At 48.6% G+C, this 84,046-nt stretch carries 69 protein-coding genes and 1 pseudogene; 47 read left to right on the top strand and 23 right to left on the bottom strand.

Annotated elements, in window-relative coordinates:
- Nucleotides 1-952 precede the first annotated feature (952 nt).
- Complete coding sequence (locus tag DW121_RS12620) at nt 953-1,855, top strand: DUF5106 domain-containing protein (protein WP_187120036.1); 903 nt, start codon at nt 953-955, stop codon at nt 1,853-1,855.
- Nucleotides 1,856-1,868: 13 nt separating this feature from the next.
- Here the strand turns inward: DW121_RS12620 and DW121_RS12615 are convergent, their stop codons facing one another.
- A complete protein-coding gene (locus tag DW121_RS12615) occupies nt 1,869-2,450 on the bottom strand; it encodes an HdeD family acid-resistance protein (RefSeq protein WP_117712511.1) in 582 nt (193 codons plus the stop codon).
- Nucleotides 2,451-2,996: 546 nt separating this feature from the next.
- On the opposite strand from DW121_RS12615, the gene trpB reads away from it, so the two are divergent.
- The 19 genes from trpB (at nt 2,997) to DW121_RS12520 (ending at nt 24,978) form a co-directional block, all read left to right on the top strand.
- Nucleotides 2,997-4,187: a tryptophan synthase subunit beta gene (gene trpB / locus DW121_RS12610; protein ID WP_118323958.1), complete on the top strand. Its 1,191-nt coding sequence runs from the start codon at nt 2,997-2,999 to the stop codon at nt 4,185-4,187.
- An 8-nt stretch (nt 4,188-4,195) separates the two neighbouring features.
- The gene (locus tag DW121_RS12605; RefSeq protein WP_118323957.1) at nt 4,196-5,596 is read left to right on the top strand and encodes an anthranilate synthase component I family protein; all 1,401 of its coding nucleotides are present in this window, start codon (nt 4,196-4,198) and stop codon (nt 5,594-5,596) included.
- A gap of 33 nt (nt 5,597-5,629) precedes the next feature.
- On the top strand, nt 5,630-6,223 hold the full coding sequence (locus tag DW121_RS12600) for an anthranilate synthase component II (protein ID WP_117712538.1): 594 nt from the start codon (nt 5,630-5,632) through the stop codon (nt 6,221-6,223).
- A gap of 258 nt (nt 6,224-6,481) precedes the next feature.
- Entirely contained in the window at nt 6,482-7,480 is a 999-nt protein-coding gene (trpD, locus tag DW121_RS12595) for an anthranilate phosphoribosyltransferase (RefSeq protein WP_117712505.1), read from the top strand.
- 56 nt (nt 7,481-7,536) lie between these two features.
- Entirely contained in the window at nt 7,537-8,409 is an 873-nt protein-coding gene (gene trpC / locus DW121_RS12590) for an indole-3-glycerol phosphate synthase TrpC (protein WP_118323956.1), read from the top strand.
- 118 nt (nt 8,410-8,527) lie between these two features.
- Entirely contained in the window at nt 8,528-9,157 is a 630-nt protein-coding gene (locus DW121_RS12585; RefSeq protein ID WP_117712501.1) for a phosphoribosylanthranilate isomerase, read from the top strand.
- Nucleotides 9,158-9,170: 13 nt separating this feature from the next.
- The gene (trpA, locus tag DW121_RS12580; protein ID WP_118323955.1) at nt 9,171-9,947 is read left to right on the top strand and encodes a tryptophan synthase subunit alpha; all 777 of its coding nucleotides are present in this window, start codon (nt 9,171-9,173) and stop codon (nt 9,945-9,947) included.
- Nucleotides 9,948-10,017: 70 nt separating this feature from the next.
- Nucleotides 10,018-11,058, top strand: coding sequence for an asparaginase (locus DW121_RS12575; protein ID WP_117712496.1), 1,041 nt, complete (start codon nt 10,018-10,020; stop codon nt 11,056-11,058).
- 440 nt (nt 11,059-11,498) lie between these two features.
- On the top strand, nt 11,499-13,841 hold the full coding sequence (locus DW121_RS12570; RefSeq protein WP_158573928.1) for an LruC domain-containing protein: 2,343 nt from the start codon (nt 11,499-11,501) through the stop codon (nt 13,839-13,841).
- 33 nt (nt 13,842-13,874) lie between these two features.
- Entirely contained in the window at nt 13,875-14,234 is a 360-nt protein-coding gene (locus DW121_RS12565; RefSeq protein ID WP_117712492.1) for a PleD family two-component system response regulator, read from the top strand.
- Nucleotides 14,235-14,249: 15 nt separating this feature from the next.
- Nucleotides 14,250-15,419, top strand: a complete 1,170-nt coding sequence (locus DW121_RS12560) for a sugar transferase (protein ID WP_118323953.1) — start codon at nt 14,250-14,252, stop codon at nt 15,417-15,419.
- A gap of 118 nt (nt 15,420-15,537) precedes the next feature.
- Nucleotides 15,538-16,284 (top strand): TolC family protein, encoded by a 747-nt coding sequence (locus tag DW121_RS12555; RefSeq protein WP_233555811.1) that lies wholly within the window; start codon nt 15,538-15,540, stop codon nt 16,282-16,284.
- A gap of 5 nt (nt 16,285-16,289) precedes the next feature.
- Complete coding sequence (locus DW121_RS12550) at nt 16,290-18,458, top strand: GumC family protein (RefSeq protein ID WP_118323952.1); 2,169 nt, start codon at nt 16,290-16,292, stop codon at nt 18,456-18,458.
- A gap of 9 nt (nt 18,459-18,467) precedes the next feature.
- Nucleotides 18,468-19,910: an O-antigen ligase family protein gene (locus DW121_RS12545; protein WP_118323951.1), complete on the top strand. Its 1,443-nt coding sequence runs from the start codon at nt 18,468-18,470 to the stop codon at nt 19,908-19,910.
- A 7-nt stretch (nt 19,911-19,917) separates the two neighbouring features.
- Nucleotides 19,918-21,111 (top strand): glycosyltransferase family 2 protein, encoded by a 1,194-nt coding sequence (locus tag DW121_RS12540; RefSeq protein WP_118323950.1) that lies wholly within the window; start codon nt 19,918-19,920, stop codon nt 21,109-21,111.
- A 12-nt stretch (nt 21,112-21,123) separates the two neighbouring features.
- Nucleotides 21,124-22,245 (top strand): glycosyltransferase family 4 protein, encoded by a 1,122-nt coding sequence (locus tag DW121_RS12535; RefSeq protein ID WP_118323949.1) that lies wholly within the window; start codon nt 21,124-21,126, stop codon nt 22,243-22,245.
- A 7-nt stretch (nt 22,246-22,252) separates the two neighbouring features.
- Nucleotides 22,253-23,446: a glycosyltransferase gene (locus DW121_RS12530; RefSeq protein WP_118323948.1), complete on the top strand. Its 1,194-nt coding sequence runs from the start codon at nt 22,253-22,255 to the stop codon at nt 23,444-23,446.
- A 21-nt stretch (nt 23,447-23,467) separates the two neighbouring features.
- Complete coding sequence (locus DW121_RS12525) at nt 23,468-24,091, top strand: acyltransferase (protein WP_118323947.1); 624 nt, start codon at nt 23,468-23,470, stop codon at nt 24,089-24,091.
- Entirely contained in the window at nt 24,076-24,978 is a 903-nt protein-coding gene (locus tag DW121_RS12520; protein WP_187120034.1) for a glycosyltransferase family 2 protein, read from the top strand. The genes DW121_RS12525 and DW121_RS12520 overlap by 16 nt, the downstream gene beginning before the upstream one ends.
- Nucleotides 24,979-24,994: 16 nt before the next feature.
- On the opposite strand, the gene DW121_RS12515 is transcribed toward DW121_RS12520, so the two are convergent.
- Nucleotides 24,995-26,011: an acyltransferase family protein gene (locus DW121_RS12515; protein ID WP_118323946.1), complete on the bottom strand. Its 1,017-nt coding sequence runs from the start codon at nt 26,009-26,011 to the stop codon at nt 24,995-24,997.
- Nucleotides 26,012-26,184: 173 nt separating this feature from the next.
- Here DW121_RS12515 and DW121_RS12510 point away from each other — a divergent pair, with 173 nt between their 5' ends.
- From DW121_RS12510 to DW121_RS12485, 8 genes are all read left to right on the top strand, one after another.
- Entirely contained in the window at nt 26,185-26,430 is a 246-nt protein-coding gene (locus tag DW121_RS12510) for a hypothetical protein (protein WP_118323945.1), read from the top strand.
- A gap of 175 nt (nt 26,431-26,605) precedes the next feature.
- The gene (locus DW121_RS12505) at nt 26,606-27,637 is read left to right on the top strand and encodes a DUF4373 domain-containing protein (protein WP_117712474.1); all 1,032 of its coding nucleotides are present in this window, start codon (nt 26,606-26,608) and stop codon (nt 27,635-27,637) included.
- A complete protein-coding gene (locus DW121_RS15735) occupies nt 27,529-27,795 on the top strand; it encodes a hypothetical protein (protein ID WP_147399676.1) in 267 nt (88 codons plus the stop codon). The genes DW121_RS12505 and DW121_RS15735 overlap by 109 nt, the downstream gene beginning before the upstream one ends.
- 32 nt (nt 27,796-27,827) lie before the next feature.
- A complete protein-coding gene (locus DW121_RS12500; RefSeq protein WP_118323944.1) occupies nt 27,828-29,639 on the top strand; it encodes a DnaB-like helicase C-terminal domain-containing protein in 1,812 nt (603 codons plus the stop codon).
- Between the two features lie 62 nt (nt 29,640-29,701).
- Nucleotides 29,702-29,950: a DUF4248 domain-containing protein gene (locus tag DW121_RS12495; protein WP_117712470.1), complete on the top strand. Its 249-nt coding sequence runs from the start codon at nt 29,702-29,704 to the stop codon at nt 29,948-29,950.
- A gap of 254 nt (nt 29,951-30,204) precedes the next feature.
- Nucleotides 30,205-30,720 (top strand): HU family DNA-binding protein, encoded by a 516-nt coding sequence (locus DW121_RS12490; RefSeq protein WP_117712468.1) that lies wholly within the window; start codon nt 30,205-30,207, stop codon nt 30,718-30,720.
- A gap of 158 nt (nt 30,721-30,878) precedes the next feature.
- Nucleotides 30,879-30,980, top strand: a complete 102-nt coding sequence (locus DW121_RS15620; protein WP_158561003.1) for a smalltalk protein — start codon at nt 30,879-30,881, stop codon at nt 30,978-30,980.
- 45 nt (nt 30,981-31,025) lie between these two features.
- Nucleotides 31,026-31,469 (top strand): N-acetylmuramoyl-L-alanine amidase, encoded by a 444-nt coding sequence (locus tag DW121_RS12485; RefSeq protein WP_118323943.1) that lies wholly within the window; start codon nt 31,026-31,028, stop codon nt 31,467-31,469.
- 21 nt (nt 31,470-31,490) lie between these two features.
- On the opposite strand, the gene DW121_RS12480 is transcribed toward DW121_RS12485, so the two are convergent.
- The 6 genes from DW121_RS12480 to DW121_RS12455 form a co-directional block, all read right to left on the bottom strand.
- Complete coding sequence (locus DW121_RS12480; protein ID WP_118323942.1) at nt 31,491-32,945, bottom strand: lipopolysaccharide biosynthesis protein; 1,455 nt, start codon at nt 32,943-32,945, stop codon at nt 31,491-31,493.
- A 38-nt stretch (nt 32,946-32,983) separates the two neighbouring features.
- The gene (locus tag DW121_RS12475) at nt 32,984-34,777 is read right to left on the bottom strand and encodes an asparagine synthase C-terminal domain-containing protein (protein WP_118323941.1); all 1,794 of its coding nucleotides are present in this window, start codon (nt 34,775-34,777) and stop codon (nt 32,984-32,986) included.
- Nucleotides 34,778-34,809: 32 nt separating this feature from the next.
- Nucleotides 34,810-35,979, bottom strand: a complete 1,170-nt coding sequence (locus tag DW121_RS12470) for a glycosyltransferase (RefSeq protein ID WP_118323940.1) — start codon at nt 35,977-35,979, stop codon at nt 34,810-34,812.
- Between the two features lie 2 nt (nt 35,980-35,981).
- Nucleotides 35,982-37,223 (bottom strand): glycosyltransferase, encoded by a 1,242-nt coding sequence (locus tag DW121_RS12465; RefSeq protein ID WP_118323939.1) that lies wholly within the window; start codon nt 37,221-37,223, stop codon nt 35,982-35,984.
- A 596-nt stretch (nt 37,224-37,819) separates the two neighbouring features.
- Nucleotides 37,820-38,488 carry a bifunctional 4-hydroxy-2-oxoglutarate aldolase/2-dehydro-3-deoxy-phosphogluconate aldolase gene (locus tag DW121_RS12460; protein WP_117712458.1) on the bottom strand — a complete coding sequence of 223 codons (669 nt, stop codon included), beginning with the start codon at nt 38,486-38,488 and terminating at the stop codon, nt 37,820-37,822.
- 102 nt (nt 38,489-38,590) lie between these two features.
- Nucleotides 38,591-39,616, bottom strand: coding sequence for a sugar kinase (locus DW121_RS12455; RefSeq protein ID WP_117712457.1), 1,026 nt, complete (start codon nt 39,614-39,616; stop codon nt 38,591-38,593).
- Nucleotides 39,617-39,849: 233 nt separating this feature from the next.
- Between DW121_RS12455 and DW121_RS12450 the strand changes: the two genes are divergently transcribed.
- The 5 genes from DW121_RS12450 to DW121_RS12430 all read left to right on the top strand — a co-directional run bounded on the left by DW121_RS12450 (nt 39,850) and on the right by DW121_RS12430 (nt 45,846).
- Nucleotides 39,850-40,926: a LacI family DNA-binding transcriptional regulator gene (locus DW121_RS12450; RefSeq protein WP_233514908.1), complete on the top strand. Its 1,077-nt coding sequence runs from the start codon at nt 39,850-39,852 to the stop codon at nt 40,924-40,926.
- A 202-nt stretch (nt 40,927-41,128) separates the two neighbouring features.
- On the top strand, nt 41,129-42,619 hold the full coding sequence (locus DW121_RS12445; protein ID WP_118323938.1) for a UxaA family hydrolase: 1,491 nt from the start codon (nt 41,129-41,131) through the stop codon (nt 42,617-42,619).
- Between the two features lies 1 nt (nt 42,620).
- Nucleotides 42,621-43,931, top strand: coding sequence for a Na+/H+ antiporter NhaC family protein (locus DW121_RS12440; protein ID WP_117712453.1), 1,311 nt, complete (start codon nt 42,621-42,623; stop codon nt 43,929-43,931).
- A gap of 135 nt (nt 43,932-44,066) precedes the next feature.
- Nucleotides 44,067-44,624 carry a 30S ribosomal protein S16 gene (locus DW121_RS12435; RefSeq protein ID WP_117712451.1) on the top strand — a complete coding sequence of 186 codons (558 nt, stop codon included), beginning with the start codon at nt 44,067-44,069 and terminating at the stop codon, nt 44,622-44,624.
- Between the two features lie 121 nt (nt 44,625-44,745).
- Nucleotides 44,746-45,846 (top strand): TlpA disulfide reductase family protein, encoded by a 1,101-nt coding sequence (locus tag DW121_RS12430; protein WP_118323972.1) that lies wholly within the window; start codon nt 44,746-44,748, stop codon nt 45,844-45,846.
- A 308-nt stretch (nt 45,847-46,154) separates the two neighbouring features.
- On the opposite strand, the gene DW121_RS12425 is transcribed toward DW121_RS12430, so the two are convergent.
- Entirely contained in the window at nt 46,155-47,123 is a 969-nt protein-coding gene (locus DW121_RS12425; RefSeq protein ID WP_118323937.1) for a cobalamin biosynthesis protein, read from the bottom strand.
- A 364-nt stretch (nt 47,124-47,487) separates the two neighbouring features.
- Between DW121_RS12425 and DW121_RS12420 the strand changes: the two genes are divergently transcribed.
- From DW121_RS12420 to DW121_RS12385, 8 genes are all read left to right on the top strand, one after another.
- Nucleotides 47,488-49,704 carry an anaerobic ribonucleoside triphosphate reductase gene (locus tag DW121_RS12420; RefSeq protein ID WP_117712447.1) on the top strand — a complete coding sequence of 739 codons (2,217 nt, stop codon included), beginning with the start codon at nt 47,488-47,490 and terminating at the stop codon, nt 49,702-49,704.
- Between the two features lie 154 nt (nt 49,705-49,858).
- The gene (nrdG, locus tag DW121_RS12415) at nt 49,859-50,359 is read left to right on the top strand and encodes an anaerobic ribonucleoside-triphosphate reductase activating protein (protein WP_117712444.1); all 501 of its coding nucleotides are present in this window, start codon (nt 49,859-49,861) and stop codon (nt 50,357-50,359) included.
- 238 nt (nt 50,360-50,597) lie between these two features.
- Nucleotides 50,598-52,832 carry an adenosylmethionine--8-amino-7-oxononanoate transaminase gene (bioA, locus tag DW121_RS12410; RefSeq protein ID WP_233555810.1) on the top strand — a complete coding sequence of 745 codons (2,235 nt, stop codon included), beginning with the start codon at nt 50,598-50,600 and terminating at the stop codon, nt 52,830-52,832.
- A 44-nt stretch (nt 52,833-52,876) separates the two neighbouring features.
- Nucleotides 52,877-54,040, top strand: coding sequence for an 8-amino-7-oxononanoate synthase (locus DW121_RS12405; protein ID WP_118323935.1), 1,164 nt, complete (start codon nt 52,877-52,879; stop codon nt 54,038-54,040).
- Between the two features lie 40 nt (nt 54,041-54,080).
- Entirely contained in the window at nt 54,081-54,851 is a 771-nt protein-coding gene (locus DW121_RS12400; protein WP_118323934.1) for a pimeloyl-ACP methyl esterase BioG family protein, read from the top strand.
- A gap of 16 nt (nt 54,852-54,867) precedes the next feature.
- Nucleotides 54,868-55,716 (top strand): malonyl-ACP O-methyltransferase BioC, encoded by an 849-nt coding sequence (gene bioC / locus DW121_RS12395; RefSeq protein WP_118323971.1) that lies wholly within the window; start codon nt 54,868-54,870, stop codon nt 55,714-55,716.
- 46 nt (nt 55,717-55,762) lie between these two features.
- Nucleotides 55,763-56,416, top strand: a complete 654-nt coding sequence (gene bioD / locus DW121_RS12390; protein WP_117712434.1) for a dethiobiotin synthase — start codon at nt 55,763-55,765, stop codon at nt 56,414-56,416.
- Between the two features lie 58 nt (nt 56,417-56,474).
- Nucleotides 56,475-57,647 carry a glycosyltransferase gene (locus DW121_RS12385; RefSeq protein WP_117712431.1) on the top strand — a complete coding sequence of 391 codons (1,173 nt, stop codon included), beginning with the start codon at nt 56,475-56,477 and terminating at the stop codon, nt 57,645-57,647.
- Between the two features lie 6 nt (nt 57,648-57,653).
- Here DW121_RS12385 and DW121_RS12380 read toward each other — a convergent pair whose 3' ends face one another.
- Both DW121_RS12380 and DW121_RS12375 read right to left on the bottom strand, forming a co-directional pair.
- Complete coding sequence (locus tag DW121_RS12380) at nt 57,654-58,898, bottom strand: ABC transporter permease (RefSeq protein ID WP_118323933.1); 1,245 nt, start codon at nt 58,896-58,898, stop codon at nt 57,654-57,656.
- Between the two features lie 9 nt (nt 58,899-58,907).
- Nucleotides 58,908-60,107 carry a pyridoxal phosphate-dependent aminotransferase gene (locus DW121_RS12375; RefSeq protein WP_118323932.1) on the bottom strand — a complete coding sequence of 400 codons (1,200 nt, stop codon included), beginning with the start codon at nt 60,105-60,107 and terminating at the stop codon, nt 58,908-58,910.
- A 209-nt stretch (nt 60,108-60,316) separates the two neighbouring features.
- Here DW121_RS12375 and DW121_RS12365 point away from each other — a divergent pair, with 209 nt between their 5' ends.
- Entirely contained in the window at nt 60,317-61,552 is a 1,236-nt protein-coding gene (locus DW121_RS12365; protein WP_118323931.1) for a fucose isomerase, read from the top strand.
- Nucleotides 61,553-61,571: 19 nt separating this feature from the next.
- On the opposite strand, the gene DW121_RS12360 is transcribed toward DW121_RS12365, so the two are convergent.
- From DW121_RS12360 to DW121_RS12305, 12 genes are all read right to left on the bottom strand, one after another.
- On the bottom strand, nt 61,572-64,175 hold the full coding sequence (locus DW121_RS12360; RefSeq protein WP_118323970.1) for a PAS domain-containing sensor histidine kinase: 2,604 nt from the start codon (nt 64,173-64,175) through the stop codon (nt 61,572-61,574).
- A 94-nt stretch (nt 64,176-64,269) separates the two neighbouring features.
- The gene (locus tag DW121_RS12355) at nt 64,270-65,538 is read right to left on the bottom strand and encodes an ABC transporter permease (protein WP_118323969.1); all 1,269 of its coding nucleotides are present in this window, start codon (nt 65,536-65,538) and stop codon (nt 64,270-64,272) included.
- 8 nt (nt 65,539-65,546) lie between these two features.
- Entirely contained in the window at nt 65,547-66,827 is a 1,281-nt protein-coding gene (locus DW121_RS12350) for an ABC transporter permease (protein WP_118323930.1), read from the bottom strand.
- 15 nt (nt 66,828-66,842) lie between these two features.
- Complete coding sequence (locus DW121_RS12345; RefSeq protein WP_117712420.1) at nt 66,843-68,081, bottom strand: FtsX-like permease family protein; 1,239 nt, start codon at nt 68,079-68,081, stop codon at nt 66,843-66,845.
- Nucleotides 68,082-68,114: 33 nt separating this feature from the next.
- Entirely contained in the window at nt 68,115-69,407 is a 1,293-nt protein-coding gene (locus tag DW121_RS12340; protein WP_118323929.1) for an ABC transporter permease, read from the bottom strand.
- A 30-nt stretch (nt 69,408-69,437) separates the two neighbouring features.
- Entirely contained in the window at nt 69,438-70,715 is a 1,278-nt protein-coding gene (locus DW121_RS12335) for an FtsX-like permease family protein (protein WP_118323928.1), read from the bottom strand.
- Nucleotides 70,716-70,728: 13 nt separating this feature from the next.
- Entirely contained in the window at nt 70,729-72,003 is a 1,275-nt protein-coding gene (locus tag DW121_RS12330) for an ABC transporter permease (protein WP_117712413.1), read from the bottom strand.
- 37 nt (nt 72,004-72,040) lie between these two features.
- Complete coding sequence (locus tag DW121_RS12325) at nt 72,041-72,706, bottom strand: ABC transporter ATP-binding protein (protein WP_117712411.1); 666 nt, start codon at nt 72,704-72,706, stop codon at nt 72,041-72,043.
- 33 nt (nt 72,707-72,739) lie between these two features.
- The gene (locus DW121_RS12320) at nt 72,740-74,083 is read right to left on the bottom strand and encodes an ABC transporter permease (RefSeq protein WP_117712409.1); all 1,344 of its coding nucleotides are present in this window, start codon (nt 74,081-74,083) and stop codon (nt 72,740-72,742) included.
- A gap of 37 nt (nt 74,084-74,120) precedes the next feature.
- Nucleotides 74,121-75,440: an ABC transporter permease gene (locus tag DW121_RS12315; RefSeq protein ID WP_118323927.1), complete on the bottom strand. Its 1,320-nt coding sequence runs from the start codon at nt 75,438-75,440 to the stop codon at nt 74,121-74,123.
- Nucleotides 75,437-76,684 (bottom strand): efflux RND transporter periplasmic adaptor subunit, encoded by a 1,248-nt coding sequence (locus DW121_RS12310; RefSeq protein ID WP_118323926.1) that lies wholly within the window; start codon nt 76,682-76,684, stop codon nt 75,437-75,439. The genes DW121_RS12315 and DW121_RS12310 overlap by 4 nt, the downstream gene beginning before the upstream one ends.
- A gap of 314 nt (nt 76,685-76,998) precedes the next feature.
- Complete coding sequence (locus DW121_RS12305; protein ID WP_118323925.1) at nt 76,999-77,919, bottom strand: glucosaminidase domain-containing protein; 921 nt, start codon at nt 77,917-77,919, stop codon at nt 76,999-77,001.
- Between the two features lie 99 nt (nt 77,920-78,018).
- On the opposite strand from DW121_RS12305, the gene DW121_RS12300 reads away from it, so the two are divergent.
- From DW121_RS12300 to DW121_RS12280, 5 genes and pseudogenes are all read left to right on the top strand, one after another.
- Nucleotides 78,019-78,501, top strand: a complete 483-nt coding sequence (locus DW121_RS12300) for a cytidine deaminase (protein WP_117712402.1) — start codon at nt 78,019-78,021, stop codon at nt 78,499-78,501.
- A gap of 122 nt (nt 78,502-78,623) precedes the next feature.
- Nucleotides 78,624-80,138: a 4Fe-4S binding protein gene (locus tag DW121_RS12295; protein WP_117712400.1), complete on the top strand. Its 1,515-nt coding sequence runs from the start codon at nt 78,624-78,626 to the stop codon at nt 80,136-80,138.
- 185 nt (nt 80,139-80,323) lie between these two features.
- Nucleotides 80,324-81,736, top strand: coding sequence for an aldo/keto reductase (locus DW121_RS12290; RefSeq protein WP_117712398.1), 1,413 nt, complete (start codon nt 80,324-80,326; stop codon nt 81,734-81,736).
- Between the two features lie 5 nt (nt 81,737-81,741).
- Complete coding sequence (locus tag DW121_RS12285; protein WP_118323924.1) at nt 81,742-83,634, top strand: TonB-dependent receptor; 1,893 nt, start codon at nt 81,742-81,744, stop codon at nt 83,632-83,634.
- 118 nt (nt 83,635-83,752) lie between these two features.
- Nucleotides 83,753-84,046, top strand: a pseudogene (locus DW121_RS12280) (ECF transporter S component); the annotation flags it as partial.

The following is an 84,046-nucleotide window of genomic DNA, read 5'->3' as shown; positions in this document are numbered from 1 at the left end:
TACTTGTATTGTTTATGTAAATCTCTTCAAAGATCGCTTCTTTTTCGATTGCTTTTCTTTTTCAAAAGCGGATGCAAAGGTAAAAACTTTTAAGTATATCTTCCAAATTTTTCCGGAAGTTTTTTTTCTTTTTCTTTCAGAGCTCTTTTAAAGGAGCGGAGAAAGAGAAGTTCTTTTTCCTTGCGAGTCGGACTGCAAAGATAAGGAGAAATTTTAATATCTTCCAAATATTTTCGGAAAATTATTTTTCATTTCTTTTTCTCTCTTTTACAGCATCCATACGCTTTTGTTTCAGAATGTCAATCAATCGCTGCTTTCATTCTCGAAAGCGGATGCAAAAGTAGAGGATTTAGCAATATGCACCAAATATATCTATCTTTTTTTTCACGAAAACATGAAACTTTTTCGTAACTCGCTGATTGATAAACCTGTTGTAAAGCATATTTTCAAAAGCGGATGTGCACGATAACGGAAGGCATACATTATAATATAATATACGCGGGCGCGCGTAAAGACGGCAGGGCATTAGGTTTATGAATAAATACTTGCCTACGGTGAAAATTCCGTTTGATATACGTCAAACGGGGGTTGCACCATAGGCAAAACCTTGTTTGATGTACATCCTATTTCCTGAAGTTCTCAGAAATTCTATTTTTTCCGAATAAAAATCGCCGCGCGTTATCGCGGTATATATCGCAGTATTATAATATGTACAGGGATTTTTCTTTAAAAAAAGGGAATTATACGCGCCCGCGCGCGTACATTATAATGTACGGCCGAATGTTTGTATCCGGTCGTTCTTTGTATGCAGCAAATAAAAAACATCCTTTGCTTCATGGATTCTAACTTTTATACTACCTTTGTGTACAAGGTAAATATGAAAGAGGATATGAATAATGGGGTGAAAAATATTATCACGAAGCTTCTGCCCGTCTGCGCATTGCTCTCCCTGATGCTGAACGCCAACACCGCATGCAGCAGCGAACAGGCCGGCAAGAAACAATCGGCAGCGATTGCTGCAGACACCGTCACCACCCTTGTGCTGCCCGCAATACCCGCCATGCTGAGTACTCCGGAACTGCGTGCAGACTATCTGGCACGCCACTACTGGGACAACGTGGACTTTGCCGACACCAACTACATACACCATCCCGAAGTGACGGAACAAGGCTGGGTGGACTTCATCGACATCCTGCGGCTGGTTTCTGCCGGCACCGCCGACGCCGCCTTAAAACAACTGTTTCTCCGGGCAGAGAAAGAAAAGAAATGTTATACGTACCTGACGTCTCTTGCGGAGAAATATCTGTATGACCCCAACTCGCCGATGCGCAATGAGGAGTTTTACATTTCCGTCCTGGATGCCATGCTGAAATCTCCCGTCATGGACGATACGGAGAAAATACGTCCGAAAGCCCGGCGGGAACTGGCGCAGAAGAACCGTGCAGGCACAAAAGCGCTGGACTTTACTTATACGCTTGCCAACGGCAAACAGGGCAACTTGCATGGCATAAAAGCTCCCTACACGTTATTGTTCATCAACAATCCCGGCTGCCATGCTTGCGGCGAGGCTATCGAAGCCCTGAAGCGCAGCCCCGCTACCGCCCAAGCCATTGCACGGAAACGGGTGAAAGTTCTTTCCCTCTATCCCGATGCGGATTTGGCGGAATGGCGGAAACACCTCTCCGACTTTCCCGATGAGTGGATTAACGGATACGACAAAAAGCGGACGATTGAACAGAAGAACCTTTACGACCTGAAAGCCATCCCTACCCTGTATCTTCTGGACGAGGACAAAACCGTGCTGCTGAAAGATGTCACAGCCCAAGAGATTGAGGAGTACTTGCAGAATATCTGAAAAAACATCCCCTTCATTCTATGATTTTGGCATCTTCGATGTCTGCATCATCCTCGGCCTTGCCGCCGGCAACAGGCGTCTTGGGACGGAGACGGGTGAACTTGAACCAGTTTACCAGTTCCGAAGCCGCATAAACCAGACTGGTGATTCCGATAATGATGAACGCCGTGGAGCGTACTCCCGTGGGGTTGAACAACGCAATCAGCCCGGCAAGCAATATCAGCACCGGAACAACGTAGAACCCACCCGGTACGGGCGTCCACCTGCGTGCAGCGGAGAGCGACGCTATCTGTTGCACACCGCCCATCACAAGGATGAAGCCCAGCACAAACGTCAGCAAATCGGCAAAGAAGCCCGGCATGATAATCAGCCACAAGCCGAACAGCAGACTGCCCACCCCCTCTACCGGGAAGCGGCGGCGCACCTCGGCGTTCTGAGCGTAATATCCTATAATACTGATGAGCGAAGGTACAAGGAAAATGACACCAATCGTTATCACAAAATAATCACCGGCACGGTCGGGAAACATCACCAACACCAAGCCAATTACCAGCGCGCATACAGCACGCAAGAATGAATAACTTAATCCTTTCATGAGTCTTTGATTTTTTGCGAAGATACATTATTTATCCGAACAACCCCGCATGACGGTGCCGAAAAATCAATTCACATTGAGCCAAGCGTTCAAGTCCTCGGCTATAAACAGCCAGTATAGCAATAAAACAATGGCGATAATAGCACCTACGGCAATCAGATGTTTCCGTCTCATAGTTTGTTCCTTTCTTTTTATTAGTAAATAATGGTTGTTACTTGTGATAGAGAACAACATTTCAAGATAAATGTTCTAATACGAAAAAAAAGTAAGATTTATTTTGGCAATTAAAACAATGTGCTTATATTTGCCCCTGTTAAAACAAAAAAAGACAATGAAAACAATGTTCGTAAATACATATTGGTGGTGGCACCCGTTACAACTCCGGCAGTCGTAAGGGAGCAGTGCTCGTATGTATATATGTAATATAAGAAAGATATAGGAAAAGAGCCCTGTCGCACCAAGCGACGGGGCTTTTTTCGTTTAGGCAACGCCCCTGCCTGTCCAAATATCAATGATAAACGGGAGATAATAAAAACAACAAACAATATGGCAAGTTTCTTAGTAGACAAAGAAGGTTATTACGGAGAATTCGGCGGAGCATACGTTCCCGAAATACTCCACAGATGTGTAGAAGAATTGCAGAACACCTATCTCAGCGTGCTGCAAAGTGAGGATTTCAAGCGTGAATACGACCAATTGCTGCGCGACTACGTAGGGCGTCCCTCTCCGCTATATCTGGCTAAGCGCCTGTCGGAAAAGTACGGCTGCAAGATTTATCTGAAGCGCGAGGACCTGAACCACACCGGCGCGCACAAGATAAACAACACCATCGGCCAGATTCTACTGGCACGCCGCATGGGAAAGCGCCGCATCATTGCCGAGACAGGCGCAGGGCAGCACGGCGTTGCCACCGCCACCGTCTGCGCCCTGATGAACATGGAGTGCATCGTGTACATGGGCAAGACCGACGTGGAACGCCAGCACATCAACGTAGAGAAGATGAAGATGCTGGGAGCAACCGTAGTCCCCGTCACCAGCGGCAACATGACCCTGAAGGACGCCACCAACGAGGCCATACGCGACTGGTGCTGTCATCCGGCAGACACCTACTACATCATCGGCTCCACCGTAGGCCCGCACCCCTATCCCGATATGGTGGCACGCCTGCAGTCGGTCATCAGCGAGGAGATTAAGAAACAGCTCATGGAAAAGGAAGGGCGCGACTGTCCGGACTACCTCATAGCCTGCGTAGGCGGCGGCAGCAATGCAGCCGGAACCATCTACCACTACGTCGACGACGAACGTGCGCAGATAGTCCTCGCCGAAGCCGGCGGCAAAGGCGTGGAAACGGGGATGACCGCCGCCACCATCGCCCTCGGCAAACTGGGCATCATCCACGGCGCCCGCACCTACGTCATACAGAACGAGGACGGGCAGATTGAGGAGCCTTACTCCATCTCCGCCGGACTGGATTATCCGGGCATCGGCCCCATGCACGCCAACCTTGCCGCAAAGAAACGCGCCATCGTGCTCTCCGTAAACGACGACGAAGCCATCCGCGCCGCCTACGAACTGACCAAACTCGAAGGCATCATCCCCGCACTGGAAAGCGCCCATGCCCTCGGCGCACTGGAGAAACTGAACTTCAAGTCCGACGACGTAGTGGTGCTGACCGTTTCGGGACGGGGAGACAAGGATGTGGAGACGTATTTGGAGTATGGGGAAACCGCTAAATAAGAACAACAATGAAACAGTATGATTATCAAACAGTGAGCCGCACGATACTTGGCGACCTGCACACACCCGTAAGCACCTACCTGAAGGTACGCGACATCTTCCCTCAAAGCGCGCTGATGGAGAGTTCCGACTATCACGGCAGCGAGAACAACCGTTCCTTCATCGCACTTTGTCCGGTGGCAAGCGTCAGCATAGACCACGGCGCCGCCATCTTCCGCCTGCCCGACGGCACACGCGAGGAACGTCCCGTCACCGAAGAATATCGTGTGGAGAACGCCTTGCGCGACTTCCTCGACCGCTTCCACGTGGAGGGCGAATACAGCAACTACTGCGGCCTGTACGGCTACACCTCCTTCAATGCCGTACGCTATTTTGAGAACATCGCCGTAAAGGACAGCCGCGAAGCCACCAACGACGCGCCGGATATGCTATACATATTATATAAGTATCTCATCGTCTTCAACGACTTCAAGAACGAGATGCTGTTGCTGGAGATGCTTGCCCCCGACGAGAAAAGCGAACTGGACAAAGTACATAAAGCCATCCGCAACCGCAACTACACCGCCTACGACTTCCGTGCCGTCGGCGAAACAACCTCTCCGCTGACGGACGAGGAGCACAAAGCCAACATCCGCCGGGGAATAGCCCACTGCCTGCGGGGTGATGTTTTCCAGATAGTCCTCTCCCGCCGCTTCGAACAGCGCTTCACAGGCGACGACTTCAAGCTCTATCGTGCCTTGCGCAGCATCAACCCCTCACCCTACCTGTTCTACTTCGATTTCGGCGGTTTCCGCATCTTCGGCTCCTCGCCCGAAACGCACTGCCGCATCGAAGGACGCCATGCCTACATAGACCCCATCGCCGGCACTACCCGGCGCACCGGCGACCCCGAACAGGATGCCGTAAACGCCCGATACCTGCACGACGACCCCAAGGAGAATGCCGAACACGTGATGCTGGTGGACCTTGCCCGCAACGACCTCAGCCGCAACTGCCGCGACGTGAAGGTGGACTTCTACAAGGAGATGCAATATTACAGCCACGTCATCCACCTCGTGAGCCGCGTGAGCGGCGAGCTGAACAGCGAAGCCGACCCCGTCAAGGCGTTCATCGACACCTTCCCCGCCGGAACACTGAGCGGTGCGCCCAAAGTACGCGCCATGCAGCTCATCAGCGAACTGGAACCGCACAACCGAGGCGCATACGGCGGCTGCATCGGGTTCATCGGACTGAACGGCAGTCTGAATCAGGCCATCACCATCCGCACCTTCGTCAGCCGCAACGGAGTGCTGTGGTTTCAGGCAGGCGGCGGCATCGTAGCCAAAAGCAACGACGAATACGAACTCCAAGAAGTGAACAACAAGCTGGGAGCACTGAAGAAAGCAATTGTGATGGCTGAGAAAATGTGAGTGCATATACATTGTAAATTGTAAATGAAAAAGATGAAAACGGTTATTATAGACAATTACGACTCTTTCACCTACAACCTCGCGCATCTGGTGAAAGAACTCGGCGCAGCGGTAGACGTGCTGCGCAACGACCAATTCAGAATGGAAGAGCTGGAACGGTACGATAAAATCATCCTCTCCCCCGGTCCCGGCGTGCCCCAAGAAGCCGGATTGCTGACGGACGTAATACGCACCTATTCCGGCAAGAAACCCATACTGGGCGTATGCTTGGGCGAACAGGCCATCGGAGAGGTATTCGGCGGACGGCTGGTGAACCTCAGCAACGTGTTTCATGGCGTACAGACCCGCATACGGCTGGCAGAACCGGACTACATCTTCCGGGGACTGCCCGAAGAAATTCCCGTAGGACGATACCACTCTTGGGTGGTAGATGCGGAGGGGCTGCCCGAAACGCTTGCCGTCACCGCCGTCAGCCCCGAAGGGCAGATTATGGCGCTGAAGCACCGGGAGTATGACGTTCGCGGCATACAATTCCATCCGGAATCCGTGCTGACTCCGGACGGAAAACTGATAATGAGGAACTGGCTGCAAGGTGACGCAAACCACACACCTCACGAGGACAAATGACACACCTCGCAGAGAGAAATGACACACCCTGCAAGGGCAAACCACGCACCTTGCGGGAGCAAATCACACACCTTGCGGGAGCAAATGAACGTCATACACTATCTGTCATTCAGAGCATAGCGAAGAATCCCTTCCCCATGCACACACAAGAGAGCAGATTCTTCGCTTCGCTCTGAATGACAGGCAGCATAAACTTTTTAATCACTAACAGAAACAAATGACAGGCAGCATAAACCTCTTAATCACTAACAGAAACAAATGAAAGCAATATTAGCCCGCCTCTTCAACCACGAAGAGCTCACCGCAGAGGAAACCAAGCAAATTCTCCTCAACATCAGCCGGGAGATGTATCCCGAAGCTCAGATTGCTGCGTTACTCACTGTATTCCAGATGCGTGGCATCACAGTAGACGAGTTGACGGGGTTTCGCGAAGCACTTATGGAGACGCGAATCCCGATAGACTTCGCGCCCTATCGCCCCATTGACATCGTAGGTACGGGCGGCGACGGGAAGAACACGTTCAACATCTCCACCTGTGCCTGTTTCATCGTGGCGGGCGCAGGCTACAAAGTTGCCAAACACGGCAATTACGGAGCCACTTCCGTGAGCGGAGCAAGCAACGTGATAGAGCAACACGGAGTGCGCTTCACCAACAATCCCGACATCCTGAAGCGAAGCATGGAGGAGTGCAACATCGCCTACCTGCACGCACAGCTGTTCAATCCGGCAATGAAGCTCGTAGGCCCTGTGCGCAAGGCACTGGGAGTACGCACACTCTTCAACTTGCTGGGCCCGCTGGTAAACCCCTGCCAACCCGCCTACCAGCTGCTGGGCGTGGCAGACCTCTCGCAAATGCGTCTCTACACGAACGTCTTCTACAAGCTCGGCATCGACTTTGCCGTAGTAAACAGTCTGGACAGCTACGATGAAATCTCACTGACCGATGAATTCAAGGTAATGACCCGCAATTACGAACGCATCTATCGTCCGCAGGCACTCGGCTTCAGCGCGGTACGACCCGAAGAGCTCTCGGGCGGGGACTGCAAGGAGGATGCCGCACGCATCTTCGACAATGTACTGAACAACCGCGCGGAAGCCGCCCAAACGCAATGCGTCATCGTAAACGCCGCCTTCGCCATCCAAGTAATGGAACCGGAAAAGGAGATTGAAGAGTGCATCGCCATAGCCCGCGAATCGCTGGAAAGCGGACGGGCGCTGAAGACGCTGAAGAGATTTATAGAAATAAATAAATGTTGAGAAGCAGATTATATCAAGACTATCTGTCATTCAGAATTTATAACTCATACCCCCTTATGGATATTCTATCAGAAATAACAGAACATAAACGAACCGAAGTGAAACTGCAAAAACAAGCCGTTTCACCGGAACAACTGCGGGAACAGGCGCAGGAGCTGATGAACGCTCCCCAAGCCCCCCGCCGCAGCATGAAACAGGCGCTTGCCGCATCCTCCACGGGAATCATCGCCGAGTTTAAGCGTCGCTCTCCCTCGAAAGGCTGGATATACGAGGCAGCCCAAGCCGGAGAAATACCCGCCGCATACGAGGCTTCCGGCGCCGCCGCACTCTCTATCCTGACGGACGAGAAGTTCTTCGGCGGCTCGCTGCGCGACATATGCACAGCACGCCCGCTGGTCAATATCCCCATCTTGCGCAAAGACTTCATCATCGACGAATACCAACTGTTGCAGGCACGTATCGTTGGCGCAGATGCCGTATTACTGATTGCCGCCTGCCTGACGCAAGAAGAATGCGCCACCCTCACCGCCCGCGCCCATGCCCTCGGGCTGGAAGTGTTGCTCGAAATCCACAGCCCTTCCGAATTGTCCTATATAAGTAGGGAGGTGGATATGGTAGGCGTAAACAACCGCAACCTCGGCACGTTCGTCACCGATGTAGAAAACTCTCTCCGCATCGCCAACCGGCTGCGGCAAGCGGTAGCGGATGTTCAGGGCAGTGCCGGCACCCGCAACCTGCCGCTACTCGTTTCGGAAAGCGGCATCTCCCATCCCGAAACAATCTGCCGCCTGCGCACCGCCGGATTCCGCGGTTTCCTCATCGGAGAAACCTTTATGAAAACCCGCCGGCCGGAAGAGGAGCTGAAAGAATTTATACAGGAGATTGAGGGGAGGGAGTCAAAGGGACTAAAGGGGGCAAAATGCACGTGATGATTTTTTAGGCACGGATTACACGGATTTCACGGAAAGAAGGATAAAGTAAATCCGCGTAATCCGTGCCTAAAAAGAAACAAACAGTAATATAGTAAATAATAAAACCATAAATCCCATGTTTTCTCTAATTATCAAAGTATGTGGTATGACTGAAGCGGAAAACATCCGCGACGTAGAACAACTGGGCGTAGACATGATAGGTTTCATCTTCTACCCCAAGTCTCCCCGCTGCCTATGCGAAATACCGGAGTACCTGCCCGAGCACGCAAAGCGTGTCGGTGTTTTTGTAAACGAAAGCAAGGAAAATATCCTGATGTACGCCGACCGGTTCGCACTGGATTACATCCAGCTTCACGGCAACGAATCTCCCGAATACTGTCGCTCGCTACGCAGCAACGGCCTGCATCTCATCAAGGCATTCTCCCTTTCGCACCCCAAAGACCTCGCGGCCGTCTCCGCCTACAAGGGATTATGCGATTACTACTTGTTCGACACCAAGACACCGCAGTACGGCGGCTCGGGCAACCAGTTCGACTGGAACCTGCTGCACCGTTACAGCGGAATGACTCCTTTCCTACTCAGCGGCGGCATCAACCCTTACAGCGCCAAAGCCATCAAAGAGTTTCACCACCCCAAACTGGCAGGCGTCGACATCAACAGCCGCTTTGAAACAGTTCCGGGCAAGAAAGACGTGGAGCGCATCAAGGCATTCCTACAAGAAATACAAAGCATTACCAACCAATAATATCAAACTCAATATGAACCGCATCAACCAGCTTTTTCAGGACAGCCCCAAAAACCTGCTGTCCATCTACTTTTGCGCCGGCTGCCCCACCCTCGGCGGCACAGCCAACGTTATCCGCACCCTCGAAAAGAACGGAGTGGACATGATAGAAATCGGCATCCCCTTCAGCGACCCCATGGCCGACGGCATCGTCATTCAAGACGCCGCCACCCGCGCCCTGCGCAACGGCATGTCTCTCCGCCTCCTCTTCGAGCAACTGGGCGACATCCGTCGCAATGTCCGCATCCCGCTCATCCTGATGGGCTACCTCAACCCCATTATGCACTTCGGCTTCGAAGCGTTCTGCCGGCAATGTGAAGCGTGCGGCATCGATGGCGTAATCATCCCCGACCTGCCCTTCAAGGACTACGAAGAGTACTATAAAGCCATTGCACGGAAATACGACCTCCGTGTCATCATGCTCATCACCCCCGAAACCAGCGAGGAGCGCGTCCGCGAAATAGACGCCCACACCGACGGCTTCATCTATATGGTATCATCTGCCGCAACCACCGGCGCGCAAAAGGACTTCGACACCCGGAAGCAAGCCTACTTCAAGAAGATGCAGGATATGCACCTGCGCAACCCCCGCATGGTAGGTTTCGGCATCAGCAACAAACAAACCTTCGATGCCGCCTGTTCCCACGCTTCCGGAGCCATCATAGGCAGCCGTTTCGTCACTTTGCTCAACGAATACGAGGGAGATGCACAGAAAGCCATCTCGCACCTGAAAGAAGATTTAAGAAAGTGACTATTCCTCAGCCATCCTACCACTTTTTTCCTTATCTTTGCGCCCGAAAAACGAGTTAAACGAGATATTTATGAAAGCAGATTACCCTTCCGTACTCTTGATTTACACGGGCGGAACTATCGGAATGATAGAAAACCCCGAAACAGGTGCCCTCGAGAATTTCAATTTCGACCACTTGCTCAAGCACGTTCCCGAATTGAAACGCTTCAACTACCGTATCTCGTCCTACCAGTTCGACCCGCCCATCGACTCCTCCGACATGGAACCCTCTCTGTGGGCAAAGATTGTCAAGATAATAAATTATAACTACGACTTTTTCGACGGCTTCGTCATCCTGCATGGAACCGACACAATGGCATATACGGCATCAGCCCTCAGTTTCATGCTCGAAAACCTTGCGAAGCCTGTTATCCTCACCGGCTCTCAACTGCCCATCGGAACACTGCGCACGGACGGAAAGGAAAACCTGATTACAGCCATCGAAATAGCCGCCGCCAAGAACCCGGACGGCACTGCCGTTGTCCCTGAAGTCTGCATCTTCTTTGAAAACGAACTGATGCGCGGCAACCGGACAACCAAAATCAACGCCGAAAACTTCAATGCTTTCCGCTCGTTCAACTACCCCGCCCTGGCAAAAGCCGGCATCCACATCCGCTACAACGAGCACATCATCCGCCGCCCCGATCCCGCACGACCGATGAAACCGCATTATCTCTTCGACACCAACGTCGTGGTACTCACCCTGTTTCCCGGCATCCAAGAGAGTATTATCAACTCCGTGCTTCATGTTCCGGGACTGAAAGCGGTGGTGCTCAAAACTTTCGGCTCGGGCAATGCCCCCCAGAAAGAATGGTTCATCCGCCAATTGAAAGATGCTACGGAACGGGGCATCGTCATCGTCAACATCACCCAGTGCCAAAGCGGTGGCGTCGAGATGGGACGCTACGAAACCGGGCTGCATCTTCTTGAAGCCGGCGTCATCAGCGGCTACGACAGCACGCCCGAATGCGCCGTCACCAAACTCATGTTCCTCCTTGGACACGGACTCAGCCAGGCAGAAATTCGCTACCGGATGAATTCGGATTTGGCGGGGGAAATTACAAAAGAGTAATTTCCTCTTTTGTAATTTCCCACTCCCCCGTTTTTTTCCAGTTGACTTTGGGCAGCTTTTACAAGTTTTTTATTGCAACGATAGCCGGATTTAACAAAATATTCATCATAAATAGTCAAAAAAGACAATATTTACAATCCATTTTTCAATTAGTATGACTACTTTTGTGGCGTAAACAATAAAAAGTTGATTATTTTATTCAACACGCAAACAAAACTGTAAAAACATTTATAAATTCACTTATGAAAGATGCTTTGGAACTTATTATATCGCGATACATGGTACGCTGCGGTTAAAATTGGTTAACAATTATCGGTTTACGCACTATATGTAAGCTATCTTTAGCTAAATAAATGTATTTTTGCTAATTATCAAACAAAACATTATATATGGGAAATTATTTTAAAATAAATCACATTCTATTGCTTTCCGCACTTATAATGAGTTTTATTTTTTACAGCTGCAAAGAAGATGTCTTCGACGCTGAAAAAGTGCAGGCCACCTATCAGGACAAATTCCCGGTGAAAGATATAGATCCCCAAATGGATTGGAAGACAACCTGTCCGGTTGATGTAAGCATATCCGTCTACGAAGATTACGGCACAGACTACACAGTCGAGGTTTTCGACTATAATCCGTACGCAACAGATGCAGTAGCCCATTTGCTGGCAAGCGGCACAGCCAATCAGGACTTGATATTCCAAACCACCATAGATTGCCCGCTGACTTTGGAGCGCGTCTACGTTTCGCGCATGGATTCCAAAGGGCGTCGCATCATGAAAGTTGTCCCCGTCAGCAACCGGCGGATAGAAACCACGTTCGGCATACAGGCTCTCACCCGTTCCTCGGCACGCGCCGGAGCTGATGAGGGCGAAGTGCAGATTAAGACGATGGCACGTCCCTATACAGACAGTGAAATCGAAGAATTACTAAGTAAGGCAACAGTCTACAACGGGCAAGATATGGACACCGACATTGCCCGTACCAACATTTTCAAGATTACCAAATCCTATTCCGGCGGCATCAATCATGGCGGCGCCACTACCCCCGATGCGGGAACCCTCAAGCTGATAATCGCCCCCGGTGCCAAATGGGAAATACCCTCTCCGCAAGTCATCAACCAAGGGCTGGAAATCATCGTAGCCTCCAGAGGCGCCATAGGGTTGAAATCGGGCGGGCAGTATGAACCCTCCCTCCGATTCACCAACAGCTCATCCTTAGTGGTATTAGGCACTGCCTATCAGGAAAATGAACCGGATGCGGCGGAAGACACCCGCGGGAAGATTACAGGAAAAGGTTGGATTGAATTTTCCAACGGCGGAACCAATTACAATGCCGGAAAGATAGATGTGGACGGCATCAACAACAACGGCGGCACTCTCTATAACTATGGAGAGATAGACGCAGGCAAACTGTTAGGCTCATCTACCGGAAGCCTGTACGTGAACCATGGTGACGTGGAAGTCCACCAAATCGGTGACAACCAAAGCACCGGTCCCCAACTGGAGAACAGTTGCAAAATAGAAGTAGAGAACTTCCTTGCCTCCAACGGCATCAAAATGGGAAAAGGCTCGCTTATAGAAGCCAAGCATCTCTATGCCTACAACTATATAGACCTCGATGCCAATTCCATGATTGACATAGAAAACACCACCAACCTGTCCAACTGTAACATCACGGGACCTACTGCCGCCAAGAGCTATGCTCTGTTGAAGCTGGAGCACATCAATCAGGCAAACTGGACGGGTTCAATGGGAACGGAAGTAACCCAAGGCTATGTTATCAATAATGTATATTGTGAATACAAGAAAGCCGTTGAAAACTTCGACAACTATTGTCTGAACGGCACAGCCGGCGGAAGCGGGCATAAAGGCAACGGCAACGCCACCATTTGCCTCCCCGGCAAGGCGCCTTCCTACATTCCCGAAGGACGCTGCACTGGTGCAGGCAATACCCCCGACGAATCGGGCGACGATGTAAACCCCGGCGAGATGCCCTACACATACGCCTTTGAAGACAACTACCCGCTGGTAGGCGATTACGATTTCAACGACATCATACTGGACGTAACCACCACCTATCATCGTGAAAAAAAGACGAACCACATCAAACGCATCCAGCTGAACGTTACGCTTGCCGCCACCGGCGCCGTCAAGAGTATCGGTGCGGCATTGCGCATTGTCAATATCAACAAAGCGGACATCAAGAGTATCTCCCCCGCCGGAGACTACAAACGATTCCACGCTACGCTGGGCTCCGACGGCTTCTTCACTTTCGACTCCGGCACGTGCATGGAGAACGGTGACAACGCTGTCGTCATCCCCCTCTTCGGCAATGCCCACAAAGTGTACGACGGTGTGGAACAAGGCAAGATAGTCAATACCGGTTCCGGCACAACTGCCAAAGCCTACACATACGAGCTCATCATAGAGCTGGCCGACCAAAGCCGCACCGTCCCCTTGTTCTCCAAAGACAATCTCGATTTCTTCATTTGCTACAAATATAGAAATATGCAAAAACGCATGGAAATACATCTCTACGAATTCTGGAAATACGGAGCCACAGCCAACGGAACCGTCCAGCAATCGAACCTCGACCTTGCCGGAAACAACACGTGGGCCATCTGTGTACCCGACTTCAGATACCCGAAGGAGAGAATCAATATCAGCAACCAAAAGGATGAATCAGACTGCGCCTATCCCAAGTTTCTGGACTGGGCCCGCAACCGGGAAACGAACAAAGACTGGTATAAATATCCGATTGCAAAGAACATATATCGATAAACAAACAATATTCAGATCATTATAAACATACAAATGAAAACAATACTATTCGTAGATGACAAACCGGCTATCGGCAAGGTTCTTTCCGTCTATTTGGGAAAAGACAACAACTTAGTGTACGTGGAAGACCCTATCAAAGCCATAGAATGGCTGAACGAAGGAAATGAGCCGGCCCTCATCATCTCAGATATACGGATGCCCCGCATGACAGGCAGCGAATTCCTGCACTATCTGAAAGGCAACGCACTTTTCAAGCACATTCCGGTCATCATGCTTTCGTGTGAAGAAAGCATCAGCGAGCGAATCGGGCTACTCGAAGCCGGAGCCGAGGATTATATCCTCAAGCCGTTCAACCCGCTGGAACTGAAAGCCCGTATCAAGAAATTCCTTTAAAGTCCATCAAAGGGTATGCTGTATTACATCTATATAGGAAACAATCGGGCTATCATCGACCATTTGAGCAAAGTCACAGGCGGTATGTTCATGGCTGTGTCCTCATGCAACAAAGCGGTAAAGATTATCGACGGCATACGCGAACGGTATAATACGTCCATTCTCTACGAACAAACCGATGATGTGGAAAAAGACTGCAAAAACATAGATTTCCTGCACAAACGTTTTCCACGCGTCTACATGATTCTTGTCACAGAATCACTTCAAAGCCAACATCGCAAATCCTATCTGCAGGCAGGCATCAACAACACCCTGCCCCCTAAGGCGGATGAAGGTGCAATCCGGCAAATGGACCGGTTCCTTAATGTGCGCAAGGCAAGCAAACTGGAGGAGTTCAGCCATTCTCACCGCAAGATGCTCAACACCTTTCACCTGCCCCTATGGAAGCGCACTTTCGATGTCCTTTTCGCCACCGCATCACTCCTTATACTGTCACCGCTGCTTATTGCCACCGCAATAGCCATACGTTTGGAGAGCAAAGGAAAAATAATCTACAAGTCGCAACGTGTAGGCAGCAACTACCGTATATTCGACTTCCTCAAATTCCGTTCCATGTACACCAATGCGGACAAGCGGCTGAAAGAACTGAACGCCCTCAACCAATACAAAATGGAAGAGGAAATCTCCGACGAACAACCTGAAATAAGGTTCGACGACCTTGTGGGGACAGAGGAGGAAGAAGCTACCCTGTTGATTTCGGACGACTTCGTAATCACCGAAGAGGACTTCCAAAAACAGAAGTCGCAAGAGAAGCAGAATACATTTGTCAAGATAGAGAACGACCCTCGCGTCACTCGTGTAGGGCGCTTCATCCGCAAATACAGCATCGACGAACTGCCGCAGCTCCTCAATGTCCTGAAAGGCGACATGAGCATTGTAGGCAACCGCCCTCTCCCCCTTTATGAAGCGGAGTTACTGACCAGCGACACCTACATCGAACGTTTCATGGCCCCTGCCGGACTGACGGGACTATGGCAAGTGGAAAAACGCGGCGGAGCCGGCAAGATGTCCGCCGAAGAACGAAAACAACTGGATATCAAATATGCCGAGAGATTTTCATTTTGGCTGGACATGAAGATACTGCTAAGAACGTTTACGGCGTTTGTGCAGAAAGAAAATGTATAAGAAAAACAAGAACTTTATGAAATATGAAATAAGCAACAAATGCAACTCAATCAGTATAGGTGCCATACTATCTTTGGTTCTGTTATGCTTCTCTGCAAATGTTGCTGCGCAGCAAGAAATGACCCGCGCCGAGCGCATTAAGGTATTGCAGCTGTTGAAAGCCAATGACACGGAATTGGAAAAAGCCACCCAAACGGAAGCCACAGACCCCTCCGGTAAAATTATCAATGAGCTGGAACTGCCTCCCCTTTCTGTTTTTCTGGATGCGGTGACAGAAAATGCCACCGTAAAGCGGGCGCAGTCTCAAGTAGAGCAAGTAAAAAACGAATACCGGCTACAAAAACGAGATTGGCTGGACTATTTTCGGTTGAATGGAAATTATGCATATGGACGGTTCAACACCCTGAGTGACAACAGTGAAACTTTGGTGGATTGGTATCAGTCCACAAGTGTAGGTTCACGCCATACTTTCAATGTGGGGGCAAGTGTCAGCGTCAGTCTCAGCGACTTATTCAACCGCCCCCTACGGTTGAAAAGATACAGATACGACATCGAGCAACTGCAATACACCCAAGAAGAGGTAATGGAAGACCGCAAGCTCAAAGTGCTTAATGCCTACAACGCTGTAACCGAACAGCTTGCCACTATCAAGGCAAAAGCCGAATCGGCAGCACTCTATAACGCACAGATGAAGATTTCAGAGAATAACTTCATAAATGGAACCATAGACATCATTTCCTTGTCCTTGGAGAGAGGGAGACGTTCTACGGCTGTCGTGCAATACGAACAAGCTCGTGTAAGCCTGCACAACGCTATTATTCTATTAGAGATGCTGACCAATGTAAAAATCATCAAAGACAAATAAATTTTATGGATGTCATACAGTTCATACCGCAATTTCTTTATCGCATCCGCTACCGGCTGTTGTGGGGAAGCCTTATTGTTACAGCTTTGGTGATTTATTTCACCCAGTTTCTACCGTTCAGCTACACAGTCAACAGTAACATTTATGCCGGTGTAACCAACGCAACTTCCATTACCGAAGAACGATTTGATTATTTCTCCGTCAACAGTACATTCGATAATATCATCAATATCGGAAAGTCCAAAGGAACGTTGGAAAAAGTATCAACCCGCTTGCTTGCCACCTGTCTGGTGCATGGCGACGAAGAAAAAGACACTCCCTACATCCTTGCCAAACATTACCGCCAGCTGTTGCAAATCACCCCAAAGGAAGTACTGGCGCTGGTAGACCGCAAATCAGTGGAGAAAACTACTGAAAATCTGAGCAAATACCGTCAGCCTAATAAGGCAAACTTTGTATACTCCATTTTCAGCCAGCCCTCCAGTCCGTTTTTCAGCCTCAGAGCATTAGAAAAGATTGTTATCAGGCGTCTGGGAAACAGTGACTTGATTGACATAAACTATACTTGCAGCGACCCCGGCATTGCCCAGAACACAATTGCCATTTTGGAAGACGAGCTGACCAAAGCCTATGAAATACTCCGTTTCAGCTCTACCAGAAATGTAATAGCCTATTTCGAAGAACAAGTCAGAAAGGCAAAGGTTACCCTAACCAAAGAAGAGGATGACTTGATGCGTTATAATGTACAAGAAGAAGTTATCAACTACGGAGAACAAACCAAAGCCCTTGCCATCACCAAATACGAAGTAGATGACCGCTACGAACTTGCCAGACGAGAATATGAAGGAGCTCGTGCCCTGCGCGATATGCTGGAAAATAAAATGGACGTGCGTGCCCGGCTGATACGTACCAATACCAATCTCCTGCAAGAATTGGAAAAAGTCAGTAAGCTGAACGAGAAAATAATGGAACAAGAGATTTTCACTACAGATACGGAACATGACACCAACGAAGAACTCTTGAAAAACAAACGTGAACTGCAAAAAGCGGAAGAGAGCATCAGTCATTTGTCTGACAACATCAATGAATACGCCTTCTCTAAAGAAGGAGTAGGCATACAGAATATGGTTAATGAATGGCTGCTCGCCGTTGTCAACGAGGCTAAAGCGCAAGCAGAACTTAAAGTGTTGGAGGACCGTCGGAAAGATATTCGTGAAGGATACAAAACCCTATCCCCTGTCGGAACACAGGTCAACCGCAAGGAACGTGCAGTAAGTCTTGCCGAAGATACCTATCGTGAAGTGCTCCGCGGTCTATCCGAAGCCCGTCTCCGCCTGAAAAACATTGAAATGAGTACGAGCAATCTTCAAGTTATCACCCCGCCGGAATACCCATTGACAGATAATGGTCGCAAACGTTTATTGTACATCATTGCCGCCTTTGTAGGCAGTGTGATATTCATTATCGGCTTCTCATTGCTGGTGGAACTGATAGACAGAACTTTGCGCGATGCCGACCGCAGCAAGCGTCTCACCGGATTGCCTGTGATTGCAGCTTTCAACGGTATCAGCAATTTGAAATTCCGTGGTTTCCTCAAAGCGTGCAACCGTCGTGCAGCCGCCTATGTCTGCCAGCAACTCAATCAATATCTCAAGCCCAACCGGTCTGTTGTCATTAATCTGCTCAGTATGGAAGAAAGGGAAGGAAAATCTTTCCTTGCCAAGTACTTTGCCGACTACTGGAAGACGGAGGGGCTAAAAGTGCGCATCGTCTCTTATCACATAGACTTTGAGATAGATAAAAAAGAATACGTACAAGCACAACAGTTGTCGGATTTTTGGCAGAAGAACGAAGCGGAAGAAACTCCGGACATCATTTTAGTGGAATATCCGGCATTATGTCACTTTACCGTACCGGAATCCGTGATAGCCGGGGCGGATGTCAACTTGTTGATAGCAAATGCCGCACGTTTGTGGAGCGCAAAAGATGATGCACGTTTGCAATCATTGCACAAGGCATTGACAGAGAAGCCCTTCTTCCTCTACCTCAATAATGCCGACCGCGAAGTAGTGGAATCGTTTACCGGACCACTCCCTCCCCACAACTCTATACATAGTTTCTTCAGTAATCTGGCACAATTAGGACTCACATCTCAAGAAGCTGCTGTAAAATAACATCCAAAGATGATAGAACGAGGATACATATCACCCAAAGTATTGCTCTATGCCGGACTTGTTGCAGGACTGGCAGCTATCGTCGCCTGCTCCAGTAGCGGTATGTTGGCAGGAGTAATTGCAGTCATGTTCTTTCCGGCAGCCATGTATTATCTGATACAAACAATACGTTTCCCGATTATCGCATTCTATGGATTATTTATCCTCAACTATTTTATAGCCAGCATAATACGCTACGGGCAGCTTTCCGGGTTCAGTGTCATCATGGATATCGGGCTGTTCAGTACCTTGTTTACCGCTTTGGTTCATTCCATACTAACGAAAAAGCTGCCATGGAGCAACGGGATAAATATGCTTACGATAGGCTGTACCCTATGGGCTGTTTACTGTTTTCTTGAAGTTGTCAATCCCACTGCGGTGTTTGAGGCATGGAGTACTTCACGAGGCCTTATATACAATGGGCTTTTAGTGGCATTTTTAGGAAGTGTACTCATCGACCGATTAAAGTATGTGAAGCACATTGTCTTCATTTTATCCGTTTTGGTATTGTTAGCCGCATTAAAAGCCTTCATCCAGAAATACATAGGATTCGACCCGTTAGAGAAGGCATGGCTCGCTCAGGGTGGTGCCAAAACACATATCATCGCTACGGGAACCCGTTATTTCTCTTTCTTCACAGATGCCGGAAACTTGGGTTCCAATATGGGTATGGCAGGCATCTTTTACGGCATTGTTGCTATTTACAGTTCCAACAGGCAGACAAAAATTTACTATAGTATCGTCGCCCTGTTGGGAATATACGCCATGTTCCTCTCCGGCACACGCGGAGCCATGGCGGTTCCATTGGGAGGACTAGTCCTTTTTGGTTTGATAAGCAAGAAAGCCAATCTCGTAATAGCCACCGGAATACTTGGCATTATCATTTATGTATTCTTCGCCCATACCTACATCGGTCAAGGCAACCCGATGATACGCCGAATGCGCACGGCCTTCACTCCTACGGAAGACGCTTCGTTCAATGTGCGGGCAGAGAATAAAAAGAAACTGGCGGTATACCTCAGGAAACGTCCTTTTGGAGAAGGATTGGGATTGGGCGGCGTAGAAGCGCAACGCTTTGCCAACCGTGTGACAACTACGATACCTCACGACTCCACTTACGTAAAGCTATGGATGGAAACCGGGATAGTAGGCTTGTGCTTGTATTTAGGAATACTCATCGCAAGTCTTTTGCGGGCTTGCCACATAGTGATGTTCCGCGTCAAAAACAACGAATTGCGCGGGCTACTCACCGCCATGTTGTGCGGTGTGTTCGGACTGATGATTAGCGCTTACGGCAACGCCTTTTTCAATCAGTTCCCCACCCAAATCATTGTATTCACCTTCTTGGCTACCGCACTGAACGGGCAGCGTATAGATAGCTATATTAACAACGAGATAAAACAAAATAAATAAAAGGAACATGAATTTTGATATTTTTTCCATATTCAATCCCGACTGGTGGATGGACGAAAACAACAATGCACTGCTGATTACAGACTCCATTCTGTTTTTGTTTATGGCAGTGCCGGTGCTATACTTGTTTGTCTGTGCGCTTTTCTCACTGGGCAAGTACAAGAATCCTTACCCCGTCGCCAAAATAGAACACCGCTTTTTAGTATTGTTCACAGTATTGAAAAACGGCAAAGAAGTTATCGAGTCCATCAACCATTTTTTGGATACGCAACATTATCCACGCGAGAAATACGACATAGCCGTTGCCGCCACCCAACTGTCCGAAGAAGACCTGATGACCCTGTTACAGATGCCTGTCAACATTGTTGTGCCCGACAAGGACCACTGTACCAAAGTCTATGCCATCCAGCAAGTCATGGAGCGATATTCGCCCGACGAGTACGACATGATAGTCCTCTTCAACTCCGACAATAGAGTCGTATCGGAAGCGCTGCACCTTTTCAATAACGCTTATTATTCCGGTTGCGACGCCATACAGGCACACCGTATGACCGAGAACCTGACCACCAGCATTGCCGTACTTAATGCCACCAGCGAAGAAATCAACAACAACATCTTCCGCAAGGGGCACACACGTATGGGCTTTTCATCCGCCCTGATAGGCTCCGCCATGGCATTCGACTTCCGAATGTTCCACGAGATAGCCCCCACCCTGAAAGGTTCGGACATAAGCAAAATCATGGAGACGGCGCTACTGAGACAAAACATATATACGGAATATCTGGAAGAGGTGGTTTGTTACAGCCGCAAAGAGGAAAGCGCCAACGGCTACGAAGCCCAACGTGTGGGATGGCTGCGCTCACAATACAGCAGCGCCCTGTTCGCTATCAAGAAGCTCCCCTTCGCCATGCTGCGAGGAGAATGGGACTATTGCAACAAGCTGTTCCAATGGCTGCTGCCTTCCCGCTTCCTATTGATAGCCCTCATCATTTTCTTCACGGCTGTCATTACGATTATAGACTGGGCGCTTAGTCCCAAATGGTACCTGCTGCTTGCCGCCATCATTCTCACCTTCATCATGGCATTGCCCGAAGGAGAAATAGCCCGGCGCTTCAGGAAAGCGATATGGGCATTGCCCATCCTGATGTTCGAATCCATTTTCAGCCATATCCTGCGATTCAAGAAAAAAGGAAAAAAATAATAGAAGAAGCGTATGAAAATAGCCATTGAAGCTCAACGTATATTCCGTCCCAACAAGCATGGCATGGACTTCGTTGCACTGGAGTCCATCCGGGAATTACAGAAGCGTGACGATGGCAACGAATATTACATACTCGTTGCTCCGGGCGAGGACCGCTGCCTGCAAGAGTCTTCCAACCTCTCTATTGTGGAAGTGAAATGCCCCAGCTATCCGTTGTGGGAGCAGATAGCCTTACCGCTTGCGGTGAAACGTTTGGGAGTCGACCTGTTGCATTGCACTTCGAATACCGCCCCCTTATGGTGTCCCGTTCCGCTGGTACTGACACTCCATGACATTATCTATCTGGAGCCGCGCCAACATCGCAGTCCCTCGCTCTACCAAGAAATGGGATGGCACTACCGCCGTTTGATAGTACCGCGCATACTGAAGAAATGCCGGAAGATAATCACCGTCTCGCACTTTGAGTGTGAGCGCATCCGCAAGGCGTTGCACATTCCCACCGACCGCATCACCGCTATTTACAATGGTTACAACACACATTTCCATCCGTTGCCGGAAGTGGATATGGACATTGTCCGGCGATACATTCCTGATAAAGACTTCCTTTTCTTCTTAGGCAATACAGACCCTAAAAAAAATGCGGCACGTGTATTAAAGGCATACAGCCTATACCTGCAACGTTCTGCCGCAAAGCGTCCCCTGCTCATCGCAGACCTGAAAGAAGAATACATAGACCAGCTACTGCAACAAGAAAACATCGCCCACATAAAACCTCACCTGTGTTTTCCGGGATATATCCCCAACAGCGACCTCGCCACGCTCTATAATGCCGCCTTTGTTTTCCTTTATCCCTCGCTCCGCGAGAGTTTCGGCATCCCCTTGCTGGAAGCCATGGCGTGCGGTACACCCGTCATCACGGGAAACATCTCCGCCATGCCCGAAGTGGCAGGAAGCGGCGCACTGACCGTAGACCCCTTCAAACCCGAAGAAATAGCGGACAAACTGCTGGAACTGGAGCAAAGCCCTGATTTATACCAACGCCAAAAGGAATACGGACTGCAAAGAGCGCTGTGCTTTTCATGGGCAGAAACAGCGAAAGAATTATTGAAAGTGTATCAATCCATAAAAATCTAAAGGGATTATGATTACAGGCAGAGACTTCGTTATCACAGGTTTACAACCATGGGACATTGCTATCGGCTCCAACGCCAAAGATATTGCCAAAGAGATAGCAAAGCACAACCGTGTGCTCTACGTAAACACACCTATTGATGCACTGACATTATGGAAAAACAGTCCTGCGCCGGATATACTACACCGTAAAGATGTTATTCGAAAAAGAAATGGGGCTATACGTCAGATAGAGGCCAATCTGTGGGTTTTGGATTATCCATTCAGCATACTTCCTTGTAATTTCCTACCTGACGGAAAGATTTTCGATGCTGTCAACAAAATGAACAACAAGAAAATGTATAGCTATCTCTTGAAAACAATCAAACAATTAAAATTCAACAATTACATACTATTCATAGACAACGACATCTATCGTAGTTTTTATGCCAAGGAATTCCTATGCCCTATCCTCTCCATCTATTATAGAAGAGACAATATGGTCAGTCATTTTTGGAGTAGGCACGCCCCCCGCTTAGAACCTCTGATATGTGCTAAAAGTGATTTGGTCATGACAAACTCCATACAATTGGCAGATGCAGTCAGAACCTACAATCCTCATTGCTATGACATTGGACAAGGAGTGGATTTAAAGGATTACGATATCAAGAACTCCTATCCGTTACCCAACGATATGAAAGACATAAAACGTCCCATCATCGGTTATATGGGATGGATAACGTCCTTAAGGTTAGATGCCGATTTGATATATAATGTAGCCAGGGGCTTGCCTGAATATTCGTTCGTATTAGTAGGAGGAGAAGATACATTCTTCAAGAATCACAAAGCCCACAGTTTACATAATGTATATTTTTTAGGAGAAAAGCACCAGACAGAAACGGTAAATTATATGGCTCATTTCGATGTATGCATCAATCCTCAACTCATCAATGATATAACCATCGGCAATTATCCGCGTAAGATAGATGAATACTTAGCACTGGGAAAGCCCGCTGTGGCAACAAGCACAAAAGCCATGGAACTTTTTAAAGATTATGTTTGGAACTGTATCGGAACCGAAGAATATAAGCAAGCAATACGCCAAGCATTGAATGCCAACGATGCTAATATTATCAAAAGCCGCATAGAATTTGCCCATACACATACTTGGACAAATACAGTTAATAAGCTTTATGATGTTATCGAAGAAAGCAACATTATATGACAAATAAAATAGGATTAAAATATGTCACTCATAAAATTGAAAGAGCGCATCAAACAAAATAGAAAGATTAACGATTTCGTCATTTGGCTCATCACTCCCCATCGCAATCCCAAACCTCGTCTGTGGGTAAGGCTTTTCCTAAATCCTTTTGTCCATCATAGGGGAAAAGGCAGCGTGATACGCCATCCTTCACGCATTGATGTGTTTCCTTGGAAGCGGTTCTGCATAGGAAAGGGCACTGTTATCGAAACTTTTGCAACCGTCAACAACGGAGCGGGAGACGTTATATTAGGCGACCATGTACGTATCGGGATCGGTTCCGTCTTGATAGGTCCCGTTACCATTAAGTCCGGCTCCGGACTGGGGCAGCACGTTTTCATTTCAGGATTCAACCATGGATATAAAGATGGCACGCAAAACTCCTCCACACAACCTCTTGACAAAAAAGAAGTAGTGATAGAAGAGGATACACACATAGGAGCCAATTCCGTGATTGTGGCCGGCGTACACATTGGATGCCGTTGCCAAATCGGGGCAGGAAGTGTCGTAACTAAAGACATACCCGATTTTTCGGTGGCAGTGGGGAATCCCGCTAAAGTTATCAAACGTTTTGACAAAGAAAAACAGCAATGGATAAGAGTTTAAAGCCTTTGGTTTCCATTATCACCGTCAACCACAACGGCTTCGATGACACCTGTGAAATGATTGGCTCCTTTCTGGCGCACGAAACCATTCCGTTTGAAATCATCGTGGTAGACAACGGTTCCAATCCGCCCCAAGCGGAAGAGATAAAAAGCCGCTACACAAGGGAAGACAACCGTATAAAGGTAGTGCAGAACATCAACAACGGCTTTGCCGGGGGCAACAATGCAGGGCTTAAAGTTGCGACGGGGGACTATCTGTTCTTCATCAACAACGACACGTACATTACGCAGCCGATACTCGAAACCTTAATCCGCCGTCTTGGCGACCCGCAGAACGGCGGAGTATCACCCATGCTGAAATACGATTCGGCAAAGGACGTCATACAGTTTGCCGGCTTCACCCCCCTCACCCCTGTCACCTTGCGAAACCGCATGATAGGCGAGCGTGAACCTGACCGCGGGCAATACTCCACTCCCAATGAAACTGCATACTTGCATGGCGCGGCTATGATGATACGCCGGGAGGTGCTGCAACAAGTAGGTCCCATGACCGAGGCATTCTTCCTGTTCTACGAAGAAGTGGACTGGTCCGTACAAATAAAGAAAGCCGGCTACCGCCTGTGGTACGAGCCCGCTGCCGTAGTCTACCACAAAGAAAGCATGACGGCACGACGAGGAACGCCGATGCGCGAGTTCTACCTCTCTCGTGCACGTATGCTGTTTGCCCGAAGAAATCTGCGGGGAGTCCTGAAATACCTGTCATGCACCTATATCTGCCTACTGGCGGCTCCCAAGAAAGCCGCCACATACCTGCTGCACGGGCAAGCCGCACTTGCCAAAGCTGCGATATACGGTACTTACAAAGGGATATACGCCAAGAAGAAGTAGCTCCTTATCCCATTTTTCACCTCTTTCCCAGCAGCAATACTCTTGCCGCCCTATATCGTCCTGCCACCCTATCCACCGCTACGGGCAACAGCGTGGCTACTGCCGTAACCGCAGGAAATGCCACAACCACCGCCTTCACCCCGGCCATCTTCAGTAAGATTCGCCCGCCGGAGGTGCCGAAACCATGAAACAGGTAGATGCTGTACGCATAGCCGCCCAGCCACACAAAGAAGCGGTTGCTCCATTTTACTTCCAGCAGCAGAAACAGCGTGGGGAGTACCGTCAGCACGTAGAATTCGCGTGCCACGGCCGACACTCCTTCCGGAGCGAACCACACCACCTGTATCAGCACAATACCCCACAACGCCACCGCCCACAAGGAGATACGGGCAAGGCGGCACGCCTCGCGAATCTGCCGTGCAAACCGACAGGCAGCCACCCCCGCAAAGAAATAGGGCAACTGCCCCAACGCTCCCTTAAAACTAAAAAGATTGGGCAGAACGTGCATCACTCCGCGGTCGTTCACCACACTTAGCAATACAGCCGCCGCACACCACACCGCCCATTGTCCGGAATTTTCCATTTTCTTGCGGCTGTCTATGCACCACTGTATCATGAAAATAAGAAACAATGAGGGCAAATACCAATAGATGGTGTACGGAAAAACATAAATACGCCACATCCCGGCAAAGTCTCCTTTATTATTGGTTCCCGGCACAAAATACTGTATCACGAAATAGAGCGTACCCACCACGGCCATCGGAACCAGCAAGCGCATTGCCTTTCTGCGTGCAAACGCTACGAAGCCGCCCGCCCCTGCCGCAACGGGTTTCAAAGCGTATACCCACCCTGCGATGGCGGTAAAGAGCGGCATCTGTATATAGTCTATCCACAAGTACAAATAACGCAGCGGATGCGGAAAATCAATTTTCATTCCGCCGTCGGGTGCAGAACCGATGACGTGTCCCGCCACCACCAACAGGATGGCGATGCCGCGCAAGGTTTCAATAGATAAATTCTTCCGGGCTGTCACTTTGCTATCTCTTCATGCGGTTCATACTACCAATTTCCTACAAAGATAATAAAAAATAACAAGATTGCTTTTCCATTCCGAAACTTTCTTCCATTATTGGCAAAAGATACTATCTTTGCAAGCATTTTTAAAAATTCACATAAAATGGCAAAAAATTCAACCTGTCCATAACATTGGACAACAAAAAGTTCTGGGAATTTGAGGGCGTCACCAAGCACACCATGAAAGAGCTGGTAATCGCCGAAATCATCAAGTTGGTAATCTTCCGGATATTCAAGGCAGACACAAAAGTGAGTTACAGGATAAGCGCCGAGCTTATCCCCGTTGAACACCGCATCGAGGCTGTGAAGCAAGAAAGGGAGAAGGAGGAAGGGAAGGAGGAAGAGAAAAAGGAGAAGAAGGAGGAGGAGAAAAAGTAGAAAACTTTCCGACTTATACATTTTTTAACCCATACACGGTTTTCAAGCGTTTGTAAACCGTAACACACTGCACTGCAACAGAATGAGCGTATATAGACCGTAGTAAATCAGGCTATATACGCTATTTTTTATGCCTACCTTCGTGCCTGTAAACATTATAAAAACAATCCGATTAATGAAACGAAACTTCTATTTGCAGCACCCGCTGATGGCAATGAACGACCCAAGAATGAACAATCTGGTAGAACAGGAAGGACTGAGGGGGCTGGGCGCCTACTGGTTCATCATCGAGAAGCTGGCAATGCTGCCCGAATCGCGCGCGAACCTCAAATATATGAAACCTTTCTGCATAGGGCGGGCAGTGCCGCTGAGCTATCTCAAAAAAATCATCTGCGAATACCGGCTTTTCACCTTGGACGAAGACGGATTTTTTATGCCCGCCGAGCTGAATCCCGCTCATAAAAAGAGCAAAAAAGCCGCAGAAAATGTACAGGAAAACGGCAGTTCCGAATACAAAAATGACAAAAAAGTGCAGAAAATGTCAAATAAACAAGCGGAAAAAAACAACGAAAAAAAAGACAATACGCTAAAAAACAAGCCGTTGACCTGCAATACTCCTGCAAATAACAAAGAGAATATAAAAGATATAAAAACAGCAGCAACAACAGAAGAAAAAGAAGAGACTGCCGCCGCTGCTGCCGCCCACCCCCACACTCCGCCTTTCTTTCCGGACGGACAGCCGCTGCGCCCCATGCGCACTTGGCAGGAACTGGTGGACGAAATGCACCAAAGCCGCAGCTGGATGGAGCTCGCCTGCATGAAGAGCTGCTACGCCCCGCTGATGATGCGGCATCTGGGACAGGTCATCAAGCTCTTCAAGCAGCACATCGAACTGTACGGCAAAGGCTACGACCTGCTGAAAGAGAGCGATGTACGCAGCTATTTCGTGAACTTCGTAAGTGCCGGCGGACGCACCTCGCAGGAGCTGCACAAACGTCTGCTGGAGATTGAAGCCCAAGAGAAAGCCGCGCTTCCCGACAACGCCGCCAACCCCTACCGACACGAACAGACCGTGGACGGCAAACGCACCTACCTCGGATGCCCCATCCCCGACAACGCCCCGCCAAGACCCGACCGCAACGCCGTCTGGAACGAAGAACTGCAACAGTGGATGCCCGGCAGGACAAACGGGAAGAAGACACGCTGAAAGGCTCTCCGAGCACGCACCTCAGCCCCCCGAATGACGCACCTCAGCGGAGCAAACCACGTACCTCGGCTCCCCCAATGACGCACCTCGGCGGAGCAAACCACGCATCTCATCCCCGGCGAGGTGTGTGGTTGGAAACCGCCAACCATCAATCATAAACCATCAATTAGAAATCATAAATTACAAACCGATGAGAGATTTTAGAAAGTATAACATCAACACCCGTGGCCGCAGCAGCGGCAAAGTAAAAACCACCTGTCCGCAATGCAACGACACGCGCGGGCACAAAGGCGACCGTTCGCTGTCCGTAGACTTGGACAAAGGCCTGTGCTACTGCCACCACTGCGGCTACACGCTGCACATCCCCGACGATGCCGAAGAGCGTCAGCGACAGGAGCGAATAGACCGATACCGCAAATCCGCCCGACTGCCTTCGCACTTCCGCCGCCCCGTTTTCGACGCCTCCAAGACGAGCCGCAGCGAACAGCTGGAACGCTACTGGACGGAAGAGCGCTGCCTCCGTCAGGAACTTCTGGACGAGCTCCGCATCACCGAACAGCGCGAGTGGATGCCCCAAAGCGAAAAGGAGGAGAACTGCCTGTGCTTCAACTACTTTGAAGGAGACACCCTCGTCAACACCAAGTTCCGCAGCGGGCAGAAGCACTTCAAGATGCTGAAGGACGCCGAACTCATCCCCTACAACATCAACGGCATACTGGGCACCCGCGAGGCGGTCATCACCGAAGGAGAGTTTGACGCCTGCGCCCTGATGACCGCCACCGGACGGCGTGACATCATCTCCGTGCCCGCCGGAGCGCAGAACAACCTCACGTGGATGGACCGCTTCGTGGAGAGCCACTTCGAGGACAAGGACACCATCTACATCGCCGTAGACGAGGACACCGCAGGCGAGGTGCTGCGCCGCGAGCTCATCCGCCGTCTGGGTGCGGAGTGCTGCAAGGTGGTGCACTACGGCGAGGGGTGCAAGGACAGCAACGAGCACCTCGTGCGCTACGGTGCGGAGAGCCTCGCCATCTGCCTGCAGCAAGCCGAGGAGGTTCCCATAGAGGGGGTGGTCACTGCCGACGAGTGCAGCGACGAGCTGCGCGCGCTCTACGAAAACGGCCTGCAAGCCGGCGCCGAAACCGGTTGGGAAAACCTGGACAAGCACTGCACCTTCGAGCTGGGACGGCTCATGGTGGTGACGGGTCGTCCGGGCGAGGGAAAATCCGAGTTCACCGACGAACTCGTGCTCCGCCTGCGCCTGCGCCACGGCTGGAAGACAGCCTACTACAGCCCCGAAAACCAGCCCGTGGAGTATCACCTCAAGAAGATAGCCGACAAGCTGCTGGGGCGCGAGTTTGCCCCCGGCTACGGCATGACGGACGATATCTACCGGCAAACCCGGCAATGGCTGGCGGACAACGTGACGCACATCATGCCCGGCGACGGCGCCTACCGCATAGACGACATCCTCCTCAAAGCCCGCCAGCTGGTGCGCCGCCGTGGTGTGCGCACGGTCGTGATAGACCCGATGAACCGCCTGGAACAGGAGAGCGGCATGACGGAACGCGACTTTATCCGCTCCGTCCTGAACAAGCTCTGCCGCTTTGCCCAGCGCAACCGCTGCCTCGTCATCCTCGTAGCCCACCCGCGCAAGGTGAACCGCAACGAGGCCACCGGCGAACTGCGCCGCGTAGAGATGAACGACATCAACGGTTCCGCCGACTTCGGCAACATGGCGGACTACTGCATCGACGTAGACCGCAACGACAAGAAGCAAATCGTGACCATTTATGTTGACAAAGTGCGCTTCAAGCACTTGGGCAGCGCGGGCACGTGCGCCAAGTTCGTCTACAACTTCGTGAGCGGCCGCTACTTCCCTTGCGAGGAGGGAATTGTGCATACTCCGGACGGCGACGCTCCGGGACCTCTGGACACACAGTTCGACAACACGAATTGGTTGAAAAATAATGAGGAACAAGGTTGCCTGTTCCACTGAAAATGCGTACCTTTGAAGTAGTTAATATTCTGAATAACCTAACCTGAACACGTGCATCGGCTATGACAAAAAATGATGTTTCTTTCCTTTCAGAAGCCCCCTTCCCCATTCGCAGTTACGGGAAGGGCGAGCTGGCAATGTGCTACATACGCAACGTAGCGCAACAGACTGCCGTGAACCAATTCAACGAATGGATTCGTACCGCCCCCGGACTGGAACAACGCCTGTATGCCACAGGCATGAGCCCCACCACACGCCGGTATACGCCCGCACAGGTGAGGATGATGGTGGGTGTCTTCGGGGAGCCGTAGGATATTTCAGGCACGGATTACGCGGATTTCACGGATTTGCTTTGTTCCTTTTTATTCTTTTTTCCGTGAAATCCGTGTAATCCGTGCCTGAAAAACCATTTATTCTCCGCCATCCTCCCCCAACCTCCGCCAACCTCCTTTCGTGCCGATGCGCTGCCGTATCTTTGTGTCAACGAAACGAGGGAGGAAAGCTCGCCGCGGAGAACCCCTTCCCCCCCGTCGTTTCGGAAACAACCAATTAATAAATCAACGAAATGACAAAAGCAAAAGCATTAGTAGTGCGCACGCAACGCCACCAGAAGGTGGGAGACAAAGACTCACCCATGGTCTACACGCTGAGACGCAAGTCGAAAGACGCCAAAACCCTCGACCTCGAACGCCTCGCGCAGGATATAGAAGCGCTGAGCAGTATGTCTGCCGAGGATGTGGTGCACGTGGGCAAAGCCATTGTCCGCCAGATACGCCAGACGCTGACGGACGGCAACAATGTCCGTCTGGACGGGTTCGGCATCTTCCACACCACCTTCAAGTGCCGCGCCACCGAAGCCGCCAAAGACTGCACGGTGAAGAACATCGAAAAGGTCAATATCCGCTTCAAAGTAGCGAACACCCTGCGTCTGGAAAACGACACCAACGCCACCACCAAAGGAAATCCGAATACCATGATTTTCGAACTGGTGTCCGAGGATAACAGTTCCGGCGGAGGCGACGGCGGCGGTGGAAACGGGGAGTTGCCGGACGGAGGAGACAAGGAAGATCCGCTGGGATAAAATCAGAATTATGCATAATCAGTTTATACCATCTGTCATTCAGAGCGTAGCGAAGAATCTACTCTCTTGATGCATACACAGAGAAGAGATTCTTCGCTACGCTCTGAATGACAGATGGTATAAACTAAATTTCAACACTTACTTAACAAAAAAAAACTATGAGTAAAAGTACAGGAATTTGGGGTACCGTCTTGAAAGTGATTATCGCCGTAGCTTCCGCCGTTCTCGGCGTTTTCGGAGCCAATGCGATGACGCTGTAAAAGACCGGATGCTGCTACTTAATCTGCCAACCTGAAGAAAAAAAAATGCGAACTATCAATCTGATTGTGATACATTGCAGCGCCACGTGCGAGGACCGTCCCTTTACCGAGCAAGCCCTGGAGGCCGCCCACCGCCGGCGTGGATTTGACAGCACAGGCTATCACTTCTACATCCGCCGCGACGGACGCATCCTGACAACACGCCCGGTCGAGAGGGCCGGAGCCCACGCCCGCAACTACAACGCTCACTCTATCGGCATCTGCTACGAAGGCGGACTGGACCACTACGGCCTGCCCAAAGACACCCGCACCGAATGGCAAAGGCACTCGCTCCGCGTACTGGTCAGGGCACTGCTGCAGGACTATCCCGACGCCCAAGTGACGGGACACCGCGACCTCAGTCCCGACCTGAACCGCAATGGCGAGGTGGAACCTATGGAATGGACCAAACAATGTCCGTGCTTCGACGTGAAACGGGAAAAGTGGTAAAAGAGAGGACAAGAGGATGCACTACTCGGAAGGATGAGAAGAGCGTCCTCTTGACTTTTTCAGTACCGAAAGCAACATCTGCCATTCGGACATATGAAACACGCAAGACACTGCCAGATAAATGATTACCCCCGACGGCACACCCAAAAGAAGCTTGCCCCAAGCGGATAATGGCAATAGCGTAACCAGATACAGGCATATACCCATCAAGGCATTCAGCAACAGCACCGGAAGTAACTCACGAAGCTGGCGCAAATAACCTATCTTCATCAGCTTCCGGGAATAATAAATAATCACTCCCATATCGGCAAAGGAATACAGCGCCAGCCCCCAGCACATAGCCAATACCCCCAATGGAACAGTAGCAAACAAGATGGCGAAAGCTATGAGCTTTTTCCAGATTTCGGCATACAGGAAATAGTCTGAACGCCCTTTCACGTTCAAGATAGTATGGTTAATCTTCATCACCGGATCCCACATAAATGCCACACAGAGAATCTGCAAATAAGGGACTGCCGGAAGCCATTTGTCCGTCAAGATAAGCTCTATCAATGGTTCCGCCAATGCTGCCACTGCCACCATGACAGGAAAAATGAGATAACACGATATACGCATATATTTCAGAAACATACTGCGCAACCGGGGTATGTCGTCCTGATAACGGCACTGAATGGGATAGACCGCACGGACTACAATATTCGTAAAGTTTGTGGAAGGAAATTGCGCCAAAGTATAAGAACGGTTGAAAAAACCTAACTGAGAGGCAGAAAAGCACTTTCCTATAACCAACGAATAACAGTTGGTGTAGAAAGTGTGCAGCAAATTGGACAGCATCAATTTTGAGCCAAAAGAGAAAAGCACACGAAACGACTGCCATGAGAAAAGCCTGCGGGGCATCCAATGGGAAAATATCCATAAGAAAACAACACGGAAGAAACTATTCAGAAGGCTTTGCCACACCAGCGTCCATACACCAAACCCCTGATAGGCCATCCATATGCCGACGGCTCCACTGATAATAACCGCCCTCAGCGAAGCCCGCGCCAGACGCTTGAAGTCCAAATCTACCGTTAACCGTGCCTGCTGCACAATGCCCAAAGAGTTTACAATCAGCGTCAAGCCTATCACACGGGTAATGGCAGTCAGCTGAGGTTCGGCAAAAAAACGGGCTATCAAAGGGGCGCAAACAAACAAACACAAATAAATCAACACCGACCCTGCCGCGTTGAAATAAAACGCAGTACTGTAATCCGTTTCCGAACGGTCTTGCTTTTGAATAAGGGCATTGGCGAATCCGCTGTCAATCAACACTTGAGAAAGAGCCATGAAGATGCCCAACATCGCCACCAGTCCATAATCGTCCGGTGACAAGATACGGGCTATGACAAGAGTCAACAGAAACTGGACACCTTGCACCGAGAAACGCTCTACTGCACTCCAAAACACGCTTTTAGCGGCTTGCTCCTTTATTGACATTTTGCAGATTCTTTTTATTAACAGTCAAATATCTTCGATTACCAATACTTCACTTCTTTCTTCTCAACAAACTCCTCCCACCACGTAACGAGTGTCAACAGATTGAAGTACTGCAAAGCCTTGTTTTGCTTGTACCAGAACCAGCCGCCTTTTCGGGACGCTTCGAGGTCGTATTCATTCAAGAACCGTTCCACGCCTTCACGATTGAGGATATCTTCGTAAATGCCGGAAGAAAGGATGAAATCTTTGAGACGGGCACGCCGTAAGGAATCTTGGAAGAAAAGCGGCATAGGGGCAAACCCGCCTTGTTTCTTCCTGCCGGTAACGGCTTCGGGAAGCAAAGGCTTATAATGATACCTCAGGAGATACTTGGACACACAGCGGCCGCGCGCTATATCCGGCACGCTATCTCCCTTACACTTCAAACCAACCGGCAACTCCTGCAAGAAATTATAGAGATCCAAGTCCATGAAAGGAAAGACGAGATTATTGTCGAACATCTGCGCCATGAGTGAAGCCTTGTAGAGAATGACACGATTGATGACTATTTCCAAATCGGACACCAATGCGTGCTGAGTGTAAAGATGCTCAAAGCTCCGGGTATCTGCCGGCAGGGATTTCTCGGAAGATTTAATCCACTCCGGATGCAACAGAAGTTCGCGCAAGGAAGAATCGGAAAAGCCGAACCGTTCGCCCTCCAGAATATGAAGTATCTTGTCCAAATGGAAATTGACGCGCGAAAGTTTGCCGCCTGTATCGAAAACCTTACGGTTGAGCAACTTGTGCATACCACGCAACAGCGGACGAGTGCCCGTACGCGCCGCCAGATAGTGCAAGGCAACTTCACGGCCGGATGTACCGAAATACTGGTCGCTGCCGTCACCGCCCAAGATGACGTCGGGCTTGTCGCCACCTATCATCCGCATGGCACAATAGTTCACCATGAGCCCGCCTTCTACGAAAGGTTCTTCCAAAAAGCGTACAATATCGGGCAAGGAAGCTATCTCCGTACCGTCTATCTCGTACTCATGGTGGCGTGTCTCGAACGTCTCGGACATCAGCCGCGCCATAGGCAACTCAGTCCACGCATCACCTTTGAATCCAACGGAATAAGAATCTACCGGACCTTCGTAAATGCTGCGGAGTGCGGCAAGGTTAGCTCCGGAATCGTAACCGCCACTCAAAAGGATACCTACCCTGCGGCTGTCACCAATCCGCCGGCGAATGGCCTGACGATGCAGTTCGCCATAACGCCGGGAGTAACTCTCGACATCGGGATGCTTGTCTGCCACAATCTGAGGATTACGCCTGAATGTGTGGTCACGCCTCAGGTTATAGCTGTCTTCCGCTTCGGTAAGTATATGAAACTGCTCGCCTGCCCCCAAAAGTGCGGCGCCATTCATCGAACTGGCTCCATGCGGCAGAAGCCCGCGTTGAAGAAAGATGCCCAATGAGACAGGGTCACAGCTGAAAGGTTTGCCCGACTGTTCTTCAAGAAATATCCAAGAGGTCGCAAAGCTACCCTCAGGGGTGCAATAAACGGTATAGTGCGTGCCGTGATGATCACGTACAATGCCACACTCCTTCTTGGAGTAATAGACTATGGTAAATGAACCGTCCAAACGGGAAAAGCCATAGTTCGGATCTGCCAGATAGGCATCGGCGGCAATCTTTGCGTTGCTGTCGGCGGGAGAGCACTGAAGCCTGTCCCGGTTATATAGAACGCCGTAAAAGAAAAGGCGAAGGTTGCAGCTTTCAAAGAAAGATTCGGGAGCCTCCCCCTCTACACGAGCCGTACGCCAGTCTTCGAGACTTAATTTTCCGTATATCATTTGTATGTTGTTTGTATATCGAAATGGCTGTATCATTTTCCGACGCCATGCCTTGTATGTATGAAGCTCTTATTAGCTCCCCGAAGTTTAAAGATATTGGCTGCCATCAGCAAGAATGTATATGGCAGGGACTGCAACGCCACCGCCAAACGGCTGGTGCAGAAGCGCTTCGGTATAGCCACCAACAGAGCTATGACGAGCAATGCGAAAAGCGCCCACCACTTCATCCCCCATATCCAGTTGTAGCACGTGCAAAGCACGGCAAAAAAGAACGTAAAGCCCAACAGAAGCAAACGCGGTATGGAAAGTTGCTGGAACAGCTTATCGCAAAAGTCCCAATTGCGGGCGGCAAGCGCCTTACCTAAATATTTGGCAAATATCCTGCAATAATGCCATTGCGCCGATAACCAACGGCGGCGCTGACGGGAGAAATCTTGTGTGTTCTGGATTTTCTCATCAAACACGAATGTGTCCGGCAGATAATGGAAACACTTGCCTTGATAAAGCAAGGTCAATTCAAGTTCACGGTCAAATCCGCCCACAGCTTTAATATTGAGCATCGTGTCGCGGAAGAGGTCGTAGCGAAATGCCATACCGGAACCGATAAGGGCGGCAGACAAACCGAGCTTGGCGTGTCCTAAACGGAAGATTGTATTGTTAATTTCTTCGCTAATGGCATCGAGCAACGCCATGTCATTATTCATGTTCTTGGCTATGCGGTGCGTCTGCACAATTTCCACACCGGGATTGGCGAAAAGGTCGTTGATGTCACTCAAATAATCGTAGGGAACAACATTATCCGCGTCGAGCACCAACGCAATGTCATAATCATTGCCTATGGCCGCCATAGCTGCATTCAAAGCCTTGGACTTGGTGCTTTTCTCGAAATGTACCTCTACCAGACGAATGGGAAGAGCTGCCAATGAGGCATTGGTTTCGGGCTGCATATGGTCTGAAATGACTATCGTGTCGAAACAGTCGGCAGGGTAATCCAACTCCAAACAGGAGTGCACGCACTCGTGTATGACAGCGTCCTCGCGATAAGCGGGAATCAATATCGCAAAACGCTTGTAACGCGTTGCCTTATCGGCCTTGGGCAATGGTTTCTTACATGATGCCAGACTGTACACCAGCAAATACGCCACATTTATAGCAAAAAGGATGTATAGCAGCCAATCTATTATCGTTAATATATGTTCCAAAATTACGTTATTTTTAGAAATGGATAGAATACACAAAAAATAATACTCAGCATATAGAATGGCAGGCTAACTCTCTTTATTCCATGTACTGTATGTACAAATCGCTTGTTTGCTTCTTTAAGACGGAATAAGTTGATAGCCATAAGAAAAAATGAACATGGAATCAAAAAAATGACCTTAAATATACGCCGTGTCCAATAACGATGAGGAATGGCTACTATCAAGGCAAGTAGTAAAATTCCAAACAAACCCCACCACTTGAGACACCACATTGGAAACGCAATAGATGTGCAGACTGCCATTATGAACACAAACCCCAACAGCAACACCCGGGAAAAAGAGATTTGCTGGTAAAGTTTATCGCAAAAGTCCCACTTCCCGTTACGAATAGCGGGCAGCAAGTGACTGGCAAACTCAAAGAAGCTGTAATACTGGGCGGACAGCCAGCGGCGGCGTTGCTGATAGAAATTTTGCGCTTTCTGTATTTTTTCGTCCTTCACACACGTATCGGGCAGGTAATGGAAGTGTACCCCCTTATAAAGAAGTTTCATCTCCAGCACACGGTCGAAACCTCCTACCGACGTATTGCTCATCATCGCATCGTAAAACAAAGGGTATTCAAAAGCCATTCCCGAACCTATCAGAGCCGCCGACATACCGAGATTGGAATGTCCCAGACGGAAGATGGAATTATTGATTTCCTCACTGATTGCATCCAGGTAAGCCATGTCCGTATTCAAGTTCTTGGCAACACGATGAGTCTGCACCACTTGAACACCGGCTACACCAAAGGCATCGTTCACTTCGGACAAGTAGGAAGGCTCAATGATGTTATCCGCATCTATTATCAATGCCACATCATAGGCGTCCTTATCCAAATACTCGAGAGCGGCTTTCAGGGATTTGGTGTTGGTGCTTTTCTCAAAATCAACTTGAAGCAACTTTATGGGAAGTGAGGACAAAGCCGCATTGGTTTCGGGTTGCATATGATCTGAAATAACCACAACATCATACTTCTCGCCCGGATAATCCTGCGCCAGACAGGCGTGCACAGTAGACCGGATAACCGCATCTTCACGATAGGCTGCAATAAGTATTGCAAAACGCTTATAAGTTTCGGCCGGTACAGTTGCCAGAGGTTTACAACAACGCAACGATGCCAGACTGTACACCAGCAAATACGCCACATTTATTGCGAATAAAATGTATAGCAGCCAATCAAAGAAGTATAATATGTGTTCCAAAATCCATACGGTTTAACCTTGTTGTTTTATTTGTTGGACCGCCTGCGTGCAGGACATCCGTCACAAAGATACAAAAAAGGGGAATAGATTGTTCCAAATGCACAAAAAAGGTAAAAATAAAAAAACGAGCAAGCTCTCTCGAACCCCTCGCCTCGTGTAAGAAAAGCCTAAAGGCTTTTCTTTTTTACTTGCATCTAATTGTTACCCGAAAATCAATCTTTCTTTTTACCTCTAAAAAAACAAACTTCAAATACCTACTAACAACATTAATGTTTAACTTTTACCTTTTTCTAATTACCTATTTTCAATCCAAAAATCAAAACTATGAATTAATTCAATCTTTTTACCTCTTAACTAATTACCTTTACTGAAAACTCATTTTTTATTGTTAAATGCAATTTCTCAATTGCATTGCAAAGGTAAGTGTTTTTTCCGTGTTCGCAAACAACAGGAGGAAAAAGTGTATGTCTTATAACATTGTTTTAGAGATTAAGCGTCCATTTTACACTTATAAACAAAACAAACCACCAAAGTGCCATAGCACTTTGATGGTTGTCCCCTTTAAACACCTTTAAACAAAATGAAATATAATGCGATTATTTTCTTGCTTCCGCAATGTATGCCAGAGCTTCTTTGCATTTTTCCGTAACATATGTCCAGTCTTCGGCAGCTACTTTGTCACCCGGGAAGAGCTTGGAACCCATACCTACGCAGAATACGCCTGCCTTTATCCAAGAGGTCAGGTTTTCCTGTGTCGGTTCCACACCGCCGGTTACCATCAGCTTGGACCACGGCATCGGAGCCAACAGGCCTTTTACAAGCTTTGCACCCAGCACGTCACCGGGGAATATCTTGCAGAGATCGCAACCTGCTTCCTGTGCGAAACCTACTTCTGAAACGCTTCCGCATCCCGGAGTATAGGCTACCAGACGACGGTTGCAGATTTTTGCGATTTCGGGGTTGAACAACGGACCTACAATGAAGTTTGCGCCCAATTGCAGATACAATGCAGCTGTGGCAGGGTCTACGATAGAACCTACACCCATTGCCATTTCGGGACATTCTTTGGCTGCGTATTTTACTACTTCCGCAAATACTTCGTGAGCGAAATCACCGCGGTTGGTAAACTCGAATGCACGAACGCCACCCTCATAACAAGCTTTCACTACTTTCTTTGCTACTTCTGCATCTTTGTGGTAGAATACAGGAACCATACCGGTTGAACCAATCTTGTTCAATACGGATATCTTATCAAATTTTGCCATTGATTTATCTACAAATTACAATGTACAATGTACAAATTGCCATACGGATAATTGTACTTAGTACACGAGAACTATTATTTTATATTTACTCTTATCGTTTGCTTATCGTTGAACACGACCGCTTGCGTCTCCGCCTGCCAATGCTTCTACTTCTTCAACAGAAACGAGGTTGAAGTCGCCGTTGATAGTGTGCTTCAAGGCAGAAGCCGCTACGGCAAATTCGAGGGCAGCGCCTTGGTTGGGCTTCGTCAGCAAACCGTGGATGATACCGCCTGAGAAGGAGTCACCGCCACCTACACGGTCGATGATAGGATTGATGTCGTAACGTTTTGATTCGTAGAACTCTTCGCCGTTGTAAATCATTGCTTTCCAGCCGTTGTGGGTTGCAGAGAATGATTCACGCAGAGTAGAGATTACATATTTGAAACCGAATTCTTTGGCCATTGCCTTGAAGATGCCTTTGTAGCCTTCTGCATCTGTCTTACCGCCTTCTACGTCAGCATCGGGCTTGAAACCGAGGCAGAGTTCGGCGTCTTCTTCGTTGCCGATGCAAACGTCTACGAATTGCATCAACGGTTTCATGATGGACTGGGCTTTTTCTTTTGTCCAAAGTTTCTTACGGAAGTTAAGGTCTACAGACACCGTAACACCATGACGCTTGGCAGCTTCGCATGCCAGACGGGTAAGTTCGGCAGCCTTGTCAGAGATAGCGGGAGTGATGCCTGACCAGTGGAACCAGTCTGCACCTTCCATGATAGCGTCGAAATCGAAATCTGCCGCATCGGCTTCGGCGATTGAAGAATGAGCTCGGTCATAAATCACCTTGCTGGGACGCATAGACGCACCTGTTTCCAGATAATAGATACCTACGCGGTCGCCGCCACGTGCAATGAAGTCTGTCTTTACACCGTACTTGCGCAAAGCGTTCACTGCCGACTGACCGATTTCGTGTTTCGGCAATTTGGTTACAAAGTAAGCATCATGACCGTAGTTGGCGCAGCTGACTGCAACGTTGGCTTCACCGCCACCATATACTACATCAAAAGAATCGGACTGTACAAAACGAGTGTTGCCCGGAGTGGACAGTCTCAACATAATCTCACCTAATGTAACGACTTTCTTTCCCATAATTCTATGTTTTTATTAAATATATGATTAAATTGTTTCTTTCAAATTGTCATATCAGCCCTCATTCGGAGCTTAAACACTTGATTCTATGCAGAGTAAACGAAAACGAGGTTTGTTCTTCATAGCTTTCGTGTGCGGGCACAAAGATACAACAATTTTCGTAATTACAAAAATTGTTATATATTTGTGTCGAAAATATTTAGATTATTATTGTGTACGAGCACAAAAAAACGATGAACAAACCCATGAATACACCGGAAAGAATAAGAATCAAGGACATTGCCAAGATGGCTGACGTGTCGGTGGGAACCGTAGACCGCGTTCTACACGGGCGTAGCGGAGTGTCGGAAGCCAGCCGCAAAAGGGTGGAGGAAATCTTGGAAAAGCTGAACTATCAGCCTAATATGTACGCCAGCGCACTGGCATCCAACAAAAAGTATGCGTTTGCCTGCCTGCTGCCCCAACACGACACCGGCGAATATTGGACGGAAGTGGAAAACGGCATACACGAAGCGCTGACCACTTACTCGGACTTCAACATCACCGTGAAACTGTCGTACTACGACCCCTACGACTACCGCTCCTTTGCCCGGGCAGCCCGCGACATCGTGGAGCTGAAGCCCGATGGCGTGATGTTTGCCCCCACCGCCCCGCAATATACCACGCCTTTCACCAATCAGCTTGAAGAACTGAATATACCTTATATATATATAGACTCCAATATCAAGGAAGCTCCCGCTCTCTCTTTCTTCGGGCAGAATTCGCACCAAAGCGGATACTTTGCCGCACGTATGCTGATGCTGCTTGCCGGCGAGGATGCACAGGAAATCGTCATCTTCCGCAAAATAAACGAGGGCATCGTCGGCTCCAACCAACAGGAACGGAGGGAGGTGGGATTCCGAGAATATATGCGCGAACATCATCCCTCGTGCCGCATCTGGGAACTGGACCTCCATGCCAAACGCGACGGCGAGGATGCGCAAATGCTGGATGATTTCTTCCGGGCCCACCCTACCCTGAAGAACGGCATCACCTTCAACTCCAAAGCGTACATCATCGGAGAGTATCTGCAGAAGCATCAAAAGACGGACTTCAACCTCATGGGCTATGACTTGCTGCAACGCAACGTGGACTGCCTGAAACAGGGAAGCATCTTCTTCCTCATCGCCCAGCAACCTACCTTGCAGGGATTTGACGGCATCAAAGCTCTGTGTGATTACCTGATTCTGAAAAAAGAAATCGCAAGGGAGAACTTCATGCCGATTGACTTGCTGACGAAAGAGAATATCGAATATTATTATAACAAATAGAAGGGAAAAACGGTTTATGCCATACAGTGCATCTGTCATTCAGAGCGTAGCGAAGAATCTACTCTCTGCGTGTGCATTAAGAGAAGAGATTCTTCGCTACGCTCTGAATGACAGATAGTATAAACTAATTATGCACATTTACTTAAAAGCAATATAGTGATAAGTCAACAATTGAACGAAACTAATTAAAAAAACACAGTATATGGAAACAAAGTATTTGAAAATTAACCCTGCCGATAATGTTGCGGTGGCCATTGTTGCACTGCCGGCAGGTGAAAAACTTATAGTAGACGGCAAGGAAATTGTCCTGAACGAGGATGTGCCTGCCGGACACAAATTCGCCCTGAAGGACTTTGCGGAAGGCGAAAATGTGATTAAGTACGGCTATCCCATCGGCCATGCCCGCACCGCAAAGAAGCAAGGAGACTGGATGAACGAAAACAATATCCAAACCAACCTTGCCGGCTTGCTGGAATACACCTACAACCCTACCGCAGTAAGTCTGGACATCCCGCACAAGAACTTGACATTCAAAGGTTACCGCCGCAAAAACGGTGACGCGGGTGTGCGCAACGAGATATGGATTATCCCCACAGTGGGCTGCGTAAACGGCATCGTCAACCAACTGGCGGAAGGGCTGCGCCGTGAAACGGACGGCAAAGGCGTGGATGCAATCATGGCGTTTCCGCACAATTACGGCTGTTCGCAGTTGGGCGACGACCACGAGAACACCAAGAAAATCTTGCGCGACATGGTGCTGCACCCCAATGCAGGTGCAGTGCTTGTGGTGGGTCTGGGCTGCGAGAACAACCAGCCGGACGTGTTCCGCGAGTTTTTGGGTGAATATGACTCCGACCGCGTAAAATTCATGGTGACGCAGAAAGTGGGCGATGAATACGAAGAAGGCATGAAGCTGCTGCGCGAACTCTACGGGAAAGCAAGCAAGGACGAACGCGTGGACGTGCCCCTGAGCGAACTGCGCGTAGGTTTGAAATGCGGCGGTTCCGACGGTTTCTCCGGCATCACCGCCAATCCGCTGCTGGGTATGTTCTCCGACTTCCTCATTGCGCAGGGAGGTACGAGTGTACTGACGGAAGTGCCCGAAATGTTCGGCGCCGAAACAATCCTGATGAACCGCTGCCGCAACAAGGAGCTGTTTGAAGAAACTGTGAAACTGATTAACGACTTCAAGGAATATTTCCTCTCACATGGCGAACCGGTAGGCGAAAACCCGTCTCCGGGCAACAAGGCGGGCGGCATCTCCACATTGGAAGACAAAGCTTTGGGATGTACGCAGAAGTGCGGCAAGAGCTACGTGGACGGCGTGCTCCCCTACGGCGAGCGCCTGAAAGTAAAGGGTCTGAACCTGCTTTCCGCACCGGGCAATGACTTGGTTGCAGCTACCGCCCTCGCTTCATGCGGATGCCACATGGTACTGTTCACCACCGGACGCGGAACGCCCTTCGGAACTTATGTGCCGACCATGAAGATTTCCACCAACTCCACCCTCGCCAAGAACAAACCGGGCTGGATTGACTTCAACGCAGGTGTCATCCTCGAAAACGAACCGATGGAGAAGACTTGCGAACGGTTCATCGACTACATTATCCGCGTGGCAAGCGGCGAGTTTGTGAACAACGAGAAGAAAGGGTATAAGGAAATCGCCATCTTCAAGACAGGGGTGACTTTGTAGTATGTCGGCAGATACAAATACTTCTCACAAACAAAAGGGAGGCTGGCGGTCGCTGAGTCCGCTGGCCGTATTCCTTTGCCTATACCTCATCACCTCACTGCTTGTAAACGATTTCTATAAAGTGCCGATTACGGTGGCGTTCCTGCTGTCGTCCTGCTATGCCATCGCCATCACGCGGGGGCTGAAACTGGAACAGCGCATCTACCAGTTCTCCGTGGGCGCAGGCAACAAGAACATATTGCTGATGATATGGATATTCGTGCTTGCCGGAGCCTTTGCCCAAAGCGCCAAGCAGATGGGGGCTATCGACGCCACGGTGAACCTGACCCTGCACATCCTTCCGGACAACCTGCTGCTGGCGGGCATCTTCATTGCCGCCTGCTTCATCTCCCTGTCCATCGGAACAAGCGTGGGGACAATCGTCGCACTGACCCCGGTAGCGGTGGGGCTGGCGGAGAAAACAGGCATCGACCTCCCCTACATGGTTGCCATCGTGGTGGGCGGTTCGTTCTTCGGAGACAACCTCTCGTTCATATCGGACACCACGATTGCATCTACCAAGACGCAGGACTGCGTGATGCGGGACAAGTTTAAAGTGAACTTTATGATTGTAGTACCTGCCGCACTGATTGTATTGGGCATCTACATCTTTCAAGGGCTGTCCCTCTCCGCCGCTCCGCAGATACAGGAGATTGAATGGATAAAGGTAATCCCCTACCTCATCGTACTGGGTACGGCAATAGCCGGAATGAACGTGATGCTCGTACTGCTGCTCGGCATCTTCTCTACCGGCATCATCGGACTGTTCACCGGAACGGGCTTCTTCGACTGGTTCGGCGCCATGGGAACGGGCATCACCGGCATGGGCGAACTTATCATCATCACCCTGCTGGCAGGCGGAATGCTGGAAACAATCCGCTACAACGGCGGCATAGACTTCATCATCGCCCGCCTCACCCGCCACGTCACCGGCAAGCGGGGTGCGGAACTGAGCATAGCCGCACTGGTAAGCGTCGCCAATCTTTGCACCGCCAACAACACCATCGCCATCATCACCACCGGGCCCATCGCCAAAGATATAGCCAAACGCTTCCATCTGGACCGCCGGAAAACGGCAAGCATACTCGATACATTCTCCTGCCTCATTCAAGGCATCATCCCCTACGGCGCGCAAATGCTGATAGCCGCAGGGCTGGCAAGCATTTCGCCCCTCAGCATCATAGGCAACCTGTACTATCCGTTCTGCATGGGCGCCTTCGCCATACTTGCCATATTAATGAGGTATCCGAGGAGATATTCGGGAGGGGAGTGAAGAATGAAGAATGGGGGATGAAAGCAAATAATTCATCATTCATGATTCAAAATCCAAAATATTATCCTACCTTTGCACCCGCTATTACGAGTTAGTAGCATAATTCAAATCATTAACTAAAAACATTTTAATTAAATGGCAACAAAAATCAGATTGCAAAGACATGGACGTAAAAGCTACGCTTTCTACTCTATCGTAATTGCAGACGTAAGAGCACCACGTGATGGTAAATTTATTGAGAAGATTGGTACTTACAATCCTAACACCAATCCTGCCACAGTAGATTTGAAATTTGACCGCGCACTTGACTGGGTATTGAAAGGTGCACAACCTACCGACACTGTTCGCAACATCCTCTCTCGTGAAGGCGTTTACATGAAGAAACACCTCCTTGGCGGTGTAACAAAAGGCGCATTCGGCGAAGCTGAAGCTGAAGCTAAATTCGAAGCATGGAAGAACAACAAACAAAGCGGTTTGGCTGCTCTGAAAGCAAAAGACGAAGAAGCTAAGAAGGCTGAAGCCAAAGCACGTCTGGAAGCTGAAAAGAAAGTAAACGAAGTGAAAGCTAAGGCTTTGGCTGAAAAGAAAGCTGCTGAAGAAGCTGCTAAGGCCGCTGCCGAAGCACCTGCAGAAACAGAAGCCACTGAAGCTCCTGCCGAAGAAGCTCCCGCTGCAGAAGCTGCTGCTGAATAAAGAAGCACAGCCCCCCTTGTGAAAAAGGGACAAAAAACATAAAATCCTCATTGGTTGCACCGATGGGGATTTTTTATTATTATCTTTGCCGCTACAAATTATTTATTTAATGAAAAAAGCAATGAAAAAATTAACTTACCTGCTCGCTGTCGCTGCCATATTTGCAGCCTGTAACAGCGGAAACAAAGGTTACACCGTAACCGGAACAGTAGAAGGTGCAACCGATGGCGACACCGTTTATCTGCAAACCGTAGAAGGCCGCCAACTCGTAAAACTCGATTCCGCAGTCATCACCAACGGAACCTTCACCTTCAAGGGAACGCAGGACAGCGCAGTCAACCGATATATCACGTGCCAACCCTCCGGAAAAGAAGGTGTGCTGATAGACTTCTTCCTTGAAAACGGAAAAATCAACATCAAACTGACTTCCGGTGAAGGCGACTCCGCCACCGGTACAGCCAACAACGACATCTACCAAGGCATCCGTGACAAGCAAAACGAACTGAACAGACAGATGAACGTCATCTACCAGTCCATGTCCGACACCATCCTGACGGATGAACAACGCGAAGCCAAAGCCAAGCAGATGAATGACTTGGAGGAACAATATGTCACCGTCGCCAAAGAGGGAATCAAGCAAAACATCGATAATACGGTAGGAGTATTCCTGCTCAAGAAGAACCATTACTACATGGACGTGGAAGAGCTTGACCCGCTGATGTCGCAAATTCCCGCAACATACAGCAACGACGAAACCATCATCCGCATCAAGGAGAACGTAGAAAAAATGAAAGCTACTGCCGTAGGCAAGAAATTTACGGACTTTGAAATGCAGACTCCCGAAGGCAAGACCGTAAAACTGTCCGACTATGTAGGAAAGGGCAAAACCGTGCTCGTAGACTTCTGGGCAAGCTGGTGCGGACCCTGCCGCCGCGAAATGCCGAATCTGGTGGAAGCCTATGCCAAGTACAAGAATAAGAATTTCGAAATCGTCGGCGTTTCCTTAGACCAAAGCGGCGACTCTTGGAAGGAAGCCATCAAGAAACTGAACATCACTTGGCCGCAAATGTCCGACCTGAAATACTGGAACTGCGAAGGCGCCAAGTTGTATGCCGTAAGTAGCATTCCGCATACCGTACTGATTGACGGTGACGGAATTATCCTTGCACGCGGCCTGCATGGCGAGGAACTGCAAGAAAAGCTGGCTGAGGTGCTCAAGTAAGTAAGAAGCAAAGAGCCGGTAGGAGTATAGGACAAAGGGTGTGCTGAAGCCCGAATTGGCACATCATTCTGTCATTCAGAGGAGCTTGCGACGAAGAATCTCCTCCCTTATATGTAAGGAGAAGAGATTCTTCACTCCGTTCAGAATGACAGAATGATGTGCCAATTCGGGCTTTAACATATCCTTTGTTGTTTTGCAACCACGCAGCTCAACGACCGAAACCACGCAGCTCAACAGTCACAACGTGCGTGCTCAGAGACACCGAAGTGCGTGCTTGGACGCAGTGGCGTGCGTGCTTGGACTCGTGCTCAGACAGAGAAGATGCGGTCTGCCATATCCTTGCCCAGCTCCACTGTTTTCCACTGTTTTGCTTCGTCCTCCGCCGAGGGATTAAGAAGATTGTCCGCATCGGGCAGACAGAGCGTCAAGTGCTTTACGGGTATATAATTCAGGACTTCTTCTATTTTTGCCTGCAATTCATCCAGCTCCTCTTCATCGGGATAATAAGAGAGCACGAAGCCGAAAACCGCTTCCCGCTCGTGTACAAACCACAACAGGCGGCTGCGGTCGCAAATTCCGCAATCATAATTCAAGAAATAGGCATCCGCGCCATGCAGCCGTATCAGCATGTCCGTTGCGGCATGGAAAGCCACGAACAAGCCTTCGGGACGCTCGCGCAACACCCGGTTGTTGAGACGGGCGGCTTCATCGGTCAGCATGGACTTGATGCCCTCAAACTGCACATAGCGGCAACCTGCCTCATAAAGCCCTTCCAACAACGTCCTATAAGCCACAGCCAAATCATCCAGCAATACATTCAAGTCCGGATAAACAGACTTCAAACACTCGGCTTCCGTTTCGCGGAGAATACGCATCAACAGCTTGCCGGGCGAAGGCATATGCTGTTTGGGCAGCACGTCTTCCGCAGCGTTCTGTGCCAGAAACGCAAAATCTTCCAGAACCGGATGATGAAGCAAACCGATTCTGCCTGTCACCTCCAGCCGGTCATCGGACGAAGAATCGGCATCGCTTTTACAGCGGACTCCCTCCCAGCCTTCCAAAAAATCATAGCTCCGAAAACCGCCGTCTGTTACTACCTTTATGCCTTCCGACCTCAAACGCTCCATCAAATTACGAATCTCCGCATCTTCTACGGCTCGCAATGCTTGCAGGCTGATTTGCCCGTCTTTATATTCCTTCCTTGCATCCTGCAACGCAGAAGGTACACACAATGTACCTGCAATATCGACCTTGAAAGGTGGAAATATCTTTCCCATATTCACACTCCTTTTTACCTGATAATAATTAGAAATTCAAGACTTTGCCACATCTCGCGAATGACAAAGAGTAGCAAATATAGCCAAAGTATTTGAAAAAACAGCAAGTGAAATCCCTATTTCTCATTGTCCGTCTTGAAATAGATTGACACACAATGGCATACAAAATTACCAATAACGTACAACTAAAGACAATCTGAAAAACAGAAAGTTTTCCATTCTACAAAAGACTATATTTGATTATCAGTAGATTAACCATTTTTAATCCAACAAAAGTTTTCCAAAAGTGAAAACATAAAGAAAACTGTAATACCTTTGTTTCGCAATTAATCCCTATTATTAAAATCTAAAAATACTATCAATTATGATACAAACGGTACTCAAGCGTGACGGACGCGTCGTCGGCTTCAACGAAGAGAAAATAGTAACTGCCATCCGCAAAGCCATGCTCCATACCGACAAGGGGGAAGATATGCAGCTGATACGCCAAATCACCGACCACATCTCCTTTAAAGGCGATGCCCAAATGACGGTGGAAGCCATTCAGGATTTGGTGGAAATGGAACTGATGAAAAGCAGCCGCAAGGATGTCGCCCAAAAGTACATCGCCTACCGCAACCAACGCAGCATTGCCCGCAAGGCAAAGACACGCGATATGTTCTTGGAAATCATCAACATCAAATCCAACGACATCACCCGCGAAAACGCCAACATGAATGCCGACACACCGGCAGGCATGATGATGAAATTTGCCAGCGAAACCACCAAACCGTTTGTGGACGACTATCTTCTGAGCGAGGAAGTGCTGGATGCCGTCAGCCACAACTACCTGCACATCCACGACAAGGATTATTACCCCACCAAGAGCCTGACGTGCGTACAGCATCCGCTGGACCGCATCCTTACGTACGGTTTCTCTGCCGGGCATGGAGAATCGCGCCCGGCAAAACGCATCGAGACAGCCAGCATCTTGGGGTGTATCTCACTGGAAACCGCCCAGAACGAGATGCACGGCGGACAGGCCATTCCCGCATTCGACTTCTACCTCGCTCCCTACGTGCGCAACAGCTATATCGAAGAGATAAAGAATCTGGAGGAACTGAACGGCAAGGATTATTCGCATCTCTACCGGAAGGAACTGACGGATTATCTGCAACACCCGCTGGACGGACTGACCGATGATCGCCGCATCGTCCAGCACGCCGTAAACAAGACCGTAGCCCGCGTGCACCAGTCTATGGAAGCGTTCATCCACAACATGAACACGATACACTCGCGCGGCGGAAACCAAGTGGTGTTCAGCTCCATCAACTACGGAACGGACACCTCCGCCGAGGGCCGCTGCATCATCCGCGAACTGCTGAAAAGCACTTATCAGGGTGTGGGAAACGGCGAAACGGCCATCTTCCCCATTCAGATATGGAAAAAGAAACGCGGCGTAAGCTACCTGCCCGAAGACCGCAACTACGACCTCTACCAACTCGCCTGCAAAGTAACCGCACGACGCTTCTTCCCGAACTTCCTGAACTTGGACGCCACCTTTAACCGAAGCGACGACTGGAAAGCCGACGACCCCAAACGCTATGAGCACGAGGTTGCCACCATGGGATGCCGCACACGTGTGTTTGAAAACCGTTTCGGCCCGAAAACATCCATCGGACGCGGAAACATTTCTTTCTCTACAATCAACATTGTCCGCCTTGCCATAGAGTGCATGGACATAGCGGACAAGGAGCAACGCATCGCCCGCTTCTTTGCCAAGCTGGATGCCATGCTCGACACCACCGCACGCCAGCTTCACGAACGCATGGAGTTCCAAAAAACGGCATTTGCCAAACAGTTCCCTCTGTTGATGTCCGCTTTGTGGATAGGCTGCGACAAACTAAAACCGAACGATGACATTTCGTCCGTAATCAACCAAGGTACGCTGGGCATCGGTTTCATCGGTCTGGCAGAATGTCTGGTGGCGCTTTTGGGCAAGCACCACGGAGAGTCGGAAGAGGCCCAGGAACTGGGAATAAAAATCGTAACTTATATGCGCGACCGCGCCAACCAGTTCTCCGACCGATACCAGCATAACTACAGCGTGCTGGCCACCCCCGCCGAGGGTCTGTCGGGCAAGTTCACACGTGTAGACCGCAAGAAATTCGGCTGCTTGCCGGGCATTACGGACCGTGATTACTACACCAACTCCAACCACGTGCCCGTGTACTACAAGTGCAGCGCCCGCCATAAAGCGGAAATCGAAGCCCCCTACCACGACCTGACCCGCGGCGGACACATCTTCTATGTGGAGATGGACGGCGATGCCACCCACAACCCCGAAGTCATTATGCGCGTAGTGGATATGATGGACCGGTACAACATAGGCTACGGCTCGGTGAACCATAACCGCAACCGCTGTCTGGAATGCGGGTACGAAAACTCTACCGCCGACTTGGAAGCTTGCCCCAAATGCGGCAGCACCCATATCGACAAACTGCAACGCATCACCGGCTACTTGGTGGGAACCACCGACCGCTGGAACCAAGCCAAACTTGCCGAACTGAACGACAGAGTAGTACATGGAAATGAAGAATGAAGAATGATGAATGAAGAATTTTGAGTGAAGAATTTTGAGTGATGAACGGGAAATGAAGGGTATCATTCTTAATTCTTCATTCTTCATTCTTCATTCTTCATTCATCATTCTTCCCCCATTCTTCATTCTTAATTCTTAATTCTTCATTTCAACAATGCTTTCCATTCTCGACATATTAGAAGATACTACGGTGGACGGTCCCGGTTTCCGTACCGCCATCTATGCAGCCGGATGTCCCAACGGATGTCCGGGCTGCCACAATCCGGAGTCGTGGGACATCAACCGCGGACGCTGGATGAGTACCGATGAAATACTGCAAAAGGTGCTTGCCGATAACTTTGCAGACGTAACCTTCAGCGGGGGCGACCCGATGTATCAACCCGAAGGCTTCACCGAACTGGCACACGCCATCAAGAAGCAAAGCCGGAAAAACATCTGGTGCTACACCGGATACACCTTTGAGTCACTGTTGCGCAATCCCCGACAAGCTAAACTGCTGGAGTATATCGACGTACTGGTGGACGGCAAATTCAAGAAAGAGCTGCGCGACGAAGACCTCTACTTCCGTGGCAGCAGAAACCAACGGCTGATTGATGTGCAGGCTTCACTGAAAGCAAACGAAATTGTAAGTTACCGGTACAATCCGGGCATTTAATGAATATTTTTTCTACATTTGTAGCCGCTAAAAAAATCTATAACGAGATACTGCAACCGTGAAACAAAAACAATTTTACAGACAGGCGATACGCTTCCGCCGTTGGAGCAGGAAGGCTTATGCCGCATTTGCCAGTATAGGCAAATGTGTCACCATCGGCTGCCTGCGCAAGAACGCGGCCGACAGCTCGCTGCGGAAACAAGATGCGGTGCAGACTATCCCCTATTTTATTCATACCATGACTATTGACGAATTGAAAGCCCGGGTATTGGCAGGCATAGACATATCGCCCGACCAAGCCGCCTGGCTGGCGAATACCGCCGACCGTGAAGCGCTTTATGCCGCTGCACACGAGATTACCACAAAGTGCGCACAGCGCGAGTTTGATATGTGCTCCATCATCAACGCCAAGTCGGGACGTTGCCCCGAAAACTGCAAATGGTGCGCACAATCAGCCCACTACCACACCAAGGCCGACATCTACGACCTGCTCCCCGCAGAAGAATGCCTCAAACAGGCGCAATACAATGAACGGCAGGACATCAACCGTTTCTCCCTCGTCACCAGCGGCCGAAAACCCTCTTCCCGACAGATGGAACAACTTTGCGATACGGCACGCCATATGCGCCGCCACTCCTCCATACAGTTGTGCGCTTCCCTGGGACTATTGAACGAAAAAGAGTTGCGCGACCTGCACGATGCCGGCATCACACGCTACCATTGCAACCTGGAAACAGCCCCTTCCTTCTTCCCCACCCTGTGCAGCACGCACACGCAAGAGGACAAACTGCGTACACTGCAAGCTGCCCGCAACGCAGGTATGGACATCTGCAGCGGCGGCATCATAGGCATGGGCGAAAGTATGGAGCAACGCATTGAATTTGCTTTTACACTGAAAGAACTGGGAGTGCAGTCCATCCCCATCAATTTGCTCAGTCCCATTCCGGGCACTCCGCTGGAAAACCGTCCGCCGCTGACGGAAGAAGAAGTACTGGTTACAATCGCCCTCTTCCGCTTCATTAATCCCACCGCCTACCTCCGTTTTGCCGGCGGACGTTCGCAACTAAGCAAGGAGGCGGTGAAAAAGTCTCTTTATATAGGTATCAATTCGGCCATCGTGGGCGACTTGCTGACTACACTCGGCTCTAAAGTTTCCGAAGACAAGAAACTGATAGAAGAAGCCGGGTATGAGTTTTGCGGTTCGCAGTTCGACCGCGAGCATCTGTGGCATCCTTATACTTCGACCACCAATCCTCTGCCTGTATATAAGGTGAAGCAAGCGGACGGAGCTACGATTACGCTGGAAAGCGGACAGACATTGATAGAGGGAATGTCCTCTTGGTGGTGCGCCGTACACGGCTATAATCATCCGGTACTGAACCGGGCGGCAACGGAGCAACTCGGCAAAATGTCGCACGTCATGTTCGGAGGACTGACGCACGATCCCGCCATCGAACTGGGAAAACTGCTGCTGCCGTTAGCACCGCCTTCCATGCAGAAGATATTCTATGCAGATTCAGGCTCGGTTGCCGTGGAAGTGGCTCTGAAAATGGCAGTGCAGTATTGGTATGCCAAAGGCAAGGCAAAGAAAAACAATTTTGTTACCATACGAAGCGGCTATCACGGAGATACATGGAATGCCATGTCGGTATGCGACCCGGTGACGGGGATGCACTCACTGTTCGGCTCGGCATTGCCTGTGCGGTATTTTGTTCCGCAACCCCGCTCACGGTTCGACGGAGAATGGAATCCGGAAGACATTCTCCCGCTGAAAGAAATCATAGAACAGCATGACGATGAACTGGCAGCCCTGATACTGGAACCGATAGTGCAGGGTGCAGGCGGAATGTGGTTCTATCATCCGCAGTATCTGCGCGAAGCGGCAAAGCTATGCCGGAAGCACGGTCTGCTGCTTGTCTTTGATGAAATAGCAACAGGGTTCGGACGTACCGGAAAGCTGTTTGCATGGGAGCACGCAGGAGTAGAGCCGGACATCATGTGCATAGGCAAGGCTATGACGGGCGGCTACATGACGCTTTCCGCCGTACTGGCAACCAACGAAGTGGCAGACAGCATCTCGAATCATGCTCCGGGAGCTTTTATGCACGGACCTACCTTCATGGGAAACCCGCTGGCGTGTGCCGTAGCCTGCGCATCGGTGGGCTTGCTCACATCTCCCGAATATAATTGGCAGAAGAAAGTGACACGTATCGAAGCGCAGTTAAAGCAAGAACTGGAACCCGCACGGCAACTGCCGCAAGTAGCCGATGTGCGGATACTCGGAGCCATCGGTGTCATAGAAACCCGAAAACCGGTAGATATGGCATGGATGCAACGACGATTCGTAGAAGAAGGCATTTGGGTACGTCCGTTCGGCAGGCTGGTTTATCTGATGCCTCCGTTCATCATTGAACCGGAACAGCTCAGCACTCTGACAAAAGGGTTGATTAAGATTGTAGAAGAAATGAAATAAGTAAGTATTGAAATTTAATTTACATCAAGAACGATAATCTGAAAATGAACACAATACATGAAATGCAGCAAGAGCTGCAACTCCTTGAAGCGCACAGCAATCTGCGCCGCCTGCCCGAAATGGCGCACGACGGAAGGGAGGTCATCGTGAGCGGTAAACGAATGCTGAACCTGTCGTCCAACGACTACTTGGGACTGGCATCCGACCGTACATTGCGCGAAGAATTCCTCCGCACTCTCACCCCCGACACCTTCCTGCCCACCTCCTCCTCCTCCCGACTGCTGACGGGAAACTTCAGTGTGTACGAAGAACTGGAAGCCGAACTGTCACACCTTTTCGGCACGGAAGCCGCATTGGTCTTCAATAGCGGCTATCATGCCAACACCGGCATTCTGCCTGCCGTGAGCGATGCACAAACGCTGATACTTGCCGACAAGCTCGTCCATGCCAGCCTGATTGACGGTATCCGCCTTTCGGCTGCCAAGTGCATCCGTTACCGCCACAACGACCTGAAGCAACTGGAACGGTTACTGAAAGAGCATCACACCGCCTATCACCAAATCATCATCGTCACCGAAAGCATCTTCAGCATGGACGGCGACCAAGCGGATTTGCAAACCTTAGTAGAATTAAAACACCGATATGACAATGTACTGCTCTATGTAGACGAAGCACACGCCTTTGGCGTACGCGGCAAGCAAGGATTGGGATGTGCCGAGGAAGGCGGCTGCATCCGTGATGTTGACTTTCTCGTCGGTACATTCGGAAAGGCGGCTGCATCCGTAGGCGCCTACATTGTATGCAAAAAGGTGGTGCGGGAATATCTCGTAAACCGTATGCGCACTCTCATCTTCACCACCGGACTGCCCCCAGTAAACATTGCCTGGACGCTGTTCGTTGTACGCAGGCTGGCTGATATGCAGGAACGGCGCGAGCATTTGGCCAATATCAGCCGAATGCTCCGCGAAGCTTTGCAGGAGCATGGCTACGAATGCCCCAGCACCAGCCATATCGTCCCGATGGTAGTCGGACCAAGCGCAGACACTATCCTACGGGCGGAAGCATTGCAACGGCACGGTTTCTATGCCCTGCCCGTCCGTCCGCCGACAGTGCCGGAAGGAACGTCACGCATCCGCTTTTCGCTGACAGCGGAAATCAGAAAAGAAGAGATAGAAGAACTAAAAAAACACTTAACCGTTCATACTTAAACTTAATAATCCCGACACTATCGGTCATTAAAAAAAAACGATGAAACAAGTTTATATCATACACGAAAATCATCCGAAGCTGTTATTGCTGTTTGCCGGCTGGGCAGCGGATGAAACTCCCTTCAAGCAATACCTCCCCAAAGGTATGGACTACATGATTTGCTACGACTACCGCACACTCGATTTCGACAAATCCATCTTCGACCGCTATCGGCAAATAAATGTGGTAGCTTGGTCTATGGGAGTTTGGGCAGGCTCTATCATACTCAGTCAAGTCCGTCAGGACAACATTCTCAGTATAGCTTTCAATGGAAGTACATACCCCATTGATAACTTAGAAGGCATTCCCTTGCAAACTTATCAAGCTACTCTTGACGGTCTTACTCCCGTCTCACTTCAAAAATTTCTGCGCCGTATGTGCAAAGACAGTAACGCTTACAAGGCATTCATGGAAATAACTCCCCGACGGAACTTCGATGAAATAAAGGAAGAGTTAAGACTCATTCAGGAGCAATACTTCGAGATGCGTGGAGACATAAGAAACGACATATACGACGAAGCCGCCGAGGATAAGTTCAGTGAGTATTATGATATGTACAGATACCAATACGACTATACCTTTATCGGCAGTAACGACCGGATATTTCCACCTGAGAATTTGAAGCTCAACGGCAACGGCCCGATGGAGGGTGTCGTAGTCATGACCGACAGCGCACACTATGACGAAGCCATGTTCCGCTTTCTGCTGCAAGATATGTGGGAAATGCCTGTTGATGACTTTCTATACAAACTCAAGAATATGGACATCTGACAAGAAACAACAGAAAATGACTGACAACGCCATTCAATCCGTTGACAAAGCGCTCGTTGCCAAGCGCTTTGCCCATGCACGAAATACATACAGCCGTGAAGCCCGCGTGCAGCAACAAGTAGCGGAAAAGATGCTGCGCCTGCTAATGGAACACACCGGTGCTGCTACCGCCGTGCATAACAGTACCGACCCTGCACAAAGCCGCCTCCGCAACATCCACCCCTTTCGCCATATCGCGGAATTCGGATGCGGCACGGGATGCTATTCCCGCTTGCTGCTCCATACCCTGCAACCGGAAACTCTGCTGCTCAACGACCTGTGTCCCGAAATGGAAGAATGTATAAAGGATATTTTCAATCAGAACAGTAAAGGCTGTGTCAGCTTCCTGCCCTGTGATGCGGAAGTCCTCGATTTTCCACAAGGAACGGACTTGATTACTTCTTGCTCCACGCTGCAATGGTTTGCCGACACGAAACGTTTCTTCGCCCGATGCCACCGTTTTTTATCTGACGACGGTATTCTTGCATTCAGTACATTCGGCAAGAAAAATATGCAAGAAATTCATACTCTGACAGGACATGGGCTGGAGTATCTGCCTCTTGAAAATCTGCAAGCTTTGCTATCACCCCATTTCGAAATCCTTTACGCCGGAGAAGAGATTGTCTCCCTGCCTTTCGATACTCCGCTCGAAGTGTTGCAGCACCTTAAACAAACCGGAGTGACCGGCACCGAAAAGAGAATTTGGACTCGCGGGCGCCTGCAAAACTTCTGCAATGAGTATATCCGAATGTGTGGCAATGCAGACCATAGCGTTTCGTTGACTTATCACCCGATTTATGTGATTGCCAAAAAGAAAAAGAATTAAAGTACAACTACCTATGTTTAACCATTCATATAAGATATAAAGAAGTATGAAACCAGCTATCTATTTCATCAGCGGCATTGATACCGATGCCGGAAAAAGCTATTGCACCGCTTGGTATGCCAAACAGCTATCCCAAAACGGGCAGCTTGTAATCACTCAAAAGTTTATTCAAACCGGAAACACCGGTCATTCCGAAGACATCGACCTGCACCGCCGTATCATGGGTACAGGCTATCTGCCCGAAGATGAAGAAGGACTCACCATGCCCGAAATCTTTTCCTATCCCTGCTCTCCCCACCTTGCGGCACGCATTGACAACCGCCCTATCGACTTCTGCAAAATAGAGCATGCCACACAGGAACTTGCCCGCCGTTACGACATCGTACTGGTGGAAGGAGCCGGCGGTCTCATGGTTCCTTTGACTGAAGAATACCTCACCATTGACTACGTTGCCGAGAAGAACTACCCGCTTATTTTCGTTACATCCGGGAAATTGGGCAGCATCAATCATACTTTACTGAGTTTGGAAGCCATTAAGCATCGGGGAATTATACTTGATACGGTATTGTACAACCTTTATCCCACGGTAGAGGACAAGACCATACAAAACGACACGATGCAGTACATACGGGACTATCTCTCCAAACATTTCCCCGGAACGAAGTTTGAGGTAGTACCGGAAATAAATAATCAGCCTTAAACCATGTAATCTGTGGTGAATTTTGTAACTTTGCACGTTATAAAACGTCATACGACACATGGAAGCATTTACATTCGATACAACTGAAAAGATATTGCTCGCAGCGACGGGAACTCTTTTTATTATTCAAGCCCTTTATTACTTTTGTCTGTACAACCGTATTCATTTACGCAATCGTGCCGTAAAACGGAACAATGTACACTTCTCACAAGAGTTCCCCCCTGTATCGGTCATTATCTGCGCCCGGGAAGAATCCGAGAACCTGCGCCGCAACCTGACCGCTATTCTTGAACAGGACTATCCGCAGTTTGAAGTGATTGTTATCAACGATGGCAATACGGATGAAAGCGAGGATTACCTGACCCTGCTGGAAGAGAAATATCCACATCTCTATCATAGTTTCGTTCCCGACTCTTCCCGCTATATCAGTAGGAAGAAACTTGCCGTAACCCTCGGCATCAAAGCAAGCAAATATGACTGGCTCGTCTTTACCGAAGCCAATTGTTGCCCGCAAAGTAACCAATGGCTGCGTCTGCTGGCACGCAACTTCACCTCACGTACGCAAGTTGTTCTGGGATATAGCGGCTACGAACGCGGCAAAGGCTGGTTGCACAAGCGGGTAGCATTCGACAATCTTTTCACTTCCATGCGCTATCTCGGCTTTGCACTTGCAGGCAGCCCCTATATGGGTATCGGGCGTAACCTTGCCTACCGCAAGGAAGTATTCTACCGGGAGAAAGGTTTCTCCGCACATCTCAATCTCCAACGCGGTGACGACGATTTGTTTATCAACCATATAGCTACTGCCGAGAATACTCGCGTAGAAACAGATGCAGATGCCATCGTGCGTATGCAACCCGTACTCCGCACTAAGGACTGGCGTGAGGAAAAGATAAGTTACGCATCTACCGCCCGGCTCTATCATGGCGCACAAAGATGGTTGGCTGGATTGGAAACCACTACCCGTCTGGCATTCTATGTATCATGGCCGGCTATGCTTGTGACAGGCATACTGAACTACCACTGGTTGGCAGCCGGTATTGCACCTCTTTTATGGATACTCCGCTTCGTATTACAGGCAATCATCATCAACAAGACCGCAAAGGATTTGAACGACCAACGCAGATACTATTGGTCGCTGCCTGTATTTGATGTGCTTCAACCTCTGCAATCTCTTCGTTGGAAACTCTACTGCCTGTTTAGAAAGAAAAGCGGATTTCTGAGGAAGTAGATTTATTTACTCGTAACGCATGGAATTTGCCGGATGAATGCGCGTGATAAGATATGACGGCCCCAGCAACATGATAAGTGAAGCTAACAGCGTGCCAACGTTCAGTAACAAGAAAATCCAGATATTGAAAGAAACGGGAACAGTATCCATATAGTAAGTTTCCGGATCGAGCCGGAATAACCCTGACCATTTCTGGATAAAATAGAATGCCAACCCTATCGCATTGCCCCACAACATACCCTTTCCGATAAGGAACACTGCCAACCAAAGGAATAGTTTGCGGATAGTGAAATTATTAGCGCCAAGAGATTTCAGAACACCAATCATCGAAGTACGTTCAATGATAATTATCAACAGTCCAGAAACCATTGTAAAGCCGGCAACTCCTATCATCAGAATAAGGATAACCCATATATTGACGTCCAGAATGCCCAACCATGCAAAAATCTGCGGATTGAGTTGCTCCACATTCAGCACACAGTATTCTGCACCGTAAGGGTCTGGCTGTCGACTTACTTCATCAGATATCCGGTAGGTTGTTTCTTCCAGTTTGTCGTAATCATGCAGTTCCAGTTCCACTCCGCTCACTTGGTCGGACTTCCATTTGTTCAGACGGTTCACCAAACACAAATCGGTAAGAAGGAACAGATTATCGTATTCGGAAAAGTTTGTCTGATAGATGCCGACAATCGTCAAACGACGGGCGCGTACATCATCCTGTATATAATAGGTATCTATTTTATCACCAAGTTTCAGCTTCATTTTATCGGCTATCACCTTCGAAATGACTACACGATTGGTGGAAGCCGAGTCGCTGAACTGAGGAAACTCTCCCTCTACCAAATGGCGGTGAAAGAAAGAGATGTCATATTCAGGTCCTATCCCTTTCAACACCATCCCCTGAAAAGCATCGGCTGTCTTTATCATACCCGGCTTTGTGGAATAGCGCTGCACTTGCTTCACCTCAGGATTATCTATGAGGGCAGCAATCATACTGTCCGTCACAGCTATAGGGCGGGTTTCAAAGGAACGTGCCGCATCCGAATTGCTAATCTGGATATGAGAGCCGAACCCTATTATCTTATCGCGCACCTCGCTCTTGAAACCGATTATCACCGACACGGCAATAATCATTACCGCCAACCCGATAGCAACACCGGCAGTTGCTATCAGTACGGCAGGACGGGAAACTTGTTTTCCGATATCACCTTCGCTGTAAATACGACGAGCGAGAAATAAGGATAAAGACATCTTTTTCTATTATTCCGTACGACCCGGATAGGCTTCAAGCGCTTTGGAAAGCACAAATAACGCACGGGTCAAATCTTCTTTCTTCAATACATAGGCTATGCGGACCTCATTACGACCGGAACCCGGTGTTGTATAGAAGCCGGAAGCCGGAGCCATGAAAACTGTCTGCCCTTCGTACTCAAATTCGGAAAGACACCATGCACAGAATTTGTCTGAATCATCTACGGGCAGTTTGGCTACGGTATAAAACGCTCCCATAGGAATAGGTGAATATACGCCGGGGATACGGTTCAGACCGTCAATCAGGCATTTACGACGTTCTACATATTCATCGTAAGTATCACGCAAATAGTCTTCTCCCGCATCCAAAGATGCTTCGGCTGCAATCTGACCTATCAACGGCGGACTTAAACGCGCCTGGCAGAACTTCATAACAGCATCTCGTATCTCCTTGTTTTTCGTTATCAGCGCACCGATACGAATACCGCATTCCGAGTAACGCTTGGATACGGAATCAATCAGCACTACGTTATTTTCAATACCTTCCAGGTGACAGGCTGAAATATAGGGAGAACCCGTATAGATAAACTCACGATACACTTCATCGGAAAAGAGAAAAAGGTCATACTTCTTCACGAGGTCGCGTATCTGGTTCATTTCGCGACGGGTATACAGATAACCGGTAGGGTTATTGGGATTACAAATCAAAATAGCACGTGTGCGGTCATTTATCAGTTCCTCAAATTTTTCTACTTTAGGCAGTGAGAAGCCCTCTTCTATAGTCGTTGCAATCGTGCGGATTTTAGCGCCTGCAGAAATGGCAAACGCCATATAGTTGGCATAAGCCGGTTCCGGCACAATAATCTCATCACCCGGATTAAGGCATGCCATAAAGGAGAACAATACAGCCTCCGAACCACCGGAAGTAATGATAATATCATCGGCAGTGAGCTTGATGTTATATTTATCGTAATATCCCACCAATTTCTCACGATAGCTACGATAGCCCGCACTGGGACTGTACTCCAATACCTTACGGTCAATATTGCGAATGGCATCAATTGCGACTTGCGGTGTGGGCAGGTCAGGTTGTCCGATATTGAGATGGAATACATGGACGCCCCTTTGTTTGGCTGCATCTGCCAAAGGAGCCAGCTTTCTGATAGGAGATGCAGGCATCTCCATTCCGCGAATAGAAATTGTTGGCATGAGTATTTTATATCATTTTATCATTTAAGTCGCAAATGTAGTGATTTATTTGATACTAAAGGGAAGCTAAGACATAAAAACTTTAAAAACCTTATCTATATTAAAAACACTATGCTATTTAAAAAGATTCTTGTACCTTTGAAATAGTAAACAAATAGACAACTACAGCTGTTTCATCATAAACCAACATTAAAATAGTAAGTAATACCATGGTCATCAACCTAATAACTTTTGCTTCACTGTTACATAAGCAAGCATCTGTTCGCAGTTCCCATGAAATAATATTGACTGAGTTGGAAAAATACTTCACCGTCAATTTTATAGATTATCAAGATATCAACAAACTGGCTCCCGATGATTTCAGTATCCTGTTCATCGCCACCGGTGGAGTGGAACGGTTGGTTATCCAACATTTCGAAGCCCTTCCCCGCCCCGCCATTATACTGGCAGACGGTATGCAGAACTCACTTGCCGCCGCCCTCGAAATATCATCATGGCTGCGCGGACGAGGAATGAAAAGCGAAATTCTTCATGGCGAATTGTCCGAAATCATTAAACGCATTTTTGTACTGCACAGTAATTTCATGGCACAACGCAGTCTCTTCGGAATGCGTATCGGTGTAATAGGTACTCCGTCAAGCTGGCTCATTGCCAGCAATGTAGATTATCTTCTTGCCAAACGCCGCTGGGGAGTGGAATATACGGATGTATCACTGGACCGCATTTATGAATACTACAATCAAATCACCGATGACGAAGTAGGCGAAGCGTGCGCCCGCCTTGCAGGAAAAGCACTTGCCTGCCGGGAAGCGTCACCCGAAGATATGATAAAAGCCATGCGCCTGTATCGCTCTATACGGAAAGTGGTGGATGAAGACCGTTTGAGCGCACTTACCTTAAGTTGTTTCCGTCTGATAGAGCAGACGGGCACCACCGGTTGCCTGGCACTCTCCATGTTGAATTATGAAGGCATCATTGCCGGATGTGAAGGTGACTTGCAGTCTGTATTCACCATGCTCGCCGCCAAAGTGCTTACCGGGAAATCTACTTTCATGGCCAACCCGTCCATGATTAATGCACGCACCAACGAAATTATACTGGCGCATTGTACAATTGGTGTAGCACAGACAGAACAATTCATTATTCGCAATCACTTTGAAACGGAAAGCGGCATTGGCATACAGGGAATATTGCCCACCGGAGACGTGACAATCGTAAAGTGTGGCGGCGAATGCCTTGATGAATATTACCTCGGTACGGGTACGTTGACCGAAAACACTAACTACATCAATATGTGCCGTACGCAGGTACGCATAAAGATGAATACTTCAGCAGAATATTTTCTAAGAAATCCTTTGGGGAATCATCACATCATGCTACATGGCAATTACGAACAAGTGATTGATGAATTCCTGCAGTCCAACGGATGCAAGAAAATAGAATAAGGCTTTAACCGGAGTGCGATTACATTACATTATCCTTCATTCTGACTTCAAAGCGGGTTCCTTCGCCCGGCTTTGAAGTTACTGTTATAGTACCGTCAAGACGTTCTACAATCGTCTGGCAGATACTCAACCCCAAACCGGCACCTTGCGTAAAGCTATCCGCCTTATAGAAGCGCTCGAAGATATGTTTCTGATCCTCATCGGATATACCCGCTCCGGTGTCTTCCACGAAAACAGTTGTATATCCGGGCTCCTCCACATTATATCCAAAAGTAATGCTGCCTTTTGTAGTAAACTTCTTGGCGTTGTTAATCAGATTATTCACTACTTGCTTCAGACGTACGGAATCAGTAATAATATCTTTGCCTGCTCCTTCGGGAAAATCGGTACGCAATTCCACCCCCTCTGGCATACTTAACCTTTGGGAATCGTAAACCTGCTGCATAATAAATGTAAGGTTGTAAGAAGAGAACTGAAAATCCATAGTACCTGACTCAATACGTGAAAGATCCAGAATATCATTAATCAATGCCAACAACAACGTACAATTGCTATTGATAGTCTCAACAAACTGTTGCACTTCCTCCGGCGAGAAAGCGTCTAAGTCTTTCAATAAATCGGAAAAACCTACTATCGCATTTAACGGCGTACGTATCTCGTGACTCATATTTGCTAAGAATGCCGATTTCAACTTATCAGCCTGCAAAGCACGGTCACGGGCGGCAATCAACTCATCTTCGGTATTCTTATACCGCTGAATACTCTGGCATACCCCCAACACCATATAGGGAATATCTGCCGTCAAACCATCATAAGCGGTACTACGGAACTCCCACCACTCATATCTTCCGTCTGCATTCTGCAAACGGAAACTCATACGGGAATTAGGCTCATGCCCCAACATGATATTATCAAAATGCTTGCGTGTACGAGGCAAGTCTTCCGGATGAACAATCTGATCCAATACTTCCCTTGAAATATAATCCGTATTATCATAACAATTGAAACGTTGTAACAATCCACCGGGAAAATGAAAACATTTCATACGGGTGTTGTACTGCCATGGATAAATGGAACTTTCCTCAATAGCCATATTAAAGAAACGTTTCTGCATCTCTTCATCAGAGATATTACGGCAAACGATTGCCATACCTGTCAGTTTGTCTTTCGCAAAAATAGGTACCACCTCGCCTGAAACAGGGAAATAAGTGCCTTTCGCATTCTCTTGCATAAATGCTTTCTCAGGTATAACAACAGGTTTCTTGTCGTGGATAACTTGTTCCAACAACCTTTTTAAAATATTCTCACCATTTATATAAACACGAAAAATCGAACCGGCCATCTGCCCTTCGTACGAACGCTCCATATATATATCGGAAGGTAATCCTAACATCTCTACCAAAGCCCGGTTAACGAAATGAATGTGCATATCCGTATCATACGTTATCAACCCGTCACGAATAGAACAGAATATTTTTTCGAATTCATCCCGCTGCTCCACCAAACGTTGCTGTATCAACAGGCGGGTCTGCGCATGTATACGCTTGCGGGATTCGCGGCGGTTACTCCGATAAAGCCAGATAACCAAAAACGCCAACGCACCCACTATCACCGAATAGGACAGAATAAACCATACCCGATAGCGATCTATTAAAGGGATATTCAAAATACTTCCCCGCAGTTCAACACTCTTTACGTCGACATGGAAAAAGTCAAGTTGTTTGTAATCGAACAACAGCTTACCGCCCAAGTCCCCTACTCCGAATGAACCGGGTGACTGACCTTTCAGTATATTTGCCGCTTGCACACCCGCAGCATAAGTATCTACCGCCGGTTCTACATCATAAACACATAAAACTCCTTTCGCCATTGCCAGGTTTTGGTTGGCAAATACAGGTGCTTTCAGTTTTAAAGACAAAAAGGGAATCCATTTAGGGGCTATGACAATGTACTTATGGGCATTGTAGTCATAGCAAATAGATGTAATAATGGAATTAAGCGACTTTTCCTGAACATTCAGCGTCCTTAACTTGTATTCCGGATGCTTCTCCTTAAAAGGTATCCAGGCTTCTTTTACCGCTCTCACCCCCTTACTACTTAAAAAACTACTATCCGACAAGCAAATAATCTCCCTACGTGCAGGGAACAGGCGTATAGCTTCCTCCAACAAAACATTGAAATCCGTTTTCGATGTAAAACCCGAAACGTTCGGCATCTGCTCAAACAACTTTTCATCAGGATATTTAATACCCGAAACAACTACCGGAATTTGATAGGGTAATGAGTCGCCACAGTGAGTCAAAGTATAGAAAGCCTCATCACTGGACGTTACAATCAGATCTGTTTTACGCTGTCTGGCGCGTTCACATATACGACGCATAATGACACATTCCGAAGCGAAGGTCCAAAAGTCGGCATTCAAATATTCGGTAACAATATTCGCCTTTACCCCACCCTTTTCCAGCCCTTCCTGCAAACCGGCAATAAGGTTGCTATGCCACGAAGCACTGTTTGTATATGACTGTATAAAAAGCACATTATAGTTTTTTTCCTCAGCCGAGAGTGTCCCCGATGTCAAGCACAAAAAAACTAATGAATATATTAAGAGAAGGTGTTTTCCCATTTCGTTTGTTTGATTTGTCTGTATAAACTTATTTACAGATACGCAAATATACAAGTTATATTGAGAATTTACACCTTTTTCCCTTAAAAAAACTTTATTCATCGTGCAATGCCTCAGCCGGATGTACCTTCATCGCTCTATATGCGGGATACCAGATTCCGGCAACAATCATCAACGCCATAAGCATCCATGTCAAAACGAGAGCCGACGAGAATCGTACCACATCGAATGTTATCCGGCTTACATCCACCAATTCGGCAATGCTGACATTGAAAACTATAATTGCCGCTGGTACGGTAGTCAGTGTCAGCAACAGTAGCCCTTCACACACAAGGCGCGAGAAGATTTGTTGGCGACTGCTTCCCATAGCCATACGCAACGCTACTTCCCGACGACGTTGTTGCGTACGGAACCAAAATGTCCCGATTACTCCCAAGAAAATATTCAGCATAAGAAAGCCAAGCACACAAAGCTGCGTTTTCAATTCGTTTGTTTCTTCCAATTCGCAAATTTCACGCAAATCACTGAAAGAAGTTATATCCAGCAAATAAATATTTCCTACTTGATACAAACGGTCGGCATCGTCCATCAAACGGGTAATAAAGTCGTAGTCCTCATCTTTACTGACCCTCAGACTCAAATCAAAAAAACGAGCGTCACCATACTCTTTCATCACGTCCAAACTTAAATTAGTAGCCACATACGAACCTCCATATTGCTTTGACGTATAGAAATGAGACCAGCGTACAGGCGCACCGATTGCACCGATACGATAACGGTCGGAAGCATCCTTACTCCAAAAAGGGACTTCGCGTCCCAATAACGACGAAGCGTCCTTTACGCCTGCCTGCGGATAATCGTCCGCAAGATTCGAAGTAGCCACTATTTCATTCCTTCGTAACGCTTCCACCAGTTTATCCGATCCCGTCCCGTCATGGGCAGAATATTTGAACACCCGAAAAAAATCCGGCTCTATCCGAAGGTGATGAGAGTGCACCATCACAGTATCTATACCGATATTAATGCTATTACTTCCCTCATTATATGGGAAACTGTTTTGTGAGAGTGCCACAGCCTCCACACCCGAACGATGGCGCAAGCGATCAATTATCTGCAGTAAATCTTCCAAATCATCATCTATCGTCAAATCCGGATTATAGGCGGCAGACTTCGGAGTGAGTTTGCCTACAGAAATATCATAGCAGTGCTCCACATCGAATCCCATAGGTGCCCTATACACGCGAGCGGTCACTGTAACCCAGTCTACAATATACCATAGTACGACAAAGACCAGTAATAATTCTACTAAGAGAAAAAGATTACTGCGCCATTCGTTTATTATCTGTATGAAAATCTTTTTCATGTTAATGTTTATCTTTGATTTATAGCGTCCGTTATATTCATTCTCGATGCACGCCATGCCGGTATACCCGCCGAAAGGATATTCATCAGTAAGCAAAAGCCGAAGGCCAAGAGAAAAGCCCAAGGTGAAAGCAGCATACCCGGTGTCAGGGATGTTTCACCTACCAAATAAGCATTAGTGGTATTATTGAAAAGAAAACCGTTCAGCAAGAAAGTAGCCGCATAGCTTAATAACAGTCCCAATGAACCGGCAACCAACGTTAGAAGAAGATTCTCAAAAAAGACCTGCCGCACCAGTTCACGACCTGTTGCCCCAAAAGCCTTGCGAACACCAATTTCAGCCATACGCTTACGCATACGCGAAAGCGTCATGCTACTTAAGTTAATGGCGGGTACAAGAAGCAGAATAACAATAATCAGCATATAACGCAGAATTATCGCTTTTGTATCAGGAATTTCGTTCCATTTACGATAGAGACTGGCGAACTGTTCGTCCGGTTGCCCACGATAAAAAACTTCTACATCACGCAACCCCTCGTTGTATTTATGACGCAATAGTTCCGTTTCCTGACGGATAGCCGGAAATTCAGCAGATGAATGCGCCAGAATAACGGCACGCATTGACCCCATTGTACCTTCTTCCCAGTCCAAATTTCTCATATCCGTTGAGTTATAGGGTATCCACACCTGCGCGTAAGCCGAAGTGGCAAGCATGGACACATCCGCCACTACACCGGATATGCGATAATCCACATGATTCAGTTGTAAGATTTGTCCCGCAACATCTGTCCTGCCGAAAAGACGGCGTGCTACTGTAGCACATATAACGGCTCGCGGCAATCCCGCATCACTGTCCTCTTTTGTAAAGGCGCTTCCACTAAGAAAACGAAAACGGAAAACCTGCCAGAAGCTTTCATCTGTTTCCTTCATGTCTGCCGTTGTTTTTGCTCCGGCCGGTACAGCCGCACGTACTTTTTCCGGCAAAGAGACTAATGTGACCACTTCCGCTGTTTTCAGACTTTTGAAGCATTCCTGCCCCGTACGCACAGACATAAAAGAATTAGCGGAATTGCTGTCGGGCGCCCCTTTTGCCTTTACAGACATGGTCGATACATAGAGCGAACGGCTACGGTTTATTTCCGGTTCACAATCTACAAGCCGCACTTGGAAGGTGATGACAACCACCATAATCATGCAGATAGACAAAGCCGTTCCCAATATGGAAACCCACGTTATAATCGGATTTTCACGTAAGTGAAAGAGAGCCTGTTGAAAATAAAGACGGATCATATTCTATTATTCAATTTAATCATCGTGCAGAGCCTCTGCCGGTTGTACCTTCATTGCTTTACGTGCCGGAATACCTATACCAACCACAATCATCAATCCTATCAGGATGAAGCTAACGGATGCGCAGAGCAGCAGACGCCCCCATTCCAAGGTTGTACCGTTGCGCCAAGAATTCAATTCCATACTTGCCAGATTATAGTCAATGATTAATGCTATCGGTGTAACAATGAGCAACAAGAGCAGACCTTCACTTATCAAACGAGTGAAAACACTCATATCCGAAGCTCCATGCGCCTTGTGCAATGCAATTTCCGAACGGCGTTGCTGGGTGCGGAACCAAAAAGTGCCGAGCAGCCCCAAGAAAATATTCAGCAACAGAAATCCCATTCCCATTACATAATTACGTACGTCATTGCTCCACGCTTGTTGGAAATTACGACGAATATCCTTAAAAGAGCGTACCTCGGAAATAAAGATATTGCCAATACGGAACTGTTTCTCACTGTCCGCCTTCAGACGCTGAATAAAATCATGATCTTGATTAGCCCGGACACGCAAACAAAGTTCCAACCCGATATCGTACCAGTCCAATTTATAGAGAAAAGTATAAGAGCTTCGCGCTTGTTGGAAGTCGTTGTAACGCACATCCTTTAAAGCCGCCCCCAATCGATAAGTTTGTGTTGTATCACCAAAAAGCTGGAAACGTTTGCCTACAAGTTCTGTCAGCGGACGGTCATACTTCCGAAAGAGATTATTGGAAGCTATGAACTCTCCCCTTTCCAATATCTCGGCAAGCTGTTCGGAGGTTTCACCACGTGCACCTTGATAACGGAATACACGCACAAAATCGGGAGTTACCATGCGGCGGATAGTCCAACTATCAGAAACCAGTGTATCATACCGAACCATATCAGTAGAATTGCTGCCATTGTATGGATAGGAATTTTGCGAGAGACTTACCGCCTCAATTTCCGGACGGCGGCGTAAACGGTCTACAAGTTCAAGAATATCGGCATCTTCCTGTTCATCGGTTTGGTTCGGAATATAATCAGGACTCTTGTCCGTGAGTTTTCCCATTTCAATAAGGTAACAATGGCTGATGTCAAAGCCTCTCGGTTCCAAGTAGGTAGCTGCACGTGTATAGAGATAATCTACCACAAACCACATCACAACGCTCACAACCAATAGTTCCAAAGCCAACCACAGGTTATTGCGCCATTCATTCTTTATCTGTATCAAAAGTTTCTTAGTCATTTCTTTCTGCGATTAATAGTTAGCGAAAAGCAATTAGTGTAATCGTCCTCCCAAAGCATTCACTATCCCGATACGGGAAGCACGCCATGCCGGGAAGCCGCTACTCATCAAGTTCAGTACAAAACAGAAGAGCAATGCCCAAGCAAAAGTAGAGGCATGAAGCAAAATAGAGGCATCCACTTCCGGCGGATTTAAGGTCTGGCTGAACTCCTGCGCAAAAAACAATGTATTACCCAAGTATGCAAAGGCCACACTCAACAATAACCCGACAATACCTGCCAACAAAGTCACTACCAGATTTTCCGCTATAATCTGTCCCATTAATTCCAAACGCGTACTACCAAAAGCGCGGCGCGCTCCAATCTCCGCTACCCGCTGTCGCAAACGGCTCTGCGTCATGCTCGAAAGATTTATGGCAGGCACTATCAGCAAAATAACGAAGATAACAATCCGCTGGCGACGAGCCGCATCCACATCCGGTTCAATATTGGCGCCAAAAGCTATTGCATTCTTCTCCTGATCGTACGGACGGTTGCGATAAATCAGTTTCCATCCATTCTTTCCGATAAGCGTATTATACTCAAGTTTACGGCGTTCCGCCTCCTGTCGGATAGCGGGAAAATCATCCCGGCTGTGCGCCAGCATTGTACAACTCATCATTCCCATATGCCGGTCATTCCACGTATTATTATCCATACCTGTTGAGGTGTATGGGACCCATACCTGCCCATAAGCACAGTCGGCCAGTGTAGACACATCTTTCACAACACCTGCTACACGGTAAGGCGCATGGCTGAGAAGAAATTGACGTCCCGCAACATCTGTTGTACCAAACAGGCTACGTGCTACACTCTCCGTAAGTACCGCCACCGGTTGTCCGGCATCAAATGCAGCCTTATCATAGGGCTTCCCCAGAATAAAAGAAAAGTCAAACACCCGCCAAAAAATATCATCCGTTTGTCGTAAATCCACACTAACCGCCGGCTTACCCGGTAAAGATACCGGAGTAGAGACCGGAAAAATAGTATAAATAGTAACAGCTTCCGGTGTTTTCAATGACTGAAAACATTCTCGGGCGGTCTGTACGCTCATCGGTCCGTTACTTGTACCGTCTCCCCAATTTGAGTTGGAGATGCTCATAGACTTGACGTGCAGAAAACGGTCACGATTGCTTTCGGGCGCAAAAGGAGCAACCTTTACTTGTTGCATCATCACCACCAACATTATCAGGAAGATGGCAAGTGCCGTACCGGCTATACTGACCGTGCTAATCAACGGTTGTTGGCGAAGTTGCGCCCATGCTTGTGTAAAATATTGCTTTATCATCTCATCTATCCATTTTCTATTATTTCTACTTTATTCTTCATGTAATGCCTCCGCCGGCTGTATATTAATGGCCTGTTGTGCCGGAAACCATATGCCCACTATCACCATTAATGCCATCAACAACCATGCGCCCACTGTACCCAGCAGGAAACGGAGAAAACTCCATTCCACCGGCCATGTAGTAATCAATTCCGTACGTCCCATTGTCAGTTCGGCAATACCTACGTTGTAGCAGACAATCATAGCAGGCAGTGTAACAAGAGTCAGCAGTAGCAATCCCTCTCCCATGAGCAAACTGAAAACCTGTTTTTTGGTACTGCCCATTGCCAGCCTCAAAGCTATTTCATTACGGCGTCTCCGGGTACGAAACCAGAAAGTACCTATCAGTCCCAGAAATACATTCACCAAAAGAAATGCCACTACCACCGTTTGCGTATTCACTTTATCCACATCACCTTGCATCACCTCAAACTGTTTCTGCTGTTCCGTGTAAGGAGCAACATCGGCTATAAACATATCATCCGTATCCAGATGCGGAGCTATCTCTTTCAGGAACTTGCTCCTATAATCAGGAGAATCCATTTTTTCTTTCACGCGGAAAACAATCTGTGCCCTATAATCCTGTAACTCCGTCCGTATTACATTTTCGTCTATTCTTCGAAAAATCCACTTTGCATCGGCGCCATAACGATAAGAACGGAAACCGCCTATCATGCCGCACTGAGTAACAACATTCGCAGAATCTCCATACCAGCTCAAGGGAGTGTCTAACGAAAAGTCGGGTACCCTCTTCCTAAAAAAAAGAACCGCACTCTCACTTAACATTACATAATTGCCGGAGCTGACATCACTCCCTACAGGCATCGCCGCAAACGGACGCTTGGCATCTTCCTGCATACGGAATACCCGGGTATATCCTCCGGTGGCATTTATTAGACGCATTTCACACCCGATGGTATCCTGTGCAGCCAGCGAGTTATAAGAATTGTTGCCGCTCATCGGCAAACTCCAATATGACAGGGCAGCAACTTCAACACTGGGTTCCCTCTCAAGTTTCTGCAAAATACTAATGTATTTGTCCGCCTTTGTCATGCCGGTATCTTGGCTTTCGCCGCCCGTAATCATCGACAGTTGGTAGACATTATCTATATTATAGCCCAGCGGACGATAATATGTATACTTCAAGCATCCCAGCGAGTCGCAGAGAAACCACATCACGATAAATACCAGAAACAGTTCGGCCAACACCCAGCCGTTACTACGGAGACGTGCCTGAATCATATGTAAGTTATGTACTATGAATTTCATAATCAATTTCGCTTTATTTATCGTTCAAAGAATCTACAATTGTATGCCGTGCGGCAAGCCATGTAGGCAGACCCGCACTAAGCAGATTGATAACCAAACAAAAAAGAAAAGCCAGACAGAACACCGTAGGACTGAACAGTACCGACATACTTAAATCAAAATCACCGGAAGTACCGACATTCAGATTATTGGTGAACAGCCACGTACGCATAGCATACACAGCCAGATAGCTGAACAGCAATCCCACCACTCCTCCAATCAGAGTCAGCACAAGGTTTTCATTCAATATCTGCCTCATCAGCACTCCGCGTGTCGCCCCGAATGCTTTGCGCACACCCAGTTCACTCATACGCTGTTGCATACGGCTGTTACTTAATCCGCAAAGGTTGAGCGACGGAACTAAAAGAATGATGAGCAGTGCCAGAAAGTACTGTATATACAGCATCCGCAAATCCGGACCTCTGTTTGCCCACACATGGTTGACGTGTGCTACAATTTCGTCGGGTTGTTCCATAATATCTATCAGCCTTTCATCTTGTATGGCATTGATGTCTTTCAATCGCTTCTCTATTCCCTGTCTGATAGCCGGGAAATCATCGGTCGAATGTGCTAAGGCTACAACCGTATGCGAACCTGAATAGCTATACACTGAAGTCACATCCTGCAAATTGGCGGGATAAAGACGCCACACTTGTGCATAAGCATCCTTAGCCGTTACGGAAACATCCTTTACCACTCCGCAGACACGTGTCTCGTTGCGGTTCAGCAATACCGTTTTTCCGACGGCATCCGTAGTGCCAAACAGTTGGCGGGCTACAGAAGCCGCTATGACAATCGCAGGCACATCACCGCCCCAATCGGAATCATTGAACCCTCGCCCGGCAACAAACTGCACCCGGAACACCTTCCAGAACCCCGGATCTGTTTCCATGGCATCCACCTTCATACGGTTAGTACCGTCGGGCATGGATACCAAGGCTACTCCCGCCGGAACGAATGCCGTACAAGCCTCCACTTCCGGCAATGGTTGTATGCACTCTTTCATGAAAGCCGGCGAACAGGAATTATAATTATTCCACCCCTTATTTTCCTTTCCCTGCAAATGTACGCTACTAATATAAAGACAGCGGCTACGGTTTACTTCCGGCTCAATATCCGCATACTTCATCTGCCAGGTTATTACAATTGCCATAATCATCGTTATGGCAAATGCCGTACCCAGTATGGATATGGTGCTCAGCAACGGATTCTGCCGCAGAAGTATAAAGGCTTGACGAATAGTCTGCATTTTAATTCTGAATTAGAAATTATGAAATTGCGGGGAATTATTCTACCTGACGACCATCAAAGAAGCGGACAGTACGGCTGGTTTGTTTGGCTTGTTCCTCATTATGGGTCACCATTACGATGGTGCGTCCGTCTTCCTTATTCAACTGATGCAACAGCTCCATAACCTCCGCACCCATTTTGGAATCCAGGTTACCGGTAGGCTCATCGGCGAGTATTATCTCCGGGTTGCCGATAATGGCGCGCGCAATGGCAACACGCTGGCACTGACCGCCGGACAGCTGTGTAGGCATATGGCGCATACGATGGCTCAAACCTACCTTCTGCAATACTTCTTCTGCCAGACAGCGGCGCTCCTTGGCCGATACTTTCCTGTACAGCAAAGGCAGCTCCACATTGTCCAATACATTCAGCGAATTAATCAAGTGGAAAGACTGGAACACAAACCCCAGCTTCCGGTTACGAAAAGCCGCCAGTTCCTTGTCCTTCATGCCGTCCACCTTAGTACCGGCTATTTCAATCGTCCCGCTGGTAGGTGCATCCAGCAAGCCCATAATATTCAGCAAAGTAGATTTACCGCAACCGGAAGGTCCCATAATACTCAGAAATTCTCCTTTGTTCACTTCGAGGTTTACATTCTCCAATGCCACGGTTTCAATCTCGTTAGTACGATAAATCTTGTTGATGCCAGTTAACTTAATCATAATGGTAAGTATTAATTGTTATTTAATAGATTGCTATTCATCACGCAAAGCCTCGGTAGGCGGTATGCGACTGATATTGCGGGCAGGAATAAAAATGCCTACAAGCACCACCGCCAAGAGTATCAGCAGAATGATGAGCGACACGATGCAGAAATGTTGTGCAAAGTTACTCACCCAATACGTTTCCAGCGGTTCCACTCCTTTCTGGTTGAAGTTGGAAGCCCATGCGGTCACAGCGGAGTTTCCCCAACCAAGTCCGTTGTAGAGTCCTTCTTTCAGGGCATATTGTAAGTAGAGCACAAAGCCCGCCAACGAAGCCAGCAACGTGAGCACTGCCCCCTCACCCAACAACAAACGAACGATACGCCCCGGCGTAGCACCAAAAGCCAACATCACCCCTACTTCCTCGCGACGGGTACGCGTCTGTAACCAGAATGTGCCAATGACTCCCAGACAAAGATTGACGAGAAAGAAAAGCGCCATGGCCAAGTTGCGACGATAGACGGGAGTTGAACTGCCCGCTTCCCGTTCGGTGATAAGGTCATCGTACGAACGGGCACTGCGGGCAAAGAGGTTGCCCTGCCGCAACTCCTTCAGCATCCACGGGCGGAAGTCATGCAAGAAGCGTTTCATGCTGACCCCCTCTTTTATGCGTATCAAAATTTGTGCATATTGCGGAATATCGTTCGCGTCAACGTTGAGCGTGGGAAAAAACGCTACTGCCATAGGCCGCCAATCACTGTAAGACTTGAAAGTTTCCACGATGCCAATGACAGGCTGGTAGACCGTATCTCCCCGACTGGTACTCTCACAACGCTCTCCCTGCACGTCTCTTCGTCCGAAGATGTCATAAGCTGCATTTTCCGTCAATACAAGGTCATTCTTGGCATAATCATAATCGGACAGTTGTTCGGGCGTGCGTCCCATTCCCGAACGGAAACCATAAGTTTCAAAAAACTGCGTATGCGGCAGAAACTGCATCCACATCACCTGATGAGACACCGTATCACCCTCGGCGGTAAGATAAGCACTTCCGCTTCCACTCGAATTAGGATAGCAGAACCCCAGCAACGGCGTAGCCAATTCTACCCCTTCAAAGTTCTTTGCAAGGCGCACCAGCTGATAGTATCCGTCCACCAAACGGGCCGAATCCTGCGCTCCGGCGTCATATCCCGGAGCATTAGGCTGCAAAGCACCCAGCGAAACGATGCAAAGGCGGTCGGAATCATAACCTATGGGTATACTACGGTCGTGCATCAGTACAATAACAGGGTCCAGTATCACCCAACTGATGACACTCACCAGTACCAGTTCCGCCAACAGCCAACCATTGCGTCGGCGACGCGCCCATAGGTTTCTCAATATCAGTTTCAACATATTTTTTTGCTTTTCAAGGTCTACTTATGTTCTTTTCTCACCGTTTTTCGTTCAATGCGTTTATGATAGGCTTGCGCAACGAATGCCAGGCAGGTACAAGGGCGGACAGAGTATTGAGTACAATACAGAGTAACAACACAGCCACGAATACCAACGGAGCAAACAACATCTCGCCCGAAACCGTAATGTCCACTCCCTGCGGCACACTGTCCGGCCACTTGTCGAATACGTTAAACACCCATTCACGCATTGTATACATTATTACCCATGCCAGCACCAGTCCTAAAATGCCGCCCGCCAACGTCAGCAGCAGGTTTTCCCACATCACCTGCGAGAGTAATGCCCTGCGCCCCGCACCGAACGACTTGCGCACTCCCATTTCCGCCAGACGGTTCTCCATACGGCTCGCTATCATTCCACTAAGATTGAGGGCAGGAACCAGAAGTAAGACAAGCAACACCAGTAGGAAGTAGCGCACCGTGGCCCACACATCAAATTCCTTGCCTACGAAAGAATGGAAGATGCTGACGAGATGCGACACCGGCTGTTCCCAAAACTCCACCTTCCACTCATCGGGGTGCATCAAGTTCTCCTTGCGGACAATATCTTTGACTTCCGCTTTCAAGGCATCCGCTTGTTCATTGTCTTTCACCAGAAAAGTCACAGAGTACGCTCCCAGATAATCCATGCCATATTTCGGTTCCCGATAATCCGCCTCCACACTATAAGGCAAGTAGACTTGCGCATATGAGCGTTGCATCAAGTAGCTGGCAGCATCCACCACGCCACAGATACGATAATCGGTATAGTTTAACCGGAACGAACGTCCTACCACCCCTTTTGAGACACCGAACAGGCGACGAGAAAGTTCGTCGGTGATAACCGCCGTACAAATACCGCCCGCCAAGTCGGATGCCGTAAACGGTTTTCCTTCGAGAAAGCGGAACGGATAGATACGGAAAAATGCGGGGTCAGTGAGCTTTGTCTTTACGGAGAAATCGCCACTGCGATCGGCAGGCTGTATATAGCTGTCGCTGAACGTTCCGCTATTCAGTTGCGCCGATACACAGAGTGCGTTGCGGGTAGGATAAAACCAGTCTTGCAAAGCCTTGTAGGACACCGCCCACTGATAGACTGACTTGTTACCTTCCGGTCCTTGTTCTATTCGGCAATTCGTCAGGTAAAGCGTGTTCAAGCGGTTCACCTCCGGGTAAACGGGAGCTATCTTGACGTAATAGGCTATCGCCATAACCATTGTCATGGCAATGGCAAGCCCTGTGCCGGCGATGTAGAGCGTACTGAACAATTTGTTCTGTTTCAGCAATGCCCATGCCTGTTTCAGATAGAGATGTATCATTTCAGTTTCAGTTTGTTCTTATTCTTATACTGGCTCATGTCGCTCACCACCACTGCATCGCCCGGTTGCAAGCCGCCAACTACTTCCACAAACTCAAAGTTGGAATCGCCCAACTGTACTTTGCGTTTCACAATCTCCTTGTCGGAATTGCGGACAAACAATTCATACTCCCCGCGTCCCACATAGTAAGAAGCGTTGGCTATGCGCATCACATCCTCTTTCACGGCGTTCATTACATATACATCCGTCTTCAAACCTGAGCGGAGACGGCGGTTGTTATCCTCATTCAACTGTACGGTAAAGGAGATAACGCCGTTCTTGGACAACGGAGTGACGCTGCTTACCGACCCTTCCAACTTTTCATTACCAACCTTCACAACAGCCTTGCCGCCGGCAGATACGCGGTCGCCGTATGTATCGGCTATCTCTCCCTCTACCTTGAAATGGCTCAAATCGGAGATAACGGCAATCTGCGAGCCCTCCGCCACCTGTGCGCCAATCTGATTATTGATGTAGGTAAGGATTGCCTTACGGGGCGAACGTACTTGCGCATCGTCCAGCGTACGCTTGGTTTCGGCAAGTGTCTTGCGGAAGATGCTGAATTCCAATTCCTGCACTTGGTATTCGGCATTCAGTACCTCTTTTTCGTTGGCATATTGTTGTTTCAGCTGTTCGTATTCCAACTCGGCTACATTATAACTCAACTCTGCCTGACGCACTTTGTCCGTAGTGCCGGAACCGAGGCTGTCGAGATATTGCTCATTGCGCAACTCCACCTTTTTGCGGTTCAGCTGCATGGCAGAGACTTTTACTTTCATCTGCAAGTCATTCAGCTTGGTCATATTCTCCAGTTTGAGCTGTTTCAGCTTATAGCTGCGCATCTGTTCCTCGTCCAACTTCTTTTTATAATCGGTTTCGGCACTCTGCAAGTCCAGCTTCAAGATAGGCGTGCCTATATCCACGCTGTCGCCACCTTTCTTATATACTTCCAGAATACGGGTATTGATAGGCGAATTGATAATCTCTTCAAAGGCGGGAACCACCTTGCCGGAAGCGCTTACACTGACCTCAATCGTACCCCGGCTTACCTGAGAAAACACAAGGTCTTTTTCTTTCACTCCGGTACGCATCAACGAGATGAGTACACTGATAACGATGATGCCCGCAGCACCCATACCGCCATAACGAATGATTTTCTTGTTACGTTCTTTGTTACGAACTTCTTTCGGAATCTCTCTATCCATATTTTTCTGTCTTTATTTACTGTTTTATGTTGCCGCCGCCCTGTTGCATAAACGGACAGCCCGTTATTCTTCGTCCTTACACTTGCGAAATCCGTGCCAAAGATGTAAATCATTGAAAACAAGCGTTAAGGCAAAAAAGAAGAGTGTCCGTTTTCGGACACTCTGTACATTTTCGGATAGCAGAACGGTACAAAAAACACTATCAACGTTTGGTACAAGGAATACCAACGCTTGGTACAAGGAATACCAATGTTGGGTACAAGGAATACCAATGCTTGGTACGGCGTGTACCAAACGTTGGTACGCGACGTACCCTACCGCAAACGCAGCCTGTCTCCCACTTCCGGCACGTATTCCGCATCCTTGCGATTCATCTTATACAGATTCTTCAAGCGAATGCCGTACTTCTGTGAAATGGAGTGCATGGAATCTCCGTCCTTTACAATATAAACGGTATAAGACTTGGCGGCTTTCTTGCGCTTGCCTTTCAGATAGATAATATCACCTGCTTCTAAAGTATAGTCTTTATGCAGGTCGTTATACTTCACCAGTTTCCGCCAGCTGATGTCGAACTCCTTGCCCAAGAATTGGAAGGTATCGCCGTCACGAGCCACGACATAAGCAATGTCATTGGCTATATATACCTGATGCGGATTGGCAAGCCAGGGTTTCTTCTTCAATTCTTTCTCCCAATTGCGGGCTTCACGCTTGCTCATACCGCGGCTGTCATACTTATACAGGTCGTAATCCTCGATAATGGTTATCAAGCGGTTGGCGTAAGAGGGGTCTGTGGCATAGCCCGCTTTTTTCAGGCCGCGTGCCCAGCCTTTGTAATCGGTAATCTTCAACTTAAACAGGAAAGCATAGCGGGCGCCGCGTTTCAAGAAGAGCGAGTGGTCTTCGTAAGAATCCTTCGGGTTGCGATAGGCACGGAAGCATTCGTTACGGGCATCATCATCATGCCTCACACTGCGCCCGCGCCAATTACTTCCGCACTTTATGCCGAAGTGATTATTACTTTTACGCGCCAGTGTGCTTTGCCCTGCGCCACTCTCCAGCAATCCCTGTGCCAGCGTAATACTGGCAGGTATCTTGTGCTCCTGCATCTGCTCTACGGCAAGAGGGGCATATTGTTTGATATATTCATTGTAGCGGGAATTTCTGCGCTGCGCCTGCACAGCTACAGAAAGGAGGAGAAGTGCTATAATAGCAGCCAGTCTGAAAATAGGTTTCATGCTTCAAATGTTGAATTTGACACAAAAGTCTGCAAAAGAATTGAAAAAACCAATCTCTTTCCTATCTTTGTAACATTAATTACAATAAACTATTACTCTATGAAGGACCTGAACATACAAATCGCTATCAAGATATACGACTACGAAGAATTGAACGCCGCAGACCGCGAGCTGATGGATGCCGCCCGTCAGGCAACTTATCGCAGCTATGCCCCCTACTCGCACTTCTCGGTAGGCGCAGCCGCCCGACTGGCAAACCACACAATTGTTACAGGCACCAATCAGGAGAATGCAGCCTATCCGTCGGGGCTTTGTGCGGAACGCACCACCTTGTTCTATGCCAACTCCCAATATCCCGACCAAGCGGTAGAAACGCTTGCCATAGCCGCCCGCAACGAACACGGGGAGTTTTTGGAAGAACCGATTCCGCCGTGCGGCGCCTGCCGGCAGGTGATGCTCGAAACGGAAAAACGCTTCAAATGCCCCATGCGCATCTTGCTGTTCGGCGAAAAAGGCATTTATGAACTGAAGAATGTAGGCGCATTGCTGCCGCTTTCATTCGACGCGTCTTCCATGCAGTAAGATGTCAGGAAAGCTAAAATCGCCCGTATCTGTAGAATATATATAAAAAACTGTAATCCGTATACAAAACTTAAACATGAACTTCGTATTTTTGCAGCAATAAAACACTAACTACGAATTTTATGTTACGTACTATCAGACTGACACTTGCAATTGTTTTCTTTGCATTCATCACTCTCCTGTTCCTCGATTTTAGCGGGACACTGCACAGCTGGATGGGCTGGATGGCAAAAATACAATTCCTCCCCGCACTGCTCGCACTGAATGTGGGCGTGGTAGTGCTGCTTGTTGCATTGACCCTATTGTTCGGACGCGTCTATTGCTCCGTTATCTGTCCGCTCGGTGTGTTTCAGGATGTCATTTCCCGATTTGCAGGCAAACGGAAGAAAAACCGTTTCCGTTACTCTCCTGCGCTGAAATGGCTGCGTTATGGAATGTTGGCATTGTTTGCCGTTGCGCTTGTTGCAGGCATACGCTTCCATGCAGTAGCCTCATTGCTCGAACCGTACAGCTCGTATGGCCGTATCGCTTCCAATCTTTTTGCCCCCGTCTATCAGTGGGGCAATAATCTTCTGGCATATTGGGCGGAACGGGCAGACAGTTACGCTTTCTATGAAACAGAAGTATGGATGAAAAGCCTGTCCACCTTCATCATAGCGGTCATTACTTTGGTTGTGCTCGCAGTATTGGCATGGCGAAGCGGACGTACCTATTGCAACACGATTTGTCCGGTGGGCACGGTGCTGGGATTCCTGTCCAAGTATTCCCTTTTCAAACCTGTTATAGACACTACAAAATGTAACGGTTGCGGACTTTGCGCACGCAACTGCAAAGCATCGTGCATCAACTCCAAAGCCCACGAAATTGATTACAGCCGGTGCGTGGCGTGTATGGATTGCCTTGATAAATGCAAGCAGGGGGCTATCACTTATACCCGCCGGCATAAATCAAATGCAGCAAAGGCATCCGCCCAAACTCAGGAGAAGACAAGTACTCCAGATTCAATTGATGATACCCGGCGTGCCTTTCTCTCTGCAACGGCAGTGTTGGCTACAACAGCCGCTTTAAAGGCACAAGAGAAGAATGTGGACGGTGGACTGGCAGTTATCGAGGAGAAGAAAATTCCTGCACGTGCCACTGCCATTATCCCGCCGGGGGCGTTGAGCGCACGCAATTTTGCACAACACTGTACGGCTTGCCAGCTTTGCGTATCGGTATGTCCAAACCAAGTGCTGCGCCCCTCTTCCGACTTCATGAAACTGATGCAGCCGGAAATGTCCTACGAACGCGGTTACTGCCGTCCCGAATGCACCAAATGCTCGGAAGTATGTCCGGCAGGAGCTATCCGTCCTATTACCAAAGCTGATAAATCTGCCATTCAGATAGGCCACGCCGTATGGATAAAGGAAAATTGCATCTGCATCACCGATGATGTGGAATGCGGCAACTGTGCCCGTCATTGCCCGGTCAGCGCCATACAAATGGTAGCATCGGACCCGGAAAGTCAGGAATCCATAAAAATACCCGTTGTCAACACCGAACGGTGCATCGGTTGCGGCGCATGCGAGAACCTTTGCCCGTCACGTCCGTTCAGCGCAATTTATGTGGAAGGACATATGATGCACAGGACAGTGTAAGGATAAGATAACAAAAGAGAATGACTACGAATTATATAAATAAACGACTGAATTAATTAATATCATTGGGTATTTGTCATTCAGAGCGTAGCGAAGAATCTACTCTCTGTGTATACATCAAGAGAGTAGATTCTTCGCTACGCTCTGAATGACAGATGGTACCGAGAAACTAAATACGGGGACTTATGGATAAGAATAATAACAAGAATAGCAAGAAGATAAACCGCCGGGATTTCTTCAAACTTGCCGGCGCAGGAACATTTGCATCGGCAGCCACATTATACGGCTGTTCCGGTAAGAACAACAGCTCGGACAGCGAATCAGCTGCATTGGGCGAAATTCCCACCGATAAAATGGTCTACCGCACCAACCCCACTACGGGCGACCGTGTATCATTGCTGGGTTATGGCTGTATGCGCTGGCCTACCCGAAAGCGGGCTGACGGAAAAGGCGATGAAATAGACCAGGAAACCGTCAATGAGCTGATTGACTATGCCATTGCGCATGGAGTGAACTATTTCGATACATCCCCGGCATACGTACAAGGTATGTCCGAACGTGCTACGGGCATCGCCCTGAAACGTCACCCGCGTGAAAAGTTCTTCCTCGCAACCAAGCTGTCCAATTTCAGTTCCAACACCCACAGCCGCGAAGAATCACTTGCCATGTACCACCGGTCTTTCCGAGAATTGCAAGTGGACTATATAGACTACCTGTTGCTGCATGGCATCGGCATGGGTGGCATGGAAGCCCTGCACAGCCGTTATTTGGATAACGGTATACTCGATTTCCTTCTGGAAGAACGCAAGGCGGGACGCATCCGCAATCTCGGTTTCTCTTATCATGGAGACATAGAAGTTTTCGACTATCTACTCTCACGGCACGACGAACTGAAATGGGATTTTGTACAAATCCAACTGAACTACGTTGACTGGAAACATGCCAAAGAAGTAAATACCCGCAATACGGATGCTGAGTATTTGTATGGAGAACTCGTGAAGCGAGGCATACCTGCCGTCATCATGGAACCCCTATTGGGAGGACGCCTTTCCAAACTGAACGACCACTTAATGGCACGCCTGAAACAACGCCGTCCGCAAGACAGCGTGGCTTCCTGGGCTTTCCGCTTTGCCGGAACTTTCCCCGATGTATTGACGGTACTGAGCGGCATGACGTATATGGAACATCTGCAAGACAATCTCCGCACTTTCTCCCCCCTCGACCCCTGTACGGAAGAAGAAATGGCTCTGCTGGAAGATACGGCACAGATGATGCTGACCTATCCCACCGTGCCATGCAACGACTGCAAATACTGTATGCCTTGTCCCTACGGGCTGGATATACCCGCCATTCTACTGCATTACAACCGATGCATCAACGAAGGCAATGTACCTAAAAGCAGTCAGGATGAAAACTATCGCGAAGCGCGCCGCGCCTTCCTCATCGGTTACGACCGCAGTGTGCCGAAACTCCGTCAGGCAAGTCACTGTACCGGATGCAATCAATGTAACCCGCACTGTCCGCAAGGTATTGACATACCCAAAAAGTTACAGGAAATAGACCAATTTGTAGAAAAGCTGAAACAGGAGACGTTATAATACAGATGAAGAAAAAGACGATATTACTTTTTTCGATAGCCGGCATTTGGGCGGCGACCGGGTTTGCACAAACAGTCAAAGACAGTGCACGCATTGCCAAGAACCTGACTATAGATGAAGTAGTAGTGACCGGAACAAGAAATGAAACGGATGTACGGCATCTGCCGATGACTATCTCCGTAGTCAACCGCAAAGTGTTGGAACAAAGTTTCCAGCCTTCCGTTCTGCCTGTACTGACGGAACAAGTGCCCGGACTGTTCACCACAAGCCGCGGCATCATGGGCTACGGCGTATCTACGGGAGCGGCAGGCGGAATGAGTCTGCGCGGTATCGGCGGCAGTCCTACGGCAGGCTTGTTGGTACTGATTGACGGGCATCCCCAATATATGGGATTGATGGGACACCCCATTGCCGACGCTTACCAAACGATGCTTACCGACCGGGTGGAAGTACTTCGCGGTCCGGCTTCGGTGCTATACGGTTCCAACGCAATGGGAGGAGTTATCAATATAGTGACCCGCAAGATGCAAGAGGACGGAATAAAGACAAACGCACAAATCGGCTACGGCTCCTACAACACGTTACAGACGGAAATTTCCAACCGCATCAAGAAAGGACATTTCAGCAGCATCATTACCGGCTCTTACAACCGTACCGACGGACATCGTGACGATATGGAATTTGAACAATACGGCGGTTATGCCAAGTTGGGATATGACTTCAACGATATCTGGAAGCTGTGGGGTGATGTAAACATCACCCAATTCAAGGCCTCCAATCCGGGCGAAGTCGGCAATCCGTACATAGACAACAATTCACGCATCACACGCGGTATGGCTTCGTTCGCCCTTGAAAACCGTTACGAAAAGAGTTCCGGTGCTCTAAGTTTCTTTTACAACTGGGGACGCCATAAAATAGATGACGGCTACCATCCCGGCGGAACACCGCAAGAGTCCCACTTCAACTCCAAAGACCGGATGCTGGGTATATCATGGTATCAAAGCGCCACGTTTTTCAGCGGCAACCGCCTGACTATAGGTTTCGACTATCAGCACTTCGGCGGCGAATCATGGAACAGAGTGGTAGCTTCCGGCGAACGCATTCCGGGTGTAGACAAACAAATGGACGAATTTGCCGGATATATTGATTTCCGTCAGGACCTCGGCGAATGGCTGTCTTTGGATGCCGGTATCCGCGTAGACCACCACTCGCACGTAGGTACGGAATGGATACCGCAAGGCGGACTGTCATTCCATCTACCCGAACAGATGGAAGTGAAGGCTATGGTCAGCAAAGGATTCCGCAATCCTACCATTCGTGAAATGTATATGTTCCCGCCACAGAATCCGGAGTTAATGGCGGAAAGTTTGATGAGCTATGAGTTGTCTTTCTCGCAACGGACTTTGGACGGCGCTTTGTTTTACGGTGTAAATCTCTATTATATCGACGGTGATAATATGATTATGACTGTTCCCACCGACGGCAAACCCAAGAATGTTAATACCGGTGAGATTAAGAACCGGGGTGTTGAAACCAATATCAATTACCGCATTACTCCTCACTGGCAGGTGAATGCCAATTATAGCTGGCTGCACATGAAAAATCCGGTAGTTGCCGCTCCCGAGCATAAGCTCTTTGCAGGAGCAGATTTTACATACGGACGCTGGGGAGTATCAACCGGGCTGCAATATATAAAGAATCTCTACACCAACGTAAACAAAGGCAAAGAGAAAAAGGAAAGTTTTGTTCTTTGGAATCTACGCGCCAATTATCATTTATGCCGATATGCCGATGTTTTTGTAAGAGGTGAGAATCTGCTGGCCCAACGTTACGAAATCAATGACGGTTTCCCTATGCCTAAAGCTACTTTTATGGGTGGCGTGAATATCAACTTCTAAAAAAAGCGAACATTGCCGTTGCAAGACTGTATACGTTTGAAATAATAGTTCTAACTTTGTAAAAACAAAAAATGATTATCCGATAAACAAAAAATAATTCTATTAACGATAAAAAAACATGGAAACAAAAACTGTAAAACTCTACTCGCTGGATTACAGCAATGCAAAAACTTACTTGATTGCCGCATTATTCATTGCAGGCAATATGGCACTGCCACAGTTGTTCCACCTTATACCGCAAGGTGGCATTACATGGTTACCCATTTATTTCTTTACCCTAATCGGTGCATACAAATTCGGTTGGAAAGTGGGACTGCTGACTGCCGTTCTCTCCCCGATAGTTAATTCATTGCTGTTCGGAATGCCGCTTCCCGCAGTACTTCCTGCCATTTTATTAAAGTCCGTATTGCTA

This window comes from Bacteroides sp. AM10-21B (assembly GCF_003472565.1).
Taxonomy (GTDB): Bacteria; Bacteroidota; Bacteroidia; order Bacteroidales; family Bacteroidaceae; genus Bacteroides; species Bacteroides propionicigenes.
Note: the sequence above shows the minus strand (reverse complement) of the source record. Positions and strands in the feature narration are given on the sequence as shown.

Excerpts from the sequence above, each read along its gene's own strand:
- DW121_RS15620 (WP_158561003.1), top strand. The coding sequence starts at position 30,879 with ATGAGTAAAAGTACAGGAATTTGGGGTACCGTCTTGAAAGTGATTATC.
- DW121_RS12620 (WP_187120036.1), top strand. The coding sequence starts at position 953 with ATGCTGAACGCCAACACCGCATGCAGCAGCGAACAGGCCGGCAAGAAA.
- DW121_RS12605 (WP_118323957.1), top strand. The coding sequence starts at position 4,196 with ATGAAACAGTATGATTATCAAACAGTGAGCCGCACGATACTTGGCGAC.
- DW121_RS12585 (WP_117712501.1), top strand. The coding sequence starts at position 8,528 with ATGTTTTCTCTAATTATCAAAGTATGTGGTATGACTGAAGCGGAAAAC.
- DW121_RS12445 (WP_118323938.1), top strand. The coding sequence starts at position 41,129 with ATGGAAACAAAGTATTTGAAAATTAACCCTGCCGATAATGTTGCGGTG.
- DW121_RS12560 (WP_118323953.1), top strand. The coding sequence starts at position 14,250 with ATGCTGTATTACATCTATATAGGAAACAATCGGGCTATCATCGACCAT.
- DW121_RS12320 (WP_117712409.1), bottom strand. The coding sequence starts at position 74,083 with ATGTTGAAACTGATATTGAGAAACCTATGGGCGCGTCGCCGACGCAAT.
- DW121_RS12375 (WP_118323932.1), bottom strand. The coding sequence starts at position 60,107 with ATGCCAACAATTTCTATTCGCGGAATGGAGATGCCTGCATCTCCTATC.
- DW121_RS12545 (WP_118323951.1), top strand. The coding sequence starts at position 18,468 with ATGATAGAACGAGGATACATATCACCCAAAGTATTGCTCTATGCCGGA.
- trpD (WP_117712505.1), top strand. The coding sequence starts at position 6,482 with ATGAAAGCAATATTAGCCCGCCTCTTCAACCACGAAGAGCTCACCGCA.
- DW121_RS12440 (WP_117712453.1), top strand. The coding sequence starts at position 42,621 with ATGTCGGCAGATACAAATACTTCTCACAAACAAAAGGGAGGCTGGCGG.
- DW121_RS15735 (WP_147399676.1), top strand. The coding sequence starts at position 27,529 with ATGCCCCATCCCCGACAACGCCCCGCCAAGACCCGACCGCAACGCCGT.
- DW121_RS12430 (WP_118323972.1), top strand. The coding sequence starts at position 44,746 with ATGAAAAAATTAACTTACCTGCTCGCTGTCGCTGCCATATTTGCAGCC.
- DW121_RS12495 (WP_117712470.1), top strand. The coding sequence starts at position 29,702 with ATGACAAAAAATGATGTTTCTTTCCTTTCAGAAGCCCCCTTCCCCATT.
- DW121_RS12530 (WP_118323948.1), top strand. The coding sequence starts at position 22,253 with ATGATTACAGGCAGAGACTTCGTTATCACAGGTTTACAACCATGGGAC.
- DW121_RS12315 (WP_118323927.1), bottom strand. The coding sequence starts at position 75,440 with ATGATACATCTCTATCTGAAACAGGCATGGGCATTGCTGAAACAGAAC.
- DW121_RS12345 (WP_117712420.1), bottom strand. The coding sequence starts at position 68,081 with ATGACTAAGAAACTTTTGATACAGATAAAGAATGAATGGCGCAATAAC.
- DW121_RS12310 (WP_118323926.1), bottom strand. The coding sequence starts at position 76,684 with ATGGATAGAGAGATTCCGAAAGAAGTTCGTAACAAAGAACGTAACAAG.
- DW121_RS12350 (WP_118323930.1), bottom strand. The coding sequence starts at position 66,827 with ATGATCCGTCTTTATTTTCAACAGGCTCTCTTTCACTTACGTGAAAAT.
- DW121_RS12355 (WP_118323969.1), bottom strand. The coding sequence starts at position 65,538 with ATGAAAAAGATTTTCATACAGATAATAAACGAATGGCGCAGTAATCTT.
- DW121_RS12400 (WP_118323934.1), top strand. The coding sequence starts at position 54,081 with ATGAAACAAGTTTATATCATACACGAAAATCATCCGAAGCTGTTATTG.
- DW121_RS12485 (WP_118323943.1), top strand. The coding sequence starts at position 31,026 with ATGCGAACTATCAATCTGATTGTGATACATTGCAGCGCCACGTGCGAG.
- DW121_RS12535 (WP_118323949.1), top strand. The coding sequence starts at position 21,124 with ATGAAAATAGCCATTGAAGCTCAACGTATATTCCGTCCCAACAAGCAT.
- DW121_RS12290 (WP_117712398.1), top strand. The coding sequence starts at position 80,324 with ATGGATAAGAATAATAACAAGAATAGCAAGAAGATAAACCGCCGGGAT.
- DW121_RS12480 (WP_118323942.1), bottom strand. The coding sequence starts at position 32,945 with ATGTCAATAAAGGAGCAAGCCGCTAAAAGCGTGTTTTGGAGTGCAGTA.
- DW121_RS12575 (WP_117712496.1), top strand. The coding sequence starts at position 10,018 with ATGAAAGCAGATTACCCTTCCGTACTCTTGATTTACACGGGCGGAACT.
- DW121_RS12615 (WP_117712511.1), bottom strand. The coding sequence starts at position 2,450 with ATGAAAGGATTAAGTTATTCATTCTTGCGTGCTGTATGCGCGCTGGTA.
- bioD (WP_117712434.1), top strand. The coding sequence starts at position 55,763 with ATGAAACCAGCTATCTATTTCATCAGCGGCATTGATACCGATGCCGGA.
- DW121_RS12330 (WP_117712413.1), bottom strand. The coding sequence starts at position 72,003 with ATGCAGACTATTCGTCAAGCCTTTATACTTCTGCGGCAGAATCCGTTG.
- DW121_RS12505 (WP_117712474.1), top strand. The coding sequence starts at position 26,606 with ATGAAACGAAACTTCTATTTGCAGCACCCGCTGATGGCAATGAACGAC.
- bioC (WP_118323971.1), top strand. The coding sequence starts at position 54,868 with ATGACTGACAACGCCATTCAATCCGTTGACAAAGCGCTCGTTGCCAAG.
- DW121_RS12455 (WP_117712457.1), bottom strand. The coding sequence starts at position 39,616 with ATGGGAAAGAAAGTCGTTACATTAGGTGAGATTATGTTGAGACTGTCC.
- DW121_RS12325 (WP_117712411.1), bottom strand. The coding sequence starts at position 72,706 with ATGATTAAGTTAACTGGCATCAACAAGATTTATCGTACTAACGAGATT.
- DW121_RS12475 (WP_118323941.1), bottom strand. The coding sequence starts at position 34,777 with ATGATATACGGAAAATTAAGTCTCGAAGACTGGCGTACGGCTCGTGTA.
- DW121_RS12425 (WP_118323937.1), bottom strand. The coding sequence starts at position 47,123 with ATGGGAAAGATATTTCCACCTTTCAAGGTCGATATTGCAGGTACATTG.
- DW121_RS12540 (WP_118323950.1), top strand. The coding sequence starts at position 19,918 with ATGAATTTTGATATTTTTTCCATATTCAATCCCGACTGGTGGATGGAC.
- DW121_RS12300 (WP_117712402.1), top strand. The coding sequence starts at position 78,019 with ATGAAGGACCTGAACATACAAATCGCTATCAAGATATACGACTACGAA.
- DW121_RS12450 (WP_233514908.1), top strand. The coding sequence starts at position 39,850 with ATGAACAAACCCATGAATACACCGGAAAGAATAAGAATCAAGGACATT.
- DW121_RS12405 (WP_118323935.1), top strand. The coding sequence starts at position 52,877 with ATGAACACAATACATGAAATGCAGCAAGAGCTGCAACTCCTTGAAGCG.
- DW121_RS12365 (WP_118323931.1), top strand. The coding sequence starts at position 60,317 with ATGGTCATCAACCTAATAACTTTTGCTTCACTGTTACATAAGCAAGCA.
- DW121_RS12380 (WP_118323933.1), bottom strand. The coding sequence starts at position 58,898 with ATGTCTTTATCCTTATTTCTCGCTCGTCGTATTTACAGCGAAGGTGAT.
- DW121_RS12420 (WP_117712447.1), top strand. The coding sequence starts at position 47,488 with ATGATACAAACGGTACTCAAGCGTGACGGACGCGTCGTCGGCTTCAAC.
- DW121_RS12335 (WP_118323928.1), bottom strand. The coding sequence starts at position 70,715 with ATGAAATTCATAGTACATAACTTACATATGATTCAGGCACGTCTCCGT.
- DW121_RS12385 (WP_117712431.1), top strand. The coding sequence starts at position 56,475 with ATGGAAGCATTTACATTCGATACAACTGAAAAGATATTGCTCGCAGCG.
- DW121_RS12555 (WP_233555811.1), top strand. The coding sequence starts at position 15,538 with ATGACCCGCGCCGAGCGCATTAAGGTATTGCAGCTGTTGAAAGCCAAT.
- DW121_RS12565 (WP_117712492.1), top strand. The coding sequence starts at position 13,875 with ATGAAAACAATACTATTCGTAGATGACAAACCGGCTATCGGCAAGGTT.
- DW121_RS12435 (WP_117712451.1), top strand. The coding sequence starts at position 44,067 with ATGGCAACAAAAATCAGATTGCAAAGACATGGACGTAAAAGCTACGCT.
- DW121_RS12600 (WP_117712538.1), top strand. The coding sequence starts at position 5,630 with ATGAAAACGGTTATTATAGACAATTACGACTCTTTCACCTACAACCTC.
- DW121_RS12500 (WP_118323944.1), top strand. The coding sequence starts at position 27,828 with ATGAGAGATTTTAGAAAGTATAACATCAACACCCGTGGCCGCAGCAGC.
- DW121_RS12570 (WP_158573928.1), top strand. The coding sequence starts at position 11,499 with ATGAGTTTTATTTTTTACAGCTGCAAAGAAGATGTCTTCGACGCTGAA.
- nrdG (WP_117712444.1), top strand. The coding sequence starts at position 49,859 with ATGCTTTCCATTCTCGACATATTAGAAGATACTACGGTGGACGGTCCC.
- DW121_RS12490 (WP_117712468.1), top strand. The coding sequence starts at position 30,205 with ATGACAAAAGCAAAAGCATTAGTAGTGCGCACGCAACGCCACCAGAAG.
- DW121_RS12305 (WP_118323925.1), bottom strand. The coding sequence starts at position 77,919 with ATGAAACCTATTTTCAGACTGGCTGCTATTATAGCACTTCTCCTCCTT.
- trpC (WP_118323956.1), top strand. The coding sequence starts at position 7,537 with ATGGATATTCTATCAGAAATAACAGAACATAAACGAACCGAAGTGAAA.
- bioA (WP_233555810.1), top strand. The coding sequence starts at position 50,598 with ATGACTATTGACGAATTGAAAGCCCGGGTATTGGCAGGCATAGACATA.
- DW121_RS12525 (WP_118323947.1), top strand. The coding sequence starts at position 23,468 with ATGTCACTCATAAAATTGAAAGAGCGCATCAAACAAAATAGAAAGATT.
- DW121_RS12550 (WP_118323952.1), top strand. The coding sequence starts at position 16,290 with ATGGATGTCATACAGTTCATACCGCAATTTCTTTATCGCATCCGCTAC.
- trpA (WP_118323955.1), top strand. The coding sequence starts at position 9,171 with ATGAACCGCATCAACCAGCTTTTTCAGGACAGCCCCAAAAACCTGCTG.
- trpB (WP_118323958.1), top strand. The coding sequence starts at position 2,997 with ATGGCAAGTTTCTTAGTAGACAAAGAAGGTTATTACGGAGAATTCGGC.
- DW121_RS12285 (WP_118323924.1), top strand. The coding sequence starts at position 81,742 with ATGAAGAAAAAGACGATATTACTTTTTTCGATAGCCGGCATTTGGGCG.
- DW121_RS12460 (WP_117712458.1), bottom strand. The coding sequence starts at position 38,488 with ATGGCAAAATTTGATAAGATATCCGTATTGAACAAGATTGGTTCAACC.
- DW121_RS12340 (WP_118323929.1), bottom strand. The coding sequence starts at position 69,407 with ATGATAAAGCAATATTTTACACAAGCATGGGCGCAACTTCGCCAACAA.
- DW121_RS12360 (WP_118323970.1), bottom strand. The coding sequence starts at position 64,175 with ATGGGAAAACACCTTCTCTTAATATATTCATTAGTTTTTTTGTGCTTG.
- DW121_RS12520 (WP_187120034.1), top strand. The coding sequence starts at position 24,076 with ATGGATAAGAGTTTAAAGCCTTTGGTTTCCATTATCACCGTCAACCAC.
- DW121_RS12295 (WP_117712400.1), top strand. The coding sequence starts at position 78,624 with ATGTTACGTACTATCAGACTGACACTTGCAATTGTTTTCTTTGCATTC.